The organism is Breoghania sp. JC706 (assembly GCF_037026715.1).
Classification (GTDB): Bacteria; Pseudomonadota; Alphaproteobacteria; order Rhizobiales; family Stappiaceae; genus Breoghania.
In genome coordinates this window covers 114443-227312 of sequence record NZ_JBANCG010000007.1, presented here as the reverse complement: position 1 = coordinate 227312, position 112870 = coordinate 114443, and the positions used below count along the sequence as shown (strand labels likewise).

Annotated in this window: 103 protein-coding genes, 2 tRNA genes and 1 riboswitch (2 of these 106 cut by a window edge); of the genes, 37 read left to right on the top strand and 68 right to left on the bottom strand. The window is 65.6% G+C overall.

Translation table 11 applies throughout. The features are described from left to right. From V2L18_RS16305 to hemC, 5 genes are all read right to left on the bottom strand, one after another. Window positions 1-44 carry the start of a Fur family transcriptional regulator gene (locus V2L18_RS16305; protein WP_336179352.1) on the bottom strand. The gene continues 379 nt to the left of window position 1, outside the view, so only the first 44 of its 423 coding nucleotides appear in the window; its start codon is at window positions 42-44; its stop codon lies off the left edge, out of view. A gap of 57 nt (window positions 45-101) precedes the next feature. Further along, on the bottom strand, window positions 102-722 hold the full coding sequence (locus V2L18_RS16300; RefSeq protein WP_336179351.1) for a pyridoxamine 5'-phosphate oxidase family protein: 621 nt from the start codon (window positions 720-722) through the stop codon (window positions 102-104). Between the two features lie 91 nt (window positions 723-813). After that, a complete protein-coding gene (gene leuB, locus V2L18_RS16295; protein ID WP_336179350.1) occupies window positions 814-1923 on the bottom strand; it encodes a 3-isopropylmalate dehydrogenase in 1110 nt (369 codons plus the stop codon). A 105-nt stretch (window positions 1924-2028) separates the two neighbouring features. Then, complete coding sequence (locus V2L18_RS16290; RefSeq protein ID WP_336179349.1) at window positions 2029-2730, bottom strand: uroporphyrinogen-III synthase; 702 nt, start codon at window positions 2728-2730, stop codon at window positions 2029-2031. A 31-nt stretch (window positions 2731-2761) separates the two neighbouring features. After that, entirely contained in the window at window positions 2762-3685 is a 924-nt protein-coding gene (gene hemC / locus V2L18_RS16285) for a hydroxymethylbilane synthase (RefSeq protein WP_336179348.1), read from the bottom strand. 141 nt (window positions 3686-3826) lie between these two features. On the opposite strand from hemC, the gene tsaD reads away from it, so the two are divergent. Continuing rightward, a complete protein-coding gene (gene tsaD, locus V2L18_RS16280; RefSeq protein WP_336179484.1) occupies window positions 3827-4945 on the top strand; it encodes a tRNA (adenosine(37)-N6)-threonylcarbamoyltransferase complex transferase subunit TsaD in 1119 nt (372 codons plus the stop codon). Continuing rightward, window positions 4942-5934, top strand: coding sequence for an NAD(P)H-dependent glycerol-3-phosphate dehydrogenase (locus V2L18_RS16275; protein ID WP_336179347.1), 993 nt, complete (start codon window positions 4942-4944; stop codon window positions 5932-5934). The genes tsaD and V2L18_RS16275 overlap by 4 nt, the downstream gene beginning before the upstream one ends. 3 nt (window positions 5935-5937) lie before the next feature. Here V2L18_RS16275 and V2L18_RS16270 read toward each other — a convergent pair whose 3' ends face one another. Beyond that, window positions 5938-6462 (bottom strand): gamma-glutamylcyclotransferase, encoded by a 525-nt coding sequence (locus V2L18_RS16270; protein ID WP_336179346.1) that lies wholly within the window; start codon window positions 6460-6462, stop codon window positions 5938-5940. Between the two features lie 225 nt (window positions 6463-6687). On the opposite strand from V2L18_RS16270, the gene V2L18_RS16265 reads away from it, so the two are divergent. From V2L18_RS16265 to V2L18_RS16255, 3 genes are all read left to right on the top strand, one after another. Then, on the top strand, window positions 6688-7677 hold the full coding sequence (locus V2L18_RS16265; RefSeq protein ID WP_336179345.1) for a DUF2125 domain-containing protein: 990 nt from the start codon (window positions 6688-6690) through the stop codon (window positions 7675-7677). Between the two features lie 207 nt (window positions 7678-7884). Further along, a complete protein-coding gene (locus V2L18_RS16260; protein WP_336179344.1) occupies window positions 7885-9354 on the top strand; it encodes a lipopolysaccharide biosynthesis protein in 1470 nt (489 codons plus the stop codon). Then, entirely contained in the window at window positions 9344-10546 is a 1203-nt protein-coding gene (locus V2L18_RS16255) for a GNAT family N-acetyltransferase (RefSeq protein ID WP_336179343.1), read from the top strand. The genes V2L18_RS16260 and V2L18_RS16255 overlap by 11 nt, the downstream gene beginning before the upstream one ends. A gap of 127 nt (window positions 10547-10673) precedes the next feature. On the opposite strand, the gene V2L18_RS16250 is transcribed toward V2L18_RS16255, so the two are convergent. Then, on the bottom strand, window positions 10674-11744 hold the full coding sequence (locus tag V2L18_RS16250; protein ID WP_336179342.1) for a GTP-binding protein: 1071 nt from the start codon (window positions 11742-11744) through the stop codon (window positions 10674-10676). Window positions 11745-12069: 325 nt separating this feature from the next. Beyond that, window positions 12070-13059 (bottom strand): zinc ABC transporter substrate-binding protein, encoded by a 990-nt coding sequence (locus V2L18_RS16245; protein WP_336179341.1) that lies wholly within the window; start codon window positions 13057-13059, stop codon window positions 12070-12072. A 242-nt stretch (window positions 13060-13301) separates the two neighbouring features. On the opposite strand from V2L18_RS16245, the gene znuC reads away from it, so the two are divergent. The 6 genes from znuC to V2L18_RS16215 all read left to right on the top strand — a co-directional run bounded on the left by znuC (window position 13302) and on the right by V2L18_RS16215 (window position 18754). Beyond that, window positions 13302-14174, top strand: coding sequence for a zinc ABC transporter ATP-binding protein ZnuC (gene znuC, locus V2L18_RS16240; RefSeq protein WP_336179340.1), 873 nt, complete (start codon window positions 13302-13304; stop codon window positions 14172-14174). Next, complete coding sequence (gene znuB, locus V2L18_RS16235; RefSeq protein ID WP_336179339.1) at window positions 14167-14967, top strand: zinc ABC transporter permease subunit ZnuB; 801 nt, start codon at window positions 14167-14169, stop codon at window positions 14965-14967. Before znuC ends, znuB begins: the two co-directional genes overlap by 8 nt. A gap of 72 nt (window positions 14968-15039) precedes the next feature. After that, on the top strand, window positions 15040-15714 hold the full coding sequence (locus V2L18_RS16230; protein ID WP_336179338.1) for a rhomboid family intramembrane serine protease: 675 nt from the start codon (window positions 15040-15042) through the stop codon (window positions 15712-15714). Between the two features lie 237 nt (window positions 15715-15951). Continuing rightward, complete coding sequence (locus tag V2L18_RS16225) at window positions 15952-16701, top strand: electron transfer flavoprotein subunit beta/FixA family protein (RefSeq protein ID WP_336179337.1); 750 nt, start codon at window positions 15952-15954, stop codon at window positions 16699-16701. A 23-nt stretch (window positions 16702-16724) separates the two neighbouring features. Next, window positions 16725-17663: an electron transfer flavoprotein subunit alpha/FixB family protein gene (locus V2L18_RS16220; RefSeq protein WP_336179336.1), complete on the top strand. Its 939-nt coding sequence runs from the start codon at window positions 16725-16727 to the stop codon at window positions 17661-17663. A 209-nt stretch (window positions 17664-17872) separates the two neighbouring features. Then, the gene (locus tag V2L18_RS16215; protein WP_336179335.1) at window positions 17873-18754 is read left to right on the top strand and encodes a 3-hydroxybutyryl-CoA dehydrogenase; all 882 of its coding nucleotides are present in this window, start codon (window positions 17873-17875) and stop codon (window positions 18752-18754) included. A gap of 154 nt (window positions 18755-18908) precedes the next feature. Here the strand turns inward: V2L18_RS16215 and V2L18_RS16210 are convergent, their stop codons facing one another. From V2L18_RS16210 to V2L18_RS16195, 4 genes are all read right to left on the bottom strand, one after another. Continuing rightward, a complete protein-coding gene (locus tag V2L18_RS16210; RefSeq protein WP_336179334.1) occupies window positions 18909-19100 on the bottom strand; it encodes a Trm112 family protein in 192 nt (63 codons plus the stop codon). A gap of 87 nt (window positions 19101-19187) precedes the next feature. Next, window positions 19188-19862: an LON peptidase substrate-binding domain-containing protein gene (locus V2L18_RS16205; RefSeq protein ID WP_336179332.1), complete on the bottom strand. Its 675-nt coding sequence runs from the start codon at window positions 19860-19862 to the stop codon at window positions 19188-19190. Between the two features lie 70 nt (window positions 19863-19932). Continuing rightward, window positions 19933-20874 (bottom strand): thioredoxin, encoded by a 942-nt coding sequence (gene trxA, locus V2L18_RS16200; RefSeq protein WP_336179331.1) that lies wholly within the window; start codon window positions 20872-20874, stop codon window positions 19933-19935. A 121-nt stretch (window positions 20875-20995) separates the two neighbouring features. Further along, window positions 20996-21520 carry a prolyl-tRNA synthetase associated domain-containing protein gene (locus tag V2L18_RS16195; protein WP_336179330.1) on the bottom strand — a complete coding sequence of 175 codons (525 nt, stop codon included), beginning with the start codon at window positions 21518-21520 and terminating at the stop codon, window positions 20996-20998. A gap of 347 nt (window positions 21521-21867) precedes the next feature. Here V2L18_RS16195 and V2L18_RS16190 point away from each other — a divergent pair. Both V2L18_RS16190 and V2L18_RS16185 read left to right on the top strand, forming a co-directional pair. Next, window positions 21868-21942 (top strand) — tRNA-Gly (locus V2L18_RS16190). Between the two features lie 235 nt (window positions 21943-22177). Next, complete coding sequence (locus tag V2L18_RS16185; protein ID WP_336179329.1) at window positions 22178-23569, top strand: NAD-dependent succinate-semialdehyde dehydrogenase; 1392 nt, start codon at window positions 22178-22180, stop codon at window positions 23567-23569. 99 nt (window positions 23570-23668) lie between these two features. Here the strand turns inward: V2L18_RS16185 and V2L18_RS16180 are convergent, their stop codons facing one another. Together V2L18_RS16180 and V2L18_RS16175 are read right to left on the bottom strand one after the other, a co-directional pair. After that, the gene (locus V2L18_RS16180) at window positions 23669-26755 is read right to left on the bottom strand and encodes an efflux RND transporter permease subunit (RefSeq protein WP_336179328.1); all 3087 of its coding nucleotides are present in this window, start codon (window positions 26753-26755) and stop codon (window positions 23669-23671) included. Between the two features lie 2 nt (window positions 26756-26757). After that, window positions 26758-28002 carry an efflux RND transporter periplasmic adaptor subunit gene (locus V2L18_RS16175; RefSeq protein WP_336179327.1) on the bottom strand — a complete coding sequence of 415 codons (1245 nt, stop codon included), beginning with the start codon at window positions 28000-28002 and terminating at the stop codon, window positions 26758-26760. Between the two features lie 247 nt (window positions 28003-28249). Between V2L18_RS16175 and V2L18_RS16170 the strand changes: the two genes are divergently transcribed. Further along, the gene (locus tag V2L18_RS16170) at window positions 28250-28888 is read left to right on the top strand and encodes a TetR/AcrR family transcriptional regulator (RefSeq protein ID WP_336179326.1); all 639 of its coding nucleotides are present in this window, start codon (window positions 28250-28252) and stop codon (window positions 28886-28888) included. Here V2L18_RS16170 and V2L18_RS16165 read toward each other — a convergent pair. Further along, a complete protein-coding gene (locus V2L18_RS16165) occupies window positions 28876-29553 on the bottom strand; it encodes a YggS family pyridoxal phosphate-dependent enzyme (protein WP_336179325.1) in 678 nt (225 codons plus the stop codon). The genes V2L18_RS16170 and V2L18_RS16165 overlap by 13 nt on opposite strands. A 184-nt stretch (window positions 29554-29737) precedes the next feature. Here V2L18_RS16165 and leuS point away from each other — a divergent pair, with 184 nt between their 5' ends. From leuS to holA, 3 genes are all read left to right on the top strand, one after another. Beyond that, entirely contained in the window at window positions 29738-32350 is a 2613-nt protein-coding gene (gene leuS, locus V2L18_RS16160; RefSeq protein ID WP_336179324.1) for a leucine--tRNA ligase, read from the top strand. Beyond that, window positions 32337-32867: an LPS assembly lipoprotein LptE gene (lptE, locus tag V2L18_RS16155; protein WP_336179323.1), complete on the top strand. Its 531-nt coding sequence runs from the start codon at window positions 32337-32339 to the stop codon at window positions 32865-32867. The genes leuS and lptE overlap by 14 nt, the downstream gene beginning before the upstream one ends. Before the next feature lie 80 nt (window positions 32868-32947). Beyond that, on the top strand, window positions 32948-33988 hold the full coding sequence (gene holA / locus V2L18_RS16150; RefSeq protein ID WP_336179322.1) for a DNA polymerase III subunit delta: 1041 nt from the start codon (window positions 32948-32950) through the stop codon (window positions 33986-33988). Between the two features lie 37 nt (window positions 33989-34025). On the opposite strand, the gene V2L18_RS16145 is transcribed toward holA, so the two are convergent. The 3 genes from V2L18_RS16145 to V2L18_RS16135 all read right to left on the bottom strand — a co-directional run bounded on the left by V2L18_RS16145 (window position 34026) and on the right by V2L18_RS16135 (window position 36696). Next, the gene (locus V2L18_RS16145) at window positions 34026-35597 is read right to left on the bottom strand and encodes a GMC family oxidoreductase (RefSeq protein WP_336179321.1); all 1572 of its coding nucleotides are present in this window, start codon (window positions 35595-35597) and stop codon (window positions 34026-34028) included. 50 nt (window positions 35598-35647) lie between these two features. Further along, entirely contained in the window at window positions 35648-36229 is a 582-nt protein-coding gene (locus tag V2L18_RS16140) for a gluconate 2-dehydrogenase subunit 3 family protein (RefSeq protein ID WP_336179320.1), read from the bottom strand. A 71-nt stretch (window positions 36230-36300) separates the two neighbouring features. Next, complete coding sequence (locus V2L18_RS16135) at window positions 36301-36696, bottom strand: VOC family protein (protein ID WP_336179319.1); 396 nt, start codon at window positions 36694-36696, stop codon at window positions 36301-36303. A 225-nt stretch (window positions 36697-36921) separates the two neighbouring features. On the opposite strand from V2L18_RS16135, the gene V2L18_RS16130 reads away from it, so the two are divergent. Both V2L18_RS16130 and V2L18_RS16125 read left to right on the top strand, forming a co-directional pair. Then, a complete protein-coding gene (locus V2L18_RS16130) occupies window positions 36922-37224 on the top strand; it encodes a ribbon-helix-helix domain-containing protein (protein WP_336179318.1) in 303 nt (100 codons plus the stop codon). Between the two features lie 66 nt (window positions 37225-37290). Continuing rightward, the gene (locus V2L18_RS16125; RefSeq protein WP_336179317.1) at window positions 37291-38481 is read left to right on the top strand and encodes a pyridoxal phosphate-dependent aminotransferase; all 1191 of its coding nucleotides are present in this window, start codon (window positions 37291-37293) and stop codon (window positions 38479-38481) included. A 66-nt stretch (window positions 38482-38547) separates the two neighbouring features. On the opposite strand, the gene V2L18_RS16120 is transcribed toward V2L18_RS16125, so the two are convergent. Then, window positions 38548-39555, bottom strand: coding sequence for a putative sulfate exporter family transporter (locus tag V2L18_RS16120; RefSeq protein WP_336179316.1), 1008 nt, complete (start codon window positions 39553-39555; stop codon window positions 38548-38550). Window positions 39556-39747: 192 nt separating this feature from the next. Between V2L18_RS16120 and V2L18_RS16115 the strand changes: the two genes are divergently transcribed. Beyond that, window positions 39748-40653, top strand: coding sequence for a LysR substrate-binding domain-containing protein (locus V2L18_RS16115; protein ID WP_336179315.1), 906 nt, complete (start codon window positions 39748-39750; stop codon window positions 40651-40653). Here V2L18_RS16115 and V2L18_RS16110 read toward each other — a convergent pair. From V2L18_RS16110 to amt, 7 genes are all read right to left on the bottom strand, one after another. After that, entirely contained in the window at window positions 40639-41442 is an 804-nt protein-coding gene (locus V2L18_RS16110; RefSeq protein WP_336179314.1) for an alpha/beta hydrolase, read from the bottom strand. The genes V2L18_RS16115 and V2L18_RS16110 overlap by 15 nt on opposite strands. Continuing rightward, on the bottom strand, window positions 41439-42500 hold the full coding sequence (locus tag V2L18_RS16105; protein ID WP_336179313.1) for a branched-chain amino acid ABC transporter permease: 1062 nt from the start codon (window positions 42498-42500) through the stop codon (window positions 41439-41441). Before V2L18_RS16105 ends, V2L18_RS16110 begins: the two co-directional genes overlap by 4 nt. 8 nt (window positions 42501-42508) lie before the next feature. Further along, a complete protein-coding gene (locus tag V2L18_RS16100) occupies window positions 42509-43537 on the bottom strand; it encodes a branched-chain amino acid ABC transporter permease (protein WP_336179311.1) in 1029 nt (342 codons plus the stop codon). Beyond that, the gene (locus tag V2L18_RS16095) at window positions 43534-44259 is read right to left on the bottom strand and encodes an ABC transporter ATP-binding protein (RefSeq protein ID WP_336179310.1); all 726 of its coding nucleotides are present in this window, start codon (window positions 44257-44259) and stop codon (window positions 43534-43536) included. The genes V2L18_RS16100 and V2L18_RS16095 overlap by 4 nt, the downstream gene beginning before the upstream one ends. Continuing rightward, complete coding sequence (locus V2L18_RS16090) at window positions 44252-45034, bottom strand: ABC transporter ATP-binding protein (RefSeq protein ID WP_336179309.1); 783 nt, start codon at window positions 45032-45034, stop codon at window positions 44252-44254. Before V2L18_RS16090 ends, V2L18_RS16095 begins: the two co-directional genes overlap by 8 nt. Before the next feature lie 286 nt (window positions 45035-45320). Further along, window positions 45321-46529 carry a substrate-binding domain-containing protein gene (locus tag V2L18_RS16085; protein ID WP_336179308.1) on the bottom strand — a complete coding sequence of 403 codons (1209 nt, stop codon included), beginning with the start codon at window positions 46527-46529 and terminating at the stop codon, window positions 45321-45323. Window positions 46530-46862: 333 nt separating this feature from the next. Then, on the bottom strand, window positions 46863-50180 hold the full coding sequence (gene amt / locus V2L18_RS16080) for an ammonium transporter (RefSeq protein WP_336179306.1): 3318 nt from the start codon (window positions 50178-50180) through the stop codon (window positions 46863-46865). 424 nt (window positions 50181-50604) lie between these two features. Here amt and V2L18_RS16075 point away from each other — a divergent pair, with 424 nt between their 5' ends. Both V2L18_RS16075 and V2L18_RS16070 read left to right on the top strand, forming a co-directional pair. Then, entirely contained in the window at window positions 50605-51564 is a 960-nt protein-coding gene (locus tag V2L18_RS16075) for a bile acid:sodium symporter family protein (protein WP_336179305.1), read from the top strand. An 80-nt stretch (window positions 51565-51644) separates the two neighbouring features. Then, on the top strand, window positions 51645-52094 hold the full coding sequence (locus V2L18_RS16070; protein ID WP_336179304.1) for a thioredoxin domain-containing protein: 450 nt from the start codon (window positions 51645-51647) through the stop codon (window positions 52092-52094). Between the two features lie 18 nt (window positions 52095-52112). On the opposite strand, the gene V2L18_RS16065 is transcribed toward V2L18_RS16070, so the two are convergent. From V2L18_RS16065 to V2L18_RS16045, 5 genes are all read right to left on the bottom strand, one after another. After that, window positions 52113-52775 carry an ATP-binding cassette domain-containing protein gene (locus V2L18_RS16065; protein WP_336179303.1) on the bottom strand — a complete coding sequence of 221 codons (663 nt, stop codon included), beginning with the start codon at window positions 52773-52775 and terminating at the stop codon, window positions 52113-52115. Continuing rightward, complete coding sequence (locus V2L18_RS16060; RefSeq protein WP_336179302.1) at window positions 52775-53521, bottom strand: ABC transporter ATP-binding protein; 747 nt, start codon at window positions 53519-53521, stop codon at window positions 52775-52777. The genes V2L18_RS16065 and V2L18_RS16060 overlap by 1 nt, the downstream gene beginning before the upstream one ends. After that, window positions 53518-54477, bottom strand: a complete 960-nt coding sequence (locus tag V2L18_RS16055; RefSeq protein ID WP_336179301.1) for a branched-chain amino acid ABC transporter permease — start codon at window positions 54475-54477, stop codon at window positions 53518-53520. The genes V2L18_RS16060 and V2L18_RS16055 overlap by 4 nt, the downstream gene beginning before the upstream one ends. Beyond that, window positions 54477-55376, bottom strand: a complete 900-nt coding sequence (locus V2L18_RS16050; protein WP_336179300.1) for a branched-chain amino acid ABC transporter permease — start codon at window positions 55374-55376, stop codon at window positions 54477-54479. The genes V2L18_RS16055 and V2L18_RS16050 overlap by 1 nt, the downstream gene beginning before the upstream one ends. Before the next feature lie 70 nt (window positions 55377-55446). Next, window positions 55447-56754, bottom strand: a complete 1308-nt coding sequence (locus V2L18_RS16045) for an ABC transporter substrate-binding protein (RefSeq protein WP_336179299.1) — start codon at window positions 56752-56754, stop codon at window positions 55447-55449. Between the two features lie 233 nt (window positions 56755-56987). On the opposite strand from V2L18_RS16045, the gene V2L18_RS16040 reads away from it, so the two are divergent. The 3 genes from V2L18_RS16040 (at window position 56988) to V2L18_RS16030 (ending at window position 59866) form a co-directional block, all read left to right on the top strand. After that, on the top strand, window positions 56988-57671 hold the full coding sequence (locus V2L18_RS16040) for a DUF2848 domain-containing protein (RefSeq protein WP_336179298.1): 684 nt from the start codon (window positions 56988-56990) through the stop codon (window positions 57669-57671). 20 nt (window positions 57672-57691) lie between these two features. Next, the gene (locus V2L18_RS16035) at window positions 57692-58393 is read left to right on the top strand and encodes a GntR family transcriptional regulator (protein ID WP_336179297.1); all 702 of its coding nucleotides are present in this window, start codon (window positions 57692-57694) and stop codon (window positions 58391-58393) included. A 231-nt stretch (window positions 58394-58624) separates the two neighbouring features. Next, complete coding sequence (locus tag V2L18_RS16030) at window positions 58625-59866, top strand: Hsp70 family protein (protein WP_336179296.1); 1242 nt, start codon at window positions 58625-58627, stop codon at window positions 59864-59866. 221 nt (window positions 59867-60087) lie between these two features. Here the strand turns inward: V2L18_RS16030 and V2L18_RS16025 are convergent, their stop codons facing one another. From V2L18_RS16025 to V2L18_RS15940, 18 genes are all read right to left on the bottom strand, one after another. Further along, complete coding sequence (locus V2L18_RS16025) at window positions 60088-61425, bottom strand: amidase (protein ID WP_336179295.1); 1338 nt, start codon at window positions 61423-61425, stop codon at window positions 60088-60090. Beyond that, on the bottom strand, window positions 61422-61811 hold the full coding sequence (locus V2L18_RS16020; RefSeq protein WP_336179294.1) for a cupin: 390 nt from the start codon (window positions 61809-61811) through the stop codon (window positions 61422-61424). The genes V2L18_RS16025 and V2L18_RS16020 overlap by 4 nt, the downstream gene beginning before the upstream one ends. Window positions 61812-61823: 12 nt before the next feature. Continuing rightward, the gene (locus V2L18_RS16015) at window positions 61824-63311 is read right to left on the bottom strand and encodes a 4-hydroxyphenylacetate 3-hydroxylase N-terminal domain-containing protein (protein ID WP_336179293.1); all 1488 of its coding nucleotides are present in this window, start codon (window positions 63309-63311) and stop codon (window positions 61824-61826) included. A gap of 34 nt (window positions 63312-63345) precedes the next feature. After that, window positions 63346-63873, bottom strand: a complete 528-nt coding sequence (locus V2L18_RS16010; RefSeq protein WP_336179292.1) for a flavin reductase family protein — start codon at window positions 63871-63873, stop codon at window positions 63346-63348. After that, window positions 63870-64415 (bottom strand): MarR family winged helix-turn-helix transcriptional regulator, encoded by a 546-nt coding sequence (locus tag V2L18_RS16005; RefSeq protein ID WP_336179291.1) that lies wholly within the window; start codon window positions 64413-64415, stop codon window positions 63870-63872. The genes V2L18_RS16010 and V2L18_RS16005 overlap by 4 nt, the downstream gene beginning before the upstream one ends. A 217-nt stretch (window positions 64416-64632) precedes the next feature. Next, window positions 64633-66087, bottom strand: a complete 1455-nt coding sequence (locus V2L18_RS16000; protein ID WP_336179289.1) for a hypothetical protein — start codon at window positions 66085-66087, stop codon at window positions 64633-64635. A 261-nt stretch (window positions 66088-66348) separates the two neighbouring features. Further along, a complete protein-coding gene (locus V2L18_RS15995; RefSeq protein ID WP_336179288.1) occupies window positions 66349-67395 on the bottom strand; it encodes a GntG family PLP-dependent aldolase in 1047 nt (348 codons plus the stop codon). A gap of 95 nt (window positions 67396-67490) precedes the next feature. Then, window positions 67491-68255: an amino acid ABC transporter ATP-binding protein gene (locus tag V2L18_RS15990; RefSeq protein ID WP_336179287.1), complete on the bottom strand. Its 765-nt coding sequence runs from the start codon at window positions 68253-68255 to the stop codon at window positions 67491-67493. Then, window positions 68252-69376, bottom strand: coding sequence for an amino acid ABC transporter permease (locus V2L18_RS15985; protein ID WP_336179286.1), 1125 nt, complete (start codon window positions 69374-69376; stop codon window positions 68252-68254). Before V2L18_RS15985 ends, V2L18_RS15990 begins: the two co-directional genes overlap by 4 nt. Further along, on the bottom strand, window positions 69373-70572 hold the full coding sequence (locus V2L18_RS15980; RefSeq protein WP_336179285.1) for an ABC transporter permease subunit: 1200 nt from the start codon (window positions 70570-70572) through the stop codon (window positions 69373-69375). The genes V2L18_RS15985 and V2L18_RS15980 overlap by 4 nt, the downstream gene beginning before the upstream one ends. A gap of 22 nt (window positions 70573-70594) precedes the next feature. Continuing rightward, window positions 70595-71620 carry an amino acid ABC transporter substrate-binding protein gene (locus tag V2L18_RS15975; RefSeq protein ID WP_336179284.1) on the bottom strand — a complete coding sequence of 342 codons (1026 nt, stop codon included), beginning with the start codon at window positions 71618-71620 and terminating at the stop codon, window positions 70595-70597. Continuing rightward, complete coding sequence (locus tag V2L18_RS15970; protein WP_336179283.1) at window positions 71617-72315, bottom strand: GntR family transcriptional regulator; 699 nt, start codon at window positions 72313-72315, stop codon at window positions 71617-71619. The genes V2L18_RS15975 and V2L18_RS15970 overlap by 4 nt, the downstream gene beginning before the upstream one ends. A gap of 388 nt (window positions 72316-72703) precedes the next feature. Then, on the bottom strand, window positions 72704-74410 hold the full coding sequence (gene pta, locus V2L18_RS15965) for a phosphate acetyltransferase (RefSeq protein ID WP_336179282.1): 1707 nt from the start codon (window positions 74408-74410) through the stop codon (window positions 72704-72706). Continuing rightward, the gene (locus V2L18_RS15960; RefSeq protein ID WP_336179281.1) at window positions 74407-75636 is read right to left on the bottom strand and encodes an acetate kinase; all 1230 of its coding nucleotides are present in this window, start codon (window positions 75634-75636) and stop codon (window positions 74407-74409) included. Before V2L18_RS15960 ends, pta begins: the two co-directional genes overlap by 4 nt. A 308-nt stretch (window positions 75637-75944) precedes the next feature. Then, window positions 75945-77120: an acetyl-CoA C-acetyltransferase gene (locus tag V2L18_RS15955; RefSeq protein ID WP_336179280.1), complete on the bottom strand. Its 1176-nt coding sequence runs from the start codon at window positions 77118-77120 to the stop codon at window positions 75945-75947. A 147-nt stretch (window positions 77121-77267) separates the two neighbouring features. Next, entirely contained in the window at window positions 77268-78722 is a 1455-nt protein-coding gene (locus V2L18_RS15950) for a TIGR00366 family protein (protein ID WP_336179279.1), read from the bottom strand. Between the two features lie 34 nt (window positions 78723-78756). Next, window positions 78757-79413: a 3-oxoacid CoA-transferase subunit B gene (locus V2L18_RS15945; RefSeq protein ID WP_336179278.1), complete on the bottom strand. Its 657-nt coding sequence runs from the start codon at window positions 79411-79413 to the stop codon at window positions 78757-78759. Between the two features lie 3 nt (window positions 79414-79416). Beyond that, window positions 79417-80070, bottom strand: a complete 654-nt coding sequence (locus tag V2L18_RS15940; RefSeq protein ID WP_336179276.1) for a CoA transferase subunit A — start codon at window positions 80068-80070, stop codon at window positions 79417-79419. A 417-nt stretch (window positions 80071-80487) separates the two neighbouring features. On the opposite strand from V2L18_RS15940, the gene atoS reads away from it, so the two are divergent. Continuing rightward, window positions 80488-82368 carry a two-component system sensor histidine kinase AtoS gene (atoS, locus tag V2L18_RS15935; protein WP_336179275.1) on the top strand — a complete coding sequence of 627 codons (1881 nt, stop codon included), beginning with the start codon at window positions 80488-80490 and terminating at the stop codon, window positions 82366-82368. Next, on the top strand, window positions 82365-83747 hold the full coding sequence (gene atoC / locus V2L18_RS15930) for an acetoacetate metabolism transcriptional regulator AtoC (RefSeq protein WP_336179274.1): 1383 nt from the start codon (window positions 82365-82367) through the stop codon (window positions 83745-83747). The genes atoS and atoC overlap by 4 nt, the downstream gene beginning before the upstream one ends. Here the strand turns inward: atoC and arsB are convergent. The 15 genes from arsB to V2L18_RS15855 form a co-directional block, all read right to left on the bottom strand. Beyond that, complete coding sequence (arsB, locus tag V2L18_RS15925; RefSeq protein ID WP_336179483.1) at window positions 83740-84771, bottom strand: ACR3 family arsenite efflux transporter; 1032 nt, start codon at window positions 84769-84771, stop codon at window positions 83740-83742. The two genes, atoC and arsB, sit on opposite strands and share 8 nt — an antisense overlap. Before the next feature lie 66 nt (window positions 84772-84837). Continuing rightward, complete coding sequence (locus V2L18_RS15920; RefSeq protein WP_336179273.1) at window positions 84838-85350, bottom strand: arsenate reductase ArsC; 513 nt, start codon at window positions 85348-85350, stop codon at window positions 84838-84840. 11 nt (window positions 85351-85361) lie between these two features. After that, window positions 85362-85700, bottom strand: a complete 339-nt coding sequence (locus tag V2L18_RS15915; protein WP_336179272.1) for a metalloregulator ArsR/SmtB family transcription factor — start codon at window positions 85698-85700, stop codon at window positions 85362-85364. Window positions 85701-85760: 60 nt separating this feature from the next. Further along, the gene (locus V2L18_RS15910; protein WP_336179271.1) at window positions 85761-86807 is read right to left on the bottom strand and encodes a LacI family DNA-binding transcriptional regulator; all 1047 of its coding nucleotides are present in this window, start codon (window positions 86805-86807) and stop codon (window positions 85761-85763) included. Further along, entirely contained in the window at window positions 86804-87397 is a 594-nt protein-coding gene (locus V2L18_RS15905; protein ID WP_336179270.1) for a dual specificity protein phosphatase, read from the bottom strand. The genes V2L18_RS15910 and V2L18_RS15905 overlap by 4 nt, the downstream gene beginning before the upstream one ends. Window positions 87398-87645: 248 nt before the next feature. After that, window positions 87646-88671: an MBL fold metallo-hydrolase gene (locus tag V2L18_RS15900; RefSeq protein ID WP_336179269.1), complete on the bottom strand. Its 1026-nt coding sequence runs from the start codon at window positions 88669-88671 to the stop codon at window positions 87646-87648. Further along, entirely contained in the window at window positions 88659-90395 is a 1737-nt protein-coding gene (locus tag V2L18_RS15895; protein ID WP_336179268.1) for an iron ABC transporter permease, read from the bottom strand. Before V2L18_RS15895 ends, V2L18_RS15900 begins: the two co-directional genes overlap by 13 nt. A gap of 4 nt (window positions 90396-90399) precedes the next feature. Continuing rightward, a complete protein-coding gene (locus V2L18_RS15890; protein WP_336179267.1) occupies window positions 90400-91368 on the bottom strand; it encodes an ABC transporter substrate-binding protein in 969 nt (322 codons plus the stop codon). Between the two features lie 34 nt (window positions 91369-91402). Beyond that, entirely contained in the window at window positions 91403-92536 is a 1134-nt protein-coding gene (locus V2L18_RS15885) for an ABC transporter ATP-binding protein (RefSeq protein WP_336179265.1), read from the bottom strand. Between the two features lie 314 nt (window positions 92537-92850). Then, complete coding sequence (locus V2L18_RS15880) at window positions 92851-93639, bottom strand: ABC transporter ATP-binding protein (protein WP_336179264.1); 789 nt, start codon at window positions 93637-93639, stop codon at window positions 92851-92853. Next, window positions 93636-94664: an iron ABC transporter permease gene (locus V2L18_RS15875; protein WP_336179263.1), complete on the bottom strand. Its 1029-nt coding sequence runs from the start codon at window positions 94662-94664 to the stop codon at window positions 93636-93638. Before V2L18_RS15875 ends, V2L18_RS15880 begins: the two co-directional genes overlap by 4 nt. Then, the gene (locus V2L18_RS15870; protein ID WP_336179262.1) at window positions 94661-95563 is read right to left on the bottom strand and encodes an ABC transporter substrate-binding protein; all 903 of its coding nucleotides are present in this window, start codon (window positions 95561-95563) and stop codon (window positions 94661-94663) included. Before V2L18_RS15870 ends, V2L18_RS15875 begins: the two co-directional genes overlap by 4 nt. A 26-nt stretch (window positions 95564-95589) precedes the next feature. Next, window positions 95590-97536: a TonB-dependent receptor gene (locus V2L18_RS15865; protein WP_336179261.1), complete on the bottom strand. Its 1947-nt coding sequence runs from the start codon at window positions 97534-97536 to the stop codon at window positions 95590-95592. Window positions 97537-97725: 189 nt separating this feature from the next. Further along, window positions 97726-97933: riboswitch (cobalamin riboswitch) on the bottom strand. A 235-nt stretch (window positions 97934-98168) separates the two neighbouring features. Further along, complete coding sequence (locus tag V2L18_RS15860; RefSeq protein ID WP_336179260.1) at window positions 98169-98600, bottom strand: hypothetical protein; 432 nt, start codon at window positions 98598-98600, stop codon at window positions 98169-98171. A 174-nt stretch (window positions 98601-98774) separates the two neighbouring features. After that, window positions 98775-98850, bottom strand: a tRNA-Ala gene (locus V2L18_RS15855). 338 nt (window positions 98851-99188) lie between these two features. Between V2L18_RS15855 and V2L18_RS15850 the strand changes: the two genes are divergently transcribed. The 5 genes from V2L18_RS15850 to V2L18_RS15830 all read left to right on the top strand — a co-directional run bounded on the left by V2L18_RS15850 (window position 99189) and on the right by V2L18_RS15830 (window position 101622). Further along, window positions 99189-99485 (top strand): YggT family protein, encoded by a 297-nt coding sequence (locus V2L18_RS15850; RefSeq protein ID WP_336179259.1) that lies wholly within the window; start codon window positions 99189-99191, stop codon window positions 99483-99485. 13 nt (window positions 99486-99498) lie between these two features. Continuing rightward, on the top strand, window positions 99499-99828 hold the full coding sequence (locus tag V2L18_RS15845) for a DUF167 family protein (protein ID WP_336179258.1): 330 nt from the start codon (window positions 99499-99501) through the stop codon (window positions 99826-99828). Between the two features lie 59 nt (window positions 99829-99887). Next, window positions 99888-100799 (top strand): bifunctional methylenetetrahydrofolate dehydrogenase/methenyltetrahydrofolate cyclohydrolase FolD, encoded by a 912-nt coding sequence (gene folD / locus V2L18_RS15840; protein WP_336179257.1) that lies wholly within the window; start codon window positions 99888-99890, stop codon window positions 100797-100799. A gap of 170 nt (window positions 100800-100969) precedes the next feature. After that, window positions 100970-101158 carry a hypothetical protein gene (locus tag V2L18_RS15835; protein ID WP_336179256.1) on the top strand — a complete coding sequence of 63 codons (189 nt, stop codon included), beginning with the start codon at window positions 100970-100972 and terminating at the stop codon, window positions 101156-101158. Between the two features lie 200 nt (window positions 101159-101358). After that, entirely contained in the window at window positions 101359-101622 is a 264-nt protein-coding gene (locus V2L18_RS15830) for a hypothetical protein (RefSeq protein WP_336179255.1), read from the top strand. 356 nt (window positions 101623-101978) lie between these two features. Here the strand turns inward: V2L18_RS15830 and V2L18_RS15825 are convergent, their stop codons facing one another. Next, window positions 101979-102689 carry a TlpA disulfide reductase family protein gene (locus V2L18_RS15825; RefSeq protein WP_336179254.1) on the bottom strand — a complete coding sequence of 237 codons (711 nt, stop codon included), beginning with the start codon at window positions 102687-102689 and terminating at the stop codon, window positions 101979-101981. 34 nt (window positions 102690-102723) lie between these two features. Between V2L18_RS15825 and argH the strand changes: the two genes are divergently transcribed. The 4 genes from argH (at window position 102724) to V2L18_RS15805 (ending at window position 108824) form a co-directional block, all read left to right on the top strand. Next, entirely contained in the window at window positions 102724-104121 is a 1398-nt protein-coding gene (gene argH / locus V2L18_RS15820) for an argininosuccinate lyase (RefSeq protein WP_336179253.1), read from the top strand. A 143-nt stretch (window positions 104122-104264) separates the two neighbouring features. After that, window positions 104265-104522 carry a lipoprotein gene (locus tag V2L18_RS15815; protein ID WP_336179252.1) on the top strand — a complete coding sequence of 86 codons (258 nt, stop codon included), beginning with the start codon at window positions 104265-104267 and terminating at the stop codon, window positions 104520-104522. A 21-nt stretch (window positions 104523-104543) separates the two neighbouring features. Further along, a complete protein-coding gene (gene lysA / locus V2L18_RS15810; RefSeq protein WP_336179251.1) occupies window positions 104544-105815 on the top strand; it encodes a diaminopimelate decarboxylase in 1272 nt (423 codons plus the stop codon). 420 nt (window positions 105816-106235) lie between these two features. Next, the gene (locus V2L18_RS15805) at window positions 106236-108824 is read left to right on the top strand and encodes a TIGR02302 family protein (protein ID WP_336179250.1); all 2589 of its coding nucleotides are present in this window, start codon (window positions 106236-106238) and stop codon (window positions 108822-108824) included. Window positions 108825-109061: 237 nt separating this feature from the next. Here the strand turns inward: V2L18_RS15805 and V2L18_RS15800 are convergent, their stop codons facing one another. The 3 genes from V2L18_RS15800 to V2L18_RS15790 form a co-directional block, all read right to left on the bottom strand. Beyond that, window positions 109062-109451, bottom strand: a complete 390-nt coding sequence (locus V2L18_RS15800) for a RidA family protein (RefSeq protein WP_336179249.1) — start codon at window positions 109449-109451, stop codon at window positions 109062-109064. A 101-nt stretch (window positions 109452-109552) separates the two neighbouring features. After that, on the bottom strand, window positions 109553-110746 hold the full coding sequence (locus tag V2L18_RS15795) for a multidrug effflux MFS transporter (RefSeq protein WP_336179248.1): 1194 nt from the start codon (window positions 110744-110746) through the stop codon (window positions 109553-109555). 26 nt (window positions 110747-110772) lie between these two features. Further along, complete coding sequence (locus tag V2L18_RS15790; protein ID WP_336179247.1) at window positions 110773-111219, bottom strand: MarR family transcriptional regulator; 447 nt, start codon at window positions 111217-111219, stop codon at window positions 110773-110775. Window positions 111220-111547: 328 nt separating this feature from the next. Between V2L18_RS15790 and typA the strand changes: the two genes are divergently transcribed. Further along, window positions 111548-112870 carry the 5' portion of a translational GTPase TypA gene (gene typA, locus V2L18_RS15785; RefSeq protein WP_336179246.1) on the top strand. Its footprint extends 501 nt past the window's final position, so the window shows 1323 of its 1824 coding nt (coding positions 1-1323); its start codon is at window positions 111548-111550; the stop codon falls past the right edge of the window.

Below are 112870 nucleotides of genomic sequence, written 5' to 3'. Positions count from 1 at the left end.
CGCAGGACGCGCTCGTAGTCGCTAAGGTTCACGTGTTCCGTCATGGCGGTCAGGATATCCCGCGCGACGGTCGGTGCAAGTGCGGCGCAAAGGCTTTCCGCTCAATAGATCGTCCGGGCGAGATGCTCTGCATAACCCTCGTCATAGGCACGGGCGTCGAATGCCTCGTCGAGCGCCTTGATGATCGTGCCGGTGGAGGGCAGGGCGGATCGCTCGATCTGTGTTTCCTGGTCCCACAGCCGCGAGCGGGCCAGTGCCTTCTGGCACTGGAAATAGACCCGTTCGGCGCTCACCCGCAAAACGGTCGCAGGCTCCTTGCCGTTCATGGTGAAGGAGGCGCGCAGGTCCGGGTCGGTGGTGATTTCTGCCCGGCCGTTGATGCGCAGCGTCTCGCCGATGCCGGGGATCAGGAACAGCAGGGAAACGCGGGGGTCGCGAACGATGTTCCTCAGCGTGTCGATGCGGTTGTTGCCTCTCCGATCGGGGATCAGGACGGTGTTCCTGTCCGTTACCCGTACGAAGCCGGCCGGATCGCCGCGCGGCGAGCAGTCGAGCCCTTCAGGACCAACGCTGGCGATGACGACGAAGGGCGCGGCCTCGATAAAGGCGCGATAGTGCTCGGAGATGTGGTCGAGTTCCTTGACCAGCGACCGCTTGGCGGGTTCGCCGTAAAGCGCCTCGAGCTGTGCAATCGAGGTTACCTGATGATCCGTGCCGGACATGGTTTTCTTCCTCCCAGGTCGGCATTCCGAAGGTCGACCGGTCCGGGGCAGTGGCTTGCGCCCGAGCCGGCCGATCCGTCGCGTGCCGATGTCACCCCAGCTTTTTCATCTCGGCCAGGATCGCGTCGCCCATCTCGGTGGTGCCGACGGCGGTCATGCCTTCGCTCATCAGGTCCTTGGTGCGCAGGCCCTTGTCGAGCGTCGCGGAGATCGCCTTCTCCACCAGATCGGCTTCCTCGATGAGGTTGAAGGAATAGCGCAGCGCCATGGCGAAGGAGGCGATCATGGCGATCGGGTTCGCCGCACCGGTGCCGGCGATGTCGGGCGCGGAGCCGTGCACCGGCTCGTACATCGCCTTGCGCATGCCGGTCTTGGCATCGGGGGCGCCGAGCGAGGCGGACGGCAGCATGCCGAGCGAACCGGTCAGCATCGCCGCGATGTCCGACAGCATGTCGCCGAACAGGTTGTCGGTGACGATGACGTCGAACTGCTTTGGCCAGCGCACGAGCTGCATGCCGCCGGCGTCCGCCAGCATGTGCGAGAGCTCCACGTCCTCGAACTCGCGGTCATGGACGGCGGTGACGACCTCGTTCCACAGAAGGCCCGACTTCATCACGTTGCGCTTTTCCATCGAGCACACCTTGTTCTTGCGGGTGCGCGCAAGATCGAAGGCGACGCGGGCAATGCGCTCGATCTCGAAGGTGTCGTAGACCTGCGTGTCGACGGCGCGCTTCTGGCCGTTGCCGAGATCGGTGATCTCCTTCGGCTCGCCGAAATAGACGCCGCCGGTCAGCTCGCGCACGATCAGGATGTCGAGGCCTTCGACCACATCCGGCTTCAGCGAGGAAGAGGCGGCAAGCGCGGGATAGCAGATGGCTGGGCGCAGATTGGCGAAGAGTTCCAGATCCTTGCGCAAGCGCAGCAGGCCTGCCTCGGGGCGCGCATCGTAGGGCACGCCATCCCACTTCGGTCCGCCGACCGCACCGAAGATGACCGCGTCGGCGGCCATGGCCTTGGCCATGTCCTCTTCGGAAATCGCCTTGCCGTGCGCATCGTAGGCCGCGCCGCCGACGAGGCCCTCGTCGGTCTCGAAGGTCGCGCCGCCCCGGGCGTTGAACCAGTCGATGATCTTCTTCACTTCGGCCATGATCTCGGTGCCGATGCCGTCGCCGGGAAGAAGCAGCAGATTGTGCGTAGCCATGGGAGTTTCCGCGCCCTGTTCGTTGAGACTGTCGGTGTTTTTGCTAAAGGCTGTCGTGTCGGTTGGCAAGGCTCGGCGCGTGGCTTGCGGTACGCCTCTTTCGCGCTATCGCAGCCACGCCAGAAGGCCTGCCTCGTCCGGCGTGCGGGCGATATCGGTGGAACAGCCCGCCGCAACGAGAGGCTCTGCCGCGGTTTCGGAAATGGCGATCGCCCGCAAGCTCGCCGGATCGATCCCGCCCGTCCGGATGGCCCGGACGAAGGCTTCTGCGGTGCGGCGCGAATAGACCAGCACAACGTCGATCCTTCCGGCCATGAACGCGTCGAGCACATCGGCGGGCAGGCGCTGGAGCTTTCGCGCGCCGTAAAGCTCCACGAGCCTGACTGCGAAACCGGCCTCTTGAAGCTGGACGTCGAGATCGCCCCGACGCTCCCGCCCGCAAGGGTAGAGGATCGTTCCGGCGACGCCCGCAAGCGCCCTCGTCATCCCGGCGGCCAGTGCGTCGGCATCGCCGGCAGCCGTTTCCACGCGGGCGAAGCCGGCAGAGGCCATGGCGTCCGCCGTTCGCGAGCCAACAGCGAAGACCGGCCGCGTCCGAAGGGCCTCGTATTCGGGGCGGTCGTGCAGTACCTCGGCCACCCGGGCGCTCGTCACCGCAATGGACGAAACGTCATCGGTTCGGAACGGCGGCGGCCGGAGCCGTTCGATCTCGAGCATCGGAGCGAACAGAACCTCGTGACCCGCGGCCCGCAGCCGTTCCGCGGTCGCGCGGGCCTGATCGATCGGCCGGGTGAGGAGGATGCGCATTGTGGCCGGTGCTCCGCCTTGACGGGCGCGATTACAGCGTCAGGAACCCCGGTCCGGCTTCCGCCTTCAGGGCGCGGCCCAGATCCGCGCCCATCTCGGCAGCGTCGTCACTGGTCCCCTCCCGCATGCCTTCGTGCGCGGCGCTGCCATCCGGCTTCAGCATGAGGCCGCGCAGCACGACCGTGCCCTCCGCCACGCGGGCAAGCCCCGCGATCGGCGTCCGGCACGAGCCGTCAAGTTCCTTCAGGAAGGCGCGCTCGGCGGCCAGACAGATGGCAGTCTCCTCATCGTGGATCGCCGCAAGCAAGGAGCCGATGCGTTCATCATCGATCCGGCTCTCGATGCAGATGGCACCCTGACCGACGGCGGGCAGGAAAGAATCCTCGTCCAGCACCGAAGTCGCGACATCGGCCATGCCGAGCCGGCGCAGGCCCGCATAGGCGAGAAGCGTGGCATCCACGACCCCCTCCTCAAGCTTCTGAAGCCGCCGCTGAACGTTGCCGCGATAGGTGACGACCTCGAGATCGGGCCTCAGCCGCTTGACGATGGCTTGGCGACGCAGCGAGGCGGAGCCGACGATGGCTCCGGCCGGCAGGTCGGCAAGCGTCATCGCCCGGGGCGAGATGAAGGCGTCGCGCACGTCCTCGCGCGGCAGGAAGGCCGAGATCTCAAGCCCGTCGGGCAGCACGGTCGGCATGTCCTTGGAGGAATGCACCGCCAGATCGATCTCGCCGGAATAGAGCGCGTCCTCGATTTCCTTGGTAAAAAGGCCCTTGCCGCCGACTTCGGCCAGCGGCCGGTCGAGAATCCTGTCGCCGGAGGTCTTGATCACCACGATCTCGAAGGCGTCTTCGGGAAGCGCGTGTGCCTTCATCAGGCGATCGCGCGTCTCGTGGGCCTGGGCGAGCGCCAATGCACTGCCGCGCGTGCCGATCCGGACAGGTTTCGATTGCAATGATCTTGATCCCGGGTTAGGGCCGCTCCTATCCGGCTTTCAAGACCGGATACTGTAGCGGCGAAGGTGGGCCGGTCTCACCGGCGATGATCCGCAATGATAAGGCCCGATGGCGCCATGTCCAATCCGCAAGCCGATGAAATGTCGGCGGTTCAAGAAAATTCCGCATCGGCATCCGGTCCGGTACTCGTGCTGGGCATCGAGACGAGCTGCGATGAAACCGCCGCCGGCGTCGTCCGGCGCGGTGCCGACGGGCGCGGGGAAATCCTGTCGAACGTCGTCCGCTCGCAGATCGAAGATCACGCGCTTTATGGCGGCGTGGTGCCGGAAATCGCCGCGCGCGCCCATATCGCCATGCTCGACGGCATCGTCCGGCGGGCGATGGAGGAGGCGGGCGTCGCGTTTGCCGATCTCGATGCCGTCGCCGCGACCGCCGGGCCCGGGCTTATCGGCGGTGTCATCGTCGGCCTCATGACCGCCAAGGCGATCGCGCTTGCCGCCGACACGCCGCTCGTCGCGGTCAATCATCTGGAAGCCCACGCGCTGACGGCGCGGCTGACCGACGGCGTCGCCTTTCCCTATCTGATGCTGCTCGTTTCCGGCGGGCATACGCAGTTCGTTCTGGCGCGAGGCGTCGGCGACTATGTACGTCTCGGCTCCACGATCGACGACGCGCTCGGCGAGGCCTTCGACAAGACGGCGAAGCTGCTGGGCCTGCCCTATCCCGGCGGCCCGGCCGTGGAACGGGCCGCGCGCACCGGCGACGGCACCCGGTTCGATCTGCCGCGCCCGCTCCTCAACCGGCCGGGGCTCGACATGTCCTTTGCCGGGCTCAAGACGGCGGTTCGCGTCGCCGCGGAGCGCGCCGCCCCTGTCAGCGATCAGGATGTGGCTGACCTGTGCGCCTCGTTCCAGGAAGCGGCCGCCGATGTGGTCGCGTCCCGTGCAAGACGGGCCCTGAAGGAATTTGCAGAGATGTTTCCGGCCATCGAGCCGGTTCTGGTGATTGCCGGCGGCGTGGCGGCCAACACGCGCCTTCGCCATGGCCTTGATGAGGCCGCGAGGGAGACGGGGGCACGGCTGGTGGCGCCGCCGATACATCTGTGCACGGACAATGCGGCTATGATCGCCTGGGCGGGCGCGGAGCGGTTCGCGCTCGGTCTCGTTGATCCGCTCGATGTCAGCCCACGGCCGCGCTGGCCACTCGACGGGACGGCCAAACCCATGCTCGGAGAAGGGCGCAAGGGGGCGAAGGTATGAAGTTCGACAGGATCGGGGTTGTCGGCGGCGGTTCCTGGGGCACCGCGCTGGCGCTGGTGGCGGCGCGTGCCGGACGCGATGTGAAGCTCTATGCCCGCGATCGCGATACGGTCGCGTCGATCAATCGCTCTGGGGAGGCGCCAAGGCTGCCGGGGATCCGTCTTGATCCCGCGCTCCATGCGACATCTCGTCTGGAGGAAGCGCTCAATGCGGATGCCGTGCTGCTGGTGACGCCGGCTCAGACGACCCGCGCGCTTGCCCTGCAGATGAAGCCCTTTCTCGCCTCCGGAACGCCCGTCGTGCTGTGCGCCAAGGGTCTGGAACACGGCAGCGGCGCGCTGTTGAGCGATGTTCTGGCAGATGCGCTGCCGGAGGCGGCGACCGCGGTTCTCTCGGGTCCGAGTTTTGCGACAGATGTCGCCAAGGGCCTGCCGACGGCGGTCACGATCGCCTCGGAGGATGCAGGCCTCGCCGACGGTCTTGCCCGGGCGCTCGCCAGTGACAGCTTCCGGCCCTATTCATCCATCGACGTGACGGGCGTGCAAATCGGCGGCGCGCTCAAGAACGTGCTGGCAATCCCCTGCGGCGCGATCGTCGGGCGCGGTCTCGGCGCCAGTGCCCAGGCCGCCCTGACGGCGCGTGGCTTCGCCGAGCTTTCCCGGCTCGCCAAGGCGATGGGGGCCCGGACCGAAACGCTCACCGGGCTGTCCGGGCTCGGCGATCTGGTGCTGACGGCCTCCTCGCCGCAATCGCGCAACATGGCCTTCGGGATCGAGATCGGTCGCGGGCGGACGGTTGCGGAACTCATGGCCCCCGGCGCCAAGCTCGTGGAAGGGGTCCACACGGCTCCGGTCGCGGTGGAACTCGGCAAACGGCGCGGGGTGGAGCTGCCGATCTGCGAGGCGGTGGCCGATGTTCTGGCCGGGCGGCTTTCGGTCGACGAAGCGTTGCAGGTCTTGATGAGCCGGCCGCTGAAGCGCGAAAGCTGAGGCTCAGCCGGCAGCCCGCAAGGCGTCGGCGAGCCAGGACAGGTGACGATCCTTGATACCGAGTTCCTTCAGGTGATCGGCGGTATTCAGCACATAGTCGCGGTTCGGGCCGGACTGACCGTTGCTTTCGCGCACGATTTCCAGCTGACGTTCCAGCGGCAGGGCGCCGGCATATTGCTCGTGCCCGCGCTCGACCACGTAGCCAAGTGCCTGGATGCGCCGGCCGTCGCCGAGGACGACGTCGCGCAGCACCTCGCGATAGACCATCGTCACCTGCTCGCGTGCGCGCAAATAGGCGATCACCTCGTCGCGGTGTTCGGCCTCGACGCGAAAGGCGAGGCCCCGGCACGCGCCGCCGCGATCGAGCCCGAGCACCAGACCCGGCCGCTCCTGCGTTCCGCGATGAACCCAGGAGTAGACGCAAAGCGAGCGGTGAAGACCGCGCAACAGGGCGGGAACGACCTCGGCATGCCGGAAACCCGGCCGCCACATCAGCGAGCCGTAGCCGAATACCCACAGATCGTCCATGCCGTACTCCGTGTCGCCGTTCGAAAGCCTGCCGCTCTAGCAGCGGGTTGACGCAGGTGCAAGAAGGGCATGGTCCCGCGAGGCATCGACAATCGTTCGATCCGCGGTTTCTTGCGCCCCGGAATTTGCTATGGCTCGCGCGCCACGATGCCGCCGTCCCGGCCCGTCAAGGATGGCGACGACGATGCGAGGGGTAGCCCTCGCCAGACCAGGAAACGTTCATCCATGCGCAAACGCTACATTCTTCTCGTGCTCGCCATTCTCGCGGTCGTCGCCGGCTGGTCGGGGTTCTGGTTTTACGCGGCGGGCGAAGTGGAGAAACGGCTCGATCTGGCGCTTGAGGAATTCGCGCGCGACGGGATGCAGGTGGTTTGCGAAGATCGCACGGTCGGCGGCTATCCGTTCCGCATGGAGGTTCGCTGCAAGACCGTGGTTGTGGTTCTTGCCGATGGCAGCAAGGTTGCCAACGGGCCCTTGCGCGCCGTCGCGCTCGTCTACAATCCGCGCCATATCATCGTTGAGGCCGATGCGCCTCTCGCGGCGAGGCTCGCAGCCGTTCCCGTCGATCTTTCGGGCCGGTGGAACCTCGCGCAGGCAAGCCTGATCTTCAAGGGCGGTACGGTGGCGTCGATGGCGGTTTCGCTCCAGGGCGTTGATGCGGCCGCGGCAGGCGGATTCGGAGCGCAAAAGGCGGCGGCCGAGCGGGCGGAGCTGCATGTGCGGCGCGCGCCCGACAAGCCCGATACCACCGACATCGCCGTCACGCTCGACAAGGGCTCGCTCGCGGGGGCACTCTTCAACGCCGATCCCTTCGATGCCGGGGTTCTCGTGCGGCTGCCGGATGGCACCGACTGGCTCGCGGGTCGCGAGCCGCCGCTGGCGATCATCGGCATGCCGATCGAGGTGAGGGAAGCCTTCATTTCACGCGACGATGCCCGTATCACCGCCAATGGCGTTCTCACATTGGGTGCGGACGGCTATTTCGCCGGCGATCTGGAGGTCACGGCGGCAGAGCCGGGCAGGGTTGCCGAACTCATAAGGCCGTTCTATCCGCCCGATTCAGCCATTCCCGCCGCCTTCCAGGGGGCTCTTTCCGGCTTCGGAAAGAAGACGACCCTGAATGGCCAACCGGCCGTCAGCGCCAAGCTGACCTTCCGCGAAGGTGGGGTCCGGATCGGCTTCATTCCCATTGCCCGGATGGTTCCCCTGTTCTGATCTCCCCTGAAGCCGCTGTGGTGGATCTGGTGTGCCGGCGCCGGGCGCTGCCGTTGCGGAGACGGAAAATTAAGGCTCCCGTGCAAATTGTGACAAGTCGGAATGTGTCCTTTCGCACCGTCGTCCGCGAGAAGACGGAATGAGGATCCGGCCGTGAAAGACCTGCCTGCGAACGGGGCTCGCCGGCTTCAGCGACAGAGACTGTTCATGAGAATGCTGCCGCGAGCATGGGGGCGACGTGCGTCGGGCCCGGATCGGTCCGATCCAGACACGGCGGATACCGCTGCGTCGAAGGCAGGGCCGCTTCATCTGCAATTCGACAGGATTTCCGCCCGCGCCCGCGCAATCCTGAGCGGCGAGGGGGATGCCGCCAGGGCACAGCGCATGGCGCTGTTCACCTTCGCCGTCCGCGTCTTCGGCGCGGCACTCGCCTACTTCCTGCAGGTCTTCCTCGCGCGCTGGATGGGCAGCCATGAATACGGCATCTATGTCGTGGTCTGGACCCTCGTTGTCGTACTCGGCGTGATCGCGCCGCTTGGGTTCAATTCCTCGGTGCAGCGGCTGATACCGGAATACCTCGCCTTCAACCAGATGGCGCTTCTGCGCGGTATCCTCTACGCCAGCCGGATTATCGGCGTGGTGTCGGCCACGTTCTTCATGCTGGTCACCATGGCCGTCTTCTGGTTCGGATCAGGCCATGTGCCCGACTATTACGTCGTTCCCGCCTGTCTTGCGGCCCTGTGCCTGCCGATGTTCACCCTGACCGACGTGCAGGAGGGCATCGCGCGCTCGCGCGACTGGGGCGATCTGGCGATCATGCCGACCTACATATGGCGGCCGCTGCTGATCCTTCTCGCCGTGCTTGCCGCCAGCCTCGTCGATTTGCCACACTCGGCGACGATCGCCTGTTTTGCGGCGATCTTTGCAACCTGGGGTGCTGCCCTTTACCAGAAGATTTCCATGGACCGGCGGCTGCGCCATCTGGTCGGGCCGGGGCCGCGGCAGTGGCTTCCCGGCGACTGGATACGCCTTTCGCTGCCGATCTTTCTCGTGGAGGGGTTCTTCACCCTGCTCACCAGCGCAGATGTGCTGATGGTCAGCTATTTCGAGCCTCCCGGAGAGGTGGCCGTCTATTTCGCGGCCGCCAAGACGCTGGCTCTCGTCCATTTCGTCTATTTCGCGGTCAAGGCGGCGTCGGCCCACCGCTATTCCCGACTGCACCACAGTGGCGACCATGCGGGGCTCGCCGACTATGTGCGGCAGTCGGTGGCCTGGACCTTCTGGCCTTCTCTGCTTTTCGCGGGCGTCCTCTTTGTCTTCGGCGATTACGTGCTGAGGCTTTTCGGCAGCGATTTCACCGGCGGCCACGACATCCTCGCCCTGCTGATGATCGGGGTGCTCGCGCGCGCCGCCGTCGGGCCCGTCGATGCGCTGCTGACCATGGCCGGCGAGCAGAAGCGTTGTGCGGTGGCCTATGCGGCGGCGTTCGTCGTCAACGTGACGCTGAACGTCACCCTCATTCCGTATTACGGCTTGATCGGCGCTGCGCTTGCGACAAGTATTTCCATGTGTTTCGAAGCTTCCAGCCTGTACTGGGTGGCCCGGACCCGTCTCGGCATCCGGTCCTTCATCTGGACCGTCGGCGGCAAGGGGGAGGGGAGAGACGATGGCCAGTGACCAGACCCTGCCAGACGAAGATCCTTCCGAAGATCCCTCGTCGCTCGCCGCACCGTCCCTGGTCAGTTCGCTCGAACCCCTGTTCATGACGCTGCTGGAGGCCGAGGCCGAACTTCCGGCCTGGCAGGCGCTGGCGAGCCACGCCCTGGAGCCCAATCCGTTCTTTCGCCCGGAATTTCTGCTCCCCTACTTGCGTTTTGCGGAGCCGGCCGTCGTCTCGATCGCTGCCGTGCGAAGGCGGTCTGGCGGCGGCCTCGTCGCCCTTGCTCCGCTCGGACGGCGCACGCTTGGTCTTGCATGGTCCGCACCCCATGTCTGGACCCATCCCTATGCGCCCCTGGGCACGCCGCTGCTTGCGCCCGACTGCGCCGAGGCGGCGGCGATGAAGCTGCTGCGCCTTGCACAAATGCAGATGGGGCCACTTCTCGCTCTGCCGGAACAACGGCTGGAGGGGACCGTGGCTGACGCCCTGCGCAGCGCGGCGTGCGAACTGGGACTGAAAGTCGGCCAGACAGCGACCTATCTGCGACCTGTCCTTCCAGTGGAAGGGTCGATGGAGCACTATCTCGCCGATTTCTCAAGCCAGCGGCGACGCGGCTATGCCAAGGGATATCGCCGGCTCAAGGAGCTTGGGCATCTCGTGCGCGATCATCTGCGCGGCGCGCACGCGGCTGTGGCCTTCGACGATTTCCTGGCGCTGGAGGAAGCAGGCTGGAAGGGGGAAAGCGGATCCGCGCTCGCCTCCAATCCCCACCATGCGGCTTTTGCCCGCGAAGCGGTCGGCCAGCTCGCCGCATCGGGGTGTCTTATGCTCGACCGTCTGCGGCTCGATGACAGGACCATCGCGGCCGTCGTCTCGTTTCGTGACGGGCCTCGGGCGTTTGCCTGGAAAATCGCGTTCGACGAGGCCCATGCCCGGTATTCTCCCGGGGTGCAGGTGATGCTGGCGGCCATGGAGAACTATTTCCATCACGAAGCTTTGGCGGAAGTCGATTCCCTGGCGGGGCGAGCGCCATCGCTCGTCGACAGTCTTTGGCGCGAAAGGGCGTCCTTCGGGACATTGCTTATCGCGGGGGGAGGCTTTTCGGCGGCACGTCTCGCCTCGGCCCATGGCGATATTGCCACACATGACATGGCCAGACGTGGGGCGAAGGGAATGAAGGCGGTGCTGCGCCGGTTCCGCAAGACCTGATCGCGGCGCAGGTCCGCTGTGCTTTTCTCCGCATCGGGAGGCGAAAGATGTGCGGCGACACGAAAAAAGGGGCCCGGCGGACCGGTCCCCTTTTCCTTGACGTCTGCTTCGGATCGCGATCCCAGCGTCAGGCCGCGCAGGCGGCGAAATGGGCTTCCAGCATCTCGACAGGCAGGTCGCGGCCGATGAAGACAAGCCGGCTTTCGCGTTTCTCGCCTTCCTTCCACGGACGCTGGTGATCGCCCTCGATGATCATGTGCACGCCCTGCACCACGTAACGGTCATCATCACCGGTGAACGCGAGAATCCCCTTGAGCCGCAGGATGTTCGGGCCCTGAAGCTGGGTGGTCTGCTGGATCCAGGGGAAGAACTTGTTGGGATCGAGCTCGCCGGCTTTTAACGAGATGCTCTTCACACCGTGCGGGTCTTCATCATGATGGTGATGATGATGGTGGTCGTGACCATGGTCGTGATGGTGATCATGATCGTGGTGATGATGATCGTGATCGCAATCGGGCCCGCAGACGTGATCGTCCTCTTCCAGAAAATGCGGGTCGAGGCTGAGGATGCGGTCGAGATCGAACGAGCCGCGGTCGAGAACCTTGTCGAGATCGATCGAGCACCGTTCCGTCCTGTGCACCACGGCGTAAGGATTGATCGCGCGGATCGCGGCTTCGACGGACTGGAGTTCCTCAGGCGAGACGAGATCGGTCTTGTTGAGCAGGATCACGTCGGCGAAGGCGATCTGGTCGGCCGCCTCGTCGGTGTCCTCCAGCCGTTGCGGCAGATGCTTGGCATCCACCACGGCGACCACCGCGTCGAGCTTCGCGGCCTGGCGCACGTCTTCGTCCATGAAGAAGGTCTGGGCGACGGGGGCCGGGTCGGCGACGCCGGTGGTTTCCACCAGAATGGCGTCGAACGCGCCCTTGCGCTTCATCAGGTTCTCCACGGTGCGGATCAGGTCGCCGCGCACCGTGCAGCAGATGCAGCCGTTGTTCATCTCGAAAATTTCTTCGTCGGATTCGACCAGGAGATCGTTGTCGATGCCGATCTCGCCGAATTCGTTGACGATCACCGCATAGCGCTTGCCGTGATCCCCGGTGAGGATGCGGTTCAGCAGTGTCGTCTTGCCGGAGCCGAGATAGCCTGTCAGCACCGTGACGGGAATCTGGCTGTCGCCTGAGGGAGTGGCGGTCATGGGAGTGTCCTTCGCGCGAAACGGGTCGGCGGCTCTCGAAACCGGATCCGGAGCCGCCGTGTTGGCCGCAATATAGGGTTTCGAACCGCTCTCGCGAAGGGGGATTGGTGCAATGTCGTCTTTTCGGGCGCAAGCGCCGCCGGTGGAGAGGGTCGTGCCGGTGGAGAGGGTCGTGAAAGAGCCAAGGGGCCGATGCGGCGCTCCTTGACGAAAATCGTTCGGCGGGCGGAGGCGACATCTCGGGGTTCGCGTCGCTCCCGCCCGCCGGTCCCCGGCCATGCACCAGGGATCCGGTCCGGTTATGCCGGAATGGGGCGGTGCCGGTTCAGGAACCCGCGAGGCAGTCGTGCAGGTTCGCCGCCAGGTTCCCCATCATGGTTTCGTACGCGCCCGGTCCCGGCTTTACGTCCGCACCAAGGGGATCCAGCACGCCGGCGCGTGCGGACGTCCCGTCGATCAGCGTTGTCACGAGCTGCGGGCGGAACTGGGGTTCGGTGAAGATGCAGATGGCGCCGGATTTGGTGATCCGGTCGCGGATTTCGCGAACCCGCGCAGCGCCCGGCTGGCGCTCCGGATCGACCGCGACAGCGCCCGCCGCCTCGACCCCGAAGCGGTGTTCGAAGTAGTGGTAGCCGTCGTGGAAGACGATGAAGGGCCGACCCTGAACGGGGGCGAGTTCGTCGGCGATCTTCTCCTGGAGCCTCATCAGGCGTCCGTTCAGCTGCGCCGCATTTGCAGAATAGATGTCTGCGTGCTCGGGGTCGGTGGTCTTCAACACCTTTGCGATCTCGTTCACCATGGCGCGGGCGTTGGCCGGATCCAGCCACACATGCGGATCCATTCCGGAATGATCATGGTGATCGTGCTCGGCTTCCCCGCCAGCCTTTTCGGCATGATCGTCGCCATCGTCGTGATGGTGGTGTTCGTCCTCTTCCCATATCGCGCCCTTGCGAAAGGCGAGGGTCTGCACGCCCTCGGCTTCGGCCAGGTCGACGACTTTCGCTTTTCCGGAAAGCGTTTCCAGCGGGTGATTCAGGAACGTCTCGAGGTTTTCCGAGACCCGGAAGACGATATCGGCATTGTCGAGCGCCTGGGCATCGGAGGGCTTGAGGGCATAGGAATGAGGGGAGGCGCCGCCCTGAACGAGCAGGCGCGGCGTTCCGAGATCGCCCATCACGCCGGCGACCAGGGAGTCGATCGGCTTGATCGACGTGACGACCTTCGGGACGTCCGCCTGGGCCGCTGATAGCGGGAACGCGGCAAGACCGATCAGGCCCGCGGCGACGACGGCCCAGGAAATCGGGCGAAAACTCATTCGGCTCACTCCACATTGGATATGTAATGTTATAACATAACTGTCTCGCAATTCTCTCTCCCGTCAAGGGGGAAGATAAAAAAGTGTGGCGACAGTCGTTGCCGCCGCCCCGCCTGCGTGCCTTCGGGCGATGCCCGCTCACTATCCGTGAGGGCCTCGTTCGTCGTGAAATCGGAAACAACAGCGGATCGGTCCGGCGCGCGGCACTTGCGCGTTCGCCCGATTCAACGGAAGAACAGGACATGAGCATTCAGACGTCACAGTCCGATACCGGTGGCGACGCGCAGGCGGTCGCCCCGTTGATCTCGACCCACGATCTCGGCGTCCACCGCTCCGAGCGCTGGCTGATCGAGCATGTCGATCTCACCGTTTCGCGCGGCGAGATCGTCACGCTCATCGGTCCCAACGGCGGCGGCAAGACCACCCTCGTGAAGACCGTGCTCGGACTGGAGGCGCCCGATGCCGGAACCATCCAGCGCGCGCCGGGGCTCAGGATCGGCTACGTGCCGCAGAAGTTCCATCTCGACTGGACCATGCCGCTGACCGTGTCGCGGCTGATGACGCTGACAGTGCGCGCCTCGCGCGATGAGGTGCGCAACGCGCTCGAGGAAACAGGCGTCGCGCATCTGATGCGGGCTCCCGTCCAGGCGCTGTCGGGCGGCGAGATGCAGCGGGTTCTGCTCGCACGCGCGCTGCTGCGCGAGCCGGACCTTCTGGTGCTTGACGAACCGGTGCAGGGCGTCGACTTCACCGGCGAGATCGCGTTGTACGAGCTGATTTCGGGCATTCGACGCTCGCGCGGCTGCGGCATCCTGCTGGTCTCGCACGATCTGCACGTGGTCATGCGCGAGGCCGACCGCGTGATCTGCCTCAACCGCCACATCTGTTGTTCCGGCGTGCCGCAGGCGGTCGCCTCCAGCGCGGAATACCAGAAGCTTTTCGGGCCCCGGGCGGCCCAGGCCGTCTCCGTCTACCAGCACCATCACGACCATGCCCATGCGCTGGACGGCTCCTGCCCGGACGATCACGATCACGATCACGGCCATCCGCATGTCCATGGCGCGGGCGGTACCGAAAGCCTGGGTCCCCTGAACGCGGAGCGCGGCAATGTTTGACGATTTCCTTGTCCGCGCCTTTCTCGCCGGTATCGGCGTTGCGCTCGTTGCCGGTCCGCTCGGCTGCTTCATCGTCTGGCGGCGCATGGCCTATTTCGGCGATACCATGGCCCATGCGGGGCTGCTCGGTATCGCACTCGCCTTCCTGCTCGATGTCGATGCGACTTTCACCGTGCTTGCGGTCTCGCTCGCCATCGCGCTGATCCTGCTTGCGCTGCAGCGCCAGCGGGCCATTCCGGCCGATACGCTGCTCGGCATCCTGTCGCATTCCGCGCTTTCCATCGGACTCGTGACGGTCGCTTTCATGGCGTGGCTCAGGATCGACCTGATGGCTTATCTCTTCGGCGACATACTGGCGGTCGGTCGTTTCGATCTCGCCGTGATCTGGGGTGGCGGGGCGATGGTTCTGGCGGGGCTTGCATTCGTATGGCGCCCGCTCCTGGCCGCCACCGTCGACGAGAACCTTGCCCGGGCCGAGGGCGTGCCGGTCGCCACCTACAAGTTCATCCTGATGCTGCTGGTCGCCGCCGTCATCGCGATCGCCATGAAAATCGTCGGCATCCTGCTGATCACCTCGCTGCTGGTCATCCCGGCGGCCGCGGCGCGCCGGTTCGCTGCGACGCCGGAGAGCATGGCGCTTCTCGCCGCCCTCATCGGAGTTCTTGCGGTCGTTGGTGGACTTGGTCTCTCGATGGAGGCAGACACCCCGTCCGGCCCCTCCGTGGTGGTCGTCGCGCTGATCCTGTTTCTCGCAAGCCTGTTGCCCTTCGCTCAGCTTCGCCGCAACGTATGACCCGACCTGACCTGGCCCCGTTCGCGTGATCGGCGGGGTCGTCGATCACGCGAGGATGCCTCAGGGCCATTCATGTTTCTTCCGCTCTACGACCACAATCCCCGGACCCATGTGCGGCGCCAGTACGTCACCTGGTCGCTCATTCTACTGAATGTCATGGTCTTCCTGGTTCTGGAAGCTGGCGGAGAGGCGCGCAGCGTCACCGCTGCCGCGTTTGGCTTCGGTGCGATCCCGGCGCTCTTTGGAACCGACGCGTTGTCGGGCGGGGGCTATCTCACGCTCGTCAGCTATGCCTTCGTGCATGGCGATCTATGGCATCTTGCCGGCAACATGCTGTTTCTCTGGGTCTTCGGCGACAATGTCGAGGACGCCATGGGGCACTGGACCTTCCTTGTCTTCTATCTCCTGTGCGCGGTGGCGGCCGCGCTCCTGCATATCGCGATGCTGTCGACGTCCGCCGCGCCGATGATCGGCGCTTCCGGAGCCGTCGCCGGCATTGTGGCGGCCTACCTCATGCTGCATCCGCATGTGCGCATCTGGGTTCTGGTGCTGGGCCGCATCCCGCTTCGGCTTCGCGCCTACTGGGTGCTTGGAGCCTGGATCGCGTTCCAGGTCTTCATGGTGTTCCAGACGGACAGTGGCGGGGTTGCGTGGTGGAGCCATATCGGCGGGCTTGCCGCCGGTGCGGTTCCGGTCGTCTTCATGCGGAGGCCTGGCGTCCCGCTCTTCGACCGCGCGCGGCGATAGGATTCGTGAATACCCCCCATGGCCTCCGATTTGGGGCCCGTCCGGATTTTTACGCTTTGCTGCACCGCAAACGTTGACACCTTCCAAAGGCGCCAGTACCGTCCCCGCCGAACTTACGTCGGGGCGTAGGCCCTGTTTTTCCGGCCGAATCCGGCCAATCCACAGACAGCCGGTTGCACAATTCCGGCGCGCCCCCCGCGCCAGTCCGGTGGCGGGAAATGCGGAGGTCAACAACCCATGAAAGTGCTGGTGCCCGTCAAGCGGGTGATCGACTACAACGTCAAGGTCCGGGTGAAGTCGGACGGCTCCGGGGTCGATCTTGCCAACGTCAAGATGTCGATGAACCCCTTCGACGAGATTTCCGTCGAGGAGGCCATCCGGCTGAAGGAGGCCGGCAAGGCGGAGGAGATCGTCGTGGTCTCCATCGGCCCGCAGCAGGCTCAGGAAACGATCCGCACCGCGCTCGCCATGGGGGCCGACCGCGGCATCCTGGTCAAGGTCGATGACACGGTCGAGCCGCTCGCCGTCGCCAAGGTACTCAAGGGGATCGTCGAAGAGGAAAAGCCGGAGCTGGTCATCCTCGGCAAGCAGGCCATCGACGACGACAGCAACCAGACCGGCCAGATGCTGGCCGCGCTGCTCGGCTGGGCTCAGGGCACATTCGCATCGAAGGTTGATCTCGGCGACGGCACTGTCGACGTGACCCGCGAAATCGACGGCGGACTGCAGACCGTGAAGCTCAATCTGCCGGCGATTGTCACCACCGACCTGCGCCTCAACGAGCCGCGTTACGCCTCGCTGCCCAATATCATGAAGGCGAAGAAGAAGCCGATCGACGAGAAGGCCGCCTCCGACTACGGCGTCGATATCGCGCCGCGGCTGACCGTCGTCGCCACAAACGAGCCGCCGGCGCGCCAGGCGGGCGTCAAGGTCGCCGATGTCGCGGAGCTCGTCTCCAAGCTCAAGAACGAAGCCGGCGTGCTTTAAGGACCCGAGAAGGAGTAGGACCGATGACCACGCTTCTTGTGGCCGAACACAATAACGCCAGCCTTTCCGATCAGACCGCAAAGGCGATGACCGCCGCCAAGGCGCTGGGCGGCGACGTGCATGTCCTCGTCGCCGGCAAGGGCTGCAAGCCGGCCGCCGATGAGGCCGCCAAGCTCGATGGTGCCGCCAAGGTTCTCGTGGCCGATGCCGATGCGCTCGAGCATCAGCTCGCCGAGCCGATGGCCGCGCTCGTCGTCTCGCTTGCCGACGGCTACGACGCGATCGTCGCCGCGGCGACGACGGCGGGCAAGAACTTCATGCCCCGCGTGGCCGCACTTCTCGACGTGATGCAGATCTCCGAGATCATCGAAGTCGATGCGCCGGACACGTTCAAGCGTCCGATCTATGCCGGCAACGCGATCCAGACCGTGAAATCGGGCGATGCCAAGAAGGTCATCACCGTGCGCACCGCCTCGTTCGCGGCGGTCGGTGAGGGCGGTTCCGCGGGGATCGAGGACGTCAGCGTACCGGCCGATCCGGCGCTCTCCTCCTTCGTTGGCGAAGAGCTCTCTAAGTCGGATCGTCCGGAACTGACCGCGGCCAAGATCATCATCTCCGGCGGCCGTGCGCTTGGCTCCAAGGAGAAGTTCGAGGAGGTCATCGTGCCGGTGGCCGACAAGCTCGGGGCCGCCGTCGGCGCCTCGCGCGCGGCCGTCGATGCGGGCTATGCGCCGAACGACTGGCAGGTCGGACAGACCGGCAAGGTGGTCGCCCCCGATCTCTACATCGCCTGCGGAATCTCCGGTGCCATCCAGCATCTGGCCGGCATGAAAGACTCCAAGGTGATCGTCGCGATCAACAAGGACGAGGAAGCGCCGATCTTCCAGGTCGCCGATTACGGCCTCGTCGCGGACCTTTTCGAGATCCTGCCGCAGCTTCAGGCGGAACTCGACAAGGGCTGATCGCCCGGCCGGACCGCGAAGCCCCGCTGAAACGTCGCGCGGGGTTCGCGCCGTCTTGAAGGCGAATTCGAAACCAATGGCCGGCGTGACGCTTGCTCTCGCCGGCCATGCCTGTAACTAATAGCGCACAAACAAGGCTGGCGGTGGTACTCGCCACCGCAAACAAGGTTCGGGCGGCGCTCGCCGCTCCGCAGAGACCGGGATTGACCATGGCTGTCGAGATTAAGAGGGTCGGCGTTATCGGCGCCGGTCAGATGGGCAACGGTATCGCGCATGTCTGTGCCGCGGCCGGCTATGAAGTGGGCCTGCACGATATTTCCCGCGACCGCATCGAATCCGGGCTTGCGACCATTACCGGCAATCTCAACCGTCAGGTTTCCAAGGGCCAGATCACCGAAGAGCAGAGCCGGAGAGCGCTGGATCTGATCAAGCCCGCGCCGCAGCTCGAGGACCTCGCCGAATTCGACCTGGTCATCGAATCGGCTTCTGAAAACGAGCAGATCAAGCGCAAGATCTTTTCCCAGCTCTGCCCGTCGTTGAAGCCCGAGGCGATCCTGGCCACGAACACCTCGTCGATCTCCATCACGCGGCTTGCGGCCTCGACCGACCGGCCGGAGCGGTTCATCGGCATCCACTTCATGAACCCCGTTCCGATCATGGAGCTGGTGGAGCTGGTGCGTGGCATCGCCACCGAGGACGAGACCTTCGAGGCATCCAAGGCCTTTGTCGCCAAGGTCGGCAAGACGATCGCGGTCGCCGAGGACTTCCCGGCCTTCATGGTGAACCGCATCCTGTTACCGATGATCAACGAGGCGATCTATACGCTCTACGAGGGCGTCGGCTCGGTGGAGGCGATCGACACCGCCATGCGGCTCGGCGCCAATCATCCGATGGGGCCGCTGCAGCTTGCCGATTTCATCGGCCTCGACACCTGTCTCTCGATCATGCAGGTGCTTTACGAAGGGCTTGCCGACAGCAAGTATCGGCCTTGCCCGCTTCTCGTGAAGTACGTGGAGGCGGGCTGGCTCGGCCGGAAGACGCAGCGCGGGTTCTACGATTATCGCGGCGAAACGCCGGTTCCCACGCGCTGAGCGATGCAATGCGAAGCGTCCGGGAGACGTCGAAGCTCCCGCTCATGATCGCGGTTCGAAGCCCGGCACGACGCCGGGCTTTTTCGTGACCGCATATCTCTTAGCTCTTAGCTTGAGGCCTCGTGGCTTGAGGCTCGGGGCGGTCGTGTTCCGCTCAGTCTTCCAGCGCGCGCGCTTCGTCGGGCAGCATGATGGGGATGCCATCGCGAATCGGATAGGCGAGCCGGGCGGCACGGGAGACGAGCTCCTGCTTCTCCTTGTCGTATTCCAGCGTCGTCTTGGTTACCGGGCAGACCAGGATCTCAAGAAGCTTGCGGTCGATCGTGTTCGCCTGCACATCGCTCATTCGTCGTCCCCTTATGTGTTCTTCCATTGGCGGGCGCTGCGTGTCGCCCACATCCCTTCCAACCCCTTGCGGGTTCATTCGTTGCGTCTATTGCAACGTCGAACCGGGATCCCCGCGACGGGCGAGTTCCATTTCGGTTATCGCAATGAGCGTCTCCGCGCGCGACTTCAGATCCGGCGCTTCCAGAAGCGCCTGTTTCTCCGCCGGCCCGTAGGGGCTCATCATCGACAGCGCGTTGACCAGGATTTCCGTGGAGGCCTTGCGGATGCTGTCCCAGTCGGTCTCCAGGTTGTTGGCTTCCAGATACGCCTTGAGCGTTTCCAGAAGCGCTGCCCGGTCCACCGAACTTCCGTCCGCCTCGCCAAGGTCGCTTTTGTATTCGTCGAAGGAGACGCGGGCCTGACGGTAGGATGTCCGGCGATCCAACTCCTCAACCAGCTTGAAGCGCGAAACGCCCGTCAGCGTCAGGTGATAGCGCCCATCGCCGGATTCCACCAGAGCGGTGATGCGGCCGACGCATCCGACCTTGCACAGTTCCGGATTCCCGGAGAGCTCCTCAGGAGCGGTCTTGAAGGCCGGCTGGATCATGCCGATCAGCCGGTCGCCCGCAAGCGCCCAGTCCACCATCGCGAGATAGCGGGGCTCGAAGATCTGGAGGGGCAATTCTCCGCGCGGCAGCAACAGGGCTCCGGGAAGGGGAAAGACCGGGATGATCTGCGGGAGATCGGCCGGGCTTTCGTATCGCTTGTTACCTGCATACATGGTGTCGCCGATCCGTTGTTGTCTTCCCCCCGGCCGCGGCGGCTCCTCAATGAGAGCCGCCTCTCTGCTCTCAGGAGAAAAGCTGCGCGGAGAGCTTCCGTCGTCCGTAGGCGGATGCCGGGTCCTTGAAGCCCCAGGCCTCGAAGAATTGCAGGAGCTGCTTGCGCGCCGCCTCCTCGTTCCAGCTGCGATCGCGCCGCACGATTTCGATAAGGGCATCGACTGCCTCGGTCTTCTTGCCCTGGGCCGAGAGGGCGATGGCGAGGTCGAGCCGGGCCTGATGATCGTCGGGCGCCGCGTCCACTACGGCCTGCAGCTCGGCGAGGTCGCCGGCTTCCTCAGCTTGCGCCGCCAGATCGAGCGCCGCCCGGGCTGCCGCGATCGCGGGATCGGAAGCCTTTTCGGGCGGTGCGGTGTCGAGGACCTGCCGCGCGCGCTCGTAGTCCCCGGCCTTGATCTGACACTGGGCAATGCCGCCGATGGCTGCGGGATTGCCGGGTTCCTGTCCGAGAACGCCGGCATAGATCTGGGCGGCGGTGGCGATGTCGCCCGCCTCGAGCATGGCGTCGGCCTGCTCCAGCATCATGTCGGTCTCGGACGGGCCCACCGGGCCTGCCAGCTTCTCGATGAACTTCTGGATCTGGCTTTCCGGCACCGCTCCGGCGAAGGCGTCGACCGGACGGCCACCGGAGAAGGCGACAACCGTGGGCACCGACTGAATGCCCATCTGGCCCGGGATCTCCGGATTCTCGTCGATATTCATCTTGGCCAGGCGAACCGCGCCACGGGCGTTGCGCACGACCTTCTCCAGCGCCGGCGTGAGCTGCTTGCAGGGGCCGCACCAGGGCGCCCAGAAATCGACCAGCACCGGCACTTTCTGCGATGCATCAATGACGTCCGTCATGAAGGTGGCGGTGGTCGTGTCGATGATCACGTCGCCTGCGCCGTTGGCGGCCCTGTCCGGCGTTGCCGTGCCTGCGGTGTCGCCGAACGTGAAGGTCGGTTCGCTCATGTCGCTCAAGTCCCCGAATTGTCACCACGCCGATTGTCTCGCCGTGAACGAAATGGCCCGTCGCGCGGCTGTTGGCTCACGCATCGGTCTTTGCCCCTAAAATGGGGCAAGGCGGGTGGAATTACAAACGCGCGGCGGCTTCCTTCGCTTCCTCACTGACCGCGATGATCTGCGGCTCGTGACCGCAGGAGCGGATGAAGACAAGGAGGTCGTCGCGGGTGATCGATGTTGTCGCGTCGTTGGAAAGCGGATGGTAGTTCAGTGTTTCGAAAGTCATCATCTGCGCGTCGAGAACGGGCGTGACGCGCCGTTGCGTGTCGTTGATGAGCGCGAAGGGCGTCACTGAGCCGGGTGAGACGCCGAGCACCTCCTCCAGGAGCTCTCCGTTGCCAAAGGAAACGCGCCCTTGCGCCCCGACCAGCTGGTGGATGTGCTTCAGATCGATCGTCGCATCGGCGAGGGCCACGACGAGGAAGAGCCTGCCCTTCTTGTCTTTCAGAAAGAGGTTCTTGGTGTGGCCGCCCTCGATCTGGCGATCGATCTTCGAGCTCTCGGCCACGGTGAAGACGCGCTCGTGCTCTGTCGTCCGCGTGGCGATGCCAAGCTGATCGAAGCGCGCCATCAGGTCCTGTCGGGTTGCGGGCATGTGACATTCTCCTCGGGAGGGCGCGCTCGGCAAAAGCGGGTTCGCGGGAGCACTCGGGCATCGATTCTCGTCGCCCGCAACGCTTGCCATCTGCGGCGGGGCTGAGGCTGGCGGCGGGCCACCGCGTTGCTTCTAGCGCGCTGCGGGTCTGTCGAACAAGGGCGTAATGTCGAGGGAAAGCGCGGTGAAACCCTCCGCCGGCAACCCGTCGTTCCGCCTCGGCTTTTTGAGGTTATCCAGAGATGATCCACATCCGTGATTTTCGGTAAAATCCCCTGTTGCAATCCCCGATCGCTTGGTCCATATAGTGCCCCACCCCGCCGGCGGAACCGCCGGCTGCCAAGGATGCGGGCGTAGCTCAGGGGTAGAGCACAACCTTGCCAAGGTTGGGGTCGTGAGTTCGAATCTCATCGCCCGCTCCAAATTTTCCAGAAATTTCTATGTGTTAGCGAATCGCGCTTTCGGCGCGAGCCGCCATCGCGCGTGACGGCTGTTGCCGTGTAGCGACGCTGTGCGCACAGGGCGCGACATCGCCTCCGGCAACTGCACCGAAAAATTTTAACGGTGCCGGAACCTTCCTTGCCGTCAAGCACGTTGGCAACCGAATCGCGAAGGAATCGCGCTGTGCGCGCGAGATACCGCGAACCGGAGATCATTATGTCCTATTCAACCACAAACCCATTTACCGGCGAAGTCGTGAAGACATTTCCGGACGCCACGGACGACGAGGTCCGTGCTGCCATTGCCAAGGCGCACGAGACGTTCCTCGCGTGGAAGCAAACCGGATTCGGGCAACGAGCCGCCATCCTTCAAAAGGCGGCCGATCTGCTTCGTGCCGAATCCGAGGCGCTTTCCGCAATTCTGACGCTGGAAATGGGCAAGCTCACCGCTGAGGCAAAAGCCGAGGTGGAACTCTCCGCGCAGATCCTCGAATACTACGTCCGCAATGCCGAGGCGCTGCTGGCGCCGGAGGAGCTGCCGGTTCTCGATCCGGCCGAAGGCAGGGCGAAGGTCGTCCACGAGCCCCTTGGTGTGCTTCTTGCCGTCGAGCCGTGGAACTTCCCCTATTATCAGATCGCCCGGATCCTCGCGCCGCAGCTGTCGGCCGGCAACACGATGCTGCTGAAGCATGCCTCGAACGTTCCGCAGTCGGCCGCCGCGTTCGAAGACCTGATGAAGCGAGCCGGTCTGCCGGACGGCGCCTTCAAGAACCTCTATGCGACGCGCTCGCAGATCGAACTGATCCTGAACGATCCGCGCGTGCAGGGTGTCGCGCTGACCGGATCGGAAGGCGCAGGGGCGTCCGTCGCCTCGATCGCCGGCAAGGCCCTGAAGAAGTCGACGCTGGAACTCGGCGGCAACGACGCGTTCGTCGTCCTGAAAGACGCCGACATGAAGAAGACTGTCGACTGGGCGGTCTTCGGCCGCCACTGGAACGGTGGGCAGGTCTGCGTGTCGTCCAAGCGGATGATCATCGTCGACGAGGTCTACGACGCCTTTCTGGAAAGCTACACGAAGGGTGTCGCAGCCCTGAAGGCCGGCGACCCGTCCGATCCGGAAACGACGCTCGCACCGCTCAGCTCACAGCAGGCGGCTGACGACATCAAGGCGATGATCCGCAAGGCCGTCGAGCATGGCGCAACCGCCACCGAAGTCGGGCCGGCCGTGCCCAACAGGGGGGCCTTCGTCCAGCCGACGATCCTCACCAATGTCGGCGAGGACAACCCGGCCCGCTACTGGGAGTTCTTCGGCCCGGTGTCGATGCTGTTCCGGGCGAAGGATGAGGACGATGCGGTGCGTATCGCCAACGACACGCCGTTCGGCCTGGGCGGGTCGGTCTTCACCGCCGATGCCAAGCATGGCGAGGAGGTTGCCCATCGCATCTCCACCGGAATGATTTTCGTCAATCACCCGACCATGGTGAAGGCGGATCTTCCCTTCGGCGGTATCCGGCGCTCCGGCTATGGCCGCGAACTGATCGGTCTCGGCCTGAAGGAATTCGTCAATCACAAGCTCGTCGACGTCGTCGACATCGATGCGGAATTCTGAGAGCAGGGCGCCTTTAGACGCTCCTCCCGAAAGCAAAATGCCGGCCGCAGTTTTCTGCGGCCGGCATTTTTGCGTCAGGTCGGGAAAGGGGCAGACCCCTTAGCCGTGCTGCGGCTTGGCGCCGTCTGCCGTGGCTTCGGGAGCCTTCTCATCCTCATCATGCGCCCGGTCGGCGTGGCCGAGATACATGTAGAACATCGGGACCACGAACAGGGTGAAGATGGTGCCGATGGCCATGCCGGTCATGATGACGAGGCCGATCGAATAGCGCGCCGCGGCACCTGCACCCGCCGAGAAGACCAGCGGGGCCACACCCAGCACCATCGCGCCCGTCGTCATCAGGATCGGGCGCAGGCGTTCGCGAGCAGCTTCGATGATCGCTTCGAGCTTGCTCATCCCGTGGCTCTCGCGCTGGGCGTTGGCAAAGGCGACCATCAGGATGCCGTGCTTGGTGATGAGACCGATCAGGGTGATCAGCCCGACCTCCGTATAGATGTTGAGCGTGCCGAGGCCGAGGTTCAGCGGCACCATCGCGCCGAAGATCGACAGCGGCACCGACATCATGATGATGAACGGATCGCGGAAGCTCTCGAACTGCGCGGCCAGCACCAGATAGATGACGATCACCGCCATAAGGAAGGCGATGATGATGGTGTTGCCCTGTTTCACCTCAAGCCGCGACTGGCCGGCATAGTCGATGAAGAAACCGTCCTGCATGGCTTCGTTGGCGAGTTTCTGCAGCTCCGCCAGACCGTCGCCGGATGTCACCGTGGGCAGCGGCAGGGCGGAAATGGTCGCGGAGTTGAGCTGGTTGAACTGCTCCACCGCGGCCGCCGCGGCCCTGGTCTTGACGTCGATGACCGCGGAAAGCGGCACCATCTGTCCACTCGCCGAGCGCACGTAGAACTTGCCGAGATTTTCCGGATTGGCCCGATACGCGTCCAGCACCTGCGGGATGATCTTGTACGCCCGGCCCTCGCGGTCGAACTTGGAGACCTGGGCATTGGAGACCAGCAGGTTCAGCGTCTGACCAATGGCCGAGATCGGCACGCCGAGCGCTGCCGCCCGGTCGCGGTCGATGGTGACGCGGGCGAGCGGATTGGAAAAGGACATCGAGTTCTGGACGATGATGAACTTGCCGGACGCCATGGCCCGGTTCTTCACCGCCTCGGCCACCTCATAGACCTGTTCGGGGCTTCCGGTGGTCTGCAGGACCACCTGGATCGGCAGACCGCCGCCGGATCCCGGCAGGGAGGGCGGCGCAAAGACGAAGGCCTGCACGCCCGCCGACTGGGCGATGCGCGGCTGGATCATGTCCTTGATCTGGGCCTGGCTCTCCTCCCGCTCGCCCCACGGCTTCAACGCCCAGATGGCGAAGGCGCTGTTGACGCCGTCGGCGCCGATCAGCTGGAAGCGCGCCTCCACGCCCGGGACGTCATCGGTCATCTTGTAGAACTGGTTGGTGTACATCTCCATGTAGTTGGCCGTGGAATATTGCGGCCCGTTCACGATCGCGAAGAGCGCTCCCTGGTCTTCCTCGGGGGCGAGCTCCGTCGTCGTCTTGACCACCAGAAAGCCGGTGGTGCCAAGCAGCACGAAGACGATCAGCAGGATCAGCGGCTTCATCCTCAGCGCGCCGTTCAGCCGGCGGCCGTACCAGTTGGCAAGCCCGGTGAAGGTGCGGTCGACAAGGTCCTGGAAGCGGCTGCCATGCATCGACAGGAGACGTGCGGACATCATCGGCGACAGGGTGACCGCGACGAAGCCGGATATGATCACCGAACCCGCAAGCGCGAAGGCAAATTCGCGGAAGAGCGCACCGGTCACGCCCTGCACGAAGCCGAGCGGGGCATAGACGGCGGCGAGCGTGATCGTCATGGCGACGACGGGGCCGAAGATTTCCTTCATGCCGACGATCGCCGCCTGCATGGGTTTCAGGCCTTCCTCAAGATGCCGATGGATGTTCTCCACCACCACGATGGCATCGTCGACCACGAGACCGATTGCCAGCACCATGGCCAGCAGCGTCAGCGTGTTGAGCGAGTAGTCGACCGCCCAAAGGAAGAAGCACACGCCGACGAGCGAGAGCGGGATGGTGACGATCGGGACGAGGATGGCGCGGAAGGACCCGAGAAAGAGCAGGATCACCAGCACCACGATGACGACCGCCTCGCCGATGGTCTTGAACACTTCCTCGATGGAGGCGGAGATGAACTTGGTGGAATCGTAGACCACCGTCATCGTCATGCCTTCCGGCAGGTTCCGTTCCAGCCTGGGAAGCTCCGCGCGCACCGCCTCGGCGGTGTCGAGCGGATTGGCCGACGGCGTCGGCATGATGCCGATGAAGATGCCCTTCTTGCCATTGAAGGACACGCGCACGTCGGTCGTCTCCGACCCGAGCTTCACGGTCGCCACATCGCGCAGCCGCACGACCTCATCGCCGTCGGAGCGAAGCGGCAGGGCGCCGAAGGCCTCCGGTGTCTGCAGGGTCGTCTGCGTTTCCACCGTGAAGGCGACGTACTCGTTCTCGGTCTTGCCGGGCGAGGACAGGAAGTTGGCGTTCTGGATCGCCTGTAGCACTTCGGCAGCGGTGACGCCGCGCGCGGCCAGCCGCACGGGATCGATCCAGACCCGCATGGCGAATGTCTGGTTGCCCAGAACCTGCGCATCTGCGACGCCCTCGACGGTCGCCATCTGCGGCTGGATCACGCGGGTCACGTATTCGGTGATTTCCTGCGGCGACATGCGCTCGGAGAGCACCGACAGGTACATCAGCGCGAAAGTCTGGCCGGTACCTTTCTGGATGATCGGGTCGTCCGCCTCCGTCGGCAGGTCGCCACGGACCTGCTGGACCTTGGTGAGAACCTCGGTCAGCGACTTGTCGGGGTCGGCGTTGAGGCGCATGTGCACCGACACCGTGGAGACACCGAGCGCGCTCTTGGAACTCACGTAGTCGACGCCTTCCGCCGAGGCGACCGCCTTGGCGATGGGTGTCGTTATGAAGCCCTGGACCAGTTCGGAATTTGCGCCCGAATATGTCGTGGTGACGGTGATCACCGTTTCGTCGATCTTCGGATATTGCCGGATCGACATGTTGAAGATGCCCTGCGCACCGATGAGCAGGATCAGCAGCGCCACGACGGTCGAGAGAACCGGGCGACGGATGAAGAGCTCGGAGAAGTTCAAGACTATTCCCCCTGGCTTTCCGCGCCGGACCTGTTCGTGGAGTCAGACCCTTCCGAGGAGCCGGGCATGTTCGCGGACAAGGGCTTGGAGGGATCGATAGAATTGTCGATCCTGACCGGGCTTCCCACGGACAGCTTGTTCTGGCCGGCGGTGACCACGACCTCGCCGGGCTTCAGGCCGGAGACGATTTCCACCTTGCCGCCGAAGCGCCGGCCGGTGGAGACGAACAGCTGGCGGGCGGCGATCTTGGGGCCTTCGGCCGCCTTGCCGTCCGCGGCCGCCTTCTCCGCCTTGGCCAGAGTGTCGGCATCGAGTGCGCCCGAGCCGTCCTCGTCCTTTCGGATCGCGTAGACGTAGGTGCCGTAGAGGCTTTCGACCACGGACGTCTGGGGCAGGGCGATGACGTTGTCTTCCATCGGCAGCTCGATGCGCACGAAGGCGAACTGGCCGGGGCGAAGCTGGTTGTTCTCGTTGGCGACCTCTGCCTGCACCTTCACGAGGCGCGAGGAGGGGTCGATCTTGGGATCGATGCCGACGATCTTGCCCGTGTGGGAAAGGGCGTCCTCCTGCAGGCCGATCCGCACCGGCTGCCCGATGGACAGGCGCTCGAGATCCTGTTCAGGTACCGAAAAATCGACCTTCATCCGCTCCAGATCCTGCAACGTGGCAACCACCGTGCCCGGCGAGACATATTCGCCGAGATCGATGCGGACGATGCCGATCGTGCCGCCGAAGGGGGCGTAGGTCTTCTTCTGGTCGATCTGTGCCTTCACCTTTTCCAGTTGCGAGCGCGAGGCGTCGAGCGCGGCCGTGGCGTTGTCCAGGGTCGAGGTGGAATTGAAGCCGCGGTCCTTCAGCGTGGAGGCGCGCGCCAGTGCCTGGGTGTCGCGGGTCACGTTCGCCTGGGCTGCGATCAGGTCGGCCTGTTCCAGCTCGTCATCGAGCTGGACCAGAAGCTGATGGGCCTCGACCTTGTCGTTCGCCTTGAAGTTGATTTCCTTGACGATCCCGGAGGACCTGACGGCGACCTCGACACCCTGCCGCGCCAGCACCGTGCCGATCGCCTCGATACCCGGCTGCCATTCTTCCGGTTGCACCACCGTGGTGGAAACGGTGACTGTCGGGCGGCCGCGATTGGCGAAGAATTCGCCGATCATCTTGTCGCGGAACATATTGAACCAGACGAGCCCGCCAGCGATCACGCAGACGAGAACAAGGAAGAAGATCGAAAGAAAAAGGCGTTTCATGCGTCCGCAACCTGGCGGCATCGCGGCCGCCCCAAGAAGATCAAGAAGCGCGCATCCGCATCATCCATCCTGCAGGATGGATCTCTCGTCCCGTCGAACGAAAGCCGATCACGTCGCGCAGCGGCCTGCGGTCAATCGGACCGCTCAAGAAGGGTTGAGATCTTTACCGTCCGGACGGTAAAGTCAAGGATCGACGTCGTCACAATACCGTTGGCACGGTCGAAAAAAATAACGAGGCAGGGTAGCCGTGTCCAACAGGCAACAGATACCTCATCGGGGGAAGCGCAAGAATTCACGCGAGCGTATCGTAGATGCCGCGATCGACCTGTGTTGTGCCGAAGGGGTCAGGCACTTGTCGCTTGATGCGGTGGCGGAGCGGGCCGGCCTTTCGAAGGGCGGGCTGCTCTACAATTTCGCGAGCAAGTCGGCCCTGCTGCAGGCGATGATCGCCCGCCACGCGGAAACCTTTGGCGAGGCGGTCCGGCAATCGAGCGAGACGATCGCGCGTGACGGCAAGCCGAACGCCCGCATCCGCGCCTATCTCGTTGCCGTCAGGGGATTGCTTGCGGAGAAAGGAAGCGCGCCCTCCGGCTTTCTCGCAGCCATTGCGGAGGAGCCGCAATTGCTCGATCCCGTGCGCGCCTATCACGAACGGCTTGTTTCGGAGCTTCTGGCCGAAAGCGAGAACCCCGACCTCGCCATCTTCGCCTTCATGGTGGTCGAGGGGATCAGAAGCATGCGTCTGTTCGAGATCAGCCCCTTCGACGAGGAGACGCTTGTTGCCTATCTCGACAAGCTTGTCGCCCTGCTGGAAGCCAGCGGCGCGCAGAGGCAGGGTACCGGAAGCGACGGCGCCGAAGGAGCAGGGGCGCTTCAGGCGGGATAGCTGCGAGAGCCGAAGATCGCGCTGCCGACGCGCACGTGGGTGGCGCCGTGGGCGATCGCGGTCTCGAAATCGCCGGACATGCCCATGGAGAGACAGGCCAGGCCGTTGCGTTCCGCTATTTTCGCGAGCAGCGCGAAATGCGGCGCGGGCGTCTCCTCGACGGGCGGAATGCACATCAACCCGGTGATCGTCAGGCCGACTTCCTCGCGGCAACGGCGGATGAAGGCGTCGGCTTCGTCGGGGCTGACGCCGGCCTTCTGCGGCTCGTCGCCGGTGTTGATCTGGACGAAGAGCTTCAGGTCGCGCCCCTGAGCCTCCATCTCCGCCTTCACTGCGCGGGCGATCTTGTCGCGGTCGATGGTGTGGATGGCATCGAACAGCGCCACGGCATCGCGCGCCTTGTTGGACTGCAAGGGACCGATCAGGTGAAGCTCGATGTCCGGGTGGGCCTCCTTCATCGCCGGCCACTTGCCTTGTGCCTCCTGCACCCGGTTTTCCCCGAAGATCCGCTGGCCTGCGTCGATGACCGGCTGGATGTCGGGCGCGTCGAAGGTCTTGGAAACCGCGATCAGCGTCACTTTGCCCTTGGCCCGCCCGCTCTCGTCTTCGGCGGCGGCAATTCGGTCGCGAATGGTGGCGAGGTGATCCGCTGCGGTCTCGGCCATTGCTGAACTCCTTTTTGAGGCGCGTCATTTTGAAATGCACCTGCGGCTCAAAAAATGCTACCCCGCATCCGGCGGGTTATCACAATCGCGCACCGCTTTCGGTTGACCACGGGCCCGATTTCTGGTGACTGTCCCGCCGACGCAATTCCTTACACTCCCGCGGAAAAAGAAGACGGCGATATCAATGGCGAGCGAGCGATACAACGCGCGCGAGGCGGAAGCCCGGTGGCAGAAGGTCTGGGACGAGAAGGCGGTCTTTCAGACCGACAACGACGATCCGCGGCCGAAATACTATGTCCTTGAGATGTTCCCGTATCCTTCGGGCCGCATCCACATGGGGCATGTGCGCAATTACGCCATGGGCGACGTGGTCGCGCGCTACAAGCGCGCCAGGGGCTTCAACGTGCTGCACCCGATGGGGTGGGACGCCTTCGGCATGCCGGCGGAAAACGCCGCGATGCAGAACAAAGTCCACCCCAAGGGCTGGACCTACGACAACATCGCCACCATGCGGACGCAGCTGAAGTCGATGGGCCTGTCGCTCGACTGGGCGCGCGAGTTCGCGACCTGCGATGTGGAATACTACGCTCAGCAGCAGCATCTGTTCCTGGATTTCCTGAAGGCCGGTCTCGCCTATCGCCGCAAGTCCAAGGTGAACTGGGATCCCGTCGACATGACCGTGCTCGCCAACGAGCAGGTGATCGACGGTCGCGGCTGGCGTTCCGGCGCCGTCGTGGAACAGCGCGAACTGACCCAGTGGTTCTTCAAGATCACGGCCTATGCGCCGGAACTGCTGGAGGCGATCGGCACGCTCGACCAGTGGCCGGAAAAGGTCCGGCTGATGCAGAAGAACTGGATCGGCAAGTCGGAGGGCCTCAGGGTGCGCTTCGAGTTTGCCGAACCTGCGCCCACCGGCGACGAAGTGCTCGAGATCTTCACGACGCGTCCCGACACGCTGTTCGGCGCGAGCTTCATGGGCCTTTCCGCCGATCATCCGATCACGGCGAAGCTTGCCGAGACAAATCCGGCCATCGCCGCCTTCGTGGAGGAGTGCCACCGCATCGGAACGAGCGCGGCGGCCATCGAGACGGCGGAAAAGAAGGGCATCGATACCGGCCTGAAGATCCGCCATCCGTTCGATCCCGAGCGCGTGCTGCCGGTCTACGTCGCCAACTTCATCCTGATGGATTACGGTACCGGCGCCATTTTCGGCTGTCCGGCGCACGACCAGCGCGACCTGGACTTTGCCAACAAGTACGGCCTGCCGGTCACTCCGGTCGTTCTGCCGAAGGATGCCGATCCTGCCACCTTCCGCGTCATGGAAGAGGCCTATACGGGCGAGGGCACGATCTTCAATTCCGATTTCCTGAACGGGATGGAGATCGAGGCTGCGAAGGACGAGGTCGCGAGCCGGCTGGAAGCGCGCATGGTGGGCGGCGCGCCGCAGGGCGAGCGTCAGGTTAATTATCGCCTGCGCGACTGGGGCATCTCGCGCCAGCGCTACTGGGGCTGCCCGATCCCGATCATCCACTGCGACGATTGCGGCGTGGTGCCTGTGCCGGTCGAGGATCTGCCGGTCAAGCTGCCCGACGACGTCACCTTCGACAAGCCGGGCAATCCGCTGGATCGTCATCCGACCTGGAAGAACGTCGCCTGCCCGCAGTGCGGCAAGCCCGCGCGGCGCGAGACGGACACGATGGACACCTTCGTCGATTCGTCCTGGTATTTCGCGCGCTTCACCGCGCCCCATGCGTCAACGCCGACCGACATGGCGGCGGCCGACGGTTGGCTGCCGGTCGATCAGTATATCGGCGGCATCGAGCACGCGATCCTGCATCTTCTGTATTCGCGCTTCTTCTCCCGCGCCATGAAGGTGACGGGCCACATGAACGTGGAAGAGCCGTTCAAGGGCATGTTCACGCAAGGCATGGTCACACACGAGACCTACCGTGCGCCGGACGGCGCCTGGCTGAACCCGGCCGAGATCCGCATCGAGGGCGAGGGCGGCGAACGGCGCGCCTTCCGCCTGTCCGACGGGGCTGAAGTGACCATCGGCTCCATTGAGAAGATGTCGAAGTCGAAGAAGAACACGGTCGACCCCACCGACATCCTCGGCGCGTACGGTGCGGATACGGCACGCTGGTTCATGCTGTCCGACAGCCCGCCGGAGCGTGACGTGATCTGGACCGAAGAGGGCGTGCAGGGCGCGCACCGGTTCGTTCAGCGCGTCTGGCGTCTGGTCGGCGACATCGCGGAACGGATTCCTGCTGCCGGGCCGCGGCCCGGCGGCTTCGGCGATGCGGCAACCGAGATCCGTCGCGCCACGCACAAGACGCTTTCCGGCGTCGAGCACGATATCGAGAACCTCGGCTTCAACCGGGCCGTGGCCAAGCTCTACGAGCTCGTCAACACGCTCGCCAAGGCAGCGGCCGCATCGTCGCCGGCGGACGACCTCGCATGGGCGATCCGCGAGTCCGCGCGCTATCTCGTCCAGATGATGGCGCCGATGACGCCGCATCTGGCAGAGGAATGCTGGCGCGTGCTCGGCCACGAGGACCTGCTGGCGGAAGCCGACTGGCCAACGCTTGAGGCGGATCTGCTGGTGGAGGACACCCTCCTCATGCCGGTGCAGGTCAACGGCAAGAAGCGGGCGGAGTTGACCATCGCGCGCGATGCGTCGCAATCTGACATCGAAGCGGCCGCTCTGGCTCTGGAAGCCGTGCAGCGGTCGCTGGAAGGCCGTGCGCCGCGCAAGGTCATCGTCGTTCCTCAGAGGATCGTGAATGTCGTTGTCTGATTTTACCGGCCGCTTTCGCGTCCTTGGTATCGTTTGTGCGCTCGCCGTCCTGGCGGGCTGCAACGTTCGCCCGCTTTACGGGACGGTCAGTCCCGGCAACGTGCCGGCGCAGGAGGAGCTGACCGCGATCGAGATCGATCCGGCGGACGACCGCGTCGAGCAGGTGCTGCGCAACGAGCTGATCTACGCGTTCCAGCGCGGCGGCGAGGCCGCGCCGGTCCGCTACCGGTTGAAGATGATCGTCAACTCCTCCAAGTCGTCCGTGGCGGTGGAGGAGCTGTCCGACGTGCCGGCGGCCTATCTGGTTCAGATGACCGCCAGCTTCGCCCTGACGGATGTGGCCACGGACCGGACGCTTCTGACCGGTTCGTCGTTCGCCAACGCCTCCTACGACTTCTCCAACCAGCGCTTTGCCAACCTGCGTGCTGCGCGCGATGCCGAAGACCGGGCGGCGAAGGTCGTGGCCGACGACATCCACACCCGGATCGCGGCCTATTTCGCGGAAAAGAACGGCTAGGCGGGCGGTCCTGCGCCGGAGCGTCGTCCGCCCGGCCATCCGTGCGGGATCGACTGCTCGCCGAAACTCGGGATCTCACCATGGTCGCGCTGAAACCTGCCGAGATCGATCGTTTCATCGCGAACCCGCCGGCCGACACCGTGGTCGTGCTCGTCTACGGGCCCGATGCGGGGCTCGTCAGCGAGCGCGCCAAGGCGATCGTGGAGCGTGCGGCCAAGGGCAATGACGATCCGTTCAGCCGCGTGCGGCTCGATGCCTCCGAACTCACCTCCGATCCGCAACGGCTCATCGACGAATATCTCACCGTTCCGCTCTTCGGCGGCCAACGCATCATCTGGGTGCGCGACGTGGGCGCGAAGAACCTGTCGCCCGCGGTCGAGCCCGTCCTGAAGGCGGACGGCGGCGATGCCCTCGTGGTCATCGAAGCGGGTGACCTGAAAAAGGGCACGGGCCTTCGTAAGACGATCGAGGGCGCGCGCAACGCCGTCGCGCTGCCATGCTATGCCGACGCGACGCGCGATCTCGACCGGCTGATCGACGAGGAAACGCGCGTCGCGAACCTGACGATCACGCGGGAGGCGCGGGCCGCCCTGCATTCGCTGCTCGGCGCCGACCGGCTCGCCTCGCGCGGAGAGATCTCCAAGCTCTGTCTTTACGCCCTGGGAAAGGGCCGTGTGGAGGCCGAGGATGTCGAGGCGGTTGTAGGCGATGCCTCCGCCTTCGCGCTCGATGCGCTGATCGATGCGGCGGCAAGCGGCGATCTGGTAACGCTCGACCACGGTCTCGACCGGCTCGATGCTTCGGGGCTCGATGCCTCCGTCATCGCAGGTCAGGCCTTGCGCCGCTTTCAGTGGCTGCAGATGGCGCGCGCCGAAATGGAGGCCGGCGCCGCGCCGGACGATCTCGTCAAGCGGGCGCGACCGGCGATCTACTTCAAGCGCCAGCCGATGGTCGCGCAGCAGATCCGTCTGTGGACGCCGCCGCGCGTCGCCCGAGCGCTGGAGATCCTCAACGAGGCGACCTTCAAGTCGCGCACCATGCCTCATCTGTCTCAGGCCGTGGTGTCGGACACGCTGCTGACCCTGGCGCGCGTCGCCCGCAGCGCCGGCGGGCGACGGTAGGAGATCGCGCCCGCCGGCCTGCTTCGTGTGCCCCGGCCTACAACGTGCCCGACGCCATCTCCTTCGCGATGAATTCCGCCTGCCGGATTGCCAGCGAAACGATCGTCAGCGTCGGATTTTCCGAAGCCCCCGTCGTGAATTGCGACCCGTCGGAGACGAACAGGTTGGCGATGTCGTGGCTCTGGCCGTGCTTGTTGACCACGCCGTCGCGCGCCTTTTCGCTCATCCGGTTGGTGCCCAGATTGTGTGTGGAGGGGTAGGGCGGCGTCGGGAAGGTGCGCGTCGCGCCCACCGCGTCATAGAGCGCCGATCCTTGTGCATAGGCGTGGTTGCGCATGGCGATGTCGTTGGCGTGGTCGGAGAAGTTGACGTTCGCCACCGGCATGCCGAAGGCGTCCTTATCGGTGCCGTGCAGGGTGATCCGGTTCGTCTCCTGCGGCATGTCTTCGCCCACGAGCCACATGCCGGCCATGTTCTCGTACTCATCCAGCGCGCTCGTGAACGAGCGGCCCCAGCCGCCGGGGTTGAGGAAGGCCGCCATGAAGGGCAGGCCGAGCGACAGCGTCTCCATCTCGTAGCCGCCGACGAAGCCGCGCGAGGTGTCGAGCTTTGCCTCGTCGCGCACGATGCCGGCCATGGTGGTGCCGCGGTACATGTGCACGGGCTTCTCGAAGACCGCATAGACCGAGCCGGTCATGTGCCGCATGTAGTTCCGCCCCACCTGACCGGAAGAGTTGGCAAGCCCGTCCGGGAACATGGACGAGGCCGAATTCAGCAAAAGGCGCGGGCTTTCGATGGAATTGCCGGCGACCGCCACGATGCGGGCCTTCTGGCGCTGCTCGTTGCCGTCCTTGTCGGCGTAGACGACGCCGGTGACCTTGCCCGCCTTGTCGTGCTCGATCCGGAGCACCTGTGAATTGGGGCGGACCTCCATGTGGCCGGTCGCCTCGCCCTTGGGGATTTCGGTGTAGAGCGTCGACCACTTCGCGCCCCACTTGCAGCCCTGGAAGCAGAAACCGGTCTGTTGGCAGGAATTGCGCCCGTCGCGCGGCTGCGAATTGATGGCCATGCGACCGGTGGAGCATTCGCTGTAGCCGAGCTTGTCGGCGCCGGCCTTCATGATCTTGAAGTTGTTGTTGCCGGGAAGGCCCGGAATGCCGTTCGTCCGGGTCACGCCCATCTTGTCCTCGGCGCGGGCGTAGTAGGGCTCCATCTCGGCAAGCGTGATCGGCCAGTCGAGCAGGTTCGCGCCGTCGAGCGCGCCGTAGTGCGTCAGCGCCTTGAACTCGTGCTCCTGGAAGCGCAGCGAGGCGCCGGCCCAGTGGGTGGTGGAGCCGCCCACCGCCTTGACGATCCACGCCGGCAGGTTCGGGAAGTCCTTCGCCACCCGCCAGTCGCCCGACGTCGTGCGCTTGTCGGTCCAGGCGAGCTGGGCAAAGCTCGCCCATTCGTCGTTGATGAACTCGTCGTATTCGTGCCGGGCGCCGGCTTCCAGAATGACGACGTCGATCCCCTTCTGGGCGAGTTCGTTGCCCAGCGTTCCGCCGCCGGCACCCGAACCGATGATGACGACCACGCTGTCGTCGGAATGCTCAAAGGGAGCAGCCATGGTGTTTCCTCCGTATCGTCTTTGTTCTTTTCAGGCGCGGTAACGCGCGCTTACAACCAGTCGATGTCGTCGAAGCCGCGGTGGATGTAGCCGCCCTTGGAATAGGACTCGCCCTCGTATCCGAAGAGCGGCCAGATCTCGTGCTGGTTGTAGAGGGAGACGACAAGGCCGCTCCGCACGGCCTGGAAGAAGGGGCTGTCCTCGATTTGGCGCAGGACGGCGACGCGCTCCTCCTCCCAGCCGAGGCCGCGATAGCCGCCGGCGCCGGCACGTGCGTCAAGATCGCCGATGCCGCCCTCGATCAGGTCGCGGTGGGTCTCGTTCTCGGCGGCCTTGGTGTCGTGGTCCTTGACGGCGATGGCGTAATAGCGGTCGACAAGGCGGTCGTGGGGGTAGATGTCGCGCGCCATCTGGATGAGCGTGGCCATCGTCTCCGGCTTCAGGGATTGCGTCTCAAGGCCCCAGGCCTGGCTCGGGCAGATGACGGCGCGCCCGGAGATGACCAGAAGCGCCCCCAATCCGGTTGCTGCCGTGCCGCGCAGGAGCGCGCGTCTGGAAAGACCGGCGCTTTTTGTGCCCGGATGCGCACCATCGTCCGGGCGCGCGGCCCGGCCGGAATAGATCGTCGGCATTGTCTCATTCCTCCCATTTCAAAAGGCGCTGCCGCCGGCCTTCTCCTCCAATCGGGCCGGCGGCGGGGATCTCAGTGGTATCGGCCGTGTTTCTGCAGTACCTCGATCTTGTAGCCGTCGGGATCCTCCACGAAGAAGAAACGCGCCATCAGGGCGCCGTCGCGATGGAATTCCTTGATGTCCTTCGGCGTCAGGCCCGCCGTCTGGAACCGGGTATGCTCGGCATCAAGATCCTCAACGCAGAAGGCGACATGGCCGTAGCCATCGCCGAGGTCATACGGCGTCGTGCGGCCCTTGTTGACGGTCAGTTCCACCTCGAAATCCGCATCCGCGTTGCGCAGATAGACGAGGGTGAAGTCGTCGAAATCGTAGCGGTCTGCGACGTCGAGGCCGAAGGCGGTCTTGTAGAATTCGACGGAGCGGGCCTCGTCAAGAACGCGGATCATCATGTGAATGGCTTTTGCCACCGGATACCTCCGATTGTTATTCGATGCCGTGCCAGCAGCGGCGTTTGGCGGATAGTATGAACGCAAGACGCCAAAAGTGGTGGCAGTTGACTACCACGACCGTTCGCCCGAAGGGCCTTTGCGAATTGTCCTTGCCCGAAAGCACGCTTGCGCAGGCTGGCTTCAGCACGAATACTTGGCCGACCTGCGGCGCAAGAATCCGCAAGGCATGGGAGAAAAAGGCACATGTGCAGGGTATTCGCCGGACAGGACCCCGCCGGCTACAAGCAGATCAACCGGTCGGTCCGTATCGCCGGGCATTCCACCTCCATCCAGCTGGAAGCGACCTTCTGGGCGCTTCTCGACGAGATCGCCGCGGGCCAGGGCCTCACCACACCGAAGTTCCTATCCCAGCTCTATGACGAGGCGCTCGAGATCAACGGCACGATCCCGAATTTCGCCTCCATGCTGCGCACGACCTGCGCCCTCTATCTCAAGGGCCACCGGCCGGAGCCGGAAGAGGTTGCGGTACTGAAAAAGATCGCCTGACGCCTGAACGCGGAGGCTGGACGGCAATGATCCGCACACCGATGCGGGCGGAGGGAAAGGACGGGCATGCTCACCACGATTGCCGGATTTGACCGGATCGGCGAGGAAAACGCGTTCGCCGTGCTGGCGCGGGCGACGCAGCTTGCATCGCAAGGGCGCGACATCATCAATCTCGGCATCGGCCAGCCGGATTTTTCGACGCCCGAGCATATCGTGGAAGCGGCGATAAGGGCGCTGCGCGACGGCCACCACGGCTATACGCCTGCCACCGGCATCGCCCCCTTGCGCGAAGCGGTCGCGGCGGATCTCGCGAGGCGCACCGGCGTCGAGGTCTCGCCCGAACGGGTGATCATCGTGCCCGGCGGCAAGGTGACGATGTTCGCCGCGATCTTGATGTTCGGCGAGCCGGGCGCGGAGATCCTCTATCCCGATCCCGGTTTTCCGATCTATCGCTCGATGATCGAATTCACCGGCGCCACGCCTGTGCCCGTGCCGATCCGCGAGGAAAACGGCTTCGCCTTCCAGGCCGACGAATTGCTGGGTCTGATCACCGACAAAACCCGGCTCGTCATCGTCAATTCGCCCGCCAACCCGTGCGGCGGGGTCACGCCAAGGGCCGAGATCGACAGGCTCGTTGCGGGGCTGGAAGGTCATCCCCATGTCGCGATCCTCTCCGACGAGATCTACGGCCAGATGACCTATGACGGCGAGGAACACGTATCGCTCCTGACGTACCCGGAAATACGCGACCGGTTGATCCTGCTCGACGGCTGGTCGAAGACCTACGCCATGACGGGCTGGCGGCTTGGCTATTCGGTCTGGCCAGAGCCGCTTTACGACAAGGTCCGGAAGCTGGCGGTCAATGCTTGGTCCTGCGTGAACGCGCCGGCGCAATATGCCGGGCTGGCCGCGCTCACCGGCCCACAGGATGCGGTTGCGCAGATGGTTGCGGAGTTCGACGCGCGCCGCAAACTGGTGGTCGACGGGTTGAACGCGATCCCGGGCGTGTCCTGCATCCTGCCGAAGGGCGCCTTCTACGCGTTTCCGAACATCGCGGCCACGGGCTGGAAGGCCAAGGCGCTGGCTTCCGCGCTGCTGGAGGGGGCGGGCGTGGCGCTCATCGGCGGCCCGGATTTCGGCACGCTCGGCGAGGGCTATGTGCGCGTTTCCTATGCCAATTCGCAGGAGAACATTTCTCGCGCGCTGGAGCGGATGGAGACGTTCCTGGCCGAGGGTAAGGTGGCGATGCGCGGGTAGAGGCGCGTTATCCTCGCCGCGTTGTGGAATGTGTGCCGGTGACCCATCTGCGACGCCATGCTCTTGTCACTGAACCGCCAGCAGCTGCAACAGGCCCGCGCTCAGGCATCCCAGCACGAGCAGCGACAGGGTCGCCGCAAGCATCACGCGCCCGCCGGCATGGGCAAGGGTGCGGATATCGACGGTGAGGCCGAGCGCCGCCATGGCGACGATGGTGAGGATGCCGGACCCTTGCGTCAGCGGCGCAATCACCGCGTCGGGGATGAGGTTGGCCGAGCGCAATGTCATCATGACGAGAAAGCCGATGATGAACCAGGGCACGAGCGTGCGCAGGCCTGCGCCGCTTTCGCGGTTGCCCGGCATCATCCCGAGGGTGAAGATCACCGGCCCGAGCATCAGTACACGGACGAGCTTCACCAGCGTGCCGACCTGGACCGCGACCATCCCCGCCGGGGCGGCTGCCGCGAGCACCTGCGGCACGGCATAGACGGTGAGCCCCGCCAGAACGCCATAACGGGTTTCGCTGAGCCCGGCGAGCGCGCCGATCGCCGGCAGGAGCAGCACGACGGATATTCCCAGAACCGCGGTGAAGGCGATGGAGGCGGCGACGTCGTCGCTTTCGGCCTTGATGACCGGGGCGGTCGCGGCGATGGCGGAGTTGCCGCAGATCGCGTTGCCGCAGGCGACCAGCGTGGCGAGCCGGGGCGGCAGCCCGAGTGTGCGGCCGATGCCGTAGCCGGCCGAAATCGCCAGCACGACGATCAGCGCGATGCCGCCGACGAGTTCCGGCCCGGCCGCCTGGATGGCGCCGAGACTGATGGTTCCCCCGAGCAGCACGATCGCGACCTCCAGCACCTGCTTCGCCGCGAAATCGACTCCCGGACGCAGCATGCCGTGAAAGGGCAGGCCGGAGCGCACGACCGCGCCCAGCAGGATGGCGAGAACCAGGCTCTCCAGCCAGTCGCGGCCGAAAAGCCAGATCTCGATCCGGGACAGCAGGAAGGCGGCGGCGGCAACAGCGAGGCTGGCGAGCAGTCCGGGCAGGACGCGGGCGAGGAAGCGGGGCAGGTCCATGAGAGCGTTTACCAGAGGGTGGGAATGGCCGGACGCTCGCATGGAAAATCATTTTATTCCATGGGATAATATTGGATATTTGTTTCAATAAAATCGAACGATAGAGCATGCCGGCCGCATTTCGGATGTCCGCCATGCGGTTGGCCGGCCCGCTCGTCGTGGTGTGCGTCGGCATATCTCCGTCGGAATCTCATGACCTTCGAGCAGCTTTCCATCTTCGTCGCCGTGGCCGAACGCGAACATCTGACGCGGGCGGCGGAGGCGTTGCATCTGACACCGTCAGCGGTGAGTTCTGCCTTGCGGGCGCTCGAGGGCCATTATGGGGTGCCCCTGTTCGACCGGGTGGGGCGCGGGCTAGTGCTCAACGAAAACGGGAGGCTGTTTCTGGGCGAGGCCAAGGCGGTTCTGGCGCGCGCGGAAAGCGCACAGCTCGTCCTTGCGGAGCTTGGCGGGTTGCGCCGTGGGCGTCTGGCGGTCGCCGCCAGCCAGACGATCGCGGGATACTGGCTGCCGCCCTTCATGATGCGGTTTCACGCCATCTATCCCGGGATCGAGCTTTCGCTATCGATCGGCAACACGGCGACGGTCGCCGGCGCGGTTGTGGCGGGCGAGGCGGACATGGGTTTCGTGGAGGGGCATGTGGATGTTCCCGCCCTCAAGGTCGAGAAGATCGCCGAGGATGCGTTGATCGTCGTGGTGGGGGCGGATCATCCCTGGGCGGATGGACGGGCGGTCGCGGCCGGAGATCTGGCGACCGGCAGCACATGGGTGCTGCGTGAACGCGGATCGGGAACGCGGTCGGAATTCGAGGCGGCTCTCGCCGCGCGCGGGGTTGCGGCGGAAAGCCTTCAGGTTGTTCTGGAGCTGCCCTCCAACGAGGCGGTGCTTTCCGCCACGCGCTCCGGCATGTGTGCCACCGCGATTTCCGCCTCGGTCGCCGGTCCGCTGCTCGGTCAGGGGGATCTCGTTGCGGTCAACCACCCGCTGCCGGCGCGCGCCTATTCGCTGCTTCACCACCGGGAACGGCGGCTCAGCAAATCGGCCACCGAGTTCGTCAGCCTGTGCAAGGGGGAGGCGCCGCCCTCAGGCAATGGTTGAGAGGGTGCGCAGGAGGTCGGTGAAGGCGTCCGCCTCTTCCAGATGCGGTGCATGGCCGGAGCGGGCGAAGTCGTGGATGTGCCCGTCCTTCAGCCGTTCCGCCTGCCATTGTGCAACATCGCGCCCGTAAAGCGCGCTGCGGCTGCCGGAAACCAGATGCACCGGGATTTCGATCTTGCGGATCAGCGGACGGAAATCCTGCGCGGTGAGCGAGGCCCACATGGGGGCGATCAGCGCCGGATCGGCGGCCAGCATCTCGCGCTTGGCATAGGCGAGCAGGTCCGGGTCGGGCGTCAGGCCTTCGGCGAAGATGCCCTCGGCGACCTTTTCGCCGACCTGTGGCCAGTAGGCGGAAATGGCGGCGAGCACGTCCTTGTTGTGCTCGGCGTCGTTGCCGTTGCGCGTGCCGAGACGCCAGGTCTCGTCGTTCAGCACCTTCGGCGTCATGTCCTCGGTCAGCAGGACGGCGACGCGGTCCGCGCCGTGGCGCTCGATCAGCGCGAAGGCGACATGGGCGCCCATCGACCAGCCGGCGAGCAGCACCCTGTCGAGACGCCGCTTCTCAAGCAATGCCTGAACCGCGTCGGCAGCCGTCTCGATGGTGAGGTCGACCGCATCCTTCGTTTTCCCGTGTCCCGGCATGTCCGGCGCGATGACCAGCGTTTCCTCGGCAAGCGCCTCGCCTTGCCGGTCGAAGAAACCCCCGTGGCACGACCAGCCGTGCAGCAGCACGATGGGCAGCATCCGCGGGCTTTTCACCCCGCTTTCGCGAATATGGAGACGGCTCATTTCGCTTCTCCGCGCAACCGGCCGACAATCCCTGTCGGGAAGAAATAGACCGACAGGATGAAAAGGACACCCAGCCACAAGAGCCAGCGTTCCGGCGCGATCAGCTCCGACAGCAGGGGGATGCCGGCGGTGGCTTTGGAGGCGATGCCCATCAGATCCTGCAGGTAGGTCTGGGCGAGGATGAAGATCGTCGCGCCGACGACGGCGCCGTACATGGTTCCCATGCCGCCGATGACGACCATCAGCAGGATGTCGATCATGATTTCCATCGAGAGCGTGGTCGCGGGCCCAGTGTAGCGCAGCCAGATGGCGAGAAGCGACCCGGCGAGCGCGGCGACCACCGCGGAGAGCACCGTCGCCCCGGTTCTGTACCAGACGACGCGGTAGCCGATGGCCTCGGCGCGGAAGGGATTGTCGCGCACGGCCTTCAGCGTCGTGCCGAAGGGCGAGTTGACGATCCGGAGCAGGACGAGGAACAGGATCAGGCTTGCGAAGAAAATCAGGTAGTAGGCGACGAGCCGGCCGTTGAGGGAAACGTCGAGGATCCTGTCCTTCATCAGCCGGAACGCCGGGGTCAGCTCGCGCGGAATGCGGTAGGTGAGCCCGTCCTCGCCGCCGGTGAAGGCGGAGAGCTGCGAGACGAGCACGGCGAAGGCCGACGCGATCGCCAGCGTCACCATGGCGAAGAAGATGGCGCGCACGCGCAGCGAAAAGAGCCCGATCAGCAGCGCAAGGACGGCCGCGACCAGCGCGCCCAAAAGGGTGCCGAGACCCATTGCCCAGAAGCTCGGTCCCCAGGCGTCGAGCGCCAGTGCCGTTCCGTAGGCGCCGATACCATAGAACATGGTGTGCGCGAAGGAGACGATGCCGGTGTAGCCGAGCAGCAGGTCATAGCTTGCCACCAGCACGATGAAGATGGCGATGCGTGCGGCGGTGTCGAGCGACTTGATGCCCGGAAACAGGAACGGCGCAAATAGCAATGCCAGGCCGATCAGCAGCACGATCAGCGACAGCAGGCGGCTGCGGGGCGTATCGCCGGAGATGAGTTTGACCAGCATCACGTCCCTCACTTCGCCTTGACCACGGGATAGAGCCCCTGCGGTCGCCACATCAGCACTGCAACCATCAGCGCGATGGTGGAGACGAGCGCGACCTTGGGAACGAGGAAGGCGGCGTAGTTGGAGAGAAGTCCGACGAGCAGCGCGCCGATGAAGCAGCCCTCGACCGAGCCGAGCCCGCCGATGATGACGACGACGAAGACCAGCACCATGATCTCGCTGCCCATCTGGGCTGTGATCGTCTCCTGATAGAGCCCCCACATGACGCCGCCCAGCCCCGCAAGCGCGGACCCCGCCACGAACACCCACAGAAACAGCGCCTTGATGCGATAGCCGAGCGCCTCGACCATTTCGCCATTCTCCACGCCCGCGCGCACCAGAAGGCCGATCCTGGTGGAGCGCAGGATATGGCGCATGGCGAAGAACAGGATGAGACCGATGGCGACGGCGAGGATCCGGTATTTCTCGATCGCCGCGCCGAAGACGACGACCGAGCCCCGCAGCGTTTCCGGCCGGGCGATATGGAGCGCGTCGGGACCCCAGATCACGTGGATCATCTGTTCAGTGACGATCAGTCCGCCCATGGTCACAAGGATCTGCTTCAGGTGGAAGCCGTAGACCGGCATGACGATGACGCGCTCGAACAGCCAGCCCATGGCGCCGGTCGCGATCATCGCGGCGAGGATCGCGAGCAGGATGGCGGAGATGTTCATCACGATGTCCGGCGTGCCGGTCCAGCCCGACAGCACGCCCAGCACGGTGACGCCGACGAAGGCGCCGACGGCGACGAAGGCGCCGTGGCCGAAATTGATCACATCCATCAGGCCGAAGACGATAGTAAGGCCCGACGCCATGATGAAGATCATCAGCCCCATGGCGAGCCCCGCGACGGTGAGCGTCAGCCAGGTCGTCGGATCGCCGATGGCGATGAGGCCGAGAGCCGCCAGAACCGGGGCCAGCAGCAGCGGCGCGTGCTCCCCGAGCCTTTGCGAGAAGGACAGCTCGTCGAAGCGCGGGCGGATGCGGTCGTCGCTCATTGGTGCGCCTCCAGGCTCAGCCCCATCAGCCGCTCCTGAAGGCTCGCGTCGGCGCTCAGGTCCGCCATGTCGCCTTCATGAATGATGTGCCCGTCATCCATCACCGCGACCGTGTCGCCGAGTGCGCGGGCCATGGAGAAATTCTGCTCCACCAGCAGGATCGTGGTGTCCGTTTCCTTCAGTTGCCGGAGCGCGGCGGTCATCGCCTTGATGATGGCCGGCGCCAGCCCCTTGGTCGGTTCGTCGATCAGGATCAGCTCGCGCGGCTCGATGATGGCGCGGGCCACCGACAGCATCTGTTTCTGTCCGCCCGAAAGTGTGCCGGCCGGCGAATGCCAGAAGGTTCTGAGGGGCGGAAAGAGATCGCAGATCCAGTCGAGGCGCTTACGGTCGGGCGCGCCGGAGCGTGCGGCAAGCGTCATGTTCTCCTGAACCGTCAGGTCGGTGAAGATGCCCATGTCCTCGGGAACGAAACTGATGCCGAGTTTGGCGATGGCCGGCGTGTCGAGCCCGGCGATATCGCGGCCGTGGAATCGGATCGTGCCGGCGCTCGCCTTCCACAGGCCCATTATGGTTCTGAGCGTCGTCGTCTTGCCGGCGCCGTTTCGCCCGAGCAGCATGGCGACGCCGCCGGCCGGCACCGCGAGATCGACCCCGTGCAGGATGTGGTAGGGACCGATATGGGTGTGGACGCCGTCGAGCGTCAGAAGCGCCTCAGCCATCGACATGCTCCTCTTCCGGCTCGCGGCCGAGATAGGCCTGCTGCACGATCGGCGAGGCGATCACTTCGGCCGGCTCGCCGTCGGCCACCAGCGCGCCGTTGTGCAAAACGATGATGCGGTCGGCGAGCGAGCGGATCACGTCCATCTTGTGCTCCACCAGCAGGATCGAGCGGTCCGCGTCGCGCTTCAGCCCGGCGATCAGATCGAGGACGACGGGCACCTCGTCGACGCTCATGCCGGCGGTCGGTTCGTCGAACATGAGAACCTGCGGCTGCAGCGCGATCAGCATGGCGACTTCCAGCTTGCGCTGGTCGCCGTGGGAGAGCGAGGCGACCGCCTGGTCGGCCTTTTCCATCAGTCGCACTTCGGCCAGCACGTGTTCGGCGCGCTCGATCAGTTCCACATGCGAGGTGGCGACGGAAAAGAGGTCGTGACCGCGCCGTGCCCGGGCCTGCGCGACAAGGCGCACGTTCTCGCGTGCGGTCAGGCTCGGAAACAGGTTCGTCAGCTGGAAGGCGCGGCCGATGCCCCGGTCTGTCCTCGCGGCGACGGAGAGGCCGGAGATGTCCTCGCCATTCAGGAGCACCTGGCCGGAGGTCGCGGTGAGCTGACCGGAGATCAGGTTGAAATAGGTGGTCTTGCCGGCGCCGTTCGGGCCGACGATCGCGGTCGTCGTGCCGCGCTGGAACGCGCAGGAAACCGCGTCAACGGCGACGTGGCCGCCGAAGCGGATGGTCAGGTCGCGGGTCTGGAGGACGGGGTGTTCGGTAGGCATTGGCGATCCGGGTGTTCTTCGGCTTGTCGACGGGAAGCCGCCGAAAGCATGTGCCGCTCTTTCCTGCCTTCCTCATCCCGGACAAGCGAGGCGAAGCCGAGCGCAGATCCGGGATCCAGCGACCAAGCGGCGCGTAGCGCCTCAATAGGGTCTTGTGAGGAAGGCGGGTTTTCCTGCGAAAGCAGCGCTTCGCGCTACTCATTGCGCTGGATCCCGGGTCGTTTCCGCTTCGCTTCGCGCCCGGGATGAGGGGTTTGGGGGATGCACGCGCGCGCCCCCCGATCCCTCACTTGTTGCGGATCGGAATGTCCATGTCCTCGATCTTCAGCTCCCGGACGAGTTCCGGAATGCCCCATTCCACGTCCGGATCGACCTTGATCTTGAAGTGGTACATGGACTGCAACGCCTGGTGATCCTCCTTGCGGAAAACCATCTTGCCCTTGGGCGTCTGCCATTCCATGCCTTCCATGGCCGCGATCAGATCTTCCGTGTCGGTGGAGCCGCCTGTCTTCTTCAAGGCCTCGACGATCGCCATGCCCGCCGACATGCCGCCGGCGGTGAAGAAGTCGGGCGGCGTGCCGAAGCGCTTTTCGTGTTCGGCGACCAGCCAGTCGTTCACCGGGTTCTTCGGAATGTCGTAGTAGTAATAGGTGGCGCCTTCCATGCCGGGCAGCGCCTTGTAGGCCTTCATGGCGGCGAGAATGTTGCCGCCCGTGGAAATCTCGATGCCGAGACGGTCGGGGTCCATGGCCTTGATCTTGCCGATGGGGTTGTTCGCTCCGGCCCATATCACGAACAGGAATTTGCGGCCGTCCTCATCCTTCAGGGCATCGAAGATGCGCTGGGCGGAGGCGGTGAAGTCCTGCGTATCGGTCGGAGCGTATTCCTCGAACACCAGTTCAGCGCCGGTGCCCTTCAGGGCTTCCTTGAAGGCGGCTACGCCGTCGCGGCCGAAAGCGTAGTCCTGGGCGAGCGTCGCGATCTTCACGCCGGGCTTTCCAAGCGCGACGGCGTTGGCCACCGCGTCCTGCGAGGAATTGCGGCCCGTGCGGAAGATGTAGCGGTTCCAGTTCTCGCCGGTGATGCTGTCGGCCACCGCCGGTTCCACCAGCAGGATCTTGCCGTATTCCTCTGCAACGGGGAGCATCGCGAGCGCGACGCCGGACGACACCGGCCCAACCGCGATTGCCGCGTCGTCGTCGCCATAGGCCTCGGCCAGAGCGGACCGGCCGACATCGGGCTTCAGCTGCGTGTCCTTCTCGATGACGACGAGCTTGTTGCCGTCGACCTCCATCGTGCCGCCGGTGGCATATTCCAGGCCCATCATCAGTCCGGTGTGCGACTGCTTGGCATAGGCCTCCAGAGCGCCGGTCTTGCCGTAGACGTGGGCGATCTTGATGTCGTCGGCCGCAGCCGTGCCAAGGCTCAGCGTAAGCGCGGCAATGCCGGCGGCCAATCCGGCAGCAAGGCCGGTTCTCGTGAATGCGCAGGTCATGACTGTCTCCTCCCGGTCGTCGCAGCGGCGGGATAAGGCGGCCTCCTCCGCCACCGGATCTGTCGGCGATCCGTTTCCCGCTCCCTCGGAATGGTTCCTCTTCCATTCCTCCGGCCTGCAATCGGAGCGCCGGCTTTAGGCATCCGGGCGAACCGACGCATCAGACCGGCTCAGGAAACCGGCATGTTGAGCGGACGTTCGCGCCAGTCCCGCAAGGGCGCTGCGAAGGCAATATATGACGCATGATTCAGGTTTCATGTCAATCGAGGTGCCGCAGCGGGATGATGCGAACGGGCAGCGGCGACGTGCGTCCGTTCCGGCACGAAATGCCTTCTAGGCGTTCACGGTCGCATCGTCCGAATGCTCCGCGCCGTCCCGCATCTTCCGGCCAAGTTCGGCCAGGCGCCGGACGCCGTCGGGCCCCTCGCATGCGGCGACCGTCTTGCACGCGATGGGGGGTGCCTTGGTCGACAGGTTTCCCTCCGGGGCCGGCTTGCCGATCAGATAGCCCTGCACCTCGTCGCAGCCCTCGTTCACCAGCAGGCGCAACTGCGAACTCGTCTCCACGCCTTCCGCCACGAGCCGCATGCCCAGCGCCCGGCCGAGCTTCAGGATGGTCTGCACGATCGCCATGGCGTTGTCGCTGGTCTCAAGGCCGGCAATGAAGGAACGGTCGATCTTGATGGCATCGAAGGGGAAGCGGCTGAGATAGCCGAGCGCTGAATAGCCGGTGCCGAAATCGTCCAGCGCGATGCGCACGCCGATCCGCTTCAGCGCCTTCAGGATGGCGAGCGCGCGCGCATCGTCGTCGATGACGACGTTCTCGGTGACCTCGATCTCCAGCCTCTCCGGCGGCAGCCCGCTGACTTTCAGCGCTTCCTCCACCGTGTCGACGAAACTCTTGTCGCGGAACTGCAGCGGCGAGACGTTGACCGACACGTGCCGGTCGCCGAACCGCGCCCTGGCGATCCGGCAGGCGTTGGTGAGCACCCATTTGCCGATCGGCACGATCTGGCCGGAATGCTCGGCAACGGGAATGAAGTCGGTCGGGTTGACAAGGCCGCGCGAGGGGTGATGCCAGCGGATCAACGCCTCGTAACCGGCGATCCGGGCATCCACGACGGCCATGCGGGGCTGGAAATAAAGCTCGAATTCGTCGCGCTCGATGGCGACGGAAAGATCGGACTCCAGCTCGCGGCGGACCTTTATCGCCGCGTCCATGCCTTCCTCGAAGGTGCAATAGGCGCCGCGTCCCATGCTTTTCGCCTTGTAGAGCGCGGTATCGGCACGAGAAATCAGGGTGTCGGGGGTCTTGCTGTCGGTGGGGGCGATGGCCACGCCGATGCTGGCGCCGGCGCGCACGACCAGCCCGTCGCCGCAGTTGATCGGCTTTGCGAGAATATGCAGCAGCCGGTGGGCCAGGTCGGCTGCCTGGTTGGCGAACCCGATATCGGTCTGGATCACCGCGAATTCGTCGCCGCCCAGACGGGCCACGGTGTCACCGGCGCGAACCGCCTTGCGCAAGCGGTCCGCGGTGACCTTGATGACCGTGTCGCCGGCGGGGTGGCCGTGCATGTCGTTGATGTCCTTGAAGCGGTCGAGATCGACCAGCAGCACGGCGGTGAGGCTCGCCCTCTGGTCCAGACCGGCCAGGCTCTCCTCCAGACGGTCGGTGAAGACGGCGCGATTGGGCAGGTCGGTCAGCGGGTCGTGCTGAGCGAGATGGCGGATGCGCGCCTCCGCCTTCTTGCGCTCGCGCAGGTCGACGACGGCTGAAACGCGCGTGTGCGCGCCGCGATAGACGATCTCGCGCGTGCGAACCTCCACGGGAATGCGCTGGCCCCGGGCATGGATGGCCATCATTTCCCGCGGTGCGCCGGTCGCCTGCGAAGGCTCTGGCACGTCTTCGCTTTCGGCAGGAAGGAACAGGGTGTCCGCCACGATGCCCTTAAGGTCCTCGAGCGGGCGGCCGAGGAGGTCTTCCAGCGCGGCGTTGCCGTCCACGATCCTGCCCTCCACCGTGATCACGATGGCCTCGAAGGTCGAATTGGCCAGTGCACTGAGGCGCTCCGCTTCCTCCTCGGAGCGTTTCATCTCGGTGGCGTAGTTGCGGGCGAGTTCCTCGTTCTGGATGGAATCCATGAGCTGGTTGAAGAGCTCCGAAAGGCGTTCCGCTTCGTCGCCCGGAATGACAGGCAGGCGAAGCGACAGGTCGGTCTTGCCTTCGATCAGCTGGCTATAGGCGTCCTCCACATGGCCGATACCGAAGCGGGTGCCATGCTCCGCCTCGTTCAGTCCCTTGCGTTCGCCGACCTCGTCGACGCGCACGCGGGTGACCTTGCCGAGCAGATGAAAGAAGATGAGCCCCGCGCCGAAGGCCCAGACGAAGTTGATGCCGACGCCCAGCGCCTGCACACCCAGCTGATCCAGCCGCGACCCGGTGGGAAGGTGGGCGAGGGGCGCAATCAGCGCAGGCGCCAGCGTGCCGACCACGCCGGCCGCGCCGTGAACGCCCACCGCGCCCACCGCATCATCGATCCCGAGGCGTCTTTCGATGAAGCGGTTGGCCCAGACGGCGGCAAGTCCGCCCATCGCCCCGACGAGCAGCGCCCCGCCGGGGGTGAGCACCATGCAGCCGGCGGTCACCGCCACGAGCCCGCCGATCATGCCGGAGAAGGCCTTTTCCGGGAAGATGACCCCATCCTCGCGCAAGCCCTCCAGGTAGCCGGCGGCACCGCCCGTGCCCGCCGCAAGAACCGTGTTGGCGATGATGTGGGCGATTTCCGGCACCGCCGCGGCCGTTGAGCCGCCGTTGAAGCCGATCCAGCCGACGAACAGCAGGAAGGCGCCCGCCGTCGCCAGCACGGGACTGTGGCCCTGGATGCGGACCGGCGAGCCGTCTTCGGCGAAGCGGCCGATGCGCGGTCCGATGACGATGCAGGCGGCCAGCGAGATCCAGGCACCGGTGGAGTGCACCACCGTGGAACCGGCGAAGTCGATGAAACCCATGTTGCCGAGGAAGGCGGAGGCATTGGCCATCAGCGCGCCGCCCCAGGCCCAGTGAACGAAGACCGGATAGACGAGCCCGGCGATCAGCATCGAACACAGGACATAGGCGGTCAGCGGCATCCGTTCCGCGACAGCGCCCGACACGATGGTCGCCGCCGTGCCGCAGAACATCACCTGGAAGGCGAAGAAGCCGACGCCCCACTCGTCGAGTCCCTGCAGCATGAAGAAGCGCGGGTCGATGCCGATCCAGTGCCCGTTGCCGGCGCCGAAGGCGAACATGAAGCCCACGGCGGCGAACATGATCACCGAGAACACGAAGTCGAGCATGTTCTTCTGGGCGACGTTGACGGAGTTCTTGGAGCGCACCATGCCGGCTTCCAGCAGCATGAAGCCGACCTGCATCAAGAGGACAAGCGCGGCGGCGACGAGGAGCCAGACGAAGTTCAGGTGACTTGTGGACGCTTCGAGGACGGCAAGCCGCCGGGTGAGGTCGTCGAGCGTTGCCGGCGCAGGTTGCGCGGAGGCCGACAGGGCTGCCGTTCCTGCAACGAGGAAAGCCAGCCCCAGAGAGAGAACCGGCCGCGTCGCTGCAACATTGGCAGACCGTCGAAGTAACTCCCGCCCGTAACGAAACCGATGCATTGCAATTGCCCCGTCAACGTCCTTCGCCCTCTGTATTGGTCCCACATAACGTTTTCATTGTTAAAAATCGCATAAGGAAACGTCCGCGAAATGCTTAAAGATCGCTCATTCCTTGCAAAAAAATCCGGCATGCAGCTTCTGCTGCCGCGTAAGGGGAGGGGGCGGGGCACGCAGGGCCGGAAAAGGGCGACTTATCAAATCTACCGTAACGTGATGTATTGCTCGCGACAAAAGAGGCAAGATATTTCCGGGATTATTGCCATTATCGTCAATTTCGCCCCTCTACATTGTCGTTTGTTTCCTCTATAGGGAGGCCATCAAGGCAACGACAGGCAATTCCGCGCCTTCCTGCGACGCGACGGTCCGACTTGTTGTGTGCCGTCACTTTTACATCTGCCAACAGATCCATCGGGAGGATCGTCTCGTGAAAATCCTGGCCACCGTCTCCGCCTTCGTCGGGCGCACCTTCGCACTCTGGACCATTCTGTTCGCCCTGCTCGGTTTCTTCCTGCCCGACGTCTTCAGGCTTGTGGTGCCCTGGATCGTACCCCTGCTCGCGCTCATCATGTTCGGCATGGGCCTGACGCTGTCGGGACGCGATTTCGCGGAAGTGCTGCGCCGGCCGTTCGAGGTCGGCATCGGCGTCGTCTCGCAGTTCCTGATCATGCCGCTCATCGCCGTGGGGCTGACGAGCGTCATCCCGATGAGCCCGGAGGTCGCCGCGGGCGTCATCCTCGTCGGCTGCTGCCCCGGTGGCACGTCGTCGAACGTGATGACCTATCTTTCCAGGGGCGATCTGGCGCTTTCGGTTGCCTGCACCAGCGTGACGACGTTGCTTGCGCCTTTCGTGACGCCGTTCCTGGTGTGGACGTTCGCCAGCCAGTATCTGCCGGTTGATGCGGGCGCCATGTTCCTGTCGATCGTCAAGATCGTGTTGGCGCCGCTGGCGCTCGGCTTCATCCTGCAAAAGCTCGCGCCGAAGCTCGTCAGGGCCGCCGTCCCCGCGCTGCCGCTCGTCAGCGTGGCGGGCATCGTGCTGATCGTTGCAGCCGTCGTCGCCGTATCCAAGGGCAAGATCATCGAATCCGGTCTGATGATCTTTGCTGTCGTGGTGCTGCACAACGGCCTCGGCTACCTGCTCGGCTTCTTCGCCGCGCGCACGTTCGGCCTCTCGCTCGCCAAGCGCAAGGCCATCGCAATTGAGGTCGGCATGCAGAATTCAGGTCTGGGAGCGGCGCTCGCCAGCGCGCACTTCTCGCCGGCCGCCGCCGTGCCGAGCGCCATCTTCAGCGTTTGGCACAACATTTCCGGCGCGCTGATCGCGAACTATTTCGCCGGCAAGACCGAAGAACGCCCCTCGCGCCTCGGCGTGCGCAACGCCTGAGGCCGGTGGCGCGACGTCTTGCGCGGATTATCGGAGATCTCCATATATTCGATTAAATGAATATTATTGGGGATCTCACGATGCAGGATGCCGTGAAACTGGTCTGCGCGCAGTGCGGTCAGACCAATCGGGTGCCGTCGGCCAGACTGTCCGCCGGCCCGAAATGCGGGGTCTGTGGCGCCCCGCTTGCGGGTGCAAAGGTCATGGAGCTGGATGCACGCGCCCACGACAAGGCGACGCGCGGCGACGAGCTGCCGCTGATTGTCGATTACTGGGCGCCGTGGTGCGGCCCCTGCCGGATGATGGCGCCGGAATTCGCCAAGGCGGCGCAAGCCGTCGGGCCCGGCGTGAGGTTCGCCAAGATCAACACCGAAGACTTTCCCGCCGTCTCGCAGGGGCTCGCCATCCGGGGCATTCCGCTGCTGATCCTGTGGCACCGGGGCAGGGAGGTGGCGCGGCTCAGCGGCGCGCGGCCGGCTTCCGACATCGCGGCCTTCGTGCGTCAGAACGTGCCTCAGCTGGCCGGATGAGCGCAGTCGGCGCGGGGGTCAGCCCGCCGCGCTGACGATCTCACCGCGCTCGATCTGCAATTCCGCATCGGCGATCGTCGCAAGCAGCTTCGGCGTCGATTCCGTCACGAACAGCGCCAGATCGGGGGCGTAGTCGCGCAGGCTCGCCAGCGTGCGGGCATATTCCAGCGCCAGGGCCGGAGCGAGGCCCTGGAAGGGTTCGTCCAGAAACAGCACCTTGTCGGCCACCATCAGGGCCCGGCCGAGCGCCACGATCTTGCCCTGACCGCCGGAAACCCCGCCGCCGGGCCGGGCCCGCATGGCATGGAGCTGCGGCAGGAATTCGTAGATCCGGGCCAGCCGGCGCTTGCGCTCCGCCGCCGGCAGCTTCAGCGCCAGGGCGGGCAGCAGGATGTTGTCCTCCACCGAAAAGTCCGGGATGAGGCGCCGGTCCTCCGGGGCATAGCCGATGCCCATGCGGGCGCGGGTGTGGCTCGGCAGATCCTGGATTTCCTGTCCGGCCAGTTCGATCCGGCCGCTCTGACGGGCGATAAGCCCCATGATGGCGCGCAGCGTCGTGGTCTTGCCGGCGCCGTTGCGGCCGATCAGCACCGTGCACTTGCCGGAGGAAAGATCGAGACGCACGTCGCGCAGCACGCGCACGCCGGCGATCTCGACGCAGAGACTGTCGACCTTCAGCATCAGGCCACCCCCACCACGTTTTCCAGAACCCGCGGATCCTTCATCACGTCTGCGGGCTTGCCTTCCGCCATGACCTTCCCCGCCTCCCACACGATCACGCGGTCGGCGTAGTTTTCCACGATGTCCATGTCGTGCTCCACGAAGAGCGCGGTGATGCCGCGCGTGCGCATGGCCTTCATCAACGTGTCCATCAGCGGAAAGCGCTCTAGCGCGCTGACGCCGCTGGTGGGCTCGTCAAGCAGCAGAAGCTTGGGGTCGAGCGCCATGGCGACGGTGACGTCGGCGAGCTTGCGCAATCCCTCCGGCAGGGTGCCGGCGATGGTGTCGGCATGGGCGCCGAGATCGAGCAGGTCGAGAAGCTCGCCCGCTTCGCGCCGGTAGTCCGGCCGGTCGAGCGGGTTCAGGGCATCCCAGATGCCGCGACGCGCGGCGATGGCCAGCATCACGTTGTCGAGGACGGAGTGATCGGCGAATAGCTGCGGGATCTGGAAGGCGCGGGCGATGCCGCGTCTTGCGATGGCACGCGGCGCCATCCGTGTGATCTCCATGTCGCCGAGCCAGACCTTGCCCCGGGTCGGGCGGATGTAGCCGGTGCACAGGTTGAGAAAGGTCGTCTTTCCCGATCCGTTCGGTCCGATGATGGCGACGAACTCGCCCTCGCCGATCTCCAGGCTGACGCCGTTGGCCGCGCGGATGCCGCCGAAGGAGATTTCCAGGTTCTCCGCACGCAGAAGCGGCTTCGTCATAACTCGGTCTCCCCGGCTTGCGTCTTGCGCCCGGCGATCTTCTCGATGAGCCCGAAGAGGCCGCGCGGCAGGAAGAAGATCACCACCAGCAGCACGGCGCCGACGATCAGGTTCCAGGCGTCCGCGACGGTGCCGACGGCGAGCGTGTGCACACCTTCGAGGAATGCGGCGCCGAGGAACGGTCCGGCGATGCCGGAGATGCCGCCAAGCACCGCCGTCAGAACGAGCTGGCCCGACTGGGTCCAGAAAGCGAATTCCGGCAGCACGTGGCCAATGGAAAGTGCTGCAATCGCTCCGCCGAGGCCGGCGAGCGTCGCGGAGATCGTGTAGGCGGTCAGAAGCGTGGAGGCGGCGGAAACGCCCAGATATTCGAGCCGGACCTCGTTGCTGTGAACCGCGGAAAGCGCGTGGCCGAGCGGGCTCTTCAGGTAGCGGTGAACGACGAGGCCGAGACCGGCTGCAAGCACCAGCGCGAGATAGAAGAGGACCGTGTCGGAGCCTTCCTTGGTGAGCGTCAGGCCGAACAAGGTGGGCACGGCAACGGCCATGCCGTCGGTGCCGCCGGTGAGGCCGTAAAGCTTGGAGAGCAGCGCGAAGACCACCATGGAGACGGCGAGGTTCAGCATGGCGAAGAAGATCGCGCGGTAACGCACCAGAAAGAGGCCGACCAGCAGTCCGCACAGGCCGGAAACGATGGTCGCGGCCACGATCAGGCCCATCATGTCGGTGAAGCCCAGGCTCTTGGCGAGGAAGGCCGCCGCATAGGCGCCCACCGCATAGAACATCGCGTGGCCGAGCGAGATGAGCCCTGCGCGCAGCAGCAGCGCCACGCCGAGCGCGGCGAAGCCCTTGGCGAGCGCGATCGTCAGCACGAACTGCAGGAACGGGAAGGCAAGGGGGGCGAGACCCGCGATCAGCAGGGCGGCCGCCAGCAGGGCAAGGGACGAGCGGTTCATCAGATCCTCCGCGTCGTGGGGCTGCCGAAAAGGCCGTAGGGCTTCACCAGCAGCACCGCGAGCATCACCACGTAGGGCGCGACCGCATCGAATTCGGGGGCGAAATAGATGGCGAGAACTTTCGCGACGGCGACGATGAGGGAGGCGATGGCGGCACCTTCCACCTGGCCGAGCCCGCCGATGGCGGCGACCGCGAAGGCGAGCACCATCGTGTCGGCGCCAAGCCCGGGCGACACGCCCGAGGTCGGCGTCGCCATGGCTCCGCCAAGCGCTGCCAGAAACACGCCGAGGGTGAAGGCGATCGTGTACATGCGGTTGGTGTCGATGCCGAGCGCCTGCGAGACCTCGCGGTCGGCGACGACGGCGGCGATCAGCCGTCCGGTGCGGCTGTGGCCGATGAAGAGGCGCAGCGCGACCAGCACGACGCCGGCCAGCACGATCAGCAGCAACTGGTAGTTCAGATAGACGATGCCGCCGAGCTCGGTGATGCCGAGCATGGACATGGGCGTGTCCTGATAGAGCGACTGCACGCCGAAAACCATCTTCTGCAGATCCTCCAGGATGAGGAACAGGCCGAAGGTCACCAGCACCTGCACGGCGTCGCTCTTGCCGTAGGTCCAGCGCACCAGCGTGTTCTCCACGAGGGGACCGAACAGAAGCGCGACGAAGGCGGCGGAGAGGACGAGGGCGGGGAAGGTCAGCCAGTCCGGCAGGCCGGCGGAGACGATCCACAGCCCCAGCGAGGCGGCCGCATAGGCGCCGATGGAATAGAAGCTGCCATGGGCGACGTTGAGAACGCGCAGCACGGAGAAGACCAGGGTCAGCCCCACGGCAACGAAGAAGATGAGCGCCGCGCTTGCAAGGGCGTCGACGAACAGTGGAATGAGGGTTTGCAGCATCGTGAAAGGGGTCCGGACCTGAAGCCGAGGTCGCCTCCGCCGTCGGCTGGCGGCGGAGGCGGTGCGATCGCTACCGGTAGGAGCCGGGTTTCGGCATGTCCTTGGGGAAGTAGGGCGTCAGCGAGGAGATCCACGCCACCGGATCGTCGCCGGCCGGCGGCAGCACCTTGTCGCCGGAGTAGCGCACCATGGAGCCCAGCACCGGAGCGTCGATGCCGTCCACCTTGGTGACGGTGCCGACGATCTGGTCGACGATCCCGTCATGGTCGGGACGGATGGTGACGTGGCCGGTCAGGGTGTCGATGCTCAGCCCTTCGAGCGCGTCCCTGACCTGGTCCTTGCTCGGCCATTCGCCGCCATTCTTGGCGATCGCCTTTTCATAGGCCGCTTTCATGACCACGAAGCTGTTGGCCATCTTCATCGCCGGGAAGACCGGATCCTGGCCGAACTTCGCCTTGTAGGCTGCGCCGAAGGCGGGCGCGCCGCGCTTGGCTGCATCGGGCGAGCGCCACCAGCCGTCGCCCAGAACGCCGACGATCGCGCCTTGCGGCATCTCCACGTTCTGCATCGAGGATTCGCCGAGCGCGAAAACCGCCTGGCTCTGGCGGAACAGGCCGCGCGGGTTCGCCTGGCGGACGAAGTTCTCCAGATCGCCGCCCCACAGGTTGGAGAAGATCACGTCCGGGCGGGCGGCCGAAAGCCGGGAGATCTCGGTCTGGTAGCTGGAGGCGCCGAGCTTCGGATAGAGCTCGGCGACGACCTTGACCCCCGGATTGAGCGCGGCGAGCGTCGCTTTCACGATCTCGGCTGCATCATGGCCGAACGAGTAGTCGGGATTGATGATCGCCACGCGCCGGACGTTCGGGTTCTTGTCGAGGAAGTAGAGCACATAGCTCATGAACTCGGCGACGGTGTTGCCGTTGGGGCGGAAGAAATAGGGGTGCGCGCCGTCCTTGAAGAGCTGGTGGGTGTCGCAGTTCCAGCCCACTGTCGGCATTTTCATCTGGTCGGCTATCGGGGCGAGCGCCAGGCAGTTGCCGGACGACAGCGCCGCGATCATGAAGTCGGTGTCGGGCGCTTCCGCCAAGCGGCGGTATTCGGAGATCACGCCCTGGGCGCCCTGCGCCTCGTCGACGAAACTCGCCTTGATCGGCACGCCGCCGATGCCGCCGGCGGCATTGATCTGTTCGATCATGATCTCCGCGCCCTGGCGGCCCGGCATGCCGTAGGCGGCGGCCGGGCCGGACATGAACGTGAAGACTCCGACATTGAGGCTTTCAGGCTTTTCTTCCGCCGAGGCGAGGCTCGTGCCGGAAAGGGTGGTCGACAGGACCATGGCAGCTGCGAGAGCGGTCCCGGTGATGGATGTGAGGCGCATGGTAGGGTTCCCAGTCTGGAGGTTGCGCGTGCGGCAATGGACGGGTTTCCGCCGACCCTCGCCAGGCGGCCTGCCGGGGTCGATCATTATTCGTCTTGTGATATTTCACATACTGATTATAAATTCGGGACTGTCAAGACAGGACCTCAGCCGGGGATGCAGCCGAAGCGGCATGACGCGCCCGCAGGAACTCCGGTTCCCGCCCCCGCGCCACCAATCGAAAGGGAAACCGAATGCCGATAGCGATGGATGTTGCGTCCCTCGGCGGAACCGCGACGCAGGACTTCGATCTGAAAATGCTGGTCATCGCCGGCTGGGCCGGCCGCGACACGGAGGCGCAGGAGCACCACATCCGCGAGCTCGAGGCGCTGGGCGTCGCCCGCCCCGCGGCAACCCCCACCTACTACCGCGCCTCGGCCTCGCGAGTGACGACAAATGGCGTGATCGAGGCCACGGGAACGGGCTCGAGCGGCGAGGTCGAGCCGGTCATCTTCGCCCATGGCAGCACGCTTTACGTCGGGGTGGGATCGGATCACACCGACCGGAAGGTTGAGACGTACAGCGTGACAGTCTCCAAGCAGATGTGCGACAAGCCGGTGGCGGCCACGGTCTGGCCCTTTGAGGAGGTTGCGGACCACTGGGACGAGCTGATCCTGCGCAGCCATATTGTGGAGAACGGCGCCCGCGTGCTTTATCAGGAAGGCCCCGTGAGTGCCCTCCTTGACCCTAGGGAAACAATCGCCGGATATTGCGAGAATGGTGTTCTCCCGGACGGGACGGCGTTATTTTGCGGCACGGTGCCGGCAATCGGCGGGATCCGCAGCGCGGGCCTTTTTGCTGCCGAACTGGTCGATCCGGTAAGGGACCGCAGGATCGGTTTTGAATATGAAATCAGGTCATTGCCTGTTGCAGGTTGAAGACGGAGACAATTGAGGCCATGGCGCCAGCATTCAGCTCTCTCGCCCTCAAGGTTGGAGAGGGAGCGCTCCTTCCCAGAAAGAAACTCTCGCTTCGCGACCAGGCCTACGAGGTCATCAAGGCCAAGATCGTCTCCTGCGACCTGAAGCCCGGCGAGGCGGTGACCGTCACCGATCTCGCCGAAGCGCTCGGCATCGGCCGCACGCCGGTCATCCAGGCCGTCGACCGGCTGATGGTCGACGGGCTCGTCGAGGTCATGCCGCGTAAGGGCGTGGTCGTGAGCCCGGTCTCGCTCGATGAGCTTGTCGAGATCATCGAGGTCCGGCTCCTGAACGAGGGCCAGGCCGCGCGCTGGGCGGCGGAGCGTATCCAGGAGCGCCAGGTGAGCGACCTGCGCGCCAATCTGGAAAACATGGCGAAGGCGACGAAGGAGCGCGCGACCGAGCGGCTCATCGCGCTCGACCGGGAATTCCATCGACTGATCTCGGCTGCCGCCGGCAATTCGATCATGGCGGAGTTGCTGGGCAACCTGCACGACCGCTCGGTGCGTTTCTGGACGCTGTCGCTCAACGTGCCGGACCACAACCTCAGGGTCTGCGAGCAGCACGCGGAAATCCTCGTTGCGCTTGCCGCCCATGACGCCGACCGGGCGGAAGCCGCCGTTCGTGCCCACATCTCGGCGTTCAAGCAGAACCTCGTCAGCAACCTGATGGGTGGGTGAGCGCCCCGCCTGCGGCCTGCTCCCCTCTCGCTTCCAGCCCCGAAGACGAAGGCATTTTCGTGCGCCCGGTCCTTGCGTGCGGAGCGGTGGCCGCCCTATAAGGCACACCCCGCGCGCGCCTGCCCGAGACGGCGGCATCCGCGCGCCTTCGATTCACCACGCGTTCGTGACGCTTGACCCCCGGGACCTCAAGGGCGCGGGCAGGCGCGTCTTCATCTTCACTGGAACCCCATGGCAGTCTGCGGCATCGATTTCGGCACCTCCAACTCCTCCATCGGCATCCTGCGCGACGGTGCGCCCTTCGTCGTGCCGCTGGACAAGGGGCCGGCCTCGCCGAGTGCCCTTTTCTTTCGCACCGACGGCCAGCCGCTCTTCGGACGGGCGGCCATCGCCGCCTACACCGAGGGCGAGCAGGGCCGCTTCATGCGCGCGCTGAAGAGCATGCTCGGCCACTCCGCGCTTGCCAGCACCACCATGATCAACCGCAAGCGGGTGCCGTTCTCCGACATCATCACCCACTATCTGCGCTATCTGAAGCAGGCGGGGGAGGCGGCGGCCGGAGAGGAGCTGACCTCGGTCGTGCTCGGACGCCCCGTCTCCTATGTCGACGGCGATCCGGAGGCCGATGCGGACGCCGAGAGCGCGATGGAAACCATCGCCCGCAAGGCCGGCTTTCGCGATGTCGCCTTCGTCTTCGAGCCGGTCGCAGCGGCTGAGGCCCATTCGGGCAGCCTTGCGCCGGGCGACACCGTACTGGTGGTCGATCTCGGCGGCGGCACGGCCGATTTCTCGCTGCTGCGGCAGGAGACGGCCGGCGCGGCGCCGCGCATCCTGGGCAATGCCGGCGTGCATGTCGGCGGCACCGATATCGACTACCGCCTCAACGTTGATTTCCTGATGCCGCTGATGGGCTGCGGCGGGGAGATGGAGGATGCCTTCCGTTCCAAAGTGCTGCCGATCCCGAAATGGTATTTCCTCGATCTCGCCACCTGGCAGAAGATCCCGCTGATGTACGACGGCAAGATCCGCACGCAGCTGCGCGAGATCCGTGCGCTGGCGCTGGAGCCGGAAAAGATCGAGCGCTTCATCGCTGTCCTCGACCAGCATGACGGCCACCGGCTCGCGGGCGATGCGGAAGCGGCGAAGATCGCCCTGTCGGATCTCGATGCGACCCGCGTCGATCTCGATTATGTCGAGCCCGGGCTTGCCGTTGATATAGCGCGGGCCGCCTACGAGGCGTCCGCCGCGCCGCTGATCGAGCGCATGGTCGCCTCCTCGCTGTCGCTTCTGTCCGATCTCGGCGAGGACCCTGCCCATGTCGACACCATCCTGATGACCGGCGGCACCTCTCAGGTGCCACAGATCCAGCGCGGCTTCCGCGAGGCCTATCCCAACGCGGCCATGCAGATGGAAGACCTCTTCGCGACCGTCTGCACCGGCCTGACGGTCAAGGCGGCGACGGCTTTCGGGTAGGATGCGGCGGCGCGGGTTTCGATGTCGCTGTGGCGCGCGCGGAAGTCGTGGCCCATCCTTCGAGACGCCGTCTACGACGGCTCCTCAGGATGACGTTGTATTTGAGTCAGAATTCCGGAAAAGCAGTAACACGACAACGTCATCCTGAGGAGGCCGCATCGCGGCCGTCTCGAAGGATGGGCCGCTTGTCCTTTCGTCGCACAATTCTGCCCTCCGCAGCCTCACCGCGTGAGCAATTTCTCCACCGCCGTCGCCACGTCGAACAGGCGCGCATCGCCCATCGTCTCGCCCATCAGCATCAGCCCCACGGGCAGGCCGTCGACAGGAAGCGGCAGCGAGATCGCGCAGCGGTCGAGGAAATTGCCGACCGTGGTGTTGCGCAGCGCCAAAATGTTCTGGCTGCCGTAAAGCGCCTCGTCGGCATCGAGATCGGCGATCCTCGGCGCTTCCATGGCCACCGTCGGCATGATCACGGCGTCGAATGGCTTCGTCAGTTCGTCCGCCCGTGCGATGATCTGGCGCCGGGTCTCCAACAGGGCCTCGTATTCGCCGGGCTCCATCGTCTCGCCCTTGCGGATGCGGACGGAGACGCGCGGATCGTACCCCGCCTCGCGGGTCGCGAGATCGTCGCGATGGATCGCCAGTGCTTCGGCCGCGATGATGCCGCCATGGGCGTTGAGCGAGGGCAGGCGGTCGAGATCGTCGATGCGCAGCCGCGAGACCCGCACGCCGGCACGCTCCAGCAGTCGGATGGCCTCCTCGAAGGCGGCGGCGACGCCGGGCGTCAGGCCGTCGAGCACGAAGTTTTCCAGCACCGCGACATGCAGGCTTGCGGCCTCGGGCGCGCCGAGGGAGGGCAGCGCCTCGCCCGCCATCACCGCATCGGCTATCGCGCAGTCGGCAACGCCATGGGCGATGGAGCCGATGGAATCGAGTGTCTGGGAGAGCGGATAGGCGCCCTCGGTCGGCACGCGGCGGGCGGTGGGCTTGTAGCCGGTCAGGCCGCAGAAGGCCGCCGGAATGCGGCAGGAGCCGCCGGTATCCGTGCCGATGCCCAGTGCCGCCATGCCGTCGGCGACCGAAACGGCGGCGCCCGAGGACGAGCCGCCGGGGATGCGGGCGCGGTCCGCCGGGTTGCCCGGGGTGCCGTAATGCGGGTTCATGCCGAGGCCGGAATAGGCGAATTCGGTCATGTTGGTGTGGCCGACCACCACGAAGCCCGCCGCTTTCAGCCGCGCGATCGCCGGGGCGTCGCTTGTGGCCGGCGCGTTGCCGGCGAAGATCTTCGAACCGGCGGTGGTGACGAAGCCTTCCACGTCGAAGAGGCATTTCACCGAAACCGGAATGCCGGCATGGGGGGAGAGAGCCCGGCCCGCCTTGCGCGCGGCATCCATCGCCCGCGCATCGGCCAGTGCCCGGTCAGGAGCGATCGCGGTAAAGGTGCGCGCACCTTCGCCTTGGGGGTTTGCGATTTTCTCGAGGCAATCGGTGACGAGCTCCTCGCTCGTCACCTGTCCCGCATCAAGCCTTGCGGCGAGATCGGCGAGCGTTGCGGTCATTGGGCGCCTTCGTCGTAATAGTGGATTTCCAGAAGGACGCAGCCGCCTTCCGACTTGAAGGGGCCATGATAGGCCGCCGGCGGCCGGCAGGCATAGGTGTTGGGCTTGAAGTTCTCGCCGCCATCCCCGTTTTCGTCGTTGCCCACCGTCAGGTCGCCGGAAACGAGATAGACCTCCTCCCAGTAGTCGTGGACGAAGGGCTTGGTGGTGAAGACGCCGGGCTGAAAGCGCAGGAGCCGGGTGCGATTGCCGCGCTTGTTCACCTCGTCCAGTTCACCGGCAAGGATCTTCTGCTGGATGCCGGAAGGGTATCCCGGCGGTGTGTGCCAGCCCTCCGTTCCCATGTCGATGGAATGGAATTCCTTGTGTTCCTTGTTGATGGTCATGGTCGGTGATCCCTATTCGGCTGCGCTGTGGAAGTGGGTGAGTTCGTCATCGAGGTCGTAGCTGTCGAGCATGCGGTCGACGAGGCCCGTGCAGCGGTCCCAGTCGAAGGTGCGGAAGGAGTGGCCCTTGGTGACGAAGGTCGCCCCGGCGTAGAACATCTCGTACTGGGTGTGGCGCGAGGCAAATTCCGAGCCGAGCGCGTCCCAGGCGAGCTTGAAGAACTTCACCCGGCCTTCCGACGACGTGGTCGGCGACTGCTGGGTCTTGCCGATCAGCGCCCGCAGTTCGGGATTGGCGAAGTCGTTGATGGAGGAGGGCAGCATGATCAGCCCGCCGCCGGCGAGATCGCGAAGCGTGCCGATGAGCTGGTTGTACATCTGCTGGGTCAGCACCTGCGCCGCATAGAGCGTGTGCCGGTCGGGCACGAAATAGGCCCCGTGCTGGCGGCCCTTCACCTCCATCGAATGGACCAGCGCATCGACCATGGCGCATTGCGCGGCCAATTGGCCCAGCGTCTCGCGCACCTGCGGGAAGGCGAGGATGCCGTTGGTCTCCGCCGTCTTGCGGGCGATGCCCATCAGGAAGCGCATCTTCACCATCAGGCGCACCTGGGCCTGGTAGTTCTGGTAGACGTGGGCGGGCGTCGCGTGGAACTGGCGCGCGCACATTCCGGTGTCCTGATTGATGAACACCCGCTCCCACGGCACCTTCACGTCATCGAAATAGAGAACGGCGTCGTTCTCGTCGAAGCGGTTGGCGAGCGGATTGTCGAAGCGGCTGGGCGCTGCCGCCTCGTAGGACTTGCGCGACAGGATCTTCAGGCCCTTGGCGTTCATCGGCACGGCAAACGAGATGGCGTAGGGCTCCTCGCCCTCCTTCAGCGGCTGGATGCAGGTGACGAAGACCTCGTTCGCCAGAATGCCGCCGGTCGCCAGCATCTTGGCGCCGCGGATGGTGAGGCCGTCGGCATCCTCAGAAACCACGCCGGCCGACAGGAACGGGTCCGCCTGCTCGTTCGCGGCCTTGGAGCGGTCGGCCTGCGGGTTGATGATCACGTAGGTGAGGTAAAGCTCGTTGTCGCGGGCATAGGCGTAGTAGTCGGCAAGCGCCTTGGCGCGGGCCGGGTCGTAGGCCTCGAAGACCTCGATCCCCATGTACATGCCGGCGATGCAGGAAGCGACATGGTCGGGCGCGCGTCCGAGAAAGCCGCCGTGAAGCTCCGTCCAGGCCTCCAGCGCGCGGCGGCGTTCGACCAGCTCGTCGTAGCTCTTAGGCAGCTGCCAGATGCGGTTGGCGCGCGCGCCGTTGCCGCCCGGAATCTCATAGGTCATCAGATCGCGGTTTTCCGGCGCCGACTGGAAGTCGTACATCCCGGCAACCGAGGCGACCGCGTTGCGGAAGGCGGGATGAGTGGTGACGTCCTCCACCCGTTCGCCGTCGATATAGAGCTCACGGCCGTCCCTTAGGCTCTCCGTGTGCTGCTGTCCCGTTTTCAGCATGTCGTGTTCCCTGGTGGTTCGATGGGGGTTTCGTTCAGTAGTGGATCGCGAGCGGCCAGTGCGGCTGGCCTGTTTCTTGTTCTTGCAGTGTCGCGTAGCGGCCGGCGGCGAAGACAAGCGGTCTGCGGTCGGCGGAGAAGGTTTGGCGTTCGACGCGGGCGATGAAGAGACGGTGATCGCCGCCGTCGTGGCAGGCATGCGCCGCGCATTCGAAGACGGCCGCCGCACCAGACAACAGCGGTGCGCCGTGAAGCCCGGTCTCGCTCGCAAGCCCTTCCCACTTGGCGGCGCCGGCGCGGGCGAAGCGGTTCGACAGCGCGCTCTGGCCCTCGCTCAGCACGTGGATGGCAAATCCGTCCGCGCGCTCCCACAGCGGCAGGCCATTTGCCCGGCGGTCGATGGAAAAGAGGATCAGCGGCGGGTCCAGCGAAAGGGAGTTGAAGGAACTCATGGTCATGCCGAGCGGCTCGCCGTCCACCCGGCAGGTCACGATGCACACGCCGGTCGGAAATTGGCCGAGCGCCCGGCGGAAGGCCTTCTGGTCGATCGGATCGAGCGTCATTTCGCGACCTCCGCCTGGGCGACGAGATAATCGGAAAGCGCGCGCGCCTTTTCCGCGCTCTCGCGCAGATCGGCGGCAAGGCCGCGCAGAAGCGCGAAATTCTCCGGCGTAACCGGCTCGAAGAGCTGGTCGTTGATTTCCTGCTGCACGGGTGCGAGCTGGCGCAGCAGGCGTTCACCGCGCGCCGTCACCGTCAGCTTCACGCGGCGCATGTCGTTGGGATCGGGCACCTTCTCGATGACGCCGGCTTCGACCAGCTTCTTTGTCTCGTTGGTGACGAAGGTCGGCGTCAGCGCCAGATGCTCGGCGACGGTCCCGACGCCGACCTGGCCTGCCTTCTGCAGCTGCCGGATGGTGATCAGGATCGTGTATTGCGGCCCGGTGAGCCCGATGAAGGCGGCGAAGCGCGCGCGGATCTGCTCCAGCCGCGACGAGAAGGCCAGCAGGTTATGCAGCATCGCGCGGAAGGCCGCGTCGTCTCCCTCGACCAGCAATTCGGGCCGCGAAACGGTGAGGGATGAGAGGCTCTGGTCGGTCTGCATGTGAAATCCTGTGATATTTCACAGAAAATTATTAAGTAGCTTAATTAAGTTGTCAACGTGATTTCTGAAGGAGATGGGAGACGAAGGCTGGCGGGCTGGCCGGCTGGAGCGAAGGGAGGACGTCGTGGCTCCCTTTCGTGCGGAGCCGAAAACGGGGCGACGGCCGCCTTCCGGCCACCGTCGCCCCCATTCTTGTCGATCGGTCGATGCCGCGTGCCTACTGGGCCCGGTCGGGGATGATCCAGGAGAAGTCCGTCAGCGAGACACCCTTGAAGCAGGCATCGTCGGGCTGAAGCGCTGCCAGGAGGTCCGGGCAATTGGCGTTCGAATACCCGGTGGTGCCCTCGGCTGGTTCGCCAGGCTTGCCCCCGGGATAGCCGGCGCGGACATGGCAGTTGCGGCAGCTCGTGCGGATCGGGTGGATCACCCCTTCGATATAGGGGTTCACGGCTTTGGCGATCTGGCCCTGGGCGTCGGGCTTGTAGGCGTTGGCCTCGGTCAGGAGATAGTGCCGCCACGGGCCCACGGCCTTCATGTCCTGCGGCCGGTCGGCCGCATAGGGACCCTTGTCCGGCGCATCCGACCACCACACACTCTGCAGGGTCCAGGTCGGCACCTCCTTGGTGACGATGTGCATCGCCACGGTGACCACATAGTCACCCGGCTTGAACGGCGCGTCATAAAGCCAGTAGCTCGCCGCGTTCAGCATGGCCTTGTCTGCTTCGGAGAACATCTTCCAGTCCGCGTTCGTCACCTTGTGGTGGTAGAAGCGGTCGAGCCCGACGACCCTGGCCTTGGCGGTCTTCGGCTTCATCGCCGTCTTGTCGGGATTGAGGATCCCGTGCAGGTAGGTCACGTCGACGGTCTGGCCCACCTGCTTGCCCGAGGGGTCGATCGCGACGACGCTGTCCCACGTCTCGTAGCCGACATAGCCGTTGTAGCTGTCGGGGAAATTGTCGTTCCACCACGGCAGCGGCGTCAGTCCCTCGGCGTGCACCGGCCAGTACATGTGTTTGGTGGACAGGTAGCGGGCCGGCAGCTCGATGTTCTGGCCGAGCCTGTGGGCTTCCTCCAGCGTCTTCTTCAGGTAGAGTTCCCCGTCGCGGATGGCGCGGAAACCTTCCGGCGAGAGCGATTCCGTCGCCACCATGATGTCGCCGTTGAAGACGAAGAAGGTGCCATCCTTGATGGTCGCTTTCTCGCCGGTGCCGGAAATGGCGTCCGGGTAGGCTTCGATAACCTTCCGGGGAAGCGGGTAGATCGGCTGAGGCGTGTTGACGGGAATGTCGGCCCCGCGCTCGCTGGCCCGCATGTGCCCGACGACCGACGGCGTCAGGCGGATGCGCATCGGCGCGGCGGCTGCCGGCTTGGGGGCGTCGAACGCCTGGGCGGTCGTCTGCCAGCTCAGCCAGATCGGCCAGGAATTGGGATCGCCCGCGTCGAGCGGCTGCATCATGCCGGCGAAGAGCGACCAGCCGTGGCGGCGCGAGAAAGCGGCATCCCCCGCCGCAATCGCCGCCTCCAGTGCGCGGTTCTCCCGGAAATAGCCGAACTCCTCGGGGATGGGGGTGAAACTGGGGCGATCCTCCGCTTTCACGGCGCCGACGGACGCGAGCGACACGCCGGCGATGAAAGGAACGGCCAGGGTCAATTTCCAAAATATGCGTTTCATGGCAGCCTCATCGTAAGAAATTAAAGACGAGACAGCATGCGTTTAAATAAAACGCCAGATCAAGGTCGGATGTTCACTGATATAAATATCAATACTAATATTTTTGTTAGATCATAACGTTGCGGAATATGACGCGAAATGCTGGTCAAAACATGGATCGCGGAGGCCTGTCGCGGATGTGAGAAGCCTCCGGTCCGTTCGTGATCGATATACGTGTCGTCTGTCAGCGCCCTTACCTCTGCGCGCTGGCTGGGCGTCCCGTCAGACGAGTGCCGTCACCGCGCGGGTGAAGGCTTCGGCCGCCTTGCGCACGCCCGCCTCGCTCACATCGAGATGGGTGACGACGCGCATGCGCCGGTCGCTCTCCGCGCCGATGCGTACGCCTTCGGCGGCAAGCGCGGCGACGATCTCGCCGGAGGTCAGCGGCCCGTCGAGTTCGAGGAACAGGATGTTGGTGACCACCTCGCGCGGATAGACGGTGACGTGGGGCAGGCCGGCCACCAGCTCCGCGAACAGCTTCGCGTTGGCGTGGTCCTCGGCCAGACGCTCGACATTGTGCTCCAACGCGTAGAGACCGGCGGCCGCCAGAACGCCGGACTGGCGCATCGCGCCGCCGAGCCGGTGCTTCCAAACCCAGGCCGCCTCGATGAAGTCCTTGGAACCGGCGAGAACGGCACCGACCGGACAGCCAAGCCCCTTGGAAAGATCGATCCAGGCGCTGTCGAAACCGCGGGTGAAGGCCCGGGCGGGCTTGCCGGCGGCAACCGCCGCATTCAGCAGGCGGGCGCCGTCCATGTGCGTGGCCAGCCCCCAGTCCCGTGCGGCTTCGGTCAGTTCGCCAAGCGTTTCCGCCGACCAGACGAGCCCGCCGCCGCGGTTGGTGGTCTGTTCCACCGAAACCACGCTGGAACGCGGGCTGCGCATGCGCGGGCTGCGCAGCGCGGCCACCATGTCGCAGACCCCGAACAGGCCGCTCGGCGTCGAGATCGGGCGCATCTGCGCGCCTGCGAGCGCTGCGGCTCCCGCACCTTCGGAGGCGACCACATGGGCGTTTTCGGCGGCGATGATCTCGTCGCCGGGCCGGCAATGGACGAGGAACGAGATCTGGTTGCACATGGTGCCCGACGGCAGGAACACGGCCGCCTCCATGTCCAGAAGCCCGGCCACTTCTTCATTGAGGGCGAGGGTGGTCGGATCCTCGCCCTTCTGCTCGTCGCCCACGGGGGCAGAGGCCATGCGGGCCAGCATGGCGGCGCTGGGGCGGGTGGTGGTGTCGGAGACGAGGTCGACCTCGATGGCGGCTGTCATGATGCGTTCCTGATCATGTGCGGAGGGGCTGCCTGTCGGCGCCCTTGCAGACGGTTGAACGGCGTGGCGATGGCGTTCGAGCGAACGCGTGCCGCTCACGCCGTCGTTGAGATCTTGCCGAGGAAATCGCGGGCGCGATCCGTGGCGGGGTTTGCGAAGAAGTCTTCCGGCGGGGCCGCCTCGATGATCTCGCCCTGGTCCATGAAGACGACGAGATCGGCCACCCGGCGGGCAAAGCCCATCTCGTGGGTGACCACGATCATCGACTGGCCGTCGCGGGCGAGCCCCTCCATCACGTCGAGCACTTCCTGGATCATCTCCGGATCGAGCGCGGAGGTCGGTTCGTCGAAAAGCATCACAGCGGGTTTCAGCATCAGCGAACGGGCGATCGCCACGCGCTGGCGCTGGCCGCCGGAAAGCTGGCCGGGAAATTTCGCGGCCTGATCGGACAGGCGGACGCGTTCCAGCAGCTCCCGGGCACGCGCAATCGCGGCCGCCTCGGGTTCACTGCGGGCGTAGACCGGGCCGATCGTCAGGTTGTCGAGCACGCTCAGATGCGGGAACAGGTTGAAGTTCTGAAAGACCATGCCCGTGCGCCGGCGGATTTCCGCAAGCGTTGCCGGCTTGCCGTCCAGCACCGTGCCGCAGACCGTGAGCGTGCCCTCCTGGAAACGCTCCAGCGCGTTCACGCAGCGGATCAGCGTGGACTTGCCCGATCCCGACGGTCCGCACAGGACGATCTTCTCGCCCTCGCCAAGGCCGAGGGAAACGTCTCTGAGCACGTGATGCGCGCCGTACCACTTGTTGATCTTGTCAAGCGCGACGACGAGGTTGGCGGATGTGTCTGCGGGGTTCGTCATTGTTCCGCCCTCCGCGTGCGCCGCGCGTGGTCCTGTTCCAGCGAGCGGCCGTAGAGCGACAGGCCGGAGCAGATCAGGAAGTAGAGCAGGAACACGAAAAGGTAGCCCTCCAGCCCGTAGCGCACCCAGGCCGGGTCATCGAGCGCGACCTTGGTGGCGCCGAGCACGTCGAAAAGCCCCAGAATTGCGAAGTAGGTCGTGTTCTTGAACGCGCGGATGATGTCGTTGAAGAGCGCGGGGATGGCGATGGCGACGGCCTGCGGCAGGACGATCTTGCGCATCCTCAGCCAGTAGCCCATGCCGAGCGCCTTCGCGGCCTCGTCCTGTCCGTCTGCGACCGCCTGCAATCCGCCGCGGATCACCTCCGCCGCATAGGCCGCGAAGAAGATCACCATGCCGATCTCGGCGCGCACCAGCTTGTCGACGTCGAGCTGCGGCGGCAGGAACAGCGGCAGGATCAGCGTGCCGAAAAAGAGCACGACGAGCAGCGGAATGCCGCGCACGCCCTCGATGGTGGCGATGGAGACGAAACGCACGACCGGAAAGGGCGAACGCCGGCCGAGCGCCAGCAGGATGGCGAGCGGAATGCCGAAGGCGACCGTTCCGCCGAAGACCAGGAAGGTCAGCGGCAGGCCGCCCCAGGCATCGGTGCCGACGTAGGAAAGCCCGAACACGCCGCCGCGCATCAGGACAAGCGTCACGACGAACACCGCCAGCCAGCCGGCAAGCCTCATGCGAAGCGGAAACAGGCGGAAGGCGGTGAGCACCGCCCACACGACCCAGATCGCGATGATCAGCGCGGAGCGCCATTGCTCGTCGTAAGGATAGGTGCCGAGCAGGATGACCCGGTACTTTTCCGTGATCACGGCCCAGCAGGCGCCGCTTGCCGTCTTGCAGGCCTCGGCGGTCGGGTCGTACCAGACCGCGTCAATGATGCCCCAGCGCACGAAGGAGACGACCGCCCAGGCTGTCATGAGGCCAAGCACGATGGTGAGGAGGCTGGTGCCGGGCGTCGCGAAATAGCGCGCCTTCAGCTGCGCGAGGCGTCCGGCCCCGTGCGGTGCGGGCCGGCGCGGTGCGTCGTTGCCGATGGTGGCGTAGGAACCGATGGCTGCGCTCATGATGTGCGCCCCGGGATCGCGAAATAGCGGTTGGCGGCGTTGGAGGCCGCGCCGATCGCAAGCGCCATGACGAGGTAGACCGCCGCCATGATGCACAGCACCTCGATGGTGCGGCCGGAATAGGTGAGCATGGTATTTGAGATGGAGAAGAGGTCGGGATAACCGATGGCGACGCCGAGCGAGGAGTTCTTCAACAGGCTCACATACTGGGCGGCGAGCGGCGGGATGATCACGCGCAGCGCCTGCGGGGCGACGATGCGGCGGTAGATGTCGCTCTTCGACAGCCCGATGGTATTGGCCGCCTCGAACTGGCCGAAATCGACGCTGCCGATGCCGGCGCGCACGATCTCCGCGATATAGGCGGCGATATAGAAGGAGAGCCCGAAATAGATCGCCAAAAATTCCGGCGAGAGCGTCGCGCCGCCCTTGAAGTTGAAGCCCTTGAGCACGGGGACCGACCATTCGGCGGGCGCGCCTGCGGCTGCCCAAACGACGAGCGCGGGCGCGAGGATCAGCGCGATCTGCACGGCGCGCAGCGGCTTCCAGCGCAGGCCGGTGCGGCGCCGGCGGCGCTCCGCCAGGATCGACACGCCCCAGGCCACGAGAAAACCGAGAAAGCCGGCCGCGGCGGCTTCAGCGAACACCGCGCCGTTTTCAGGCGCGGGCAGTGACACGCCGCGGTTGGAGGCGAAAATCAACTCGCCGATGGACCATGAATTGCGGGCATGCGGCAAAAGCGTGAAGAAGCTGTACCAGAACACGATCTGGACGAGCTGAGGGGTGTTGCGGAAGGCGTAGACGTAGGCCTGGGCGAGGCCGCTGGCGAGCCCGTTTCGCGACAGGCGCGCAAGACCGACGAGCGTTCCCAGAAGCGAGGCGGTAATGATGGAGACGACCGACACCATCACCGTGTTGCCGAGGCCGACGGCGAAGGCCGTCAGGTAGGTCTCGCCCGGGCGGAAGTGGAAGAAAGCCTCGCCCAGCGAGAATTGGGCCTTGTCGAACAGGAAGCCGAGGCCTGAGGTCATGCCGCGCGCATCGAGCGCGGCCCTTGCGTTCATCACCAGCCAGGTGGCGATCGTCGCCAGCACGACAAGCAGCGCCGCCTGCCAGAACACGGCCTTCGGCGAAAGCCGGCGGCGCGGCGGCGGGGGGACTGCGCCCCCCGCCGTGGCTCTCTTTTTCAAGATGGACATGGTGTTGCGTGCCGGCCCGGGCTCAAAGCGGCGGGGCGTAGATCATGCCGCCGTCGAAGTACTGCGCGTTCAGCCCGCGTTCCAGCTTCAGGGCGGACTCCTTGCCGACGTTGCGCTCGAACACCTCGCCGTAATTGCCGACCTGCTTGATGACCTGGTAGGCCCAGTCGGGCGCAAGGCCGAGGCCCTTGCCGCCGGAGGTCTCCACGCCGAGCAGGCGGCGGATGGTGGCGTCCTTGCTATCGGCCTTCATCTCGTCGACATTCTTGGAGGTCACGCCGCTCTCTTCCGCCTGGAAGAGGGTGAAGACCGTCCACTGGACGATATCGCGCCACTGGGCGTCGTCCTGGCGCACGATCGGGCCTTCCGGATCCTTGCCGAAGCGCTGGGGCAGGATGACGTAGTCGTCCGGGTTGTCGGCAACGGCCGCGCGCGTCGAGGAAAGCGCCGAGGAAGACTGAACCATCGCGTCGCAACGGCCGCCGAAGAAGGCGGTGTTGACCTCCTTCTGGTCCTCGATGACGACGAGCTTCAGCTCGATGCCCTTCTTCTTCTGGATGTCGGAGACGACGCGCTCGGAGGTGGAGCCGGGACGCACGCAGACGCTGGCGCCGTCGAGATCGTCGACGCTCTCAACGCCGAGATCCTTGGACACCATGAAGGCCTGGCCGTCGTAGAAGGTGGGGGCGACGAAGTCGAGGCCGAGATCGGTGTCGCGAGCCCGCGTCCAGGTCGTGTTGGCCGCGGTCATGTCGACCTCGCCGGTCTGAAGCGCGGTCAGGCGGGTCTGGTTGTTGGTCTTCAGGTACTGGACCTTGCTCGCGTCGCCCAGCACGGCGGCGGCGACCGCGCGGCAGGTGTCGACGTCGAGGCCGTGCCAGTTGCCTTCGCTGTCGACCGACGAGAAGCCGGGCCGCGAGCCATTGACGGCGCATTTGAGGACGCCAGCCTGTTTCACGTTGTCGAGAGTGCCGGCAACGGCGGTGCCCCCGAGAGCGCCCAGAGAGACGGCGCCCGCGAGCAGGGAACACAACATCGCTTTTTTCATTCGGAGTTTTCCTTTGGTCTGGAGGTGCTTTTTTTCGTGTTTGCGGCAGAACGATCGAGGTTCAGGCGGATCTGAAGGCCCCGGCGGAGATGGGCCCGCATCAGCTCTTCCGCGGTGTCCGGCGCCCGGTCCGCGATCGCCTCGAAGAGGGCCAGGTGCTCGAAGAGGATTTCCGCCACCAGCTCGTGCGCGAAGTAGCGCGGCAGGTGGAAGGCGAGACGGAAACGCATGCGCATGAAGCGCACCATTTCCTCAAGCGCGGCGTTGCCGGCGCTCTCGATCAGCGCGTCGTGGAACTCGGTGCCCACATCGTCGATCTCGCGCGAGGTGAAGGCGGACGGGTCGCGGCTCATGACGCGCAGCCGTGCACCGCAATTCTGCAGCGCGGGCGAGGGGGCGTGCGTGGCGGCCCGGCGCGTGGCGAGACATTCCAGCGCCTCGCGAAGCTCGTAGACCTCGCTCAGATCGTCGGCGGAGACGGTGCGGATGAAGGTGCCCCGCGCCGGCTTCACCTCCACCACGCCTTCGCGCTCAAGCTTGCGCAGCGCCTCGCGCACCGGCATGCGCCCGATCCCGAGACGTTCGGCCAGCTTGCGCTCCGACAGCGGCTTGGCGGGATCTGCCCCGCCGCCGAAGATCAGTTCGACGATGCGACCATAGGCGCGATCGCTTTCGAATTCGAAGGTGTCTGCCATACTGATATACTGGACGACTGGTATACCAGTTACAAGCGCAGTCTCTGGGCGTGCCGTGCCATTTTACGCGCAAATGACCGTCCAGCTGCCGCAGCGCGAGCCTGGGTTTTTTCGAAACCGATTTTATTTCAGGATGATGCGAGGTTCGCCCGTCCGGATCTGGATGGACGGAGTTGACCAATATTTGGGCAATCGAGGTCGCAATCGAACGGGCCGCGCGCGCGAAATGGGACCTCAATGCCCCGAATGCCGGGTCGATAGCGAGCGAAGCGGCCGGAAATGGCCATCGCGAAAAGCTGCTGCAAGCCTCTGCGCATGGCGCGGGCGGATGACAAGGAAAGAGGCCGCAGGCATGTTGCTCCCGCGGCCTCTTTCATGTCGGTTGGCCTTATTCGGCCGCGGCGCGGGGCTCGGCGTTTGCAATCCCGTCCTGTCCGGCGGCCTGGATGGCCGTCAGCACGATCGTGTAGACGATGTCGTCGACCAGCGAGCCGCGTGACAGGTCGTTCACCGGCTTGCGCAGGCCCTGAAGCATCGGGCCGATGCTGACGACGCCGGCGGAACGCTGCACGGCCTTGTAGGTCGTGTTGCCGGTGTTGAGGTCGGGGAAGATGAAGACGTTCGCCTTTCCCGCGACCGCACTGCCCGGCGCCTTCTGGCGCCCGACGCTCTCCACGCTCGCGGCATCGTATTGCAGCGGCCCGTCGATGGTCAGGTCGGGTCGAAGCTCGCGGACGCGGGCGGTCGCCGCCTTCACCTTGTCCACGTCGGCGCCCTGGCCGGAATCGCCGGTGGAGTACGAGATCATCGCGATCCTCGGATCGATGCCGAAGGTGACGCAGGTATCCGCCGTCTGGATGGCGATTTCGGCCAGCTGGTCGGCCGTGGGGTCCGGGTTGACGGCGCAGTCGCCGTAGACGAACACCTCCTCCGGCATCAGCATGAAGAACACGCTGGAGACGAGGCTCGCGCCCGGGCGCGTCTTGATCAGCTGCAGCGCCGGCCGGATCGTGCTGGCCGTGGTGTGGACCGCACCGGAAACGAGGCCGTCCACGTCATCCTCGGCCAGCATCATGGTGCCAAGGACGACCTGATCGCGCAGCGCCTCCTCCGCCTGCTCCGGCGTCATGCCCTTGCTCTTGCGAAGCTCGACCATGGGCGCGACGTAGCTCGGACGGATGTCGGCGGGGTTCAGGATCTCGATATTGTCCGGCAGCGTCACGCCGATGGCGTCGGCGCTGGCGCGGATTTCGTCCGGCTGACCGAGCAGCACGCAGCGGGCTATGCCCTTCTCCGCGCAGATCGCGGCCGCCCTCAGCGTGCGCGGCTCGTCGCCCTCCGGCAGCACGATGCGTTTGTTCGCCTGACGGGCCATCTCCACCATCCGGTAGCGGAACAGCGGCGGGGTCAGCCGGCGCAGATGCGGATTGCGCGAGAGCGCGGGGAACCAGTCGCGCATGCGCTCCGCAAGCCCCTCGATCCGGGTTGCCGGGAAGGGTGCGGAAGTGGACGGTGCGGACGTATCGATCAGATCGCACGGGCACGGGAAGGCCCGTTCCTCCAGCGCCCGGCGCAATTGTTCCGCCTGCTCCGCATTGGCGGGCGCCCCGACCATAACCCGGATGGGGCTGGAGCCGCGGCTGCGCTTGATGCCGTAGAGCACGTCCTCGATGCGGTCGATGACGTCCTGCGGATCGGCCGCCTCGCCGGAAACGAACGGCACGACGTCGCAGCTCAGGCCCCGGGCCATCGCGTAGTTCAGGTCGTTCAGCAGCGTGTGGCCGGGCAGCGGCAGCGCGCCTTCCACGACCATGAACTGACGGTGCTGGCGGGCGGAGACGACGATGCCGACGACCTCGTCGAGCAGATCGGCCGCACGATCCTGCCGGATCATCCGTTCGGCATTGCGTCTGGAGACGAACGGGCCTTCCGGCCGGTCGGGATCCTCACCGGCTTCCGCGACCGGCTTTACGCGGCCGACCTCGTGTCCGGCCTCCTCAAACAGCAGGACCAGTGCCCGTGCGATGTCCGAGATCGGATCGTCGGCCTGGGTGGGGACAACGAACAACGCGCGTCCCTTTGGAAATTCACTCATTGAACCATAGCCTTGGCTGCCTCGACTGCCCTGGGAGCGAGCCCTGTCAGGGTGAAGGCGTCGAGCGCGATCATTCGTTCTTCGTTGGTCGGGATAACGGCGACGACGCCGCCCGGGCCGCGCCCGATCACGCGGGGACCGCGGTTGCGCACGTCGGCATTGGCGGTCTTGTCCTCGAAGAGGCCGAGGGCCGCCAGGCGGCTGACGACGTCGGAGCGCACCTTGACGGAGTTCTCTCCTATTCCGCCGGTGAAGACAAGCGCGTCCACCCGCGGCAGCGACATCGCCAGGCCTCCCACGTGGCGGGCGATGGAGTGCGCGAAGACCGCCAGCGCGGTGCGCGCGCCGTCGTGTCCGGCCGCAGCGGCGGCCTCCAGTTCCCGGCAATCGCTGGAGAGTTCGGACAGGCCGAGCAGCCCGCTGTCGCGGTTCAGCATGTGCTCCAGTTCCGTAACGTCCATGCCGCGTCGCCGTGCCACATGCGCCAGAGCGCCGAAGTCGACGTCGCCGGAACGCGTTCCCATGATCAGGCCTTCAAGCGGCGTCATGCCCATGGTCGTGTCCGTCACCCGGCCGTTTCGTACCGCGGTCGCGGATGCGCCGTTGCCGAGGTGGGCGATGATCAGGCAATGATCATCATGCGGAAGCCCCAGCAGGCGCTGCGCCTCGGATGCGACGTAGCAATGGGAGATGCCGTGGAAGCCGTAGCGGCGCACGCCGAGGTCGCGGTAGAGCGCGCGCGGCAGGCCGTAGAGATAGGCTTCCGGTTCCATGGTCTGGTGGAAGGCGGTGTCGAAGACGGCGATCTGCGGCAGGTCCGGCAGCGCCTTCATCGCGCCGGCGATGCCGGCCAGGTTCGCCGGATTGTGCAGCGGTGCGAGCGCGCTGCAGGCCTCGATGTCGGACAGAACCGCCGGGGTGATCAGGGTCGATGCCTTGAAGGTCTCGCCGCCGTGGACGACGCGATGGCCAACGGCGCCGATGGCTTCCAGCAGGCCGTTTTTCCTGAGGGCGGCGAGAAAATGCTCCAGCGCGTCGGCGTGCTGGCCGTGGGGCATCGCGATCTCGGTATGCGCGTCACCGCTCTTGATGGTCAGCCGCGCTTCCCGCGTTCCGATGCATTCGGCCAGGGCGCGTATGCGCGGATCCGTGTCGGTGGGAGAGAAAACCGCGCACTTCAGCGAGGAGGAACCGCAGTTTACGACAAGAACGAGATTGGCTCGCATGGCAGCCTCTGTTCGATGGTTGTTTCAGGACGAATGGGGCGGCGGATGCCGTTGAGGACGGCACCCGCCCTTGGATACTCCCGGTTTTGGCAGGATGGGGAGCACCAAGTGTGCTTTGTTGCGATCTAATCTTTTTATATTATCGCAAATACAGAATTTATTGACCTAGGTCATATCAATCCGATTTCTTTGCGCGAGAAATTCTTTTTCATTATTTCATTAATGTCGCGCGCGCATAAGCGATGGGGGCGGGCCCAGGAGCCGGCATCGTGTCTCCGCCGATCCCGGTCGCGGGCCCGCGGCCGTCTTCAGGCGCGTTCGAGGCACATGGCGATGCCCATGCCGCCGCCGATGCACAGCGTGGCGAGGCCCTTCTTCGCGTCGCGGCGCTGCATCTCGTGGAGCAGGGTGACGAGGATGCGGGCGCCGGAGGCTCCGACCGGGTGGCCAAGCGCGATGGCGCCGCCGTTGACGTTGACCTTGGCGACGTCCCAGCCAAGCTCGCGATTGACCGAGATGGCCTGGGCGGCGAAGGCCTCGTTGGCCTCGATGAGATTGAGATCGTCGACGCTCCAGCCGGCCTTCTCCAGCGCGGCCCTGGAGGCGGGGATCGGGCCGGTGCCCATGATCTTGGGATCGACGCCGCGGGTGGCCCAGGAAACGATCCGGGCAAGCGGGGTCAGGCCCCGGGCCTTGGCGGCTTCCTCGCTCATCAGCACCGTGGCGGCCGCACCGTCATTGATGCCGGAGGCATTGCCGGCGGTCACCGTTCCTTCCTTGGAGAAGGCCGGCCGCAGCTTGGAGAGCGCTTCCGCCGTCACGCCGGCACGCGGGAACTCGTCGGTGTCGACAACGGTCTCGCCCTTGCGGCTCTTGATCGTCACGGGAACGATCTCGTCCTTGAAGCGGCCGGCCTTCATCGCGGCCTCGGCCTTCTGCTGGGAGCCGGCGGCGAATTCGTCCTGGGCCTCGCGGGTGATGCCGTACTGGAAGGCGATGTTCTCCGCCGTCACGCCCATGTGGTAGCCGTGGAAGGCGTCCGTCAGGCCGTCGCGCAGCATGGTATCGATGAGTTCAAGGCTGCCCATCTTGGTGCCGGAGCGCAGGTTGGCGCAATGCGGCGCCATGCTCATGCTCTCCTGGCCGCCGGCGATGACGACATTCGCATCGCCGTTGTTGATCGCCTGAAGGCCGAGGGCCACGGCGCGCAGCCCCGATCCGCACAGCTGGTTGATCGACAGCGCCGTCTTGGAGTTCGGGATGCCGGCATTGACGGCGGCCTGTCGCGCGGGGTTCTGGCCCTGGCCGGCGGTCAGGATCTGCCCCAGGATGACCTCGTCCACGTCTCCCGGCTCCGTCTTCGCCCGGCTCAGCACCTCACGGATGACGATCTCGCCCAGCGCGTGGGCCGGCAGGGAAGCGAGCGCGCCGTTGAACGAGCCGACGGGGGTGCGTGCGGCTGCGGCGATGACGATTGAACTCATGACAGGTCTCCTGATTGGGCCCGGAGCACGCTGCGACCTCGAGCGGGAGGCCTTTCGTCGTGCGGCTGGACATATCGAAATGCGACTAGCGACAAAGCGCGGAGGGGCGCGGGGGCGAGTGCCGCCCCCGCGGATGTTGCGGGCCGGTCAGCCGGCCAAGGTTTCCCCGAAGAACCACAGCAGGAAGAAGACGATCGGTCCGCTCACCAGAAGCTGGGTGAAGGTGAAGCCGACGATGTCCTTGGCCTGCAACTTGACGATGCCGAGCAGCGGCAGCATCCAGAAGGGGTTGATCAGGTTCGGCAAGGCTTCCGCCGCGTTGTAGACCTGGACGGCCCAGCCCATGTGGGCGTGAATGTCCTTGGCGGCCTGCAGCACGTAGGGGGCCTCGATGATCCACTTGCCGCCGCCGGAGGGGACGAGGAAGCCGAGGATCGCCGAATAGATGCCGATCACGATCGGGAAGACATCCTCGTTGGCGATGCTCACGAAGAGCTGCGAGAGATGGTGCGAGATCGTGACGCCGTCGGAGCCGGCGACATGGGTCAGCATGGCTGCGATCGCGCCGTAGAACGGGAACTGGATGATCACGCCCGTCGTGGTCGGCACGGCCTTGGCGACCGCGGTCAGGAAGCTGCGGATGTTCCGGTGCAGCAGCAGGCCCAGCATCAGGAAGAAGAAGTTGTAGTTGTTGAGGCTGGAGACGGTGCCGAGCACGCCCTTGGTGGAGAATTCGCTCCAGAAGTAGCCGACGGCCAGCAGCACGATGAGGATCGGCAGGATCGGCGTGAATTCGAACCAGTCGCCGGGACGCTCCTGCTTCTGCGGGGCGGCGAATTCGTCGAAGACGTCGACGCCGAGGTCGGCGGCGGTCTTCACCTGGGCTCCGCGCGGGCTGGCGAAGTAGAACACCACCACCGAGCAGATCATCAGGACGAAGTAGAGCGCCACGGACTGCCACAGGAAGATCGTGTCGCTCAGCGGGATGACGCCGCTGATCTGCGAGATCGACGCCGGCAGGGAGGCCGGATTGGCCTGGAGCATGGCCGAAGAGGACGAGAGACCCAGCGCCCAGGTCGAGCCGAGGCCGAGATAGGCCGCGGCACTGGCGCAGCGATAGTCCATGCGCAGGTCGGTGCGCCGTGCGATCGCCCGGACCAGCAGGCCGCCGAGGACGAGGCTGAGCGCCCAGTTCAGATAGGAGGCGCCCATCGAGACGAAGGCGACCCACGCGGTTGCCTGCGGGCCGGTCATCGGCACGCTGGCGAGCTTCGCGATCAGCTTGGAGCACGGCGGCGAGGAGGCCACCACAAAGCCGGTGATCGCGACCATGGCCATCTGGAGGGTGAAGGGGATCAGCGACCAGAAGCCGGAGCCGAAGCCGCTTGCGATCTCCAGCGGATGGGCACCCACGCCGACATCGGCCAGCGCCACGACGATGGTCGTCAGGATGACGAAGATGAAGGCGTCGGGAAAATACTTCTCTGCGAGTTTGGTGAACCCGAATGCCAGTCGCGCCAGGCCGCGCGACTGTTCCTGTTCGCCAGCGGTAAACTGGCCGGCAGCATCCGTGTCCACCGACTGTACTGTGTCGGTAGGCATCTTGGTTGTCCTCAGAATGTGACGATGACGGGCGTCAGGCGGCGAGTTGCATGACGCCGACATCCGGAGCGACGATGAGAGAGGCCTCGGTAGCGGCCTTAACGGCGTCGACGGTCGTCTCGGGAGCGATTTCGCGCAGAACGAGCCCTTCCGCGGTCGGTTCGATGACCGCCAGCTCGGTGACGATGAGGCTGACGCGGCGCACCGCCGTCAGGGGCAGGTTACATTTCTTCAGGATCTTCGGCGCGCCCTTGGCGGTGTGGGTCATGGCGACGATGACGCGCTTGGCGCCTGCCACCAGATCCATGGCGCCGCCCATGCCGGGCACCATCTTGCCGGGGATCATCCAGTTGGCGAGCATGCCCTCTTCATCGACCTGCATGCCGCCCAGCACGGTCACGTCGAGGTGGCCGCCACGGATGAAGCCGAAGGAGGCGACGCTGTCGAAGGCGGCGGCACCGGGAATGACGCTGGTGGGCGCGCCGCCGGCATCGGTGAGGGCGGCAAGGGCGGAGCCCGGACCATCCAGCGGCTGCATGCCGATGATGCCGTTTTCCGACTGGAAGAAGCAGCGTACGCCGGCGGGCAGATAGTTCGCGACCAGCGTCGGCAGGCCGATCCCGAGGTTCACGAGGTCGCCGTCGGCCATTTCCTGTGCGACGCGCTGGGCGATGATTTCCTTGGCATTCATGATTCAGTCCTCCCGGCCCACGAGGGTGTCGACAATGACGCTCACCGTTTCCACCTGATCCGGCGGGATGACGCCGACCGGCACGATCTCGCCGGCCTCGGCGATCACGGTGCCGGCGGCCATGGCCATGGGGGGATTGAAGTTGCGGGCGGTGAGCTCGTACTGGAGGTTGCCGAAATAGTCGGCGCGCCAGGCGTAGATCAGCGCGAACTGGGCGATGAGCGGCTTTTCCAGAAGGTAGGTGTCGCCGTCCACGTCGATGGTCTGCTTGCCTTCGGCAACGACCGTGCCCACGCCGGTCTTGGTCAGAACCCCGCCAAGTCCCGTGCCGCCGGCCCGGATGCGTTCGGCAAGCGTGCCCTGCGGCACCAGCTCAACCTCGATGTCGCCGGCGATCATCTGCTTCTGGGTCTCGGGATTGAGGCCGATATGGGAGGCGACGAGCCGGAAAACGGCCTTGGCGTCGATCAGCTTGCCGATCGCGAAATCGGGCCGCGCCGTGTCGTTGGCGATGACGGTGAGGTCGCGCTTGCCCTGGCGCACCAGTTCGTCGATCAGCCTCAAGGGGGAGCCGACCCCCATGAAGCCGCCGATCATGACGGAAGCCCCGTCAGGGATCTCCTCCACGGCCGCGGAGAGAGAACTTACCTTGCTCATGAATTTTCCTTCCCTGGGATTGTCCCGGCATCGTGCGGAAACGGGTACAACTTGAAGTCGACCAGTATTGTCTCGTCGCGCTGCCGTGGATCGCCATGACGATCAAGTATATTCAATGATCGTGCCAATCCGCCTTGAAGAAAAATTAATCAATAAAATCAATATCATAAATAAAAAATCGAGTCTGGAACCGTTCTCACCTGACTTGGTTGAATGAAATAAATTTCACGAAGTGTGCAAATTCTTGCTAGGTGGCGAAGTGCAAATTTTGGTTGGTGTGAAAATAACTGCACATCGCGTGCAAGATAATGCACATGCGGCAATATAGTTTGCCGATTGTGCAAGCGAACTGAATATGTATAGCAGGCGTACGCGCATTCGCGCGTCTCGAGCATGCTCTATGGATCGGAGGGGCCCATGGCGTGGATCGGTCGCCTGCAGCCGTTGTTCTCTCGCCTGCAATCCGGCTTCTCGCCCAGTCTGAAGGTCAGGCTGGTGCTGATGTCGCTGTTCGTCGCGGCGCTGCCTGTCGCGCTCGTCTCCTTCATGCTGGAGCATGAGGGCCAGCAGACGCTGACGGCGGAAAAGACGGACAAGCTCTTTGCGCTGACCCGCATTCTGGACGAGGAGCTCGGGCCGGGCGGGTTCGACGCGATGCTCTCCGACCTGCCGTCGGGAAAAGCGGACCGCGACGCGGCCGTGCGGCATCTGAACGCAAAGCTCCGCCGGATCACCGACGAGGTCGCTCATGCCGACGAGGGCGCCGGGGTCGGCTACTATTCCCGCGCGCTCGACGCGATCATCAGCTACGGACCGAGCGAGCAGTACGAGGGAACCGTCGGGCACAGCATTTCCGCCGATCATCCGGGCCGGGAAGTGATGCGCACCGGCAAGCCCCTGATCGCCTACGGCAGCATGGTGCGCGGCCAGGTTCTCAACGCCATGCTGCCGATCGTTCGCAACGGCGATGTCATCGGCTATATCTGGGCCAACGAATTCACCAAGGCGGTCGAGCGGCAGAAGGATGCGATCCGCGAGGCGGTGGGCTACGGCGTCGTCGCCGGGCTGCTGCTGGCGCTGGTGGCGACGTTCTTCACGTCGCGCGGGCTCACCAACGACGTCAACCTGATCATCCAAAGCCTCGACAGGATGAAGGCGGATCTGCGCGTCACCGTGCCGCCGATGAAGAACGAGATGGGCGATATCGGCAATGCGATCAACCGGATGGCGCAGGAGCTGGTGGATGCCCGCACGCTCACCGAGAACGTGTTGTCGTCGGTCGCCGACGGCATCATCGCGGTCGATCTGGACGGCAACGTGCTGATGTTCAACCCGGCCGCCGAGGAGCTCTACAACGTCAACGGCAAGGAGCTGATCGGGCGCTCCTACCAGCAGCTGTTCGAGGAGCGAAAGGGCATGGCGAGCGTGCTTCTGGACACGCTCAGGACCGGTCATTCCCACATCGGCGAGAACCTGGAGATCGCCGCGCTCGGCGCGGATCGCAAGATCACCGCCTCGTCCTCGGTGCTGCGCAACGGCGAGGGGCAGCGCATCGGCGCGGTGGTCGTGCTGAAGGACGTCAGCGAGCGCGACCGGCTGATGGGGCAGGTGATGCGGGCCGACCGGCTGGCCGCGCTCGGCGAACTCACCGCCGGCATCGCCCACGAGATCCGCAATCCGCTCACCTCCATCCGCGGCTTCATGCAATATCTGAGCGAGAACAACACGGTGGATGAATGGCGCGAATATGCGCCGCTGATTATCCGTCAGGTCGACAACCTCAACCACATCATCGAGGGTCTGCTCGTCTTCGGCCGGCCCTGGCCGCCGCGCATCGCGCGCGTTCAGCTCAATCAGCTGGTGGAGGAGATGGCCTTCCTGACCAAGGGCAAGTCGCGTGCCCGCTTCGAGCTTGATCTGGGCGACGACGTGCCGGTGATCGATGCCGACGGCGAGGCGCTCAAGCAGGTTCTGCTCAACCTCTTCATCAACGCGCTTCAGGCGATGAGCGACGAGGATGCGGGCGTCGTCACGGTCACCACGCGGCGAAAGGACCAGCAGGTCATGATCGCGGTCAAGGACAACGGCGTCGGTTTGCCGGAAAAGTTCAAGGCCAAGGTATTCGAACCCTTCTTCTCGACCAAACCCGCCGGCACCGGCCTCGGCCTTGCCATGGTGCTGCGGATCGTCGATGCCCACCAGGGAACCATTACCTTCGAAAGCAAGGAGGGCATCGGCACGACCGTGGTCGTGCTGCTGCCCGTCGAACGACAAGGTCTCGAGGAGACACGCTCTTGAGCGATATCGCGACCACCGCCCTGATCGTCGACGACGACGAGGCGATCTGCCACATGCTGGCGCCGGTCTTTTCCCGCGAGGGATTCAACGTCATCACCGCCGGAGATGGACGGGAAGGCCTCGAGGCCTTCCGCCGGCACCATCCCACCATCGTGCTGCTCGATATCCGCATGCCGCGGATGAACGGGCTGGAGGCGCTGAAGGCGATCATCGAGATCGATCCCAAGGCCACCGTCATCCTGATGACCGCGTTCGCCGAGGTCGGCACGGCGGTGCAGGCGATGCGCGACGGCGCCTTCGATTACGTGATCAAGCCGTTCGACCTCGACGAGATCCGGCTGCTGGTGCGCCGCGCGCTGGAAATCAACACCATGCGCGCCGACATCGTGTCGCTCAGGCGCGAGCTTTCGGAGCGCTACGGCTCGGAAGGCATCCTGACCGACAACGCGCGCATGATGGAGCTGCGCGAAACCATCGCCAAGGTCGCCCGCAGCCAGGCGACGGTTCTGGTGCAGGGCGAGAGCGGCACCGGCAAGGAGCTGGTGGCCGCCGCCATTCACTACGGCAGTCCGCGCTCCGAGGGGCCATTCGTCAGGGTCAATTGCGCGGCGATCCCGGAGGGGTTGCTGGAAAGCGAGTTCTTCGGCCACGAGAAAGGTGCCTTCACCGGGGCCGTGTCGCGCCGCCGGGGCCGGTTCGAGCAGGCCGAGCACGGCACGCTGTTTCTCGACGAGATCGGCGAGATGTCGCGCGAGTTGCAGGTCAAGCTGCTGCGCGTCTTGCAGGAACGCGAGTTCGAGCGGGTCGGCGGCGAACATTCCATCCAGACCGACGTGCGCGTTGTGGTCGCTACCAACCGCGATCTGGAGGCGATGGTGCGCGAGGGCACCTTCCGGCAGGACCTGTTCTTCCGCCTCAACGTGGTGTCGCTGAAGACGATCCCGCTGCGCGAGCGGCCGGAGGACATCCAGCTTCTGGCGAACCACTTCCTGGAGCGCTTCTGCGCCGAAAACGCCGTGACGATCCGCGGCTTCGACGATGCGGCGATGGAATGCCTGCTGGCCTATTCGTGGCCCGGAAACGTGCGCGAGCTCGCCAACGCGGTGGAGCGCGCCGTCATCATGTCGACGACGCCGGTCATCCTGGTGGAGAACCTGCCCGAAAGCGTCGCGTGCGGAAAGGCGGCGCTCAGCGATCCGATGGCGATGCCGGAGGCGGGCGACATCCGCCCCTTGCGCGAGATGGTCGGCCGCTTCGAGGCCCACATCATCGAGATGGCGCTCGCCCAGAACGACGGCAACCGCGCCCGCACCGCGCTCCAGCTCGGCATCAGCCGGCGCGCGCTGCAGTACAAGCTTCAGGACTACGGCATCAGCTGACGCGCGCGCCGCGTTCGTACCAGCCCTTGGAGCGGTTGACGATCCACACCACCGACAGCATGACCGGCACCTCGATCAGCACGCCGACGACGGTGGCGAGTGCGGCGCCCGAATGGAAGCCGAACAGGCTGATTGCGGCGGCCACCGCCAGCTCGAAGAAGTTGGAGGCGCCGATCAGCGCCGAAGGTCCGGCCACACAATGCGCCTCGCCCGACCAGCGGTTCAGGAGATAGGCGAGGCCGGAGTTGAAATAGACCTGGATCAGGATCGGCACCGCCAGCAGCGCGATGACGGCCGGCTGCGCGATGATCTGCTGGCCCTGAAAGCCGAACAGCAGCACCAGCGTCGCCAGAAGCGCCACGAGCGAGACGGGTTGCAGGCGCGACAGCAGCCGGCCCAGCGCCGCTTCCCCGTGCCGCAGCGCGGTGCGGCGAATGATCTGGGCGATGATCACCGGCACGACGATGTAGAGCACGACCGAGATCACCAGCGTCTCCCACGGCACGGTGATGGCGGACAGCCCCAGCAGCAGCGCGACGACGGGGGCGAAGGCGACGACCATGATCGCGTCGTTGAGCGCCACCTGCGTCAGCGTGAAATGCGGCTCGCCCCTCGTCAGGTTCGACCAGACGAAAACCATCGCCGTGCAGGGGGCGGCGGCCAGCAGGATCAGGCCGGCGATGTAGCTGTCGATCTGTTCGGCCGGCAGCATCGGCCGGAAAAGCCAGCCGATGAACAGCCAGCCGAGCAGCGCCATGGAAAACGGCTTCACCGCCCAGTTGACGATGAGCGTCACGCCGATGCCGCGCCAGTGCTTCGTCACGCCGGAAAGGGCCGCGAAGTCGATCTTCACCAGCATCGGGATGATCATCAGCCAGATCAGGAGAGCGACGGGCAAGTTGACCTTGGCCACCTCCAGCGCGCCGACCGCATGAAAGACGCCCGGCGCGACCTGGCCGAAGGCGATGCCGGCGACGATGCAGGCAAGCACCCACAGCGTGAGGAAGCGTTCGAAGAGGCCCATTGCGGGTGCGCCCGGGGTGGTCTGGGCTATCGTGTCGGTCATGTCGGGAACGTCCGGAAAACGGGGTTATCGGGCAGGCTCGCGCTGGTTGGCGCCGATGTCGTCGAGGCGCCGCTTGAGCGCGAGCCGGTCGATGGAGGCGATGGGCAGGTTCAGCAGCAGCGAAATGCGGGTGGACAGCATGCGGTAGGCCTCCGAAAAGGCGAGGCGGCGTTCGCTTTCCGTGCCGGTTGCTGCCGCCGGATCGGGCACGCCCCAATGCGCGGTCATCGGCTGGCCGGGCCAGATCGGGCAGGCCTCGGCGGCCGCCTGGTCACAGACGGTGAAGACGAAGTCCATCTTCGGCGCGCCGGGGCCTGCGAATTCGTCCCAGCTCTTGGAGCGCAGGCCGGACGTGTCGTGACCGAGCTTTTCCAGCAGGTCGATGGCGAAGGGGTGCGGTCGGCCCTTGGGGTGCGAACCGGCGGAAAAGGCCCGGAAGCGCCCCTTGCCCTCGGCGTTCAGGATGGTCTCGGCAATCAGCGAACGCGCGGAATTGCCGGTGCAAAGAAACAGCACATTGTAAACCGGATCGGGCATGCGGGCCTCCCTCAGCAGGCGCAGGCGATTTCGTCGATGAGCGGCTTGCACAGGTCCTCGCGTCCGCCGCAGCAATCGCGTAGCAGGAAACCCAAAAGCCCGCGCAAGCCGTCCATGTCGGCGTAGTAGCGGATCGAGCGTCCCTGCCGCTCGTTGCGCACCAGCCCGGCGTTCAACAGGATCGACAGGTTGGACGAGAGCGTGTTCTGGCGGACGTCGAGAGCGGCGCCGATCTCGCCCGCCGCCATGCCGTCGTGCCCCGCCCGGATCAGCAGGCGGAAGACGTCGAGACGGATCGGCTGGCTGAGCGCAGCGAATGCGATGAGTGCATGGCTTCTATTTTTATCCATATATCCAGAATTCTCGATATATCGATATTTGTCAACCGGAATCTCCGGGGCCGCAGCCAATCACGCCACGGTGCTGCGCTCGACCAGCTGGACCGGAACTTCGAACCGGGTCGTCGGCGCGCCAGCGGGCCGCTCGATCGCTTCCACCGTGGCGCGGGTCAGCTCCTCCAGCGACTGGCGGATGGTCGTCAACCCGTGCGAGGCCCAGCCGGAGATGGGCGCGTCGTCGAAGCCGATCACCGAGAGGTCGCCGGGCACGGAAAGCCCAAGTTCAAACCGCGCGGTGTTGAGCACGCCCAGCGCGATCTCGTCGGTGACGCCGAAAATGCCGTCGTGTTCTATGTGTGGGCCGGGACATGCGCCACGTCTGGCGAGCAGGGCGCGGGCGGCCTCCTGGCCGGTCGCATAGGAATTCGCCCCGTCGGCCCAGCGGGTGACGGGAATGCCGCGCCGGTCCATTTCCGCGCAGAAGGCATCGGCGCGTGCGGTCTTGGCGGAGGTGCGCGAGCCCGAAACGACGACGGCGACCCTCTTGCAGCCGGCCATCGCCAGGCGTTCCGCCGCCAGCCGGCCGCCTCTGGCGGAATCGCACAGGATCAGGTCGGCGAGCGTGCCTTCCGGCGGTTGCGGCCGGTTGATCAGCACCATGCGCGCGCCGTTCTGTGCGCACAGCCGGATCAGCTCGTCGGGCGTCGCCCCCGACAGCAGCACCACCGTGCGCACCCGGTAGTCGAGCAGCCGCGCCAGATCCTCCGAGACGTCGCCGCCGGCATGCGCCGTGTTCATCAGCAGGCATTGCAGGTGGCGGGCATGCAGCGCGGAACTGAGCGCGTCGAGCTGCGCGGAGATATAGGGATTGGCGAAATTGCCGCCGACGATGCCGACGAGGTCGGAGCGCTCCTGATGCAGCGTGCGGGCGAGCCGGTTGACCCGGTAGCCGAGCTCCTCCGCTGCGGCGAGGATCCGGTTGCGCGCCGATTTCGACACCTGTGCGCCGGGGGTGAAGGCGCGCGAGACTGTGGAGCGCGAGACGCCGGCCCGTTCAGCGACATCGGCCGCGGAAACGAAGCGCCGAAGGGCAGCTATCTTCGAGCCTGGGCAGGTCATCGCGCGAGCAGCCCCCGGTCCAGCACCTCGTTTGCCAGCGCGATCATCGGCGGCAGCGGATGGCTGTCGGCGAGCCCGCGCAACTGGCGCAGATGTCTGATGGCGGCCTCAAGGCTCGGATATTTCGAAGTCTTGCGCCAATGCAGCCACAACGCCAGCACCGTGACCGAGCGCGATCGCCCGCCCCGGCAATGGACCAGCAGCCCGCCCGGCTTGTGCGCGGGATAGTGCGGCTTGCCTTGCGTATAGATCCGGGCGAGCCCGTCGATCAGCATCACGGCGGCGGCGAGCGTCTGCGGCGCATTGCCGGGGCCATCCAGCATGCCGATCTGATAGCGGCGCATCTCCGTTCCGTCGGGCAACACGAGCGGCGCGGGAAAGATGTTCATCGCCAGATTGAGGCTCGCGGTGATCCCGGCCTCGGCCAGCGCTTGCGGGTTCTCGGCGGCCGTCAGGTTGCCGAGCCAGAACCGGTCGATGCCCGGCCCGACATCGTCGGCCACGGGGATCAGCAGCGGCAGCACGTCCTCGCGCGCCTCCTCGGGAGGAACGAAGGCGGGCAGGGCGTGTCGTGTGGCGGTCTCGGGCATCGGATACCTTGTTGCGTTCATTTCGGATGATGGAGCGGGCTGTGAGATCGCAACCCCCACCCGAACGACCATACGGTCGTTCGACCTCCCCTCAAGGGGGAGGTGGGCGCAAGGGGCCGCCGCATTCGTCCCCCTCCCCCTTGAGGGGAGGGGTAAGGGGTGGGGGTCACCTTCGCAAAGGAGCGGTGGGGGTAACCCGTCTCTCGGCATCTGCGGAACCGTCGTATCGGAAGGTGCATGTCGAAACCCTACACATCGACCTCGCTCTCCCGCACCAGCCTGTCGCCGAGGGCCGCGACGAGCCGGGGGGCGGTGGCGAGGTCGACGAACGCGGGCAGCACCCGTTCGGCCTGCGTGTTCTCGGCAAGCGCGATCACGTCGCAAAGCCGTGGGTGGACGTTCCAGCCCATCCAGCGCGCGCGGGCCTCGCCAATCATCGCATGGGCGGGGCTCGTTTTCGGAACGTGGCTTGAGAAGATGAAGCGGAAACCGTCGCGCGCGCAAAGGGCGGCGGGAAGCCCGTTCTCTGCGTTGGAGCCGCTCGCCACGATGACCTGGTCGGGCCGCGCGCTTTGCGCATCGGCCACGGGCGGGGCCGTGCCGGTCAGCCGCTCGGTTTCCTCCGCCACCCTTTCGCAGGCATGCACCCTCAGGCCGAGCGCGGAAAGCGCGGTGACCATTTCCGCCCCGCGCCCGTTCGACGGACACGGCAGCACCGCCCCGCGCCGGGCCTCGCGGGCCAGAAGTCCGATCTGGTCGGCAAGTGCGGCATCGCGGTCGCCGTAGGAGGCATCGGCCAGAACGGTCGTCGTTGCCGGGAACGCGTCGCAGGCAAGCAGCGGGCCTTCGGTCGAGAAATCGCCCGTATAGAGAAAACCCCCGCGCGGCGTTTCAAACCGCATCCAGATGCCGCCCGGCGCATGGCCGGCGCGGCCGGTCGTGACGGTGAGACCCAGAACATCGGTTTGCCCGCGCTCGCAGAGCACGCGCGCATCGGCCGGGCGGAACCCGTCGGGCAGGTGGGCGAGCGTTTCCGCGCTGGCAAAGACCGGCGGATTGCCGATCTCGTCCAGCCGGTCGAGCCCGCCGACATGGTCCACATGGCCATGGCTCAGCAGCACCGCATCGATGATGCCGGCGCGGGAAAGATCGGGCCGTTCGCCCGTCTCCAGCCCGTCGCCGAGGTCGAGCAGCAACCGGCGGCCCTCGATCTCCAGCAGGAACACGGCGGCGGCCTTGCGGCCCAAACCGCTGATCGCGGTCAGTCGCGCCATGGCAGCACCCCTTCCGGCAGGCGCCGGCCGAAGACGAGGCTCAGCCCCATCAGCACCAGAACCAGCACCACCATCAGGCAGCCGACGGCGGCAGCAAGGGTCGAGGAGCCGGCCTCTTCCAGAAAGATGATGGTTGGCCCGATCGTCTGCGCTCTCGACGAGACCAGCAGCACCGAGGTCTGGATCTCGTTGATCGCCGTCATGAACACGAGGATGGCGGCAGCCGTGGCGGATGGTGCCAGTGCCGGCAGCACGATGTCCTTCAGGCGTGCGAAGATGCCGGCACCGGCAAGCTGCGCTGCCTCGTCGAGATTGCGGTCGAGTTGCGCGTAGCCGCCGAGGATCGGCCGCAGCGCCAGCGCCAGATAGTTCGACAGATAGGCGGCGAGGATCACCCACACCGTGCCGTAGAGCGAGGTGCCGATGCCCGGCAGCGGGCGCAGGAAGAACAGGATCATGGCGACGCCGATGATGATGCCCGGCAGCGCGTAGGCAAGCTCGGAGGCGAGCCTCAGCAGCTTCGCCAGCCGGCCCTTGCGCCAGGAGAGCACGTAGCCGAGCGCGACGGCGACGGGGATGAGCACGGCGACGGTAACGAGCGTGATCCACAGGCTCGTCAGGAACGCCGCGCGGAAGCCCTCGTGATGGAAAAGCGCGTTGGCGAAGTTTTCAAACGTGATCGTCTCGGCGTTGAGCGGCTGTCCGTAGCCGCGCACCAGCGCGGTGCCGAAAAGGGCGGAGAGCGGCAGCAGCAGGCAGGCGACGAGATAGAGCCAGGCGGCGCCGGAGACGGCCCAGCGCCAGCGGCCGAGCGCCATGCGCGGCGGGCGCTGGGCGGCATCGACGCGCTGGTCGCCCTGCCGGCCGAGCCAGGCGGTCAGCCCCATGCCCATCACCGTCAAGACCGCCAGCAGCAGGGCCAGCAGCGCCATGTCGGAGAGTGCGGAGGGGCCGTAGGAATTGAGCCGGCGGTAGATCATCGTGATCAGGGTGGAGACGCGCGCGGGTATGCCGAGCATCGCCTGGATGCCGAAATTGCCGATCGAGGAGACGAAGGCGAGCGCGGCGCCCGCGAAAATGCCGGAGCGGATCAGCGGCAGCACGATGTCGCGCGTCACGGCGCCTGCGCCGGCACCGTTGGAGCGGGCGGCCTCGATCAGCGAGGCGGGCAGGCGCTGCAGGCTCGCGCGCACCGACAGGAAGACGAGCGGGGCATTGTAGAGCCCGAGCAGGAACACGATGCCGCCCATGGAATAGAGCGGATGCGGTGTTCCCGGCGGCAGTGTCAGGCCGAGCGGGCCGAGCACCGGGCTTGCCGGCGAAAACGCCTGGATCCAGGCGAGCGCGGTCACCTGCGGCGGGATCATCAGCGGCAGCACGAAGCCGAAGACCCACAGCGTGCGATGGCGCATGTCGGTGAGGCTCACCAGCAGCGCCGCCGCCGTGCCGGCGATGGTGGCGAGCATTGTGGAGGCGACGGAAATCCTGATCGTGTTGAGGGTCGCTTCCAGCACACGGCGCCCGCCGAGGATGTCGGCGATGCGGTCTGCATCGAAAACCCCGTGCGGCAGCAGCGCGGACCAGGCGAGACGGGCGAGCGGGGCGATGGAGAGAATGCCGACGAAGACGACGAGCGCCAGCAGCAGGAGGTATTCGCCACTCAGGCGGCGCGGGAACCGAAGCGCCCGGGTGGGGCGCTTCGGCATGTCGAGAGCGAGGCTCATCGCATCACAGCCCGAAGATGTCGGCGAACCTGGCGCGGACCTCTTCGTTGGTCTTCACCGCGTTGTCGACGTCGTAGCCGAGGAGCTTCATGTCTTCCATCTTGGGGAAGCCTTCCGGCCCGGCGACGCCCGGCAGGATCGGCAGGTTGCCCTGGCTGGCGGCGAGTTCCTGGCCTTGCTTAGAAAGCAGGAAATCGATGAAGAGCTTGGCTTCCTTCGGGTGCTTGGTGGTGGCCATGATGGCGGCCGGCTCGGTGATGAAGGAGACGCCGTCCTTGGGCGCGATGAAATCGATCGGCGAGCCGTCGGCCTTGGCCCGCAGCGCGTTGGCGTCGACCACGATGGCGTATTTCGCCGCGCCCGAGGCCACCGCCTTGATCGCCGGGCCGTTGCCGCCTTCCGGCACGATGCCGAGATCGTTCAGGCCTTCATAGAAGGACCAGCCGATGGCGGGATCGTTGATCAGCGCGTGCAGGTGGTTGAGCGCGGCACCCGAATAGAGCGGCGAGGGCACGGCGATCTTGCCGCGGTTCTCCTCGGTGAGCAGCTCGTTCCAGGTGGAGACCGGCTTGGCGATCTTGGTGTTGTAGGCGATGCCGGTGGTGATGGCCTTCGTTCCGAAGAACATCATGTCCTTGTCGTAGGTCGCCGGGTCGTAGGCGTCGACGGGGGCGTCCTTGTAGGCCATCAGGTGGCCGCCGGCCTTCAGCTCGCCGAGGTTGATGACGTCGGCCACCAGCAGCACGTCGGCCTGGACCTGACCGGCCTCGATCTCGGCGCGCATCACGTTCATCAGCGCGGACGTGCCGTTGCGCGTCCACTGGACCTTGATGTCCGGATGGGCGGCCTCGAAGGCATCGACGGTCTGCTGCGCCTGTTCGGGCGGCTGGGAGGTGTAGAGCGTCAGCGTGGTTTCCGCATAGGCGGTGCCGGAAAACAGCATGGCGGCGAGCGTGAGGGAGAGCAGTTTCATGGATTTGTCCTGAGGCTTTTCGGGAGGTTGGGGACTAGAGGGAGGCGGAGGAGGAGAGGGACGATGCAACGGTCGCGGGACCGGTCTGGGGGATGACCCAGCCATCGCGCAGCGACAGGGTCACGCGTTGGCCCTGCGAAACGGAGGCCGGCGCGGGAATGTTGATGGAAAGCGGCACGGAGCCTTCAGGCCCGGCCATGACATCGGCGCGCAGATAAGCGCCGCGATAGGTCGCCCGCGTCACGTTGGCGGCGATGCCGCCCGCATCCGCATTCGCGGTCGCGTCATCGCAGACGAGATGCAGATCGCCGGGGTGGATGGAGATGCTGGCGCGCTTGCGCGGGGCCTCGCCGGGCGCGCAGCGCAGTTCCACTTTCTGGCCGAGAAGGGAAGCTGCGGCGCGGCCGTTGCCGAGCGGGCGGATGTCCTCGGCCTCCAGCACGCGGCCCTCGCCGATGAAGCCGGCGACCGTCTCGTTCGCGGGCCGGGCGAACAGCGCCTCCGGCCGGTCGAACTGCAGGATGCGGCCCTTGTCCATCACCGCGACGCGGTCGGCCAGCGCCAGCGCCTCGGACTGGTCGTGGGTGATGTAGAACATCGTCGCGCCGGAGCGCTTGTGGAAGGCGGCAAATTCCTCCTCCAGCGCGCCGCGCAGGTGCACGTCGAGATTGGCGAGGGGCTCGTCGAGCAGGACGGCGCGGCTTTCCATGGCAAGGCAGCGGGCGAGTGCCACGCGCTGGCGCTGGCCGCCGGAAAGATCGGCGGGACGGCGGCGGGCGAGCGCGCCGAGCTCGACGAGATCGAGAACCTTGGCGACGCGCGCGGCGCGTTCCTTCTTCGAGATGCCTGAGATCTTCAGCCCGTAGGCGACGTTGTCGGCCACGCTCATGTGCGGCCACAGCGCGTAGTTCTGGAAGACGACGCCGATGTTGCGCCGTTCCGGCGGCACGTGATGGCGCGGCGCGGAGACGAGTTCGCCGCCGATCTCGATGCGGCCGCCGTCCAGCGTCTCGAAGCCGGCGAGACAGCGCAGCAACGTGGTCTTGCCGCAGCCCGAGGGCCCGAGGATCGCGACGAACTCGCCCGACGCGATGTGGAGCGACACCTCGCGCAGGACAGCGGTGTCGCCGAAACTCTTGTCGATCGCGTCGATGCGGATGTCGCTCACGGTTCACCCCGTCTGTTGTCGAAAGGACGGCTGCACAGCTGTGCAGCGCCGGCCCTCTGGCTAATCCCGCCAGACAACAGAGCGATGACGCTCACATGACGTTTGCATGAACTTCCGGCGGTGAGCTGGGATGTTTCGGGATTTGACGGAAATGGCCGTATTCGCCCCCTCTCCCATGGGGAGAGGGTTGGGGTGAGGGGTGTCGGGACCTCGTATCCACGAGAGCCTGAAACCCCTCACCCGGCGCATCCGCGCCGACCTCTCCCCATGGGAGAGGTATTCTCTCGCGCATTTCCGTCAAATCCTGAAACGCTCTAAACGGCGTCGCGCCCGACAAGGACATCGAGCGGCTGGAGCACCATGCCGCCCTCAGCCGCGCCAATGAAGGCGCGGATGCCGTAGACCTCTGCCAGCCGGTCCGGCGTCAGCACGTGTGCCGGCGGGCCGTCGGCGATGATCCGGCCCTCGGCCATCAGCACCAGCCGCGTGCACCAGCGCGCGGCCAGTCCCAGATCGTGCAGACACACGAGCACGCTGGCCCCGTCTTTCGCCAGATCGGAAAAGACGCGCATGCAGGCGATCTGGTGCGCCGGGTCGAGACCGGCGGTGGGCTCGTCGGCGAGCAGCAGCGGCGCGCGCTGGGCCAGTGCCCGGGCGATCAGAACGCGCGCGGTCTCGCCGCCGGAAAGCTCGGTTGCACGCCGCCCGGCAAGTCCGGCCACATCCATCGCCCGCATCGCTTCCAGAATGATCCGGCGGTCGGCGTCGTCCGGCTCGCGGGCGCCGGTCCCATGGGGCATGCGGCCGAGGCCGACGATCCGTTCCACGCTCACCGGCCAGGCGATCTCGCGCTCCTGCGGCAGATAGGCGATCCGGCGGGCCATTTCATCGGGTGCAAGCGAGGCCGGGGCCTGCCCGGTCAGGGAAATCGTGCCGTCATGCGGGACGAGCCCGAGCACGGCGCGCAGCAGCGTCGACTTGCCCGCCCCGTTCGGCCCGATCAGGCCGACGCATTCGCCGGCGCCTATTGCAAGGGAGACGCGGTCGAGCACGGTCTTGCGGCCGAGCGACGCCGAGAGGCCGGCGATGTCGAGAAGGCTCATGCCGGCTCCCTCCTCGAACGGTAGACGAGCCACAGGAAGAACGGCGCGCCGACGATGGCCGTGAGCACGCCGAGCTTCAGGTCGCGGCCGGGAGCGATGACCCGCACCGCGATATCGGCGGCCAGCACCATCGCCGCGCCGCCGAGCGCGCTTGCCGGCAGGAGCCTTGAGGGAACGGCGCCGACGAGCGGGCGCATCAGATGCGGAACGACGAGCCCGACGAAGCCGATCGCGCCGGCCACCGCGGTCGCGGCCCCGACGGCCGACGCAGTGCCGAGGATCGCGAACAGCCGCACCCGGGCAAGGTCGATGCCGAGGCTGCGCGCCGCATCGTGGCCGAGCGTCAGCGCATCGAGCGCGCGCCCGCAGCGCGCCAGCATGGCGCAGCCTGCGAGGATGAATGGGCCGGCCAGCCAGACGTGGGTCATCGAGCGGTCGTCGAGCGAGCCCAGCATCCAGAACACGATCTCCAGTGCGGCAAAGGGATTGGGCGAGAGGTTGAGCGCCAGCGAGGTCATCGCCGCGGCAAAGCTCGTGACCGCCACGCCGGCCAGAATGATGGTGAGCGTGCCGCCGCCCTGCGCCATGGCCTGAACCACGATGACCGCGGCCACCGCACCGGCGAGGGCCGCGAGCGGCAGCGCAAGCGGAAACAGCGCCGACAGCCCGGTGTAGATCGCCAGCACGGCGCCCAGCGACGCCGACGCGGAGACGCCGAGCAATCCCGGTTCGGCCAGCGGATTGCGCAGTAGCCCCTGCAGCACGGCGCCGCTGAGGCCGAGCGAGGCGCCGATGCCGAGGCCGAGCAGGGCGCGCGGCAGGCGGATCTCGCGCATCACCAAGACCATGGCCGCCCGGGTGTCCGCATCATGGCCCGCCGCGCCGCCGTTGCCGAAGACGAGGGCATCGAGGCTGTCGGAAAGGGAAATGCCGGCAGGCCCCACCGTCAGCGACAGCGCGAACAGGACCGCGGTCGCGAGCGCGAGCCCCGCGAGAAGCATCCGGTAGCCAGCCGTCCCGCTCATGGTTTCCGCCTCGCGGTCGCGGCAAGGTTGTCGGCTGCGGGGCTGTCTGCGGCCTCGCGCAGGATCCGCACAGCCTCGACGGTGAAGGGCCCGCCGCAGACCCAGTATCTCGTCGGCACATCGACCGAGGTCTTTTCACGCGCAAGCGCCCGGTAGGCGGGATGGCGGATGGTCTCGCCGGCAAGTGCGGGCGCGCCGTAGTCTTTCGTGCTGGAGACGACCAGGTCGGGATCGGCCATCACCAGCGCTTCGAGCGGCAGGCGCGCCATTCCGCGCACACCGAAGTCCTTTGCGATATTCTCGAGCCCGGCCGCATCGAGTGCCGCCTGCGAAAGCGTGCCCGCGCCGGAGGTGTAGCTGTTGGCGAAAGTCAGCCCCGCCCGTCGCCGGTTTTCCTTGCCTTGCGTCGCCGTGCGGGTCGCCTCAAGGCGGGCATCGAGTTCGGCGACGAGAGCCTCGGCGCGGTCCCGTCTTCCGAGCAACGCGCCCATCCGGCGGATATTGGCGCGGATGTCGTCGAACGAGGTCGCCGGCGCGAATTGTTCGACGGGAAAGCCGAGGCGCTGCAGCAGGGCGACCGTCGGGCGCCGCGTGTAGGTTCCGGCGAGCACCAGATCGGGCTTCATCAGGAAGATCTCTTCCGCCGCGCCGTGATTGAGAGTGTGGGCGCTCGCCTCCGCCGTCATGAGCGATGTCTGCGGGTCTGTGGCAAGGCTCGAGACGGAGAGAAGCTGGCCGGGGCGCGCGATCAGCATGGCGAGCTGGTCGGTGCATACGTTGATGGAGACGACGCGCTGCGGCGGTGCCGCGTCTGCGCCGTCATTGGCCGCAAGCGACAAGGTGGGGGCGCCAGCCGGCAAGGCGAGGGCGGCGAGCGCCGCCCCCACGCCAAGGCTCATGAATGCGCAGAGAAAAAGGCGCGCTCTCAAAACCGTCCCTTCAGGCCGACATAGCCGACCCGGCCTTGCGTGTTGTAGCCGTAGACCTCCTCGTAGTCGGCATCGAACAGGTTGTCGATCCGCCCATAGACCTCGAAGCGATCGTTGATCGCGTAGCGCGCGCCGGCATTGACGAGCGTGTAGCCGTCGAGATCGACCCGTCTTGAGATCGCGGCGGTGTAGTCGGTGTCGACCGTCGTGCCATTGAAGATCGCTTCGCCGAAGACCCGCGCCCGGTCATCGAGGAAGGTGTAGGCGAGATTGAGCGAACCGGCGTGCCTCGGCCGGCGGAGTTCCTCCAGCCGGTCGCCGCCCGCCTGCGTCTGCTCGCTCGCATCGGTGTAGGTGTAGCTCGCCTGAAGCGTCAGGTGCTGGAGAAGCCGCGCGGTGGCGCTCACCTCGATGCCCTGGCGCAGGCTCTCGCCCTCGCGGTTGATCGGCGTGGAGACATAGCTGCCGCCGACGAGTTCGTAGACGGTGGTGATCTCGTTGGTCAGGTTCTGGTTGAAATAGGTCACGTCGACGACGAACCGCCCGTCCAGAAACCGCTGTTCCACGCCCGCATCCCATCCGAAGCTCTCCTCAGGCTTCAGGTCGGCGTTGCCGATGAAGGCGGAGGGCGTGTAGCCGTATTGCTCGTAGAAGGTGGGATTGGTGACGCCGGTGCCGAGCGAGGCGTGGAGCCGCGTGTCCGTCTCGTGCAGCTTCCACGCGCCGGCCACGGTGTAGGTGGTGGCATCGGCGAAGCGGTCGTTGAAATCGTGGCGGACGGCGCCGTTCAGATAGAACCGGTCGAGGAACTCACCCCGGTATTCCGCCACCAGCGAATGCGCGTCGCGGCTGAAGCCGTGATCGAGATGGGAGGGGCGGAACGTCTCCCGCTCCCATTCGTAGCCCCCCGTCAGGCCATGATGCCCGTCGAGGCTTGCAAGCGCGTCGAAGGCGTAGGTCGCCTGATAGCGCGCCGTGAGCCGGCTTCCCCTGGTCGACGACGTCTCCGCGCCGTCCTCCTCGTTCGTCCGGGTCGCGTCGCTGCCGGAAAACCGCGCCTTCTGCGTCCATGCCCCGTCGGCGGAGGTGTGCGTCAGCCCGAGCGTGCCGGAAAGCTCCTCCATCGCCGTCACGTCGTCGGTGTCGAGCACCTCGCCATAGGTGGGGCTGCCGTATGTGAAGTCCTGTGCGTCGGTCTCGCCGCGCCGGTTGACGTAGCGCAGCGTGCCGTTAAGCCTGAGCGCGTCGGTGAGATCGATGTTGAGCTTGCCGTTGAGGCTGGCGTTGCGGTCGCCGTCGTCCTCCGAGCCGTAGTCGGAGACGTTGAACCCGCCGGTGTTGCGGAGTGCCGCCGACAGGGCGATGTCGTAGCGCTCGCCGCCGCCGCGCATCAGGAGGCTCGCCAGCGACGAGCCGTCGGATCCGGCTTCCGTGCGTGCGGTGCCCTCAAAGCCGTTGCGGATGCCGCTCTTGGTGATGATGTTGACGACGCCGGCGGTGGCGTTCGATCCCCAGAACGCGCTCTGCGGCCCGCGCAGCACCTCGATGCGGTCCACGTCATCGGTAAGAAGCCCGCTGAAATCGTATTCGCCGGTCGCCGTCTCGCTTACTTCCACCCCGTCGATCATGACCAGGAGATGGTTCGATTCCGCGCCGCGCACGCGCACCTGCGTCTGCCCGCCATAGGAGCCGGTGCGCGAGACGGCGAAGCCCGGCACGGTGCGCAGCGCATCGGCGACATAGCGTATCTGCTGGTCCTGCAGCTCCTGCGCGGTGATGACGGTGAAGGCGCGGCCGGACTTTTCCTTGTCGACGGGCGTCAGCCCGGCCGTGACGAGGATGGTGTCGAGTTCGATCGTCTCGGGGTCGGCGATCTGCTGCGCCGTGGCCGGAGCGGTCAGCGCGAGCGCAACGGCGCCCGCAGTTGCGATGGTCTTGTACATGAACGGACCTGCGGTATCGGCACGGCCAACGGGGCGCGCCGGTTTGTTTTCGACAAACCGCAAACGGTCTCGACTTGGGCGAGCAACGCGCAGATGGGCGCAGGATCACCTCGGCCGGTTCCGCATGCGGCGACACTTTTCAGCTGTCACCGCTACGGACGACCGCGCCTGGACACACCCCGTATCCTGGCAAGGGTGACCGGAACGGGCAGGTCTCCTGACTTCCGGGTCAACGCCTGCCTTTCGCCTTCCCGACCGCTCGCGCGGCCAGTGGCATATCGAAAGGAAGCTCGCCGGTTACAGTTGCGGGGGCAGTCGCGGAGTTGACCGAAGCCCGGTCGCACCGCGTTCCCTTTTCATCCGCCGCAAGGACGGAACCTGTTCCGTCCCTACGCATATATGCGCGGGGGCGACGCGTCAATTTCGCGGGGCAAACGGAAGGAGGGCTGTGAATATGTGCCTGACGCGTGAGGATGCAGGGAGGGCGCGGTACAGAAACGCGGGTGCAAAACACCGCGCCCGTGAAGCGAAGGCCGCTTATAGGCATCGACGGATAGGGAATAGGGGTAAGGAAATGGTGGAGTCTAGGGAGGCGGGGAGTGTAGGCTACGCTACACCGGGCAGATGCTTCGCTAAATGGGGCTGCATCTGAAACCGGTTATGTTTGGAGTATCGTTGATGGTCCCTGGCTGCGCGTAACCTAATTTATATATAAGCTGCAGTCGCAGCGTCTCCGTTGAGAAAAAACCATTATAAAAATAGGTATCGCAATATAATTGCGTCCCATCTTTATATATATTACACGACGTAATCGGGAGTTTTTTTCCGGGATCTAATATAACATATGGATTATCGGTAAATATATTTTTCTTTGTTGGAGTTATCAGAACTTTATCGTCATTTTGAAATCCGGTTCCTATCCATGATCCCCCTATGTTCTTTATTCCACCAGAGGCTTCGGAAATACAAAGAAAGCGTTTGTCCGGTTCGTCCAATGGTCCTCTCGGATGTGCAGTTGTGGTCATCGCCAAGAGAACCAACACTGCATGCATGGTCGCCCGCATTTCTTGCTCTCCTGATCAGTATTGCATTTACAATAAGCGACCCAGAAAGGCGTTGCTAGAAGCAATAAGTGGGCATGACTGAGTGGCAAGTCCGGGTACAAACGCGGATACGCTAGTTCTGGCGGCACTGCGCCAAAACGCTGAATTCATAAAAAATTTTAAACAAAGGAAAAATGGTGGAGCCGAGGGGAATCGAACCCCTGACCTCGTCATTGCGAACGACGCGCTCTCCCAACTGAGCTACGGCCCCGTCTCTTGGGTGAGGCGCATTTAGTCGGCGGGGGCGGGGGCTGTCAAGGTGGTCTTCGCGCGAAATCAAACGAAGTTTCGATCCATTCCCGGCAGGGGGCGGGAAACGGCCCTCCGGCGGGTCGACTTTTCCACCGCTTGTCCCGGTGCCCGTCAGCCGGTCGTCCGCGGTGTCGCCCCAACTGTTGCATGAGGTGTTTGCGGTCCCGGCAGCCGTTTACCGCGTGCCCAACGCATTGACGCCCTGGCTTGCCATGCCGGCGGGCTATCGCTACATCTGCGACACTCGAAAAATGCCGGAACCCATTGAGACCCCCGAACACGGAAAGATCGACCCAGATGGCCGTCGTCTGCTCCATCGTCCCCGTCGTCCTGCTCGCGCTGCAGCTCTACTTCTACGTCATCATCGCGTCCGCGATCTTCTCGTGGCTCTATGCGTTCAACGTCATCAACCCGCGCAACCAGTTCGTGGGCATGATCGGCCAGGCGCTCTATGCGCTGACCGAGCCGGTTTACCGTCCGATCCGCTCCATCCTGCCGGCCATGGGCGGGCTCGATCTTTCGCCGATCGTCGTCATCCTGATCCTGGTCCTCATCCAGAACCTGATCACGAACCTGAGCGGCTGCTACTACTAGGTCGTTCGCGGCGATGAGCGCGGATGCGCCGTGGCGGGCGGTCGAGGGCGGCGTCGATGTCTCGGTGCGGCTGACGCCGAAGGCGGCGAACGACCGGATCGACGGCATGAGCGCCCTGTCCGACGGGCGCGCGGTTCTGCTTGCCCGCGTTCGCGCGGTGCCGGAAAAGGGGGCTGCCAACAAGGCGCTGGAAAAGCTTCTCGCCAAGGCGCTGAAGCTGCCCGGGCGCGATGTGTCGGTCACGGCCGGCCACACCGCGCGCCTCAAGACCGTCCACCTGGCCGGCGAGCCGGGCGATCTCGTTTCCGCCCTTCAGGCTCTCGCGAAGCCGGCCGGAGGCTGATAGAACCTCCCCGTTCGGTCTTTCGCCTTATCCAGGCTTCCCTTTCAAGGATGTTATCCATGAGCGCCACCCTCATCGACGGCAAGGCCCGCGCGGCTCGTTTGCGTGAAACGGTCGCAAGGGCCGCGGAAAAGCTGAAGCGCGAAGAGGGTTTCGAGCCCGGGCTCGCGGTGGTGCTGGTCGGCGAGGATCCGGCGAGCCAGGTCTATGTTGCCAGCAAGGTTCGGCTGACCAAGGAATGCGGCATGCGTTCCATCGAGCACATCCTGCCGGCGGAGACCAGCCAGGCCGATCTCATCGCGCTCGTGGAAAAACTCAACGAGGATCCCGGCGTCGACGGCATCCTCGTGCAGATGCCGCTGCCCAAGCACATCGATTCCGATGCGGTCGTGCTCGCCATCGATCCGGCCAAGGACGTCGACGGGCTGCACCCGGTCAATGCGGGCCGTATCGTGCTCGGCAAGCCGGGACTGGTGCCGTGCACGCCCCAGGGCTGCGTGATCCTCGCCAAGGAGGCGTTCGCGGACAAGACAGGCGGCGATCTTTCCGGGCTCGATGCGCTGGTGCTCGGCCGCTCTATCCTGGTCGGCAAGCCGGTGGCGCTCCTGCTGCAAAACGAGAACTGCACCGTCACCATGGCGCATTCGCGCACCCGCGATCTTGAGGCCGCCTGCCGGCGCGCCGATATCGTCATCGCCGCCGTCGGCCGGCCGCGCATGGTCAAGGGCGACTGGCTGAAGAAGGGCGCCTGCGTCATCGATGTCGGCATCAATCGGGTGCCGGCGCCGGAAAAGGGCGAGGGCAAGACGCGGCTCGTCGGCGATGTCGATTTCGACAGCGCGGTGGAGGTCGCGGGCGCGATCACGCCGGTGCCGGGCGGTGTCGGACCGATGACGATCGCCTGTCTTCTCGCCAACACCATTCGTGCCGCGTGCAAGCGGCGCGGGCTTGGCGAACCCGATCTCGGCTGAGCCGGGGCAGGGTCGGGAAGGGGTGGGCGCGCGGCACCGGCCGCGGCTCATGGGGGCATCCGCAAGAACCCTCATCCGGCCCTTTGCTTGCCGGTTGCGGCGAATTGTAGCGAAGGTGTTGACGACTTCTTAACACGCGGGCCGCAGGGTGGGGCCCAAGGAGCAAGTCCATGAGTGACATCGCAACGGCGGCCGTCGTCGCCAACCGGTCCCAGGCTGTTTCCTCCATGCTCGCGTCCTTCATGAAGCAGGGCGCTCAGCAGGCGCAGGCCATGGCGGCCATGCTGGAGGAAGCGGCGCAGGCCGCGAAGGCCGCCGCGCCCGATGGCATGGGTGCCCAGGTTGACATGACGGCCTGACGGCCCCAGATCCGCCAAGGTACTGGCAGCCAAGGTACTGGCCGCCAAGGTGCTGGCCAACGGGGACCTTGCGCGTCGCGTTGACGACGTACCGCGACACAGAAAGCCCCGTTTTCGAGCCTTGGCGCCGATAAGATCGACGCAAGCTCTTGAAATCCGGTAGTATCCGGGTTGCGTCCTGTTGGAAGGAGTGCGTTCACATGCAAATCACCGGAGCGGGTCCCGCCCCTCAGCGACAGTTCGACTTCGACGCGAAGCTCGAAAAGCAGGGAACGTCGGATCCTCAGGCGAACAATTCGCAGCCGACGACTCAGACCGCGGCCGCAAATGCCGCCGCCCAGCCGAACGAGGCCAACGAATCCTCGCCCGTCGAGGCTGCGTCCGACAGCAACTCCAACAACGCTCAGGAGCGTTCGGAAAACCGCCAGCGCGGTGTCGGACAGACGCTGGACATCTCGGTGTGAGGCCCGGCAGGCGCCTCGACGTATGTTTTTGACAATCGCGGCAATGCCTCTGGCCACGGGCTTTTGATCGTGCCGTCCCGCTCAGGTCCCGGGCCCCGGCGCTCGCTTCCAGCGCAGTGAACGGTTGGACGCAAGCAAGTCGCCCATCCTTCGAGACGCCGTCTTTCGACGGCTCCTCAGGATGACGTTATCGTGCTGTTTGTTTCTCTAAACCATCAACAAACATAACGTCATCCTGAGGAGGCGCAAAGCGCCGTCTCGAAGGATGGGCTGCGGCACACATGCCTGCGATCCGGCCCAGGATCCGGTTCCGCCAAATCATCAGACGACCGAAGCGCCCGCGCCCCCCTGTCCGTTTACTTCTCCCCTGCTTCCATCGCCGTCTTCAGAAGCGTCTGGGCGTCTTCGGAATCCCATTCCGCCGGGCCGTACATGGTGCCGATCTCGCAGCCCTCGGGGCTGACCAGCATGGTCGTCGGCAGGCCCGTCGCCCGGCTCATGGAGCGCATCTCGTTGAAGATGCCCATGCTGTCGTCCGCGTAGTGGGCAAGGTGCCCGACCCCGATCTCCTTCATGAAGTTCCAGGGCCTGTCGCCGCCGCGCGTGTCCACGTTCACCGGCACCACCTGGAAATCGTCGCCGCCCATCGCCTGTTCCAGACGGTCCAGCGCCGGCATTTCCTTGCGGCACGGCGCGCACCACGTCGCCCACAGGTTCAAAAGAACGGTCTTGCCCTTGAAGTCGGCAAGCGTCATGTCGGTGCCGTCCTCGGCCTTGAAGGCGAGGTGGGAGACGTCGAGCGCCTTGGTCGTCGGCAGGAAGGCGGCGACCTCGCCGGTCGCCAGCGGCTTGATCTGGCGTGCGGCGGCAAGGGCCGGCGCGCAGTTGGCGGCCGCGCCGGCACTGGCCGAGTTGCCATCGGCCGAGTTGCCATCGGCCGAGTTGCCATCAGGCAGTCCGATCCCGTATATCGCTGCCAGGCCGATCGCCGCACCCGCCAGTCCGGCAAGCGCGATCAGTTTCAGGCCGTTTCCCCGTTTCGGATTGTCGTTGGCGGGTTCGGTCATCTTTTCTGGGCAACCTCGCTGGAAGGGCTTGAGGATGAGCAATCGCATGTGGGGCGGCCGGTTCGCCGAAGGCCCCGACGCCATCATGGAGGAAATAAACGCCTCCATCGACTATGACCGCAAGCTCTACCAGCAGGATATCGCCGGGTCCAAGGCTCATGTCCGCATGCTGGCGGCGCAAGGCATCGTCAGCGATGCGGATGCGCAGGCGATCGCGGCCGGTCTAGACACGATCCTGTCCGAAATCGAGGCGGGCACGTTCACTTTTTCGCGCGCGCTCGAAGACATCCATATGAACATCGAGGCGCGCCTTGCGGATCTGATCGGCGATGCGGCCGGACGGCTCCACACCGCGCGCTCGCGCAACGACCAGGTGGCGACCGACTTCCGCCTCTGGGTGCGCGACACGATGGACACGCTCGACCATCAGCTGGCAAACCTCCAGCAGGCGCTCGCCGAAAAGGCCGAGACGCATGCGGGTGCCGTCATGCCGGGCTTCACGCACCTGCAGTCGGCCCAGCCGGTCACGTTCGGCCATCACATGCTGGCCTATGTGGAGATGATTGCGCGCGATCGTGGCCGGTTCTCCGATGCCCGCCGCCGCATGAACGAATGCCCGCTGGGCTCCGCAGCGCTTGCCGGCACGTCCTTTCCGATCGACCGCGAGGCGACCGCGAAGGCGCTCGGCTTCGACCGTCCGACGGCCAACTCGCTCGATGCGGTGGCCGATCGCGATTTCGTGCTGGAGGCGCTTTCCGCCGCCTCGATCGCGGCCGTGCACCTGTCGCGGCTGGCGGAAGAGATCGTGTTGTGGTGCTCGGCGCAGTTCGGCTTCGTCAAGCTGTCGGACAAGTTCACCACCGGCTCCTCGATCATGCCGCAGAAGCGCAATCCGGATGCCGCCGAACTGGTGCGCGCCAAGACTGGCCGCATTTCGGGCGCTCTGGTCGGGCTTCTCACCGTCATGAAGGGCCTGCCGCTCGCCTATTCCAAGGACATGCAGGAAGACAAGGAGCAGGCCTTCGACGCGCTCTCCAACCTGTCGCTGGCGATCGCGGCGATGACCGGCATGATCGGCGACATGGAGCCCGACGTGACACGCCTGAAGAAGGCGGCCGGCTCCGGCTATTCCACCGCGACTGATCTCGCCGACTGGCTGGTCCGCGTGCTCGGTGTTCCCTTCCGCCGGGCCCACCACATCACCGGCTCCATCGTCGGCATCGCCTCGGCCAGGGGCGTCGAGCTGCACAAGGTGCCGCTGGCCGAGATGCAGGGCGTCGAGCCCGGCATCACCGAGGACGTGTTCTCGGTGCTTTCCGTCGACAAGTCGGTCAGGAGCCGCGTGAGCTACGGCGGCACGGCGCCCGCCAACGTGCGCAAGCAGGCCCGGCGCTGGCTGAAGCAGCTGGAGAAGGAGCGGGCGAGGGGGTGAACCCTGTCCGCCTTGCGGGCATGCGCGAAAACAACGTCTTGAAGCAAAGGCGTTTGCGTGCGACACGAGAACCGGCGCAAACCTGCGCCGGGGCCTGCGATCCGTTCCGAAGATCGGACCCATCTGAAAACCTGGAGAGATCCGTGAGCGCCGTCCGTTCCGCCCGTCTGGCCCCCCGCCTGACCGCCCCGCTGGCCGTCCTTGCCGTCGCCGTGCTGGCGCTTTCCTTGAGCGGATGCGGGCGCCGTGGGCCGCTGGAAGCACCCCGGGCCACGGAGCAACCGGAGCCGGCGGCCACGAGCGCGCCGCTGTCCGCCGCCGTGCCGGGCGCGGTCGAGCGCGAGAAACCGGTGCGGGCCAAAAAGCCCGACAGGTCCTTCATTCTCGACCCCCTGATCTGATCCCTCCGGAGCTCGAAGCTCGTGCATCATTTTTCCCATCGCGACGGCGTCCTGCACGCTGAAGACGTGAGCGTGGCCGACATCGCGCGTGAGGTCGGCACGCCGTTCTACTGCTATTCCACCGCCACGCTGGAGCGGCATTACAAGGTCTTCGCCGGTGCCTTTTCCGGCATCGACACCATGGTCTGCTATGCCATGAAGGCCAATTCCAACCAGGCCGTACTGACGACGCTCGCCCGTCTCGGCGCCGGCATGGACGTGGTCTCCGAAGGCGAGTTGCGCCGGGCGATCGCGGCCGGCGTGCCCGGTGAGCGCATCATGTTCTCCGGCGTCGGCAAGACGGCCGCGGAGCTTGCCTTCGCGCTCGACCACGACATCCTGTGCTTCAACGTCGAATCCGAACCCGAGCTGGAGCGCCTTTCGGACGTTGCCTCGGCAAAGGGCAAGACCGCCCGCATCTCGCTGCGCATCAATCCGGACGTGGATGCGCGCACGCACGCGAAGATCTCCACCGGCAAGGCGGAGAACAAGTTCGGCATTCCCTGGCAGCGCGCCCGCGCAGTCTACGGGCGTGCGGCCGCGCTGCCGGGCATCGAGGTCACCGGCATCGACATGCATATCGGCTCGCAGATCACCGAGCTCGAACCCTTTGACGCGGCCTTCGCCCGCCTCGGCGACCTCATCGCGACGCTTCGCGCCGACGGCCACACCATCGAGCATGTCGATCTGGGTGGAGGGCTCGGCATTCCCTATCGCGGCAACAACGAGCCGCCACCGCTCCCCGACGCCTATGCCACCGTGGTCAGGAAGCATGTCGAGGAACTCGACTGCCGCATCATTTTCGAGCCCGGCCGCCTGATTGCCGGCAATGCGGGCATTCTGGTGTCGGAAGTGATCTACGTGAAGCAGGGCGCGGACAAGACCTTCGTCATCGTCGATGCGGCGATGAACGATCTCGTGCGCCCGACGCTTTACGAGGCGTGGCACGAGATCGGCCCGGTGGCGGAGCCGGCCCCCGACGCGCCGCGCATGGTCGCCGACATCGTCGGTCCGGTCTGCGAGACGGGCGACTATCTCGGCCACGGGCGCGATCTTCCCGCGCTTAAGTCAGGCGATCTGATCGCGGTCTATTCGGCCGGCGCCTACGGCGCGGTGCAGGCCGGCACCTACAATTCCCGCCGCCTCGTGCCGGAGGTTCTGGTCAATGGATCGCAGTACGCCGTGGTGCGCCCGCGTCCGAGCTACGACGACCTGATCGGCCTCGACCGGCTGCCCGACTGGCTGGAGGGGTAGGGCAAGGCATCGTTCTCGGCCTGGAACCGCAGCATTTGCTTCCCTCTCTCCGCCGTCATCACCCGGCTTTGTCCGGGTGATCCAACTGGTCCCGCGTCTGCAGCAGCCCGCAGTGGATTGCCCGGACGAAGCCGGGCAATGACGACGGAGGGGCTGAGAAGAGTGGTCTTTATCGAAATGACAGGCGGTGCGTGCAGCGGGTCTGCAACGGACGTTGCGTCGGCTTCGATCATTGTTCCGCGCAGCACGCTTCCCGCTACCGCTTCTGAACTCATTGTGACCGGCGAAACCACGCGCCGGCCATAATTAGCTTGCCGTATGGCGGCCTGCGTCACACCCTGTAGACTGTGCAAACCGCAATGCCGACATATGCGAGCATCAGGGGTACGGGGAGGAAGCCGGCAATCGGGGAGCTTGATCTTGACGGACAGTCCTGAGCCCACTGGCCCCGCTACCGCAGGGCGTGACGCCAAAGCCGCGTTCGAGCGCAGGCTTGCCCGGGCGCTCGCGCTTGCGCGCGCAGCACTTTTCTGGGAGCGGCTGTGGCCCGTCGCCTACCGTATTCTCATCGTCGCCGGTCTGTTTCTCGCGCTCTCCTGGCTCGGTTTCTGGTGGCTTCTGCCGGTGTGGCTGCGCTGGGTCGGGCTTGCGGCCTTTGCCGGCGGCATCGGCTATGCCGCCTGGCCCGGGTTGACGCTGCGCTGGCCGACCAGGGCGCAAGGTCTCGCGCGGCTGGAAGCGGCCGGCCACTACACCCACCATCCGCTCGCAACGCTCGAAGACGATCTCGCCACCGACACGAACGATCCGACCGTGCGCGCGCTGTGGCAGGCGCACCGGGCGCGTGCCCTGAAGGCGCTCGGCGCGCTGACGCCCGGCTGGCCGCATCCTGAGGCCTTCCGGCGCGATCCCTGGGGCGCGCGCGTCATCGTCGCGCTCCTGCTGGTCGTCGGCTTCGGTGTCTCGATGGGCGATCGCGGCGCCCGCACGGTTTCGGCGTTTACCGGCAATGAGGCGCCGGAAGCGCATGCCGGGCGCATCGATGCCTGGGTTACGCCGCCCGCCTATACCCGCCGTCCGCCGATCTTCCTCACCGGCGACATGGGGCCTGCGCGCGATCCTCAGGCCGTCGTCACGGTTCCCGAAGGCAGCACCGTCATCGTGCGCGCGCAGGGCGACAGCCGCGATCTCACCGTTACGTCAATCTCCGGCGGAAACGAGGCGGATGTCGCGCCGGAGGCCCCGCGCGATCCCAATTCGGCCACCGATGCGCCGCTGGAACACCGCGTCACGCTCGCCTCGAACGGTTCGATCGAGGTGCGGCGGGCGGGGCGGACGGTCGATCTGTGGCGCTTTGCGGTGGAGCCGGACGAAAACCCCACCATCACCTTTCTCGGCGAACCCGAGGGCCAGCTGAGCGGCACGCTGAAACTCGCCTACGAGGTGTCGGACGATTTCGGCGTCGTTACCGCCCGCGCCGAGATCGAGCCGACCGAGGACGCGACGACCATTTCCGGTGCGCTCGGCGGGGCGCGGGCCGCGCCGCATCCGCTCTACGAGGCGCCCGACTTTCCTCTGTCGCTGCCACACCGGCGCGCGCGCGAAGGCAAGGGCGAGACGTTCAAGGACCTCACCGCTCACCCCTGGGCGGGGTCCAAGGTCCGCCTGACGCTTGTCGCCACCGACGAGGCGGGCCAGGAGGGGCGGTCGGAAACCAAGCTCATCACCCTGCCGGAGCGCCGTTTCACCAAGCCGCTGGCGCGCGCCGTCGTCGAGCAGCGTCGCAACCTCGCGCTTGACGCCAATCTTCAGCCGCAGGTCATCGACGCGATGGACATGCTGCTGCTGGCGCCCGACGAATTCATGGACGATCCGAAGAATTTCCTCGGCATGAAGTTCGTCTACGCCCGGCTCAACGAGGCGTCCGGCGACGACGAGCTGCGCGCGGTCGCGGACCTGATGTGGGAACTGGCGCTTTCCATCGAGGACGGGGACCTGTCGGTCGCCGAGCGCGAGCTGCGTCAGGCGCAGGAGCGCTTGCGCGACGCGCTGGAGCGCGGCGCCTCCGACGAGGAGATCGCCAAGCTCACGCAGGAGCTGCGCGAGGCTCTGCAGCGCTACATGCAGGCGCTGGCCGAGCAGCTGAAGAACAATCCGCAGGCGATGCAGCCGATGGATCCCAATTCCCAGATGCTGCGCAGCCAGGATCTGGAGGAAATGCTGCGCAAGATCGAGGAACTGGCGAAGAACGGCGCGCGCGACGCGGCGCGCGATCTTCTGTCCCAGATGCAGCGGATGCTGGAAAACCTGCAGACGGGGCGCATGCAGCAGATGCAGCAAAACCGCCAGTCGCAGGAAATGATGAAGATGCTCAATGAGCTGGCCGACATGATCCGCCGCCAGCAGGAGTTGATGGACCAGACCCATCGCCAGGGCCAGCAGGGCGAGGACCGGGAGGATCAGTTCGACCCCAACGGCCAGCCGCAGCAGGGCCAGAACGGCAATGGCCAGCAGATGACTCAGGAACAGCTCGCCGAAGCCCTGAAGCGCTTGCAGGAAGGCCAGAACGCGCTTGCCGAACAGCTTCAGAAGCTGATGGAGCAGATGGGCAAGAACGGCATGCCGCAGCCCGGCGAACTGGGCGAGGCCGGCAAGAGCATGGGGCGGGCCGGCGAGGCGCTGGGCGACGGCCGGCCGGGCGATGCCGTGGGCGATCAGGGCCAGGCGCTGGAGGCGCTGCGTCGCGGTGCGCAGCAACTCGGCGAACAGATGATGGGCCCAGGCGGCCCCGGCGGCCTCGTGCGTCAGGACGGGCGCAACAACGAGGACCCGCTCGGTCGTCCCCGCCGCACCGACGGCCCCGACTACGGCAACCGGGTGAAGGTGCCCGACGACATCGACATCCAGCGCGCCCGCCGCATTCTGGAAGAGCTCCGCCGCCGGTTCTCCGATCCCGCCAGGCCGCAGGGCGAACTGGATTATCTGGAGCGGCTGCTGAAGCGGGAGTAGGGGGCGGTCCGCGAGATCTGGCCGCACGTGTCCGGGGACTACCGCCTCGCTCCCCTCTCCCCCCTTGTGGGGGAGATGTCGGCGTAAGCCGACAGAGGGGGGTAAGCCGCTTGTTCCGAACCTGCCGCTTCACCCCCCTCTGTCACGCCAAGGCGTGACATCTCCCCCACAAGGGGGGAGAGGGGCGCAAGGGGCTGATGCCCGGCAAGGGCCTCTGCCCGGGTGGCTCCCTCCACCCTATCCTGCATCGCGCCTGAGCGCCGTGACCTCGATCTCGATCAGCATTTCCGGCTCGATCATCTCGCACAGCACCATGGTCGCGGCCGGGCGGATCTCGCCGAAGGCATCGGCCAGGATGGGCGCGATGCGGCGCACGTGGGCGCGGTCGGAAACGTAGTAGCGCACCCGAACCACGTCGGCGAGCGAGGCGCCCGTTTCCGCCAGCGTGCGGGCGATGTTGGCCAGCGCCTTGCGCGCCTGCGTCTCCACCGTCGCCGGCAGAACCTTCTTGTCGTAGTCGTAGCCGGTGGTGCCGGAAACGAAGATCCAGTCGCCGTCGACAACGGCGCGGGCATAGCCGAAGCGGCGCTCGAAATCGGAGCCTGAGGAGATGTGGTGGCGGGTCATGCTCGGCGCGCTCCGTTCCGGTCGGGCACACAGGATGGGGCACAAGTTCCCGTGCCCGCAAGTCCCGCCCGCAAGCCTCACATGCGCGGCGGAAAGGCTTCTTACATGCGCGAAGGCGGCTGGCGGCGCGTGGCGAAGCCGAGAAGCACGTAGGCGACGATGCCGATCATCGGCATCGCCGGCGGCACCGTCGCCATGGCGAGCACCGGATCGCCGATCCACGCGGCGACGATCGATCCGGCGAAACCGCTGCCGAACTGGATGAAGCCCATCATCGAGGCGGCCGATCCCGCCATGCGCGGGAAGGAGGCCAGCGCCCAGGTGGTGGTGGCCGGAATGGCGTGGGCGAGCGAGAAGGTGAACAGACCGATCGGGCCCATCACCATCAGGTAGGTGAAGCCGGGCACGTGCAGCATCGCGCTCAGCAGCGTCATTCCCACCAGCATGCCGCCGATCGACCAGGGCACCAGGCTTTCCGCGTCGCAGCGGCGCAGAAGGCGGGAGGTGGAGATGGTGCCGGAAAAGTAGCAGGCCGATTGCAGCATCATGCCGAAGCCGAACTGGGCGGGCGTCAGGCCCACATGTTCGATCATCACGAACGGGATGATCGTGGCCATGGTGTAGATGCAGCCGAGCGACAGGCCGATGAACAACGAGGGCCTGAGGAAGGCCGGAGTGATGCTGAGCGTCAGGTAGGCGTCGAGCAGCCGGCGCGGACGCGCGCGGGCGGGATCCGGCAGCAGGTTCGTTTCCGGCAGCAGGAAGAACACGGCGAGGCCGAGAAGGACGCCGTAGATCATCATGAAATAGAAGATCTCCTGCCAGCCGAACAGCGTCAGCGTGATGCCGCCGATGGTGGGAGAGACGGCCGGCCCCACGGCCAGCATCATGCCGACGGCGTTGAGAATGCGCGAGGAAGCCTGGCCGATATACTGGTCGCGCACGATGGCGCGCGAGACGGCGATGCCGACGGCGGCGCCCACCCCTTGCACGAGACGCGCGACAATGAGCCATTCCACCGTCGGCGCCCAGGTCGCCATGACCGTCGCGCCAAGATAGAGCAGCAGGAACCACAGCGTTACAGGCCGGCGGCCATAGGCGTCTGTCAGCGGGCCGCAGACGAGCTGGGTCAGTGCGAAGCCCGCGAAATAGGCGGTCAGGGTGAGTTTGATGACCGAGGGCGAGGTGTCGAAGACGGCGGCGAGCTTCGGCATGGCGGGGGTGTAGAGCGCCATGGAGATCGGCCCGATGGCGACGAGGGCGGCACCGAGGATGGAGGTGCGAAATTCGCTCATCAGAGGGGTGGGGGGCGCGATCTGCATCACCGGGTGCACCCGCCGAGATTGGCGCGCATCGTGTCGAGCAGCGCGAAGGTGCGCTCGATCTCGTCTTCGGAGAAGCCGTCAAACGCCGTCTTGCGGATCCGGTCCGTCAGTTCGTCGAAGATGCGGATCACGGGGGCCGCCTTGTCCGTCAGCCGCACCAGCTTGGCGCGCCGGTCGTCCGGATCGGCGACGCGTTCCACCAGGCCCGCCGCCTCCAGCCGGTCGAGGAACCCCACCAGCGTCATCGGTTCCACGCCGAGATACTCAGCCAGCTCGTGCTGGCGCTTTCCCGGCAGCCGGCGCGCGAAGGCGAGGGCGCGCGCCTCGCCGAGCGTCAGCTCCAGCCCGGCATCGGCAAGGCCTTCGGCGAAGTGCCGGCGGGCGAGCCGCGCGAGGTCGTTCAGAAGGAAGGTGATGGTACGTCCGGGGGGCACGGTGCTCATATGGACAGCTTATTATATGGGGACCTTATTATCTATCCGTGCCCTGCCGCGTGGTCAAGCGAAGCGCGGAAATGCGTTCGGTGCGTTGCACAAACCGGCCAATTGCCTTATATACGCGCGCACAATCGCAACAACGGCCCCTGGTGGGCCTGCCGCTTCTAGAGCGCTTTCCGCCCGGCGGAACCGCCCGAGCGACAAGAAACCGCTCAAGAACAATAATTTGGGCATGCTCTTGTCGATCAGATTGGGAAAATCTGGTCGGAACATGCTCTAGCGCGCAACGAACCGCGGGTCCGCACGGGCTCGCGGTGCTTTTTTGGATGGACTTATGAATCTGCGCAACATCGCCATCATCGCGCACGTCGACCATGGCAAGACGACCCTGATCGACGTGCTGCTCAAGCAATCGGGCTCCTTCCGCGAGAACCAGCGCACGGAAGAGCGGATGATGGATTCCAACGATCTGGAACGCGAGCGCGGCATCACCATCCTGGCGAAGGTGACCTCGCTGGTGTGGGGCGACACCCGCATCAACATCGTCGACACGCCCGGCCACGCCGATTTCGGCGGCGAGGTGGAGCGCATCCTGCACATGGTGGATGGCGCCATCATTCTGGTCGACGCCTCCGAAGGGCCGATGCCGCAGACCAAGTTCGTGCTGTCCAAGGCGCTGAAGCTGGGCCTGAAGCCGATCGTCGCCATCAACAAGATCGACAAGCCCGACCAGCGCGCCGAGGAAGTGCTCGACGAGGTGTTCGACCTCTTCGCAGCCCTCGACGCCAACGAGGAGCAGCTGGATTTCCCCGTGCTCTACGGCTCCGCCAAGCAGGGCTGGATGTCGCTCGATCCGGAAAAGCCGGCGGAAGCCTCCATGGCGCCGCTGTTCGACATGGTGCTCGACCGCGTCGCCCCGCCGCAGGCCGAGGAAGGCTCCTTCCGCATGCTGGCCACCACGATCCAGTCGAACCCGTTCCTCGGCCGCATCCTGACCGGCCGCATCGTCTCCGGCACCGCCACGGCGAACATGGCCGTCAAGGCCCTGTCGCGCGACGGCAAGGTCGTTGAGACCGGTCGCATCTCCAAGGTGCTGGCCTTCCGCGGGCTGGAGCGCGAACCGGTGGAAAGCGCCCAGGCCGGCGACATCATCTCCATCGCCGGTCTGCAGACGGCGACGGTTGCCGACACCATCGCGGCGCCCGACGTCACCGAGCCGCTGCACGCCCAGCCGATCGATCCGCCGACCCTGTCGATGACCTTCCGCGTCAACAACGGCCCGCTCGCCGGCACAGAGGGCGACAAGGTGCAGAGCCGCGTCATCCGCGAGCGGCTGATGTCGGAAGCGGAGGGCAACGTTGCGCTGAAGGTCGAGGATTCGGCCGAGCCGGACGCCTTCGTCGTCTCCGGACGCGGCGAATTGCAGCTTGCCATCCTGATCGAGAACATGCGCCGCGAGGGCTTCGAGCTCTGCGTCGGCCGTCCGCGCGTCGTCTTCCAGCAGGACGAAGCCGGCAACATGCTGGAGCCGATCGAAGAGGTCATCATCGACGTCGACGAGGAGTTCTCCGGCGCGGTCGTGCAGAAGCTTTCAGAGCGCAAGGCCGATCTCATCGAGATGCGTCCGTCGGGCGGCGACCGCACCCGCCTGGTCTTC

Excerpts from the sequence above, each read along its gene's own strand:
- V2L18_RS16300 (WP_336179351.1), bottom strand. The coding sequence starts at position 722 with ATGTCCGGCACGGATCATCAGGTAACCTCGATTGCACAGCTCGAGGCG.
- leuB (WP_336179350.1), bottom strand. The coding sequence starts at position 1,923 with ATGGCTACGCACAATCTGCTGCTTCTTCCCGGCGACGGCATCGGCACC.
- V2L18_RS16290 (WP_336179349.1), bottom strand. The coding sequence starts at position 2,730 with ATGCGCATCCTCCTCACCCGGCCGATCGATCAGGCCCGCGCGACCGCG.
- tsaD (WP_336179484.1), top strand. The coding sequence starts at position 3,827 with ATGTCGGCGGTTCAAGAAAATTCCGCATCGGCATCCGGTCCGGTACTC.
- V2L18_RS16275 (WP_336179347.1), top strand. The coding sequence starts at position 4,942 with ATGAAGTTCGACAGGATCGGGGTTGTCGGCGGCGGTTCCTGGGGCACC.
- V2L18_RS16270 (WP_336179346.1), bottom strand. The coding sequence starts at position 6,462 with ATGGACGATCTGTGGGTATTCGGCTACGGCTCGCTGATGTGGCGGCCG.
- V2L18_RS16265 (WP_336179345.1), top strand. The coding sequence starts at position 6,688 with ATGCGCAAACGCTACATTCTTCTCGTGCTCGCCATTCTCGCGGTCGTC.
- V2L18_RS16260 (WP_336179344.1), top strand. The coding sequence starts at position 7,885 with ATGAGAATGCTGCCGCGAGCATGGGGGCGACGTGCGTCGGGCCCGGAT.
- V2L18_RS16255 (WP_336179343.1), top strand. The coding sequence starts at position 9,344 with ATGGCCAGTGACCAGACCCTGCCAGACGAAGATCCTTCCGAAGATCCC.
- V2L18_RS16250 (WP_336179342.1), bottom strand. The coding sequence starts at position 11,744 with ATGACCGCCACTCCCTCAGGCGACAGCCAGATTCCCGTCACGGTGCTG.
- V2L18_RS16245 (WP_336179341.1), bottom strand. The coding sequence starts at position 13,059 with ATGAGTTTTCGCCCGATTTCCTGGGCCGTCGTCGCCGCGGGCCTGATC.
- znuC (WP_336179340.1), top strand. The coding sequence starts at position 13,302 with ATGAGCATTCAGACGTCACAGTCCGATACCGGTGGCGACGCGCAGGCG.
- znuB (WP_336179339.1), top strand. The coding sequence starts at position 14,167 with ATGTTTGACGATTTCCTTGTCCGCGCCTTTCTCGCCGGTATCGGCGTT.
- V2L18_RS16230 (WP_336179338.1), top strand. The coding sequence starts at position 15,040 with ATGTTTCTTCCGCTCTACGACCACAATCCCCGGACCCATGTGCGGCGC.
- V2L18_RS16225 (WP_336179337.1), top strand. The coding sequence starts at position 15,952 with ATGAAAGTGCTGGTGCCCGTCAAGCGGGTGATCGACTACAACGTCAAG.
- V2L18_RS16220 (WP_336179336.1), top strand. The coding sequence starts at position 16,725 with ATGACCACGCTTCTTGTGGCCGAACACAATAACGCCAGCCTTTCCGAT.
- V2L18_RS16215 (WP_336179335.1), top strand. The coding sequence starts at position 17,873 with ATGGCTGTCGAGATTAAGAGGGTCGGCGTTATCGGCGCCGGTCAGATG.
- V2L18_RS16210 (WP_336179334.1), bottom strand. The coding sequence starts at position 19,100 with ATGAGCGATGTGCAGGCGAACACGATCGACCGCAAGCTTCTTGAGATC.
- V2L18_RS16205 (WP_336179332.1), bottom strand. The coding sequence starts at position 19,862 with ATGTATGCAGGTAACAAGCGATACGAAAGCCCGGCCGATCTCCCGCAG.
- trxA (WP_336179331.1), bottom strand. The coding sequence starts at position 20,874 with ATGAGCGAACCGACCTTCACGTTCGGCGACACCGCAGGCACGGCAACG.
- V2L18_RS16195 (WP_336179330.1), bottom strand. The coding sequence starts at position 21,520 with ATGCCCGCAACCCGACAGGACCTGATGGCGCGCTTCGATCAGCTTGGC.
- V2L18_RS16185 (WP_336179329.1), top strand. The coding sequence starts at position 22,178 with ATGTCCTATTCAACCACAAACCCATTTACCGGCGAAGTCGTGAAGACA.
- V2L18_RS16175 (WP_336179327.1), bottom strand. The coding sequence starts at position 28,002 with ATGAAACGCCTTTTTCTTTCGATCTTCTTCCTTGTTCTCGTCTGCGTG.
- V2L18_RS16165 (WP_336179325.1), bottom strand. The coding sequence starts at position 29,553 with ATGGCCGAGACCGCAGCGGATCACCTCGCCACCATTCGCGACCGAATT.
- leuS (WP_336179324.1), top strand. The coding sequence starts at position 29,738 with ATGGCGAGCGAGCGATACAACGCGCGCGAGGCGGAAGCCCGGTGGCAG.
- lptE (WP_336179323.1), top strand. The coding sequence starts at position 32,337 with ATGTCGTTGTCTGATTTTACCGGCCGCTTTCGCGTCCTTGGTATCGTT.
- holA (WP_336179322.1), top strand. The coding sequence starts at position 32,948 with ATGGTCGCGCTGAAACCTGCCGAGATCGATCGTTTCATCGCGAACCCG.
- V2L18_RS16145 (WP_336179321.1), bottom strand. The coding sequence starts at position 35,597 with ATGGCTGCTCCCTTTGAGCATTCCGACGACAGCGTGGTCGTCATCATC.
- V2L18_RS16140 (WP_336179320.1), bottom strand. The coding sequence starts at position 36,229 with ATGCCGACGATCTATTCCGGCCGGGCCGCGCGCCCGGACGATGGTGCG.
- V2L18_RS16130 (WP_336179318.1), top strand. The coding sequence starts at position 36,922 with ATGTGCAGGGTATTCGCCGGACAGGACCCCGCCGGCTACAAGCAGATC.
- V2L18_RS16125 (WP_336179317.1), top strand. The coding sequence starts at position 37,291 with ATGCTCACCACGATTGCCGGATTTGACCGGATCGGCGAGGAAAACGCG.
- V2L18_RS16120 (WP_336179316.1), bottom strand. The coding sequence starts at position 39,555 with ATGGACCTGCCCCGCTTCCTCGCCCGCGTCCTGCCCGGACTGCTCGCC.
- V2L18_RS16115 (WP_336179315.1), top strand. The coding sequence starts at position 39,748 with ATGACCTTCGAGCAGCTTTCCATCTTCGTCGCCGTGGCCGAACGCGAA.
- V2L18_RS16110 (WP_336179314.1), bottom strand. The coding sequence starts at position 41,442 with ATGAGCCGTCTCCATATTCGCGAAAGCGGGGTGAAAAGCCCGCGGATG.
- V2L18_RS16105 (WP_336179313.1), bottom strand. The coding sequence starts at position 42,500 with ATGCTGGTCAAACTCATCTCCGGCGATACGCCCCGCAGCCGCCTGCTG.
- V2L18_RS16100 (WP_336179311.1), bottom strand. The coding sequence starts at position 43,537 with ATGAGCGACGACCGCATCCGCCCGCGCTTCGACGAGCTGTCCTTCTCG.
- V2L18_RS16095 (WP_336179310.1), bottom strand. The coding sequence starts at position 44,259 with ATGGCTGAGGCGCTTCTGACGCTCGACGGCGTCCACACCCATATCGGT.
- V2L18_RS16090 (WP_336179309.1), bottom strand. The coding sequence starts at position 45,034 with ATGCCTACCGAACACCCCGTCCTCCAGACCCGCGACCTGACCATCCGC.
- V2L18_RS16085 (WP_336179308.1), bottom strand. The coding sequence starts at position 46,529 with ATGACCTGCGCATTCACGAGAACCGGCCTTGCTGCCGGATTGGCCGCC.
- amt (WP_336179306.1), bottom strand. The coding sequence starts at position 50,180 with ATGCATCGGTTTCGTTACGGGCGGGAGTTACTTCGACGGTCTGCCAAT.
- V2L18_RS16070 (WP_336179304.1), top strand. The coding sequence starts at position 51,645 with ATGCAGGATGCCGTGAAACTGGTCTGCGCGCAGTGCGGTCAGACCAAT.
- V2L18_RS16065 (WP_336179303.1), bottom strand. The coding sequence starts at position 52,775 with ATGCTGAAGGTCGACAGTCTCTGCGTCGAGATCGCCGGCGTGCGCGTG.
- V2L18_RS16060 (WP_336179302.1), bottom strand. The coding sequence starts at position 53,521 with ATGACGAAGCCGCTTCTGCGTGCGGAGAACCTGGAAATCTCCTTCGGC.
- V2L18_RS16055 (WP_336179301.1), bottom strand. The coding sequence starts at position 54,477 with ATGAACCGCTCGTCCCTTGCCCTGCTGGCGGCCGCCCTGCTGATCGCG.
- V2L18_RS16050 (WP_336179300.1), bottom strand. The coding sequence starts at position 55,376 with ATGCTGCAAACCCTCATTCCACTGTTCGTCGACGCCCTTGCAAGCGCG.
- V2L18_RS16045 (WP_336179299.1), bottom strand. The coding sequence starts at position 56,754 with ATGCGCCTCACATCCATCACCGGGACCGCTCTCGCAGCTGCCATGGTC.
- V2L18_RS16040 (WP_336179298.1), top strand. The coding sequence starts at position 56,988 with ATGCCGATAGCGATGGATGTTGCGTCCCTCGGCGGAACCGCGACGCAG.
- V2L18_RS16035 (WP_336179297.1), top strand. The coding sequence starts at position 57,692 with ATGGCGCCAGCATTCAGCTCTCTCGCCCTCAAGGTTGGAGAGGGAGCG.
- V2L18_RS16030 (WP_336179296.1), top strand. The coding sequence starts at position 58,625 with ATGGCAGTCTGCGGCATCGATTTCGGCACCTCCAACTCCTCCATCGGC.
- V2L18_RS16025 (WP_336179295.1), bottom strand. The coding sequence starts at position 61,425 with ATGACCGCAACGCTCGCCGATCTCGCCGCAAGGCTTGATGCGGGACAG.
- V2L18_RS16020 (WP_336179294.1), bottom strand. The coding sequence starts at position 61,811 with ATGACCATCAACAAGGAACACAAGGAATTCCATTCCATCGACATGGGA.
- V2L18_RS16015 (WP_336179293.1), bottom strand. The coding sequence starts at position 63,311 with ATGCTGAAAACGGGACAGCAGCACACGGAGAGCCTAAGGGACGGCCGT.
- V2L18_RS16010 (WP_336179292.1), bottom strand. The coding sequence starts at position 63,873 with ATGACGCTCGATCCGATCGACCAGAAGGCCTTCCGCCGGGCGCTCGGC.
- V2L18_RS16005 (WP_336179291.1), bottom strand. The coding sequence starts at position 64,415 with ATGCAGACCGACCAGAGCCTCTCATCCCTCACCGTTTCGCGGCCCGAA.
- V2L18_RS16000 (WP_336179289.1), bottom strand. The coding sequence starts at position 66,087 with ATGAAACGCATATTTTGGAAATTGACCCTGGCCGTTCCTTTCATCGCC.
- V2L18_RS15995 (WP_336179288.1), bottom strand. The coding sequence starts at position 67,395 with ATGACAGCCGCCATCGAGGTCGACCTCGTCTCCGACACCACCACCCGC.
- V2L18_RS15990 (WP_336179287.1), bottom strand. The coding sequence starts at position 68,255 with ATGACGAACCCCGCAGACACATCCGCCAACCTCGTCGTCGCGCTTGAC.
- V2L18_RS15985 (WP_336179286.1), bottom strand. The coding sequence starts at position 69,376 with ATGAGCGCAGCCATCGGTTCCTACGCCACCATCGGCAACGACGCACCG.
- V2L18_RS15980 (WP_336179285.1), bottom strand. The coding sequence starts at position 70,572 with ATGTCCATCTTGAAAAAGAGAGCCACGGCGGGGGGCGCAGTCCCCCCG.
- V2L18_RS15975 (WP_336179284.1), bottom strand. The coding sequence starts at position 71,620 with ATGAAAAAAGCGATGTTGTGTTCCCTGCTCGCGGGCGCCGTCTCTCTG.
- V2L18_RS15970 (WP_336179283.1), bottom strand. The coding sequence starts at position 72,315 with ATGGCAGACACCTTCGAATTCGAAAGCGATCGCGCCTATGGTCGCATC.
- pta (WP_336179282.1), bottom strand. The coding sequence starts at position 74,410 with ATGAGTGAATTTCCAAAGGGACGCGCGTTGTTCGTTGTCCCCACCCAG.
- V2L18_RS15960 (WP_336179281.1), bottom strand. The coding sequence starts at position 75,636 with ATGCGAGCCAATCTCGTTCTTGTCGTAAACTGCGGTTCCTCCTCGCTG.
- V2L18_RS15955 (WP_336179280.1), bottom strand. The coding sequence starts at position 77,120 with ATGAGTTCAATCGTCATCGCCGCAGCCGCACGCACCCCCGTCGGCTCG.
- V2L18_RS15950 (WP_336179279.1), bottom strand. The coding sequence starts at position 78,722 with ATGCCTACCGACACAGTACAGTCGGTGGACACGGATGCTGCCGGCCAG.
- V2L18_RS15945 (WP_336179278.1), bottom strand. The coding sequence starts at position 79,413 with ATGAATGCCAAGGAAATCATCGCCCAGCGCGTCGCACAGGAAATGGCC.
- V2L18_RS15940 (WP_336179276.1), bottom strand. The coding sequence starts at position 80,070 with ATGAGCAAGGTAAGTTCTCTCTCCGCGGCCGTGGAGGAGATCCCTGAC.
- atoS (WP_336179275.1), top strand. The coding sequence starts at position 80,488 with ATGGCGTGGATCGGTCGCCTGCAGCCGTTGTTCTCTCGCCTGCAATCC.
- arsB (WP_336179483.1), bottom strand. The coding sequence starts at position 84,771 with ATGGGCCTCTTCGAACGCTTCCTCACGCTGTGGGTGCTTGCCTGCATC.
- V2L18_RS15920 (WP_336179273.1), bottom strand. The coding sequence starts at position 85,350 with ATGCCCGATCCGGTTTACAATGTGCTGTTTCTTTGCACCGGCAATTCC.
- V2L18_RS15915 (WP_336179272.1), bottom strand. The coding sequence starts at position 85,700 with ATGGATAAAAATAGAAGCCATGCACTCATCGCATTCGCTGCGCTCAGC.
- V2L18_RS15910 (WP_336179271.1), bottom strand. The coding sequence starts at position 86,807 with ATGACCTGCCCAGGCTCGAAGATAGCTGCCCTTCGGCGCTTCGTTTCC.
- V2L18_RS15905 (WP_336179270.1), bottom strand. The coding sequence starts at position 87,397 with ATGCCCGAGACCGCCACACGACACGCCCTGCCCGCCTTCGTTCCTCCC.
- V2L18_RS15900 (WP_336179269.1), bottom strand. The coding sequence starts at position 88,671 with ATGGCGCGACTGACCGCGATCAGCGGTTTGGGCCGCAAGGCCGCCGCC.
- V2L18_RS15895 (WP_336179268.1), bottom strand. The coding sequence starts at position 90,395 with ATGAGCCTCGCTCTCGACATGCCGAAGCGCCCCACCCGGGCGCTTCGG.
- V2L18_RS15890 (WP_336179267.1), bottom strand. The coding sequence starts at position 91,368 with ATGAAACTGCTCTCCCTCACGCTCGCCGCCATGCTGTTTTCCGGCACC.
- V2L18_RS15880 (WP_336179264.1), bottom strand. The coding sequence starts at position 93,639 with ATGAGCCTTCTCGACATCGCCGGCCTCTCGGCGTCGCTCGGCCGCAAG.
- V2L18_RS15875 (WP_336179263.1), bottom strand. The coding sequence starts at position 94,664 with ATGAGCGGGACGGCTGGCTACCGGATGCTTCTCGCGGGGCTCGCGCTC.
- V2L18_RS15870 (WP_336179262.1), bottom strand. The coding sequence starts at position 95,563 with ATGAGCCTTGGCGTGGGGGCGGCGCTCGCCGCCCTCGCCTTGCCGGCT.
- V2L18_RS15865 (WP_336179261.1), bottom strand. The coding sequence starts at position 97,536 with ATGTACAAGACCATCGCAACTGCGGGCGCCGTTGCGCTCGCGCTGACC.
- V2L18_RS15860 (WP_336179260.1), bottom strand. The coding sequence starts at position 98,600 with ATGCGGGCGACCATGCATGCAGTGTTGGTTCTCTTGGCGATGACCACA.
- V2L18_RS15850 (WP_336179259.1), top strand. The coding sequence starts at position 99,189 with ATGGCCGTCGTCTGCTCCATCGTCCCCGTCGTCCTGCTCGCGCTGCAG.
- V2L18_RS15845 (WP_336179258.1), top strand. The coding sequence starts at position 99,499 with ATGAGCGCGGATGCGCCGTGGCGGGCGGTCGAGGGCGGCGTCGATGTC.
- folD (WP_336179257.1), top strand. The coding sequence starts at position 99,888 with ATGAGCGCCACCCTCATCGACGGCAAGGCCCGCGCGGCTCGTTTGCGT.
- V2L18_RS15835 (WP_336179256.1), top strand. The coding sequence starts at position 100,970 with ATGAGTGACATCGCAACGGCGGCCGTCGTCGCCAACCGGTCCCAGGCT.
- V2L18_RS15830 (WP_336179255.1), top strand. The coding sequence starts at position 101,359 with ATGCAAATCACCGGAGCGGGTCCCGCCCCTCAGCGACAGTTCGACTTC.
- V2L18_RS15825 (WP_336179254.1), bottom strand. The coding sequence starts at position 102,689 with ATGACCGAACCCGCCAACGACAATCCGAAACGGGGAAACGGCCTGAAA.
- argH (WP_336179253.1), top strand. The coding sequence starts at position 102,724 with ATGAGCAATCGCATGTGGGGCGGCCGGTTCGCCGAAGGCCCCGACGCC.
- V2L18_RS15800 (WP_336179249.1), bottom strand. The coding sequence starts at position 109,451 with ATGACCCGCCACCACATCTCCTCAGGCTCCGATTTCGAGCGCCGCTTC.
- V2L18_RS15795 (WP_336179248.1), bottom strand. The coding sequence starts at position 110,746 with ATGAGCGAATTTCGCACCTCCATCCTCGGTGCCGCCCTCGTCGCCATC.
- V2L18_RS15790 (WP_336179247.1), bottom strand. The coding sequence starts at position 111,219 with ATGAGCACCGTGCCCCCCGGACGTACCATCACCTTCCTTCTGAACGAC.